The sequence below is a fragment of the Paenibacillus silagei genome (genome assembly GCF_017874735.1).
In the GTDB taxonomy this organism is placed as follows: Bacteria; Bacillota; Bacilli; order Paenibacillales; family Paenibacillaceae; genus Paenibacillus_AQ; species Paenibacillus_AQ silagei.
Genome location: NZ_JAGGLV010000016.1, coordinates 1 through 115,343, shown reverse-complemented (window position 1 = coordinate 115,343; position 115,343 = coordinate 1). Strand labels below are relative to the sequence as shown.

General features: G+C 55.2%; 82 protein-coding genes and 1 other annotated feature (1 of these 83 running past the window's edge). Of the genes, 16 read left to right on the top strand and 66 right to left on the bottom strand.

Features of this window, described 5'->3' with window-relative positions; genetic code table 11:
- From J2Z70_RS21975 to bglB, 11 genes are all read right to left on the bottom strand, one after another.
- On the bottom strand, nucleotides 1–1,364 hold the 5' portion of the coding sequence (locus J2Z70_RS21975; protein WP_209876777.1) for a GH36-type glycosyl hydrolase domain-containing protein. It extends 1,165 nt beyond the left edge of the window; the window shows 1,364 of its 2,529 coding nt (coding positions 1–1,364); the start codon lies at nucleotides 1,362–1,364; the stop codon falls past the left edge of the window.
- Nucleotides 1,361–5,791 (bottom strand): glycoside hydrolase family 2 TIM barrel-domain containing protein, encoded by a 4,431-nt coding sequence (locus J2Z70_RS33390; protein WP_245368431.1) that lies wholly within the window; start codon nucleotides 5,789–5,791, stop codon nucleotides 1,361–1,363. The genes J2Z70_RS21975 and J2Z70_RS33390 overlap by 4 nt, the downstream gene beginning before the upstream one ends.
- 2 nt (nucleotides 5,792–5,793) lie before the next feature.
- The gene (locus tag J2Z70_RS21965) at nucleotides 5,794–6,459 is read right to left on the bottom strand and encodes a hypothetical protein (protein ID WP_245368430.1); all 666 of its coding nucleotides are present in this window, start codon (nucleotides 6,457–6,459) and stop codon (nucleotides 5,794–5,796) included.
- A 1,006-nt stretch (nucleotides 6,460–7,465) separates the two neighbouring features.
- Nucleotides 7,466–9,745 carry a helix-turn-helix domain-containing protein gene (locus J2Z70_RS21960; RefSeq protein ID WP_209876775.1) on the bottom strand — a complete coding sequence of 760 codons (2,280 nt, stop codon included), beginning with the start codon at nucleotides 9,743–9,745 and terminating at the stop codon, nucleotides 7,466–7,468.
- 82 nt (nucleotides 9,746–9,827) lie between these two features.
- Nucleotides 9,828–13,907 carry an Ig-like domain-containing protein gene (locus tag J2Z70_RS21955; protein ID WP_209876773.1) on the bottom strand — a complete coding sequence of 1,360 codons (4,080 nt, stop codon included), beginning with the start codon at nucleotides 13,905–13,907 and terminating at the stop codon, nucleotides 9,828–9,830.
- A 412-nt stretch (nucleotides 13,908–14,319) separates the two neighbouring features.
- The gene (locus tag J2Z70_RS21950; protein WP_209876772.1) at nucleotides 14,320–16,095 is read right to left on the bottom strand and encodes a hypothetical protein; all 1,776 of its coding nucleotides are present in this window, start codon (nucleotides 16,093–16,095) and stop codon (nucleotides 14,320–14,322) included.
- Between the two features lie 32 nt (nucleotides 16,096–16,127).
- The gene (locus tag J2Z70_RS21945) at nucleotides 16,128–17,792 is read right to left on the bottom strand and encodes an extracellular solute-binding protein (RefSeq protein WP_209876770.1); all 1,665 of its coding nucleotides are present in this window, start codon (nucleotides 17,790–17,792) and stop codon (nucleotides 16,128–16,130) included.
- A 56-nt stretch (nucleotides 17,793–17,848) separates the two neighbouring features.
- Nucleotides 17,849–18,724, bottom strand: a complete 876-nt coding sequence (locus J2Z70_RS21940) for a carbohydrate ABC transporter permease (protein WP_209876768.1) — start codon at nucleotides 18,722–18,724, stop codon at nucleotides 17,849–17,851.
- Between the two features lie 16 nt (nucleotides 18,725–18,740).
- Entirely contained in the window at nucleotides 18,741–19,724 is a 984-nt protein-coding gene (locus J2Z70_RS21935) for an ABC transporter permease (protein ID WP_209876766.1), read from the bottom strand.
- Nucleotides 19,725–19,878: 154 nt separating this feature from the next.
- A complete protein-coding gene (locus J2Z70_RS21930; RefSeq protein WP_209876764.1) occupies nucleotides 19,879–20,931 on the bottom strand; it encodes an SGNH/GDSL hydrolase family protein in 1,053 nt (350 codons plus the stop codon).
- The gene (gene bglB, locus J2Z70_RS21925; protein WP_209876762.1) at nucleotides 20,924–21,988 is read right to left on the bottom strand and encodes a beta-galactosidase BglB; all 1,065 of its coding nucleotides are present in this window, start codon (nucleotides 21,986–21,988) and stop codon (nucleotides 20,924–20,926) included. Before bglB ends, J2Z70_RS21930 begins: the two co-directional genes overlap by 8 nt.
- Nucleotides 21,989–22,296: 308 nt before the next feature.
- On the opposite strand from bglB, the gene J2Z70_RS21920 reads away from it, so the two are divergent.
- Complete coding sequence (locus tag J2Z70_RS21920; RefSeq protein ID WP_209876760.1) at nucleotides 22,297–23,097, top strand: polysaccharide deacetylase family protein; 801 nt, start codon at nucleotides 22,297–22,299, stop codon at nucleotides 23,095–23,097.
- A 731-nt stretch (nucleotides 23,098–23,828) separates the two neighbouring features.
- Here J2Z70_RS21920 and J2Z70_RS21915 read toward each other — a convergent pair.
- The 8 genes from J2Z70_RS21915 to J2Z70_RS21880 form a co-directional block, all read right to left on the bottom strand.
- Nucleotides 23,829–24,893 carry a hypothetical protein gene (locus J2Z70_RS21915; RefSeq protein WP_209876758.1) on the bottom strand — a complete coding sequence of 355 codons (1,065 nt, stop codon included), beginning with the start codon at nucleotides 24,891–24,893 and terminating at the stop codon, nucleotides 23,829–23,831.
- An 880-nt stretch (nucleotides 24,894–25,773) separates the two neighbouring features.
- The gene (locus J2Z70_RS21910) at nucleotides 25,774–27,069 is read right to left on the bottom strand and encodes a homocysteine synthase (protein WP_209876756.1); all 1,296 of its coding nucleotides are present in this window, start codon (nucleotides 27,067–27,069) and stop codon (nucleotides 25,774–25,776) included.
- 145 nt (nucleotides 27,070–27,214) lie between these two features.
- On the bottom strand, nucleotides 27,215–28,189 hold the full coding sequence (locus tag J2Z70_RS21905) for an alpha/beta hydrolase (protein ID WP_245368429.1): 975 nt from the start codon (nucleotides 28,187–28,189) through the stop codon (nucleotides 27,215–27,217).
- Nucleotides 28,190–28,491: 302 nt separating this feature from the next.
- Nucleotides 28,492–29,238, bottom strand: a complete 747-nt coding sequence (locus tag J2Z70_RS21900) for a GntR family transcriptional regulator (protein WP_209876752.1) — start codon at nucleotides 29,236–29,238, stop codon at nucleotides 28,492–28,494.
- Complete coding sequence (locus J2Z70_RS21895; RefSeq protein ID WP_209876750.1) at nucleotides 29,225–30,238, bottom strand: sugar kinase; 1,014 nt, start codon at nucleotides 30,236–30,238, stop codon at nucleotides 29,225–29,227. Before J2Z70_RS21895 ends, J2Z70_RS21900 begins: the two co-directional genes overlap by 14 nt.
- On the bottom strand, nucleotides 30,231–30,986 hold the full coding sequence (gene dagF / locus J2Z70_RS21890) for a 2-dehydro-3-deoxy-phosphogluconate aldolase (RefSeq protein WP_209876748.1): 756 nt from the start codon (nucleotides 30,984–30,986) through the stop codon (nucleotides 30,231–30,233). The genes J2Z70_RS21895 and dagF overlap by 8 nt, the downstream gene beginning before the upstream one ends.
- Nucleotides 30,986–32,092, bottom strand: coding sequence for a DgaE family pyridoxal phosphate-dependent ammonia lyase (locus tag J2Z70_RS21885; protein ID WP_209876746.1), 1,107 nt, complete (start codon nucleotides 32,090–32,092; stop codon nucleotides 30,986–30,988). Before J2Z70_RS21885 ends, dagF begins: the two co-directional genes overlap by 1 nt.
- On the bottom strand, nucleotides 32,070–33,179 hold the full coding sequence (locus tag J2Z70_RS21880; RefSeq protein ID WP_209876744.1) for an amidohydrolase/deacetylase family metallohydrolase: 1,110 nt from the start codon (nucleotides 33,177–33,179) through the stop codon (nucleotides 32,070–32,072). Before J2Z70_RS21880 ends, J2Z70_RS21885 begins: the two co-directional genes overlap by 23 nt.
- A gap of 262 nt (nucleotides 33,180–33,441) precedes the next feature.
- Here J2Z70_RS21880 and J2Z70_RS21875 point away from each other — a divergent pair, with 262 nt between their 5' ends.
- Nucleotides 33,442–35,778, top strand: coding sequence for a helix-turn-helix domain-containing protein (locus tag J2Z70_RS21875; RefSeq protein WP_209876742.1), 2,337 nt, complete (start codon nucleotides 33,442–33,444; stop codon nucleotides 35,776–35,778).
- Nucleotides 35,779–36,208: 430 nt separating this feature from the next.
- Here J2Z70_RS21875 and J2Z70_RS21870 read toward each other — a convergent pair whose 3' ends face one another.
- The 6 genes from J2Z70_RS21870 to J2Z70_RS21845 form a co-directional block, all read right to left on the bottom strand.
- Complete coding sequence (locus J2Z70_RS21870; RefSeq protein WP_209876740.1) at nucleotides 36,209–37,225, bottom strand: glycoside hydrolase family 130 protein; 1,017 nt, start codon at nucleotides 37,223–37,225, stop codon at nucleotides 36,209–36,211.
- A 271-nt stretch (nucleotides 37,226–37,496) separates the two neighbouring features.
- The gene (locus J2Z70_RS21865) at nucleotides 37,497–40,694 is read right to left on the bottom strand and encodes an alpha-mannosidase (protein ID WP_209876738.1); all 3,198 of its coding nucleotides are present in this window, start codon (nucleotides 40,692–40,694) and stop codon (nucleotides 37,497–37,499) included.
- Nucleotides 40,695–40,697: 3 nt separating this feature from the next.
- Entirely contained in the window at nucleotides 40,698–43,001 is a 2,304-nt protein-coding gene (locus tag J2Z70_RS21860) for a glycoside hydrolase family 3 N-terminal domain-containing protein (RefSeq protein ID WP_209876736.1), read from the bottom strand.
- A gap of 29 nt (nucleotides 43,002–43,030) precedes the next feature.
- Complete coding sequence (locus J2Z70_RS21855) at nucleotides 43,031–44,647, bottom strand: extracellular solute-binding protein (protein WP_036730406.1); 1,617 nt, start codon at nucleotides 44,645–44,647, stop codon at nucleotides 43,031–43,033.
- A 37-nt stretch (nucleotides 44,648–44,684) separates the two neighbouring features.
- On the bottom strand, nucleotides 44,685–45,596 hold the full coding sequence (locus J2Z70_RS21850; protein WP_036694906.1) for a carbohydrate ABC transporter permease: 912 nt from the start codon (nucleotides 45,594–45,596) through the stop codon (nucleotides 44,685–44,687).
- A gap of 16 nt (nucleotides 45,597–45,612) precedes the next feature.
- Complete coding sequence (locus J2Z70_RS21845; protein ID WP_235192024.1) at nucleotides 45,613–46,527, bottom strand: ABC transporter permease; 915 nt, start codon at nucleotides 46,525–46,527, stop codon at nucleotides 45,613–45,615.
- A gap of 357 nt (nucleotides 46,528–46,884) precedes the next feature.
- Between J2Z70_RS21845 and J2Z70_RS21840 the strand changes: the two genes are divergently transcribed.
- Entirely contained in the window at nucleotides 46,885–49,641 is a 2,757-nt protein-coding gene (locus J2Z70_RS21840; RefSeq protein ID WP_209876734.1) for an alpha-mannosidase, read from the top strand.
- Between the two features lie 27 nt (nucleotides 49,642–49,668).
- Nucleotides 49,669–50,949, top strand: a complete 1,281-nt coding sequence (locus tag J2Z70_RS21835; RefSeq protein ID WP_051478414.1) for a glycoside hydrolase family 125 protein — start codon at nucleotides 49,669–49,671, stop codon at nucleotides 50,947–50,949.
- A gap of 594 nt (nucleotides 50,950–51,543) precedes the next feature.
- On the opposite strand, the gene deoC is transcribed toward J2Z70_RS21835, so the two are convergent.
- The 15 genes from deoC to J2Z70_RS21760 all read right to left on the bottom strand — a co-directional run bounded on the left by deoC (nucleotide 51,544) and on the right by J2Z70_RS21760 (nucleotide 69,152).
- Nucleotides 51,544–52,221 carry a deoxyribose-phosphate aldolase gene (gene deoC, locus J2Z70_RS21830; RefSeq protein ID WP_209876732.1) on the bottom strand — a complete coding sequence of 226 codons (678 nt, stop codon included), beginning with the start codon at nucleotides 52,219–52,221 and terminating at the stop codon, nucleotides 51,544–51,546.
- 149 nt (nucleotides 52,222–52,370) lie between these two features.
- Nucleotides 52,371–54,080, bottom strand: coding sequence for a methyl-accepting chemotaxis protein (locus J2Z70_RS21825; RefSeq protein ID WP_245368428.1), 1,710 nt, complete (start codon nucleotides 54,078–54,080; stop codon nucleotides 52,371–52,373).
- Nucleotides 54,081–54,361: 281 nt separating this feature from the next.
- The gene (locus J2Z70_RS21820; protein WP_281068252.1) at nucleotides 54,362–55,816 is read right to left on the bottom strand and encodes a SulP family inorganic anion transporter; all 1,455 of its coding nucleotides are present in this window, start codon (nucleotides 55,814–55,816) and stop codon (nucleotides 54,362–54,364) included.
- Nucleotides 55,817–55,857: 41 nt separating this feature from the next.
- Nucleotides 55,858–56,934, bottom strand: coding sequence for a bifunctional 3-deoxy-7-phosphoheptulonate synthase/chorismate mutase (locus J2Z70_RS21815; protein ID WP_036730419.1), 1,077 nt, complete (start codon nucleotides 56,932–56,934; stop codon nucleotides 55,858–55,860).
- 487 nt (nucleotides 56,935–57,421) lie between these two features.
- The gene (locus J2Z70_RS21810) at nucleotides 57,422–59,698 is read right to left on the bottom strand and encodes a PAS domain-containing sensor histidine kinase (RefSeq protein WP_245368442.1); all 2,277 of its coding nucleotides are present in this window, start codon (nucleotides 59,696–59,698) and stop codon (nucleotides 57,422–57,424) included.
- A 211-nt stretch (nucleotides 59,699–59,909) separates the two neighbouring features.
- Complete coding sequence (locus tag J2Z70_RS21805; RefSeq protein WP_076084640.1) at nucleotides 59,910–60,311, bottom strand: response regulator; 402 nt, start codon at nucleotides 60,309–60,311, stop codon at nucleotides 59,910–59,912.
- Nucleotides 60,312–60,461: 150 nt separating this feature from the next.
- Nucleotides 60,462–61,136: a Na-translocating system protein MpsC family protein gene (locus J2Z70_RS21800; protein WP_036730423.1), complete on the bottom strand. Its 675-nt coding sequence runs from the start codon at nucleotides 61,134–61,136 to the stop codon at nucleotides 60,462–60,464.
- Nucleotides 61,137–61,446: 310 nt separating this feature from the next.
- Complete coding sequence (locus tag J2Z70_RS21795) at nucleotides 61,447–61,809, bottom strand: 4Fe-4S dicluster domain-containing protein (protein ID WP_209876726.1); 363 nt, start codon at nucleotides 61,807–61,809, stop codon at nucleotides 61,447–61,449.
- Complete coding sequence (locus J2Z70_RS21790) at nucleotides 61,806–63,413, bottom strand: FAD-binding protein (protein ID WP_209876724.1); 1,608 nt, start codon at nucleotides 63,411–63,413, stop codon at nucleotides 61,806–61,808. Before J2Z70_RS21790 ends, J2Z70_RS21795 begins: the two co-directional genes overlap by 4 nt.
- A 31-nt stretch (nucleotides 63,414–63,444) precedes the next feature.
- The gene (locus tag J2Z70_RS21785) at nucleotides 63,445–64,509 is read right to left on the bottom strand and encodes an ABC transporter substrate-binding protein (RefSeq protein ID WP_209876722.1); all 1,065 of its coding nucleotides are present in this window, start codon (nucleotides 64,507–64,509) and stop codon (nucleotides 63,445–63,447) included.
- Between the two features lie 53 nt (nucleotides 64,510–64,562).
- Complete coding sequence (locus J2Z70_RS21780) at nucleotides 64,563–64,895, bottom strand: 4Fe-4S dicluster domain-containing protein (protein ID WP_209876720.1); 333 nt, start codon at nucleotides 64,893–64,895, stop codon at nucleotides 64,563–64,565.
- The gene (locus tag J2Z70_RS21775) at nucleotides 64,892–66,499 is read right to left on the bottom strand and encodes an FAD-dependent oxidoreductase (RefSeq protein ID WP_209876718.1); all 1,608 of its coding nucleotides are present in this window, start codon (nucleotides 66,497–66,499) and stop codon (nucleotides 64,892–64,894) included. The genes J2Z70_RS21780 and J2Z70_RS21775 overlap by 4 nt, the downstream gene beginning before the upstream one ends.
- A 49-nt stretch (nucleotides 66,500–66,548) precedes the next feature.
- Nucleotides 66,549–67,436: an ABC transporter permease gene (locus tag J2Z70_RS21770; protein WP_209876716.1), complete on the bottom strand. Its 888-nt coding sequence runs from the start codon at nucleotides 67,434–67,436 to the stop codon at nucleotides 66,549–66,551.
- Nucleotides 67,437–67,451: 15 nt separating this feature from the next.
- Entirely contained in the window at nucleotides 67,452–68,273 is an 822-nt protein-coding gene (locus J2Z70_RS21765; protein ID WP_209876714.1) for an ABC transporter permease, read from the bottom strand.
- Nucleotides 68,274–68,375: 102 nt separating this feature from the next.
- Nucleotides 68,376–69,152 carry an ABC transporter ATP-binding protein gene (locus tag J2Z70_RS21760; protein WP_209876712.1) on the bottom strand — a complete coding sequence of 259 codons (777 nt, stop codon included), beginning with the start codon at nucleotides 69,150–69,152 and terminating at the stop codon, nucleotides 68,376–68,378.
- A gap of 393 nt (nucleotides 69,153–69,545) precedes the next feature.
- Between J2Z70_RS21760 and J2Z70_RS21755 the strand changes: the two genes are divergently transcribed.
- Nucleotides 69,546–70,694: an LLM class flavin-dependent oxidoreductase gene (locus J2Z70_RS21755; RefSeq protein WP_209876710.1), complete on the top strand. Its 1,149-nt coding sequence runs from the start codon at nucleotides 69,546–69,548 to the stop codon at nucleotides 70,692–70,694.
- 852 nt (nucleotides 70,695–71,546) lie between these two features.
- Here J2Z70_RS21755 and J2Z70_RS21750 read toward each other — a convergent pair.
- Both J2Z70_RS21750 and J2Z70_RS21745 read right to left on the bottom strand, forming a co-directional pair.
- The gene (locus J2Z70_RS21750; protein ID WP_036730425.1) at nucleotides 71,547–71,774 is read right to left on the bottom strand and encodes a hypothetical protein; all 228 of its coding nucleotides are present in this window, start codon (nucleotides 71,772–71,774) and stop codon (nucleotides 71,547–71,549) included.
- 4 nt (nucleotides 71,775–71,778) lie between these two features.
- Entirely contained in the window at nucleotides 71,779–72,780 is a 1,002-nt protein-coding gene (locus J2Z70_RS21745) for a TIR domain-containing protein (protein WP_342593043.1), read from the bottom strand.
- Nucleotides 72,781–73,019: 239 nt separating this feature from the next.
- Here J2Z70_RS21745 and J2Z70_RS21740 point away from each other — a divergent pair, with 239 nt between their 5' ends.
- Complete coding sequence (locus J2Z70_RS21740; protein ID WP_209876708.1) at nucleotides 73,020–74,207, top strand: N-acetylmuramoyl-L-alanine amidase family protein; 1,188 nt, start codon at nucleotides 73,020–73,022, stop codon at nucleotides 74,205–74,207.
- 7 nt (nucleotides 74,208–74,214) lie between these two features.
- Here the strand turns inward: J2Z70_RS21740 and J2Z70_RS21735 are convergent, their stop codons facing one another.
- The 3 genes from J2Z70_RS21735 to J2Z70_RS21725 all read right to left on the bottom strand — a co-directional run bounded on the left by J2Z70_RS21735 (nucleotide 74,215) and on the right by J2Z70_RS21725 (nucleotide 78,783).
- On the bottom strand, nucleotides 74,215–75,219 hold the full coding sequence (locus tag J2Z70_RS21735) for an HD-GYP domain-containing protein (RefSeq protein ID WP_036730433.1): 1,005 nt from the start codon (nucleotides 75,217–75,219) through the stop codon (nucleotides 74,215–74,217).
- A gap of 107 nt (nucleotides 75,220–75,326) precedes the next feature.
- Nucleotides 75,327–76,907 carry a response regulator gene (locus J2Z70_RS21730; RefSeq protein WP_209876706.1) on the bottom strand — a complete coding sequence of 527 codons (1,581 nt, stop codon included), beginning with the start codon at nucleotides 76,905–76,907 and terminating at the stop codon, nucleotides 75,327–75,329.
- A gap of 49 nt (nucleotides 76,908–76,956) precedes the next feature.
- Nucleotides 76,957–78,783 carry a sensor histidine kinase gene (locus tag J2Z70_RS21725; protein ID WP_209876704.1) on the bottom strand — a complete coding sequence of 609 codons (1,827 nt, stop codon included), beginning with the start codon at nucleotides 78,781–78,783 and terminating at the stop codon, nucleotides 76,957–76,959.
- 145 nt (nucleotides 78,784–78,928) lie between these two features.
- Here J2Z70_RS21725 and J2Z70_RS21720 point away from each other — a divergent pair, with 145 nt between their 5' ends.
- The 6 genes from J2Z70_RS21720 to J2Z70_RS21695 all read left to right on the top strand — a co-directional run bounded on the left by J2Z70_RS21720 (nucleotide 78,929) and on the right by J2Z70_RS21695 (nucleotide 85,012).
- Entirely contained in the window at nucleotides 78,929–79,819 is an 891-nt protein-coding gene (locus J2Z70_RS21720; protein ID WP_209876702.1) for a carbohydrate ABC transporter permease, read from the top strand.
- Nucleotides 79,819–80,655, top strand: a complete 837-nt coding sequence (locus J2Z70_RS21715) for a carbohydrate ABC transporter permease (protein ID WP_036730441.1) — start codon at nucleotides 79,819–79,821, stop codon at nucleotides 80,653–80,655. The genes J2Z70_RS21720 and J2Z70_RS21715 overlap by 1 nt, the downstream gene beginning before the upstream one ends.
- Nucleotides 80,656–80,779: 124 nt before the next feature.
- Nucleotides 80,780–82,096, top strand: a complete 1,317-nt coding sequence (locus J2Z70_RS21710) for an ABC transporter substrate-binding protein (RefSeq protein ID WP_209876700.1) — start codon at nucleotides 80,780–80,782, stop codon at nucleotides 82,094–82,096.
- A gap of 198 nt (nucleotides 82,097–82,294) precedes the next feature.
- Nucleotides 82,295–82,831, top strand: a complete 537-nt coding sequence (locus tag J2Z70_RS21705; protein ID WP_245368440.1) for a sigma-70 family RNA polymerase sigma factor — start codon at nucleotides 82,295–82,297, stop codon at nucleotides 82,829–82,831.
- On the top strand, nucleotides 82,818–84,029 hold the full coding sequence (locus J2Z70_RS21700) for a DUF4179 domain-containing protein (RefSeq protein WP_209876696.1): 1,212 nt from the start codon (nucleotides 82,818–82,820) through the stop codon (nucleotides 84,027–84,029). The genes J2Z70_RS21705 and J2Z70_RS21700 overlap by 14 nt, the downstream gene beginning before the upstream one ends.
- Before the next feature lie 26 nt (nucleotides 84,030–84,055).
- Nucleotides 84,056–85,012, top strand: a complete 957-nt coding sequence (locus J2Z70_RS21695; RefSeq protein WP_209876694.1) for a DUF5643 domain-containing protein — start codon at nucleotides 84,056–84,058, stop codon at nucleotides 85,010–85,012.
- 120 nt (nucleotides 85,013–85,132) lie between these two features.
- Here J2Z70_RS21695 and J2Z70_RS21690 read toward each other — a convergent pair whose 3' ends face one another.
- From J2Z70_RS21690 to J2Z70_RS21675, 4 genes are all read right to left on the bottom strand, one after another.
- Nucleotides 85,133–86,428, bottom strand: a complete 1,296-nt coding sequence (locus tag J2Z70_RS21690; protein WP_245368439.1) for an Nramp family divalent metal transporter — start codon at nucleotides 86,426–86,428, stop codon at nucleotides 85,133–85,135.
- Between the two features lie 717 nt (nucleotides 86,429–87,145).
- A complete protein-coding gene (locus J2Z70_RS21685) occupies nucleotides 87,146–87,499 on the bottom strand; it encodes a hypothetical protein (protein WP_209876690.1) in 354 nt (117 codons plus the stop codon).
- A gap of 161 nt (nucleotides 87,500–87,660) precedes the next feature.
- Nucleotides 87,661–89,352, bottom strand: a complete 1,692-nt coding sequence (locus J2Z70_RS21680; RefSeq protein WP_209876688.1) for a glutamine--tRNA ligase/YqeY domain fusion protein — start codon at nucleotides 89,350–89,352, stop codon at nucleotides 87,661–87,663.
- Between the two features lie 81 nt (nucleotides 89,353–89,433).
- Nucleotides 89,434–89,697, bottom strand: a binding site (T-box leader).
- Nucleotides 89,698–89,768: 71 nt separating this feature from the next.
- Nucleotides 89,769–91,337 carry a tetratricopeptide repeat protein gene (locus J2Z70_RS21675; RefSeq protein ID WP_209876686.1) on the bottom strand — a complete coding sequence of 523 codons (1,569 nt, stop codon included), beginning with the start codon at nucleotides 91,335–91,337 and terminating at the stop codon, nucleotides 89,769–89,771.
- A gap of 116 nt (nucleotides 91,338–91,453) precedes the next feature.
- Between J2Z70_RS21675 and J2Z70_RS21670 the strand changes: the two genes are divergently transcribed.
- A complete protein-coding gene (locus J2Z70_RS21670) occupies nucleotides 91,454–92,662 on the top strand; it encodes an oxalate decarboxylase family bicupin (RefSeq protein ID WP_209876684.1) in 1,209 nt (402 codons plus the stop codon).
- 110 nt (nucleotides 92,663–92,772) lie between these two features.
- Here the strand turns inward: J2Z70_RS21670 and J2Z70_RS21665 are convergent, their stop codons facing one another.
- The gene (locus J2Z70_RS21665) at nucleotides 92,773–94,062 is read right to left on the bottom strand and encodes an arsenic transporter (RefSeq protein WP_209876682.1); all 1,290 of its coding nucleotides are present in this window, start codon (nucleotides 94,060–94,062) and stop codon (nucleotides 92,773–92,775) included.
- 649 nt (nucleotides 94,063–94,711) lie between these two features.
- Here J2Z70_RS21665 and J2Z70_RS21660 point away from each other — a divergent pair.
- A complete protein-coding gene (locus J2Z70_RS21660; RefSeq protein WP_245368426.1) occupies nucleotides 94,712–95,788 on the top strand; it encodes an LLM class flavin-dependent oxidoreductase in 1,077 nt (358 codons plus the stop codon).
- Nucleotides 95,789–96,167: 379 nt separating this feature from the next.
- On the opposite strand, the gene J2Z70_RS21655 is transcribed toward J2Z70_RS21660, so the two are convergent.
- From J2Z70_RS21655 to J2Z70_RS21635, 5 genes are all read right to left on the bottom strand, one after another.
- Nucleotides 96,168–96,656 (bottom strand): cysteine hydrolase family protein, encoded by a 489-nt coding sequence (locus J2Z70_RS21655; protein WP_209876680.1) that lies wholly within the window; start codon nucleotides 96,654–96,656, stop codon nucleotides 96,168–96,170.
- A gap of 149 nt (nucleotides 96,657–96,805) precedes the next feature.
- The gene (locus J2Z70_RS21650; protein WP_036730471.1) at nucleotides 96,806–97,660 is read right to left on the bottom strand and encodes a carbohydrate ABC transporter permease; all 855 of its coding nucleotides are present in this window, start codon (nucleotides 97,658–97,660) and stop codon (nucleotides 96,806–96,808) included.
- A 3-nt stretch (nucleotides 97,661–97,663) separates the two neighbouring features.
- Nucleotides 97,664–98,635 carry a carbohydrate ABC transporter permease gene (locus tag J2Z70_RS21645; protein WP_036730473.1) on the bottom strand — a complete coding sequence of 324 codons (972 nt, stop codon included), beginning with the start codon at nucleotides 98,633–98,635 and terminating at the stop codon, nucleotides 97,664–97,666.
- Nucleotides 98,636–98,697: 62 nt separating this feature from the next.
- Nucleotides 98,698–100,113, bottom strand: coding sequence for an ABC transporter substrate-binding protein (locus J2Z70_RS21640; RefSeq protein ID WP_209876678.1), 1,416 nt, complete (start codon nucleotides 100,111–100,113; stop codon nucleotides 98,698–98,700).
- 187 nt (nucleotides 100,114–100,300) lie between these two features.
- On the bottom strand, nucleotides 100,301–100,780 hold the full coding sequence (locus tag J2Z70_RS21635) for a site-2 protease family protein (RefSeq protein WP_209876676.1): 480 nt from the start codon (nucleotides 100,778–100,780) through the stop codon (nucleotides 100,301–100,303).
- A 265-nt stretch (nucleotides 100,781–101,045) separates the two neighbouring features.
- On the opposite strand from J2Z70_RS21635, the gene J2Z70_RS21630 reads away from it, so the two are divergent.
- Nucleotides 101,046–103,700, top strand: coding sequence for a cation-translocating P-type ATPase (locus J2Z70_RS21630; RefSeq protein ID WP_209876834.1), 2,655 nt, complete (start codon nucleotides 101,046–101,048; stop codon nucleotides 103,698–103,700).
- A gap of 78 nt (nucleotides 103,701–103,778) precedes the next feature.
- Here the strand turns inward: J2Z70_RS21630 and J2Z70_RS21625 are convergent, their stop codons facing one another.
- From J2Z70_RS21625 to J2Z70_RS21615, 3 genes are all read right to left on the bottom strand, one after another.
- Nucleotides 103,779–105,605 carry an APC family permease gene (locus J2Z70_RS21625; protein ID WP_036730481.1) on the bottom strand — a complete coding sequence of 609 codons (1,827 nt, stop codon included), beginning with the start codon at nucleotides 105,603–105,605 and terminating at the stop codon, nucleotides 103,779–103,781.
- A 290-nt stretch (nucleotides 105,606–105,895) separates the two neighbouring features.
- Nucleotides 105,896–106,831 (bottom strand): metal-dependent hydrolase, encoded by a 936-nt coding sequence (locus J2Z70_RS21620; RefSeq protein WP_342593044.1) that lies wholly within the window; start codon nucleotides 106,829–106,831, stop codon nucleotides 105,896–105,898.
- 145 nt (nucleotides 106,832–106,976) lie between these two features.
- On the bottom strand, nucleotides 106,977–107,624 hold the full coding sequence (locus tag J2Z70_RS21615; protein ID WP_281068253.1) for a VOC family protein: 648 nt from the start codon (nucleotides 107,622–107,624) through the stop codon (nucleotides 106,977–106,979).
- A 199-nt stretch (nucleotides 107,625–107,823) separates the two neighbouring features.
- Between J2Z70_RS21615 and J2Z70_RS21610 the strand changes: the two genes are divergently transcribed.
- Nucleotides 107,824–109,209, top strand: coding sequence for a WD40 repeat domain-containing protein (locus J2Z70_RS21610; RefSeq protein WP_209876670.1), 1,386 nt, complete (start codon nucleotides 107,824–107,826; stop codon nucleotides 109,207–109,209).
- On the opposite strand, the gene J2Z70_RS21605 is transcribed toward J2Z70_RS21610, so the two are convergent.
- The 8 genes from J2Z70_RS21605 to J2Z70_RS21570 form a co-directional block, all read right to left on the bottom strand.
- On the bottom strand, nucleotides 109,210–109,965 hold the full coding sequence (locus tag J2Z70_RS21605) for a class I SAM-dependent methyltransferase (protein ID WP_209876668.1): 756 nt from the start codon (nucleotides 109,963–109,965) through the stop codon (nucleotides 109,210–109,212).
- A gap of 14 nt (nucleotides 109,966–109,979) precedes the next feature.
- Nucleotides 109,980–110,228 (bottom strand): hypothetical protein, encoded by a 249-nt coding sequence (locus J2Z70_RS21600; protein ID WP_209876666.1) that lies wholly within the window; start codon nucleotides 110,226–110,228, stop codon nucleotides 109,980–109,982.
- A 37-nt stretch (nucleotides 110,229–110,265) separates the two neighbouring features.
- Nucleotides 110,266–111,375 (bottom strand): WG repeat-containing protein, encoded by a 1,110-nt coding sequence (locus J2Z70_RS21595; RefSeq protein ID WP_209876664.1) that lies wholly within the window; start codon nucleotides 111,373–111,375, stop codon nucleotides 110,266–110,268.
- 166 nt (nucleotides 111,376–111,541) lie between these two features.
- Complete coding sequence (locus J2Z70_RS21590) at nucleotides 111,542–111,871, bottom strand: hypothetical protein (RefSeq protein ID WP_209876662.1); 330 nt, start codon at nucleotides 111,869–111,871, stop codon at nucleotides 111,542–111,544.
- 16 nt (nucleotides 111,872–111,887) lie between these two features.
- Nucleotides 111,888–112,790, bottom strand: a complete 903-nt coding sequence (locus tag J2Z70_RS21585; RefSeq protein WP_209876660.1) for a stalk domain-containing protein — start codon at nucleotides 112,788–112,790, stop codon at nucleotides 111,888–111,890.
- A 144-nt stretch (nucleotides 112,791–112,934) separates the two neighbouring features.
- Entirely contained in the window at nucleotides 112,935–113,303 is a 369-nt protein-coding gene (locus J2Z70_RS21580; protein ID WP_209876658.1) for a VOC family protein, read from the bottom strand.
- A gap of 75 nt (nucleotides 113,304–113,378) precedes the next feature.
- A complete protein-coding gene (locus tag J2Z70_RS21575; RefSeq protein ID WP_209876657.1) occupies nucleotides 113,379–114,122 on the bottom strand; it encodes a MerR family transcriptional regulator in 744 nt (247 codons plus the stop codon).
- Nucleotides 114,097–115,023 (bottom strand): DUF2268 domain-containing putative Zn-dependent protease, encoded by a 927-nt coding sequence (locus J2Z70_RS21570; protein WP_209876655.1) that lies wholly within the window; start codon nucleotides 115,021–115,023, stop codon nucleotides 114,097–114,099. Before J2Z70_RS21570 ends, J2Z70_RS21575 begins: the two co-directional genes overlap by 26 nt.
- Nucleotides 115,024–115,343: the final 320 nt, after the last annotated feature.

The window sequence follows — 115,343 nt, the reverse complement described above, 5'->3', positions numbered from 1 at the left end:
TCCCAGCCCTCATTCGGGAAAAAATAATGATTCACATGCCCGTCCCGATACTGCTGCCCCAGGAGCAGGCGGACTTTATCCTTAGCCGCCTCCGGATCGTACGGTACGACCGCCAGAATATCCTGTGCCGTATCCCGGTAGCCTACGCCCCGGAAGGTACCGGTGGCATAGTACGAAATATTGCGCGAAAAAAGGAAGTTCCGCTGCGACTGGTACGGATTCCAGGTGTTGAGCATACGCTGCGCATCCTGATCCGGCAGCTCACAATTCCAGGCCCTGAGGTAACGCGCCCAGTTCTCCTGAAGCGCCGCGTAGGAACGGGTGACGAAATCCGCCTCCCGCGAATGGCTGATGGCCCGTTCAATCTCGGTCTCGTTCATCGCTGTTCCAAGGAAAAAGTTCACGGTGCGGGTCTCGCCAGGCGCAAGCTTTACCCGGACCTGGAGTGCACCGCAGGGGTCGCCTCCCAGAATGGCCGAGCCGGTGCAGCCCCCCTGCTCAATAGCAGCCGGATTGGATTCGCTGCGGTAGCTGCCGATGAATTCTTCACGGTCGCCGTCATACCCGGCGAGCGGCGCATCGGACATCATATAGACCAGCGGGGTTTCGTCCGGCTTGGGCTGATTTTCCACCCCATATTTGTAGATCAGCGCTTTCTTCTCATGGTACTGCACCGAGACCTGATGCTTGTTATAACATTGCCATTGCAGCTCACGCATGAACTCCATCATCCCAAACTCGGCGTAAGCATACACGTTCAGCTCCTTGACCTTGCTGCTATTGTTCGTCAGCGTCAGATTCCAGATCAGGGAATTCTCATAGGGTCCGACAAAATAAACCGTCTTCGCCGCCAGCTCATCCGCCTGCGCTTCAAACCGGGTATAGCCCATGCCATGGCTGCTCCGCCACTCCTGCGGCTTCCGGAAGGCCGGCTCATACGTGGGACACCAGTAGCTGCCTGTTCCGGCATCCTGCAAGTAAATATACGGGCCGGAGCGGTCGGTGGGCAGATGGAAGAAACGGTAGCGGGTAATCCGCCAGATCTGCGGAGACTTATAGAAGGCCAATCCCCCGCCCGCATGGGACAGCATGGTATGGAAGGTTCCGTTGGATAAATAGTTCAGCCAGGGGGTCGGCATATCATGCCGCTTGAACTCTACCTCCCTCGCGTCATCATTGAAGGCGAAATACTGGTCCAGCTCAGCAGTACGGGCAAGCAAATCGTTCTCATAAGGCGGTTCTACAGCCTTGTTCTGTGCGTCGACAGATGGGCCTGCGGGTGGTACAGGTGGTGCGGTTGATGCAGGTGGTATCGGTTCATTGGCGTTCATATCGGTCTGCTCCTCTCCATTGCTGTTGCTCACTTGGGCTCCACCTCATCCATCGTCAGGCGGAACTCCAGATCATTCATATACGTGCCGTCTGTATTCAGGAACACCATGCCGAAGGCGATATCCTCCTGTGCTCCCCGAACGATGGCGATCAGGCGGTTGATCCCGCTGGCCAGCGTAATCTCCTGTTCAGGATCTGCCACCAGCCTGCCATTCATATAGATCTCAAAAGCACAGGCCGAGTTCACCCGGAGTCTGCCGGTTCTCGTTCCACCCGGCTTCCCGCTTCCTGCGGCTGCTTCGGTTGCATCCCCCGTCTCCGGCAGGTGCACGAAGCAGCTCAGGAACAGGGGCCGGCCCTCCGGTGCGGGGATGAGGAAGGTTCCGTCCGGGCGCCGTTCTTTTTTCTTCATCCAGCCGTATAGGCCTTCCCCCAAATTGTTCAGGGAGAATTCGGGGTCTGTATAGTAGTCCTTCATCGCCTCGTAGCCGGTATGCGGCGGACAGAACAGTGTCATTGCGGCCTCCACCGCCCACTGCGCATCTCCCTTGTCATGAAGCAGCAGCTCATCGGCGAAAGCGGCTCCGAGATTTCCGAGCAGGCGCGTGTAGAGCCTGAGACTCTTGTCGCTATCCGGGTCGGCGAGCAGCTGCGAGCAGACGATCTCTCCTGCTCCGGCCGCCTGCCGGATCACAAAAGCTCCCGGAGCAGCCGCCTTCCTGCGGTTCAGCTCGACCAGCGCCAGCCTGCTGTATTCCGCCGTATGCTGCCCGGCGAAATAGTCCTTCCAGGCTGTGCCTTCGACGCTGGTGCACAGCACCTCGGCGTCCGGCACCTCCAGCCTGTACCCGGCCAGCTCCCGGTTGACGACATCCCGGGGCGAGAGATGCACCTTGTCGAAGCCGAACAGGTCGACGGGGCTGATGCCCTGCATGGCGGCGTGCGCATAGTCCGCCGCCAGATGATACGTCCCGTGCGGCGCAATACGCACGGGAGCGTCCAGCAGGCGGGCGAGTGCCTCCTGCCCGCCGGGCTCTGCCGGCAGCACCAGCACGATGCCGCCGGCCAGGGCTGCCTGGCGCACGGCTTCCGCCGCGCCCGGTGCGCCCAGCAGTGCGGCCTCCACGACGAGGAGGCCGGGGGTCAGGCCGGACAAGCCTGCGGCGCTGTCCAGCCTTTGGCCCTTGAGGCGGAGCTTGCCGAGCAAGGCTGCCGCCGGACTGTCGCTGCGGACCCAGACCGCAGCGGATTGTGCCGCGGCTGGATCGGCTGCTGCGGGCTGCACCGCAGCCGGGGCTGGAGCAGTTACGGCTGCGGTAAGATCGGTGCATGATGGAACGGTAGCGCATTGCTCCTCTACGACGGACCTGGCGGCGGTGGCAAGATCGGCTGCTGCGGTCTCCGGCGCGGCGGACCGCAGCGCAACAGCCGCCGGACCAGCGGCCGCGTGGACTGCGCGGCCCGCATACTGCAGCAGGCTGCGCAGCAGTAGCTGCGCCTGGGGAACCCGCTGGAGATGGTCCATAATCTCCAGCTGATTCGCCAGGAACATGCCTGATCCGCTGCGGTATTCCAGCAGCGGCGACCACAAATCGCCGCCGTCTCCGAAGTCCCCTGCGCTGCATTCCAGCAGCAGGGTGAAGTCGCCGATTACCGGCTTCTCGAACGCCGCATGGATGATCGGCAGCGGCCCGTCCTCGCGCAGCTCCTCATGCCAGTACATCAGATCTTCCGGGCCTAATCCCCGGAGAACCGGATGCCCGTAATCCCCGGCATGTGCGCGGATGAATTCCCGGCGGGTGAGCGGCAGTCTGCCGCAAGAGAGATGAAGCTGCTCCAGCAGCAGCAGCCGGCCGCCCCGCTGCACGAATCCTCTCAGCCTCCGGTCAAGCGACCCATCCTTATCCTCCATTTTGCTGCCGACAATCAGCAGGCTTCCAGCCGCAAGCTTATCTACCGCTTCCGGCTCTGCCCGGACCAGAGCGGGCACCAGCGCGTGAATCGCCTGGAAGTCCCGGTCAGAGCCGATGTATGCTGCGGACAGGGCAATCTCTACCGGCTCGGTCCGGCAGCTCCCGGACAGCAGGCGGTAGCTTACCTCAAGCTCATGCATCAGCTCGCTGCCATGGAACAGCCGGGCAGACAGAGTGGCTTCTCCTTCACCTACCGGTGCGCCTACTGGTGCTCCTACTCCGGCCCCCTCTCCTCCTTTTGCCCCTTTTCCTACTCCTGCCCCATCTTGTACTGATGTCCCATCTCCTGCTGCTACCCTATCTCCTACTGCTACCCCAGCTCCTTCGCCATGGACTGCCTCCGGCATCCACTCCAGCCGGATGCTCCGGCGCTGAGCAGGCTCATGACGGAAGCGGAAGGTCTCGCTGTGTACGCTGCGCCCGCCCTGCATGACTTCACATTCCACCGTTACTTCCTGCGTGGACAGTGTATCGTTATAGACATCGAAGCTGCGGGAGACCGGCGCATCATCGAAGAAGCAGCGGTTGTATTCGGCGGCAATCAGCGTTACCGGCTTGAAGGCCGCAGCCATAATAGCAAAAGCCGGATTAGGCCTGTAGACCGGATATTCCTCCGGCAGCAGCCCGTTGTTCAGCGAAAGCGAGTAGGCCGGAATCACGGCAGGCTTGGAACCGGGTGTGGTCAGATCAGCCTGCGGCAGCTTCAGCTCCTGCTCCGGCATCGCCCGCATGAAGTAATGGACAAAGTTAAAGGTAGAGATGCCTGAAACTCCCTGCCGCCTTGCATATTCCACGAACAGCCGCTCCTTGCGGGCCAGCCCGGCAGCACTTGCGTCCGAATCCTTATATACATCCATTCCCGAGTACATGCTGCTGTTCTGCGGACAGATGTACCACCAGCCGCCATGCTCACCGAAGGTGAGCGGAACCTGCCGGTCCCACTGCGCGATGGTGCCGTCAATATTGTAATGGCGGCTCTCCACCTCGGTCTGCTGCCTGGAGACCAGGCGGTTATCCCCTTCCACCATGACCGGGCGGGTATCATCCAGCGCCTTCATCAGCTCAATCAGGCCGGGGATATGCTGCTTGTATTCATCGCGTCCATCCACCCAACGCATCTCGTTCTGCACACTCCACAGGATGACCGAGGGGTGATTCTTGTCCCGCTGCACCAGCCGCTGCACATGCGCACGGCAATTGTCTATGAAATCTGGATGGGCGGCATCCATGCTTTTGCTGGAGCCGTAGATAGCCGTCTCATCGACAATCAGCATCCCCTCCTCATCGGCAATCCGCAGATAATCTGACGGATACGGCTGCGCATGGAGCCGGATGCTGTTAATGCCCGCCTGCCGGCACATCCGGTACCAGTTACGGATATAGTCCTCTGTCTGCTGGGCCGCCCCCTGAAAATGCCAAGAGTCCCCCCGCAGATTAACGGGAATCCCGTTCAGCATAAACTGCGGCCCTTCGCACCAGAACTCCCGGAAGCCGAAGGTCTCGCTCCGGCGGTCCAGAACGACATCGCCCGATTGAAGCACTAGCTCCAGCTCATACAGGACAGGGGAATCCGGACTCCACAGCATGGCCTCCTGCCAGGGCAGGCTGAATGCCGCTCCTCCCCACTCCCGGCTGCCGGTATTTCTGCATAACTGCCGTCCGGCCGCAGCCTCCGCAGGGCGAAGCGCTACTGCGGCTTCCGCTTCAAGTACGGGCAGCGGACGGGCGGCCGCCAGCTTCTGCGACAGATGGGGCGGCTCTGTCCGTGCGGCCGGAACGCCGGACGTTCGCTCCCTGACCTGCAAAAGCACCCGCAGTCCTTCGGACAAGGGACCGTCTTCTGTGCCGCTTATCAGGGCATCCACTTCCAGCCTTCCCTGCCGGAAAGAGGTGCGGATCATAAGATCCTCCAGCGATACCGGCGGATAGGTCTCCAGGAAGACATCCTGCCAGATGCCCCGGGCGATTCTGCCGAACCAGGAGCCGGAGAGTCCGGTGATTTTGGTCTCCCCGGAGGGAAGCACGGCCGTGTCGAAGCTGCCGCAGACCACGTGCAGCTGCTGCTCCCGGCCGGGCTTCACCAGCCCGGTGATATCCAGCCGCAAGGGCAGGAAGCCGTCCTCCCAGAGCGCAATCCGCTCGCGGTCCAGATAGATTGCCGCTTTTTGCATAATGCCATCGAACCGAAGTACGACCCGCTGCTCCAGCATTGTCTCCGGCACCTGAAAGCTGCGGTGAAGCACCCCGGCTTCGGCTGCATTCCATTCCTCCGGGTAGCTGTAAACATCGAAGGGCTGAAAATTATGGTCGGCGACTTCGCCGAATTTGCTGCCCGAAGGCGCAGTATAGCTGTAGCGCCAGCTCGATGGAACCTGTATTTTACGGGCCTCGTATTGCAATTTCTCCGGAAGGGCGCGAGTGCGCGGCTGGTCATAGAGCGGCATGAAATCCCACTCACCATTGAGACATATCGATGTACGTAGCATAATCATTCTCCTTTTTCCGCATAGGGGCGGGGGATGGTTAGGACGAGCGTAAGCTTTTTCCAAATGGCCTGATCCGGCGGCATCTCACTCCATTTCCTGAAATGCGGGTCCATCACCTCACCCCAGTTGTCCGGCCGGAGATTCGTGGCAAGCTTCCCGGCGTACGGGGCAGGCTCCACCGTTGCAGGCAGCTCGGAATAAAAAAACAGCAGGTTCTCATGCAGCCCGATAATCCCATATTTGTCGCCGTCCCCCGGATGCTCCTCCTGATACTGGTAATGGTGATACACATAGCTTGCGACCTGCTCCGGCTTCAGCGCCGCCACTCTTCCGTAGGGGGTTCCCGCCGCATGACTGCGCTTCCAATGCTCTGCGGAGACTGGCTGCTGATAATGGAAAATATCCATCATAGGCACCCACAACCGGGGCTGCTCCCCTCCCGGCCATTCCTTGAGAATCTCTGCAGTCCCCTGAAACAGCTGCTCCGGCTCCACCTCCCGGCGGGTGCACTCATAGTACAGAAACAGCTCCTTGCCATCCTGAAAAATACTAAGCCGTCCCAGGCCCAGCCTGTCCATGCGTTCATTCAGCAGCCCGGTCTGTGCCTCCCAGAACGCTGATGGATTAGTAGCCTCCCTGCACTCGGCTCTATATAAACAACGCTGCATCGTGTCCCTCCAGCCTTATGTCATCTACCCTTCTAGAGTAACGTATCCGGCGGGCCGATTCCTTGACGATCATGCCCTTCTTTAGCATAATAACGACATGCAAAAATGCAGCTATACGTGCACATAATGCGGCAACCGAATCCGGGCTTACTGTCAGCGCTGTGCAGAACACCCGCCGATGTTTCAGGCATAAAGGAGAGGCTTGTTCCGGGAGAAAATAAGATGCTGATCGAGGCCTGCCAACGCCGGCACTGGGGGGGACATATACACTTGACTCGTGCGCCAACAGTGCTATTCCAGTAAATACGGTGTATTTATCCCTTCATCCGTGCGCCGACGGTAGATTTACGTAAATGCAGTGTATTTATACCCTTCATCATTGGGCTCGCACGCAGACACGTGAACCAATGTATGCGGAAAACAGCATACATTCAGCTCGCACGCAGGCACATGGACCAAATGTAGCGGAAAACAGCATACATTCTGCTCGCACGCAGGCACATGGACCAAATGTATGCGGAAAACAGCATACATTCAGCTCGCACGCAGACACGTGAACCAATGTATGCGGAAAACAGCATACATTCAGCTCGCACGCAGGCACATGGACCAAATGTATACGGAAAACAGCATACATTCTGCTCGCACGCAGACACGTGAACCAATGTATGCGGAAAACAGCATACATTCAGCTCGCACGCAGGCACATGGACCAAATGTATGCGGAAAACAGCATACATTCAGCTCGCACGCAGGCACTGGACCCAATGTATGCGGAAAACAGCATACATGCGCCAACGGTGAATTTGCGAAAATGTGGTGTGTTTATGCACTTCATTCGTGCGCCGATGTTATTTTCCAGAATGGCAGCGACTCAGCAGCAAGCAGACGAACAAGACGGCCCGAAACCCCGGCCGTCTTGTTTCACACCTATACCCCCGTAGCTTCGCCAACTATAACCGGCTAATCGCTGTGCGCCCCGCTCACATCACATGGCCACATGAGCCTAACTCTCCCCATCACCCTCACTATCACCACCATGCAGGGGAATACCCTGGGCTTTGCGGTATTCGCCGGGTGTGATGCCTTCGAGCTTCTTGAAGACGCGGATGAAGGACATGGGGTACAGATACCCCACACGCTCGGCGATGCTCTGCACTGGTTCGGAGGTTCCGGTCAGCAGGCGCTTAGCCTCCTCCATACGCAGGCGGGCCAGATAATCGACGAAGTTCTCGCCGATCTCCTCCTTGAAGATCCGGCTTACCGTCTTGGTGTTCATGGCGAAGCTGTCGGCAACATGGGTCAGGGAGAAGTCGGGGTCCGCGTAATTGCAGCCAATGTATTCGCGCACCTTATTGGCGAGTGTGTACTGCTCCCGGTTCATCCGCAGGCTGCTCAGCGCCTCCTCCATCTCCTCCAGCGAAGAGACCAGTTCCCCGTGCAGCTCCTCAATCCATTCAAAAGACTCCGGTGAATGCGGAATACCCCGCAGCCGTCCGTTATTCCAGATCCCCTTCATCTCCGGCGGCAGCTCCTGCATCTCCCGGGACAGCCCGGTCTCCAGCAGCCTCAGCAGCCGGACGATATCCTCTTTGGAGTAGTTGCCGCCTGCCAGCAGCTCAAAAATCCGCTCGATCAGCGGCTTCCACTCTGTGTTCCCCAGCCGGTACAGCTGGGGAACGGCACCGATGGCCTGGACCAGCACATCCATTCCTTCAGCCGGAGGCAGCGGGCCGGCAGGCGCCGCATAGACGCGGCCTGGGCCAACGGTTATTTTGCGGTCCAACGCCCCCAGGGCCTGGCGGTACGCACCCGATAAGCCGCTGAGACCCGCGGCAGGTCCGCTGATGCCGAAGGTAGCCGTGAACTTGAGATGCTGCTTCACCCAGGACCGGGCAGATTCAGCAATGATCAGCGTCTTCTCTGTGATGTCCGCTGCATCCTCATCCGCAGAGCGGCGGAACAGCAGTCCCAGACGGACCGGTCCGATCCACTCAGTCCACAGGGACACTCCTTCCTTCTCGGAGATCTCCTGAATCACACTGCGCAGGGTGAATTTGAACAATGCCTGATCCCGTGCCGAGTAACCTGAGGCAAAAGCCTCATAGAAATCAATCTCGGCAATGCCCACCACCGCACCTGCGAATTCTCCGTCCATCCCGATCCGTTCCGCTTCCCTGCTCCAGTTATCCGCCGACATCTGGCCGCTGTTCTCCAGCAGCTCCTTGAATAACTGATTCCGCCTGTGCAGAATCCCCTCGGCCTGCTGCTTCTCATAGCTGTTGGTCTGCTCGATCAGGCTCTCCAGCGCATGGCCGATGAAGGCAAATTCGTCGCCTTCCTTGCTCTGCGGCTTCCAGCCGAAGGCACGGTCCTCTCCGAACCTGTAGATCCGGCTCATGACCTGCTCAATCGGACGGTAATTCCGGTGGCTGACATAGGTCATGGCCGCAATCCCGCCAACGACAGCCGCAAAGCCCAGAATGGCCCAGATATTGGAGAAGGCCGACAGCAGCGAGAAGGCCTCCGCCCGCGCCATTCCAACCTTGATCGTCCAGCCGGTATAGGGGGACATCCGGCTAACCGCCCGATCCTGAACCTGCGGGTCAGAACAGGTATCCGCACCTGCAAAAGCAATCCCTCCGGCATCCTTCAGACAGATCTCCGTATTCGCCATGTTCATATCCTGAATCAGCGTCTGCAGAGATTCCTTGCGCACATTAATGACAATCAGTCCCTGCTCACCGGAGAAGTAAGGCACCTGCTCCACAAGTGAAATGACCGACTTCGGCTGGTCCTCCCCGGAGAAAAGCTGCAAGTCACGGATTCCGCTCCAGGTATAGCTCGGGGCATTCCCCATCGCAGTCTTAATAAAGCTGCGGTCCCCGAAGTCCGGCAGGCGGGAGGCGAAATGCTGCATCAGCACCTTGCCGTCGGCTGCGCGGTATAGATAGACCGAATCAATCATCGGCAGCGGCGACATGAAATCCAGCAGCACCTCCGCGACCCCGTAATCCTGATAAGGGTCAAGCTTCCCCGGCCGTTCGAAATAACTGCCAACCTTCTCATCCAGCAGCAGGCTTTTGATCGTGGTGGTCTCCAGGTTGCGCAGGGTGGTGTCCACAATCTGCAGCACATTTTCCGCGTACACGCCGTTTGCCTGAGCCGTCTGTCTCTCCATCGCTTCATTTAAGGTCAGGAAGAATAGAATAATGAGGCAAAATACTACGGCAAACAGAATCGGCAGGTAGGAAAGAATCAGTCGGTACAGCCATTTCTTATGCATCGGTGTCATCCCCTGTAAGTCCAGATGTTGGCTATCTCATTAATGATATGGGCTGCGCACCCGGATTCATAAGCTTATGCTGTCAATCTCCCAGCTCCGTGCTCGCATTGCGGGAGACCAGCCCGAAGTACCCCGCTTCACCAATCGCCCCTGCGGCGGTATCCAGATAATTAAAGATCTGCACCCCGTCCACCTTCAGGATCAGACGCACACCCCCGGACTCTTGAAAAGCGCCCAGCTGAACGCGGCTCTGCACCCCGAAGGTAATGGCTGTATTCGGAATCGCCGGCCCGCCGAGGCTGGTCAGGCCGTCAATCTTGCCGTAGATCACAGTTCGTACCCCCTCGTTGAAGCGGTGCAGCTCGATGCCCGATGTCCCTATGACCACCAGATACATGCTGCCGGTGCTATAGCTCAGCTCCTTGCTCTGGTTATTGAGCATCAGGGCGTACCAGTTGGTAGAGGCTGCGCTGTCATTGATCTTCATCTTGAAATCCAGCAGCTCATTCTGGTACTTGCGGTTCTGGTAGATGATATGCCCTCCGGGGGCCCTCAGCGTAAGACTGTCTTGCCCGGTCTCCTTCAGCCCGTTCGCCGTTGCCGATACATACCAGCCATCAGGGTCTTGCAGTTCCGCCGTCAGGGGATGTTCGTATTGGCTGGCCTCATTCCACACCTTAACTTCATATTGCCCCTGGGTCATGGTGCCCAGATATTCGGCCGATAACGTGAGGGTAGCCGAGCCGGTCTGATGCCCCGTCAACAGGCCGGTGCCGCTTACGCTGACGACGGAAGGATTGCTGCTGGTATAGGTGACTTCCTCCAGCTCCTCGCGGTTGCCGAACAGCGTCTCGCCGTAAGGCTGCAATTGCAGGTCGGTGCCTTCACGGATATACGCCACATTGCCGTCATGCCCCTCCATGCGGACCGTGGCTAAGGTATCGCCCACAAATACATCCGTTGTGATTGTCCGCAGAATGGAGCCGTTAATGATGTTCACGATAAGCTTCGTCTGTCCCTGGGTCAGTCCGGTGACCACGCCCGCGCTACTAACCGAGGCTACGGCCGGATCGAGAATGCTGTAATGGAAGCTGCTGGTTTCCTTGCCCAGCGGCTGGTCTTTGCCGTTCATGGCATGGACGGAGACCTGTCCGCTGCCGCCTGCGGTCAGCTTGAGCGGATCAAGCTTCCAGCGGCTGACCTGCCCTTCTGCTGCAGAGGCATATTCCGGCTCCAGACCGGCCTGATCAATGATCGAGCGTGCCTCCTGAGGCCACTCTGCATCCGGCCGGACCGTATTGTTCTCAAATAGAACATTGCGCCCGTTGTTGGTATAGCCGTCTGTAGTTGTATAGTTGTTCACGAAATCCACATCATGGATGGTCGGCACATACGCCATCGCCCAACGGAGCGATGAATGCCATAGCGGAGCATCCTTCAGGTCGATCACATTATGCTCAAATTTCCAGTAGGCGGAGCCTTCATCCGTGTAAAGGGCGGAATTGCCGTCCATCTGGTTGCGGATGTAGTTGCCGCTGACCAGATTTTTGTCCTCTGCGGTGGCTCCGGTTGGTCCAAGACTGTAGATAGCGCCTCCGTCACGCAAGCCCATTCCCATAAGGTCATAGATCAGGTTATCCTGAATCTTCACGTTCCGGGTAGCTGCGTCGAACAGCTTATCCCAGCCATAACCGACATGAGTTCCGCTGTAAGGCAGATTGTACATTTCATTATGACTGATATCCATGTCCACCGGATACCCGGCGGATACAGCGGAAGCCGATTTGTAGTCAATACCGATGTCGTGGATCACATTGTTCAGCACATCATTATTCTTCATCAGCAGCCTGTGGTCTGCAGGATGGTAGATATTCCGGTCGGAGGAATTCGGCTGCCCCACATTCAACGCACTGCCAGAAATATCATAGAAGCGGTTGCCCTCAACCTGGCTGTTCTGAACCCCGTTCTGCATCCGCACCGCCGTAATGCCGAGCTTGGTGAACTCATTGTTGCGGAAATTCACCGTGTTGGCCAGCTCCAGCATTACCGCCGCATCGGTCAGCTCATCGGGGATGGACGGATAACGCAGATGGTTATTCTGTGAATCGGAATGTCCCGCCGCCGTACTCGGGCGGTTCCAGGTGGTGTACATAAATTTCAGGCCTTCAAAATTCAGATTGCGCACCGGTTCGTCAGCAGATACACCATACACTGTGGCGAGCTGCTCCAGTACCGGAACCACAACCCCGGCCGTGGACAGATCCTCCCAGGCACGCGGTTTGTAATACAGCATACCTTCATTCCGGTTATAGTACCATTCCCCGGACTCATCCAGCAGCTCCATAGCATTCTCGTAATAGACGGGCACAGTCGCCGAGGTTAATCCCCGGTTAAAGACCGCGCTCCGGCCCGGCTCCTGCAGGACTATCTGTGCTTTGCCGCCTGAAGCGGTTACCGACTCTACCTTAATCCGGGAATTCGTCCACAGCTCATTGAATACCAGCTCCATATCGGACGTATTGCTCCACCCGGCCAGCTCCGTATTATCCGAGGTATAGCCGGTTGCCGTCTTCAGCGGATTCACGAGTCCCGCTATGCTCCGGGCCCGGACTGCCCGGATACCATCCACGAACAGCTGCCTTGTCTGAAGGGCAGTTCCGACATTCGCCCGGTAGATGCCCTTGGCGCTGTCGAACACCGTCCAGCCTGTGACGGACCGCCCGCCGCTGATGGCCGCCTGCTCCCCGGGATAGCTGCGGTGGGTGACAAAATATCCGTTCGTCCCGGAATCCTCCGGTGTGAATCCCAGCGGTTCAGTCAGCGTGTAGGTCCCTTCCCGCAGATTGACGATGATGTCAGCGTCCATATCCTCATTCAGCTGCCGGACCTCGGCCTGCGCCCGGGCAATCGTCCGGAAGGGCGAGGCTTCCGTGCCGTCATTGTTGTTGTCGTCCCCGCCCGGAGCGACATACAGCTCCTGTCCGGTAGTCCGTCCGGTCACAGTAACCGCTGCTTCGGCGCGGACAGTTCCGGTCTCATCCGTGACGAACACGGTAGTTGTTCCGGCGCTTACCCCCGTCAGCTCCCCGTAGCGGTCAATCACGGCGATGCTCTCATCCTCCGTTCCCCACAGGATGCCTGTATCCGTATTGTCTTCCGGTGTTACTGTTGCCTGTAACAGCACACGGGAGCCTGCGGGAACCGCCCGCTGAAGCGGAGCCAATACAATATCCGTGATCGGATCTTCGTAGACGGCTACCGTAGCGGTTACCGCCGGAAGCGCTTCGTTCGGCTCGGCCGTAACGGTCGTCACCCCCTCACGGATGCCGGTAACCAGACCGTTGGCGTCCACAGTTGCCACCTCCTCGCTGCCGGTGGACCAGGCTGCAGTCTGATCCGTTGCATCTGCAGGTGTGAACTGGAGCGGCAAGGACAGCTTCTCCCCTCTTCGCAGCCCGTAAGACTGCTGGGAGAAGGCTGCACTTACCGCCTGCTTGTATCCGCTTACAATAAAATCGTCAAAACCTATCTTGCCGATGCTGTCCTTATAAAAACCCATGTAGAATAAGGCTAACGCTCCTCCCTCGGCCATTGGCTCCTTCGTCAGCAGACGCTTGCCGTCAATGGACAGATCAAAGGTATGGCTGCCGCTGTCGAGGGCCACCCGTACGTCATACCACCCCCCTGCCGATATTGGCAGTACGGAGGTCCATGATCCGGCACCTTTTTTCATATAACTGAACGCACCATTATTAATGGCAAATTTCACCAGCGTCACAGAACCGCTCTGCGGGGTGGGCAGGTAGATCACCGCTCCGGTCTGCTCCGCTCTGAACGAATAGCTTAACAGGCTTCTGTACGTAACATCCGTAACGGATCTGCTTATAATGTAGCTGCCCGCTGTTTTGGCTGCCTGCTGAATCTCCAGCAGCTTGCCGGCGTAGCCTTCCCAGGTCTGTACAGCAACGCTCACCCCCTGCGGCGGCGTCTTGATGGTCCAGCCGGCCGGCTTCGCACCGGGACTATAAGATTCAAAGGTCTCCTCCAGCTTATAATTACTATCCGCCCGGGCCACAGAACCAAGGTCTGCCGGGAGCAGACCCATCAGCAGAACCAAAATGATAGCGTATACAAAATACGGTTTCCGACTTGATTTTCTCATAATAGCCACCTTTCCGTAGGGAAGCAAGTATAGTGTTCCGGTAGAGCATCCGAAGTTAAGCAGTGAATTCATTCCATAGATGCAGCCCATAGATACGGAAATAATTAAATGCGGCCTCTATGGAGTTGCGTTCGACGCGAACATTCAGCGATAGTTGTACTTTGTACATTTAAAAACGGTGAACAGGCAGGATTTCGTCTTCTAACTGCAGTCTGTACAACTAAATTCACCCAAATGGGTGAGAAGCGGGGTATAGGGGGATTTTAGTTGTACGAAATACAGCTAAACGTATATTCGGCGGTACATTGGGCGATTTACTTGTACAAAGTGCAATTAAGTATGGTGCTCCCGCCCCCGTTTCCGCTTGCATCTCAATCGGGGCACGGCAAACCTTGCCGCTTGAACCGCGTGGTTAAGGGGCGTATGGATCAACGGTGAGCTGAACCGGGGGCTGGTCGCCCGCAGTCAGCACAATGCTGCGTATAGAGGCCCACGGCTCGCGCGGCACCTCCCGGTCATCCCTCACCGTATCCTCAATCGTCACCGTATCGAGCAACCTCTGGATATCCGCTGACTCCGCTGCTTCGTCCAGACATACCACCGCCCAGCCCGCTTCCAGGCGGGGCAGTGCCAGCATCGTGCTGCTGCCGGAGTAGAGAATCTGGCGGAGCCTGATCCGTCCTTCCTCCCGCACCACCGTAACAGGCAGTACGGCGTGAGCTTCCGCCTTGGAGTCCAGGCCGCTGAGCGCCGTGACCGCTACCGCGCAGCCCGGGTAACGCATCACCAGCCATTCCCTGTCCCCGGCAGTATTCACTACAGCTTCCACCTCGCCGTCATAGCGGTGGATCAGCCATTCATCGGCAATCTCCGCTGCCCGGTTATGCACCCGGGTCATCGAGCGGACCACCACCAGCGCATTCCCCTGCTGGGCGGAGCGCGTCTCCACCTCCGGGTACAGCGGCTCGGCGAACAATGCGGGCATCAGATAGGCGCTGCGGTACTCCTCCGCCGGATGCGTCCGCACGGCTGTGGAATCATCCACATACCAGCGCAGATAGGACACCTGCTGATCCCGCACGCTGAAGCTGACCGGGAAGCTCTGCCAGCCCAGCCCCCAGGACGGATGCTGGTAGCTGCCCGGCATCACCGGGAAACGGTTGATGCTGCCCAGCCGGGTATGCTGCCCGATCCAGGTATAGGAACGCGAGGCATCGAAGATCCGCTCCTCACGAATCCGCGGGACCGGCAGCGCAGCCGGGGCGTTCTCCCGGGGCTGCAAATCTGCCGCAAACAGCAGGAACCCCGCCATATCGTTAAGGGAAAAGGTCTGCTCCGCCAGAGCGCTGACCCCGGTCACACCGGCAATCGTCCACAGCAGGCTCTGCCGCCAAGTCTCTCCCCGGAAGTTATAGCTGCGGATCGAGGGAACGAATTCCTCTCCGTCATGGAAGAGGAGCAGCCCTTTCAGAGCATCCATCTGCACAGACAGCCGCCCGGCCAGCTCACGGTCATGCTCCCGCAGCACAGAACCGGCAATGCTCAGCGCGTTCATCATCACCCCTTGATAGACAAGGCTGATATTCTCTCCCCAGCCCCAGCCCCGGCGGACCGTATATTCCTCCCACCGCTTGAAATAGGCAGTTGCCGTCTGGAGATACTCAGGTTCTCCGAGGAAGTGGGCCACCGCCAGTAGCATCGCCCCGTCGCTCATCGTCTTGTTCGGGTAGAACAGCTCCGGTGTCCGGCATTCTCTGGAGAACCAGGCTGCCGCATGACGGAACATCCGCTGCATCACCTCCAGATGACTGGCCGGGAATACATCCGGCTTGCAGAGGCGTACTGCCACAAGCGGCATAAGGATAAAGAATGCCGCATTCGAATCCTGAATGACGCCCTCCTCCCGGTACCAGAGGAACCCTCCGTAATCCGGGTGCTCCGGGTCAGTGAATTGCAGCGCGGCAATCGCTTCGAGCATCTCCAGCCCTGCCGCTTCATCCAGCTCTCCCAGCAAGGTGCCGTAAGCATAAAATCCGGCCGAGAACCGGGCCTCATGGCAATACGGCAGCTGAGCGACCTGCCGGGTATGCCCGGGCCGGTCATAGCGGACCAGCCCGGCTTCGATTACACTATCCGCCGAGGCGGCGGCATAGCTTTTTTCGAGAATCTGTCTAACCTCATGCTTCAACGCTGCCCGCCCCCTGTGCTTGAATTCATCTGTTACTCTACCGTGCTCAATTGCTTGCCCATTTCATAAATATCCTTCAGCATAATGGCATCCGCTTTATGCTCCTGATACCAGGAGGCATAGAATTCATCGACCTTGGTTCCGCCTGCCTTCTCCCAGATGCCCTTGGCTTCTTCAATGAACTGGTCCACCGAAGCCGGATCGGAATTCACGATGGCCTGCATGGCCCGGTCGAGAATCGTTTTATTCGCATTGGTGTTGATCTGGGTCAACTCCTGAGGCAGCAGCGGCAGGAAGGCCTTCTGCGTAATGCCGACAATCGGACGGTCAGGGTTCAAATACAGCTTCTCGGCCATTTCATAGATTGCGATAAAATCCTGCTCCGCCGGTGTAGGGTTCACCTTGTTCTTCAGCCCGTAATTCTTGCCAATAAGCGGGGTGAGCATCCCCATATCGCGGTTATACTCCAGCTCCTTCTTGTTCTTCTCCGGGTCGATCACCTCGGCACGGCCATCGGCGGTTTTCTTGTAATGGACCCCTTCGATCCCGTTCTGGATCGTGGTGGTATAGGTCTCTGTCACCATGAAATCAATCATTTTCATGACGGACTCAGGGTCCTTGGCCGCTGCATTCACCATACCGGTCATCTGGATCGGTGAGGTCAGCGTCGGGCTGAACTGGCCGAATTCCGTCGTTGGCAGGGCAATCGGAATCACCTCGGCCTCCGGGGAGTTCTTCTTAAGTGTCTCATAGGTGCTGACATCGGCCCCGTTACCGCCGTAAATGCCCAGCTTGCCGGAGATCCAGTCCTGCTTCTGCTTCTCGCCGTTCTTATCGGTCACGAAGTCCTTATCCACCACCCCGGCCGCATACAGCGCCTTCTGGAAAGAAACTGCTGCCTTAATTCGATCCCAGTCATGCACCACCTGGTCATTCTCCAGTACCCATGGGTACTGGTCTTCGCCGAACAGCGTGAACCCGGTGCCGAACATGTTGTTCAGAATAATGCCGGCCACGAAGCTGAGCCCGGTCCCGTACGTATCCGCCTTGCCGTTGCCGTCGGGGTCCTGCTCGGTGAACGCTTTGGCCACATTCAGCAGTTCCTCCGGCGTAGTGGGCACCTGCAAATTCAGCTTCTTCAGCCAGTCATTGCGGATAAACAGATAATGCTGCGGACCGAACTGGACCGGGCGGCCCACCGTGTACAGCTTGCCGTCCGCCATCGTGCCTGCCTTGCGGAGCGCCGGATACTTCTCCAGCATTGCCTTATATTCCGTACTGCTGCCTGCGATCAGATCATCCAGCGGAAGGAGCTGCTTCTGGTTGTAGAGCTGTCCCTGGTAAGCGGTATCAAATTCAAAGATCAGGTCGGGGGCCGACTTCGACGCGAACAGCACATTGAACTTCTGCAGGGATTCAAAACGCGGAACCGTAATGTATTTGACATTCACCGGCCCGTTCTCATTGACCCACTTCGTCCAGCGGTTGTCGTTCATCGTTCCCTCTTCTGCAGGCACCGTGCCCCGGTCATATAATGAGACGGTGATGGACCCGCGTTTCCCGGAGGTGCCTTCCTTGCCCCCGTCTGCGCCCTGCGTGGCGGCATTATTGCCGCCGCAGCCTGTGACAGCGATTGCGAGCATCAGTGTAGCTGTACCGGCAGCGCTTTTTTTGCTAAGCCAAAGTGGTTTGGACATATGAATGACCCTCCTATTGTGGTGTTCTTGTACATGCGGACATGAAGAGTGATGGCTCAGCCCTTGATCGCACCGATCGTTACGCCTTTGACAAAATACCGCTGCAGCAGCGGATACACGATCAGCATCGGAATGACCATCACCATAATCCCGGCAGCCTTGATGCCCTCCGGTGTAATATTGACCACCTCCTGCGAGTTCATGGTATTCAGCTCCTGCAGGACGGACTGGCTCTTCACCATCTGCTGGATAAGAACGGTCAGATTGATTTTCTCCGGGCTGTTCATGTAGATCATGACATTGAAGAAGGAGTTCCAGTAATACACGCCGTAAAAGAGTCCGATCGTCGCCAGTACCGGCAGGGACAGCGGCAGAATAATCCCCGCCAGCAGCCGCCATTCACCGGAGCCGTCGATTCTGGCCGCCTCGATCAGCTCCTCCGGAATGTTCTCGAAAAAAGACCGCATGATCATCATATTATAGGTACTGACCAGAGCCGGGAGCCATAGGGCTGCGTAGGAATCCACCAGACCGAGACTGCTGACCACGAGATAGGTCGGAATCAGTCCGCCGGTGAACAGCATCGTGAACACAATCGCCAGCGTCAGCGTGCGTCTTCCGTAGAAATCACGGCGGGACAAGGGATACGCGGCGAAAATGGTGAACAGCATACTGGCCGCCACACCGACCAGGGTAATCAGCAGGCTGTTGCCGAAGGCGCGCACTACCGGCGTTCCTTCAAAGAGCATCGTGTATGAGCTCAGCGTGAAATCCACCGGCCACAGGGTGACAAAACCGGAGAGCACCGCGTCCTTGCCGCTGAGGGACAGGGAGGCCAGATGGAGCAGCGGCAGCAGACAGAGAATGCCTGCGAGCGTCAGCAGCAGATAGTTGAAGCCGTAGAATATTTTTTCACCGTTTGTACTTTGCATAGATAGTGTCCTCCTGTTACCACAAGCCTTTGTTAAAGCGCCGGGCAATGGCGTTGGATATCAGCACCAGGGTCAGTGCCACGAGAGAATCGAACATCCCCAGGGCAGCCGTCAGGCTGAACTGCCCGCCCTGCAGTCCAATCGCATAAATATACGTACTTATAACCTCGGAGATCCCCGATACAATCGAGTTCTGCAGCACGTACACATGGTCGAAGCCGACCTCCATCACCCGTCCCATAGCCAGAATCAGCATAATGACAATAGTCGGGCTGATCCCGGGGAGCGTAATGTTGCGGATCTGCTTCCATTTGCCTGCCCCGTCCATACTCGCCGCTTCATAGAGGCTGGGATCAATGGAAGTCAGTGCCGCCAGATAGATGATTGCGTTGAAGCCCGCATCCTTCCAGATGCCCGAGCCGAGAAAGATGGATACCCAGGACCACTCCTTGAAAAGGAACGGAAACGGCTTGCCGAGCAGCTTCTCGACCAGCACATTGGCTACCCCGGTCTGGGCGAAGATCGTCACCACCAGCCCGCCGACAATGACCCAGGAGAAGAAGTAAGGGAGGTAGACGAGGGTCTGGACTGATTTTTTGAACCACTTGTTCCTGACTTCATTCAGCATAATCGCCAGGGCAATCGGGAACGGAAAGCTGACCAGCACGGATAATATACTGAGCACAAGCGTATTTCGGATAATCTGCACCGACTGCGCCTGGGTGAACAGATTGGTGAAATTGTCCATGCCGACCCATTGGCTGCCCCATACTCCCTCATAGAAGGTATAATTCTTGAAGGCAATGACCAGTCCCAGCATGGGCGTGTATTTGAAAATCATATAGAATGCGATCACCGGAACGAACATGACCCACAGAGGAACATTGTTCTTGAATCGGCGGGTCTGCCAAAAGCGCCTGCGGCTGCTTCCGCTCTGCCGTGAGCTCTGCCGCGAAGTGTCCAGCCGCAGCACCGCTTCACTTCTTGTATTCGCTTTCATCTCGGTGCCTCCTTTCGCTTGCGTGTTGTGCGTGATTGGGTCTTGCGATGGAGCTGAAATGGCCGATTTCATGTCCTCACCATAGCCGCTTCAGCGGGTTAGGGCAATATTCAGTTTTTCTGTTAATCGGCGCGAACCCTTATACCGCCTGGGGTTACAGAATTCCGGCCAGCTCCCGGGCCAGATTCTCACCCATCCGTATATGTCCCTCATCCCCCGGGTGAATCAGGTCGCAGGACAGCCCGGCCAGATCATCCAGCACCCGGCTTCCTTCGATCAGGCTCAGCTTGGGGCGGGACAGACGCTGCACATGACTTCGCAGAATGTCGTTGAACTGAAGATCCTTCTCTGCGATTCCGCTGCCGGGGAACACCGCAAAGTTGGGATACATCGTGATCACCGCTACCGGCTTCCCGGGATGTCTGCTCACCAGCTGGTCAAGCAGGTAGCCGCTCCGCTCACGGAATTCATCCGGCGACAGGTGGTCACGCATATTCACGCCCAGCTCCAGCGTCATGAAAGACCAGTCCTCCTGTGCCGCAAGATAGTTGCTCATCTCCCGTTCACAATGGCAGGAGCCGCTCATGCCGAGATTGAGTACATCGGCAGCCAGCCTTCTTGCCGCGTGGGCAATATACGGCAGGCTGCTATTCTCTCCATACGTGATGGATGAGCCGTAAGCAATCCAGCGTGTGCGGGGAATCTCCCCTTCCACCGGCGGGCGGAGCGGATGGCCGAAGGTCTCGATGCCACAGACCACACAGGCATAGCGTCCGAAGCAGATCCGCCATACCTCCGGCGCGAAGCCCGCTTCCATCAGCAGCTCACGCTCCGCCATCGCCAGACGCGGCGGTTCGCTTAGCTGGAGGGTGCGTATGCTCCCGGCCTGAAGCTCATGCCTGGAGTGGAACAGCCCGCCCTTGTATACCGTTACGCTGCCACCCGTCTCCGGCAAGGTCAGCGTGACACGGATATTCGGAGCCGGTGTGACGAACCTGAGCTCGCAGCCCCCCGCTTCCCCGGCGATGAACCGGCCCCGCTCGTTCAGATGCTCCCTGACGCTGCGGGGAATGCGGCGGAGGTGCACGCCGTAGCCCGCTGCCGGCTCCAGCTCGGCAACATTATGGAAGGCGATCCGGTCCAGCCCCGGCAGCCCCTTGGTGGCGGAATTGATGCTGGCAGAATGGGTGCTGGCGGGATTATACATGCTTCATCGCCTCCACCAGCAGCAGCAGGGCCATGGATTGCCCGTAGGGCATCGGGCAGACCGGAATCTCCCGGTAGTCGTCAAGCGTAGCGCCCATCCCCGTGCCGTAGGAGACGCCCTGCACCACCCCTTCTTCATCGATCTGGCCCAGCACATAATGCAGTGCCGCCATTGCAGGCTTGCGGCAATCCTCAGGCAGCAGTCCTTGCCGCACCGCCTTCAGCATCCCGTAAGTAAAAGCGGCGGTGGCCGAGGTCTCCAGATACGAGCTGCTGTCGTCCAGCAAGGTATGCCATGCGCCTTCCGGGGCTTGCAGCTCTGTCAGCTTGCGTACCTGCCGCGCAAGGGAGGACAACAGGAAGCTGCTCACCCCTGACGGCAGCTCCACCATCTCCAGATAATCCACGAGCCCGGCGGTATACCAGGAATTGCCGCGTGCCCACAGGGCCCGGGCAAAGTGATGGCCGCCCTCGAAGGTCCAGCCGTGGAAGAACAAGCCGGTCACGGGATCGGTCAGATACTTCAGGTGGACGAGAAACTGGCGGATGCTCTCCTGTATACACGCCTCCTCCTTCAGCACGATCCCCATCCGGGCCACAAACAACACCGTCATATACAGCGTGTCGTCCCAGAGCTGCCCGGTATTCGGACTGCCGGTCACTTCATGCTGAAGACCGCCTTCCTCCGTGCGCGGCATATCATGCAGCGCATACTCCAGCCATTCCCGGCACAGCTGCATATAATCCGCGCGCCCGGTCTCCTCTGCCAGATAGCTAAGGGTAAGCATCGGACACATCGTATTAACATTTTTCGCCGGTATGCCTCCGTCAAGCTTGCTGTCGAACCAGCCCGTCAGGTAGTGTAGAATCTCCTGCTCCCCGGTTTCCCGGTAATATCTGTATAAGGCAAATAATCCAACCCCCTGGGGCCACTCCCAATTGTCCATAGAGATGATGCCGATGGGTGCGGTTTCATGAATGGAGCCTCTCATATCCTTCATCCGCTCAATGACGCGGGCGATATGGCCTTCGAGTACTGTCCGTGATACTGCTTCCATAATGCTCCTCCTTCTGCAATGTCCTGTTCTGAACCGGAAACCTGTAGCCTGAAACCTCAAACCTGGAACCTGTAGCCTGAAACCTCAAACCTCAAACCTGTAGCCTGTTCCCGGCTGTTTAGCTGTTCGCAACCCCAGTGTAGTCAAGCGCCGCATTGCCGTCCATTAACAAGAATCTTGCTAATCGCTTTCACTTCTGGCATTGTTCATAATAGAGCTGTATTCCTCAGTTGGAGGAGTACATGAGTAGAAGGAGTACATGCTCACGTTCTAATTCTGTATAAAGAAATCTGGGAGGGTAACAGGAAATGAGAATCAAGTTTGATCTTTTCCCCGGCGGTGTCACTAAAGCGCTCACATTAAGCTGGGATGATGGAAGAATCCACGACAGACGTCTTGTGGAGATCCTTAACCGGCATGGGCTGAAGGGATCCTTCCATTTGAATTCGGGGTTGTTCGGCAAGGAGGGCTACATCTCACAGGACGAGGTGGCCGCGCTCTATGACGGGCATGAGATTTCCGCGCATACCAGCACACATCCTTTCCTCACCATGACCCCGCGCGAGGGGATCGCGGATGAGATTCTGACCGACCGCAAGGCGCTGGAAGCGCTGGCCGGTTATCCGGTAAGGGGCATGTCCTATCCGTTCGGCAATTACGATGATCAGGTGATCGCCTTGCTTCCGGCTCTGGGTATTGAATATTCCCGCACGGTGAATTCCCACCGCAGCTTCAGCCTGCCGGACAACCTGCTGGCCTGGCATCCTACCTGCCATCACAAGGAGATGCTGGCCCTGGGCAAAAAGTTCCTGGAGGAGAAGCCCCGCTTCTCGCATATGCAGCTTCTCTATGTCTGGGGACACAGCTATGAGTTCAATGACGATGACAACTGGCAGGAGCTGGAGCAGTTCGCCGCTGTGATGGGCGGCCACGAGGACATCTGGTATGCCACCAATATCGAGATCGTGGACTACCTGTCCGCGCTGCAGGGACTGCGCTTCTCGGCTTCGCAGGAGATCGTCCATAACCCTTCGGCAACGGAGGTATGGGTCTCTGTGGGGGATGAAGCCCGCCACATCCCGGGCGGGGTGACGGTGAAGCTGGGGTAGGATTGGAGTGAGACTCGGGAGCTGAATGAGGGCTAGAGAGCTGAATAGAGAGAAAATTCGGGGGAGACTGTGGCTAAACTTGGACGGTGGCTAGGCTGAGATTGGGGCTGGGCTGAGACTTGGGGCTGTCGTTGAAACTGAGATTATAGATGTAACTGGGGCTGTGACAATGCAGTCAACTAGTTCCAATCCCGATCAGCCCCCACCGAGCCGCCACAAGAGTCCTCCCTTCACCCTCAGCACAGCCACAGCTATAACTCTAACCGTGCCGTGCCTGAGTAACGTGTATGCGGCATACTTAATTGCACTCTGTACATCTAAATCGTCTGTTGTACCGCCGAATGATCGCTGCGAATGAAAACTTGGAGCTCCAAGCATAGCCGCATTACGCCGCAAAATGGAGTGAGCTTCCCTAATCATATGAATTTAAAACACATTACTTAAAACACATGAGATAAATCATACGACATAAAACACACCTATAAGTTAGTTTAAAAACCCGATTCCGCGCAGCCCCAGGGCTTGGCGAAATCGGGTTGTTGTTGGTTGTTGAGGTTTGTTGTGGGTTTTCGAGTGTTTTGCGGGTATTTCGTTGGCATACGTTTGTGCAGATGGTGGAGAATAGAGCGCTGTATCAGTCGTTGCCTGGCCGATCCCGCTACTCGCGGCAGACCAGACAGTGTAGGCAGGCCAGGCCGCCGCTACTGCCAGCTACCACCAGATACTTCCACCTACTGCCAACCTCCGGCGGCAGCATCAGGATGCTCCTGCCTCGCTATCCAGGTGAGGCAGGCCGCCCGCAGCAGCGCGTCGGTCCGCTGGGCCGCGCCGCAGAAGACCCCGCTCAGGCCGATCTCATACAGATCGGCCAGCGCGTACGCCGCCGGTGCCCCCGCGGCGAGCACTGCCGCCGCCGGCCGCACCCGGCGCACGGCGGCCAGCACCCCAGCCGCCGCCTGCGCGAAGCCCTCGGCGGCGTTCTCCCCGGGCGCGGCCTCCTCCGCCGCGCCGTCCAGCACCAGGAAATCGGCGATACGCGCGATTTCCCCTGCGGCAGCCGGCCCCACATCGGGCGCGAGCAGCGCCCCGATGCGGCAGGCTGCCGCATAAGCGTGGCCGAGAGTCTGCTCGGCCACGCCCTCAATGAATTCGCGCTGCGCCGCGAATTCCTCCAGGCTGGCGGGGTACGGCGCCAGCAGGTCAATGCGGCTGTCGCCGCCCAGCCGCTGGCTGTGCAGGGCGGCGGCGAACAGCGCGCCAAGCTGCGCATCCTGCAGCGTGGCCAGCCGGTCCGGGCGGGCGGCGAGCTCCGCCGTGTAAGGCAGAGTGACTGCGGCCCATACGCCGTCCGCCGACTCCAGGAGGTCGGCAGCAGCAGCCCGCAGCCGGTGATAGATCCGCTGCAGGATACGCTCAGCCTGCACCGGCTCCTCATCCCCGCACGACATCCAGCGCGAGTAGAGCGCCGACAGTTCCGGCTCGTGCAGCCATTCCTCGCCCCGGATCAGGCAGGGCCCCGCAGGGTAGACGCCGGGCGGCTCACGGCGGACAGTTCCGTCCCCCCTGCCCTCGCGCAGCACCAGGAAGGCCTGGCGCTCCCCGGGACGGCGGATATACGTGCGGCTCGTACTCACGTTACTCTTGCGCCGGTCCCCCTCAGCAAGAAATTCCGCTGCGGCGGAGGCTACAGATGCGGACTGGCTCATCTCTGCACCAGCCGCCCGGCCACCGGGGTCAGACTGGAACGGATGCTCCTCATACTTTGGACCCTCATTCTGCTGGCGTTCAACCTTCATCCTCGCACCCACCTTTTCTCACTAGGATTACTGCCGTGCTGTTCCTCTCAGGACTGCTGTCAACACCTCACATGCTTCATTCTATAGTTACGGGCAATGATGCTGAAATATGCAAACGGTATCAAATGAATGCGGCTGCGGCACCTTATCCGAATGGGTAGTGGACACGGTGGGGCGGCGAGTTGAGGGAAGTACGCGAGTTGGAGTAGGCGGGCGAGTTGAAGTCGGTGAGTAAGCTGGAGTAAGTCGGGCGAGCTGGAGTGGGTGAGTAAGCTGAAGTAAATCGGGCGAGCTGAAGTGAGTGAGTAAACTGAAGTAAGTGGAGCGAGCTCAAGTGGGTAGGAAATAACTTTCACATATTTTGTTGTCAGTCTCTAATGGCTTTGAACTGGGGTTCGGGTTCGGGTTCGGGTTCGGGTTCGGGTTCGGGTTCGGGTTCGGGTTCGGGTTCGGGTTCGAGCTAGGCTTCGAGTTCTGCTTTTGCTTGGCACACAGTGATCTAATGTATTTACTACAGCAGATCTTCTCTTTAGCGGTTGTAAAAAGCGATCTGTTGCAGTTTGTACAGCAGATTTTTGCGGGAGAGGTGTTTTGGGGCCGTATGCCGGAAATCTGTTGTATGGAATACATTAGAACGGATTTTAACGCCGAAAATGGCCTAATCCATTGCAGAAAGTACAATTGCCGTGCAACTTCAGCGCGAACACATACCTCACCAACCGTTTTACTCACAAACGATTCCCCCGCTGACACTCCTCTCTCTTCCCATTACTCCCAAACCCACCTCCTGCTAAAAAAACAAGACCACTGCCTAATGCAGCAATACGCTGCATCAAACAGTGGTCTGTAATTCCTCTTCCTATGCTGCAAGGAACAGCGCCTAAGCCTGCTGGCTGGCAGAAATCGCCTGCTCCAGATCATAGAGGATATCATCGATGGATTCAGTACCTATGGACAAGCGCAGCAGCTCCGGTGTAACACCGGCGGTAATTTGTTCTTCGTCCGACAGCTGCTGGTGAGTGGTGCTGGCCGGGTGGATGATCAGCGACTTGGAATCGCCGACATTGGCCAGATGGGAGAACAGCTTCACGTTCTCGATCAGCTTCACCCCTGCGGCCGCCCCGCCCTTAATTCCGAAGGTCAGAATCGCGCCCTGGCCCTTAGGCAGATATTTCTGTGCCAGCTCATACGAAGGGTGACTCTGTAGTCCAGCGTAGCTGACCCACTCTACCGAATCATGCGCCTCCAGATACTGGGCAACCTTGAGTGCATTCTGGCTGTGGCGCTCCAGACGCAGGTGCAGCGTTTCGAGACCCTGCAAGAGCATCCACGAGTTAAACGGTGAAATGGCCGCGCCCAGGTCACGAAGCAGTTGAACCCGCGCCTTGATGATATAAGCAATCGGACCGACCGCTTCAGTGTAGACTACCCCGTGGTAGCTCGGGTCCGGCTCGGTCAGGCCCGGGAACTTGCCGCTGGCCTTCCAGTCGAACTTGCCGCCGTCCACGATGACTCCGCCGATAGAGGTACCGTGGCCGCCGATGAATTTGGTCGCCGAGTGTACGACGATATCCGCCCCGAATTCAATCGGACGCAGCAGATACGGACTTGGGAAGGTGTTGTCTACAATCAGCGGAATCCCGTGCTCGTGGGCGATGGCTGCAACCTTTTCGATATCCAGAACGTTCCCTCGCGGATTACCAATCGTCTCAGCGTAGAGCGCCTTGGTCTTGTCCGTAATCGCTGCCCGGAAGTTCTCCGGGTTATCGGAATCCACAAAATTCACCTTAATGCCCAGCTTGGGCAGCGTCGTGGAGAACAAATTATAAGTTCCGCCGTACAGGCTTGCGGAGGAGACAATCTCATCCCCTGCCCCGGCAATATTCAGAATAGAGAAGGAAATCGCTGCTGCTCCGGAAGCGGTCGCCAGTGCCCCTGCCCCGCCCTCCAGCGCGGCAAGACGCTGCTCAAACACATCGGTGGTCGGATTCATCAGCCGGGTATAGATGTTGCCGAACTCCTTGAGCGCGAACAGATTAGCAGCATGCTCCGCATCCCGGAAACCGTAGGATGTAGTCTGATACAGCGGCACGGCACGGGCTAAAGTAGTGGGATCAATCTCCTGGCCTGCGTGGATGGCGAGGGTTTCAAAGGACAGCTTGCGCTCTTCTGACATGGGTATTTCCTCCTCTAAAATAGGTAATGTCAAATGTTAACTCTATAAGATTGTACCTATTCTCTCACAAACCATGTCATTTGAAAAGATAAAATTCTTATTAATTCACTGTGTTTTATTAAGTTTAGTAAGCCCCGGCATAGCCTCATGGCTGCTGCGCTATCCCCTTCATGAAGCTCATGAATTTCTCCGCAATTTCTTTGGGATGGGAACGGTACAAATAATGATTGGCATCCAGCAGCTCCATTTCTGCATGTACGGAATTCTTAATCAGCTTCTCATGCTCAGGAATCCATTGATCGGTTGCCGGATGCTCTGCTTGAACAAAAAGAAGGACAGGAAGATTAGGAGGGAACGTTACCCCTCGCTGTTCAGCCCCTTTAAAGCTGGAGTACATGTTTTCTGCCTCATTTAACAGAGTGGTGTTATACATATTTCTCTGTATCAGCAGTTTCAATTGTTCTTTGGTATGTTCATCATACGGCAGTCCCTCATAAGGGTCAGCACTCAGCTTCAATTGCAGCCGGGCGAAGCCCAGATTGCGGAACCATTTAACCATGCTTGTCTCTGAAGACTCTATTTTCTTCTCGCTCAGCGAGGGTACACTGCTATCCAGTCCGACAAATGTACTTACTTCATCTGAGTATTTATTCACATAATCCAGACTATAAATTCCTGAAATAGAATGGCCCATAAGGATATAACGGTCAATATCGAGCTGCTGCAGCGCTTCATGGATTTCATTTACGATATTCTCTGAGGTTCGTTCTTTCTTCGTTGCGTCGCTTAGGCCGTAGCCGAAAGGCTCAACCACTACAACCTTGTAATGCGGAGACAGCTCATCGATGAGCAGCTTGAAATCAAGCGCCGGTGAAGCTGTTCCGAAGCCGGGAAGCAGCACGACCGTGTCCGGGCCATCTCCTTGAATGAACACATTCATATTCTTGCCGTCTACGGATACATGCTGGCCGTAAGGCTCAATCCTTTTGGCCTCCGCATTGCTGCTGATTACATTCGTGATATACACAATCCCCACAAAAATCACAATAGCGAGCAGGATGGCTCCCAATATTTTAAGCAGAATCTTGCGCAGTTTCTTGAACCCCGTTTGATTTCCCATTATGTTATTCGCCGATGGTCTCATGTTCATCTTCCCCTATCTTAACTGGTAGTAAGCTTGCTTCATTGCCGTTAATGCAAGCTTACCGAACGAAGATGTACTCTTTATGACGACAATATGAACAGAATATGAACCGAATATGTACTATCAGGCGGACGCTATCGCTCCTACAGTTCCAAAATCCCCCTCCGCCACCTTCCCTTTCCGTATATTTTCAAGTTCAATCTATATAAGCAAAAATGCTACAGTTACCTACAAGCGAGCTTGTGTGCAACCGTAGCATAGAATGAGAGTGACGAGCCTCAGGTGTCGTAGCTGACCAGATAATGATGGAGCTCCGTATTATAGCTGCCGATGCTGTGTTCGATCAGCCTGCCTTCCCCGTCATAGGAGTTGCGCAGGCGCTTCAGCACAGGCGTCCCCGGCGGAAGCTTCAGCAGCAGGCATACCTCGGGTGGTGCTGACTCGACAAAAAACCGGTCCCTGAAGTTCTCCAGCACGATGTCGTTCTCCTCCAGCGAGTCGTACAGGGACTGGATGTCCTCCCCCAGCTCTGCCGACCCTCCGCCGGGCAGTGCTGCTGCTGTCAAGAAGTGCACCAGATGGATATAAGGCTGTCCATCCAGAATATACAGACGTTCAATCCGCTGGCAATACGGCCCGTAGCGGCTGTATTCCTCTGTCCCAGTCTCATTGGTGACCAGACTTGTGCTCAGCAGCTTCTTTTCCAGCTTATGACCTGCTTCAACCAGCAGCTCTGTGAACCGTTTGCCCTTAGAGAGCTTCTGATAGGCGGTATTGCGCATGACAATGGTTCCGACACCGCTTTTCTTCTGCACATAGCCTTCCTGGGCCAGCTCCTGGACCGCGCCGCGGACCGTCATTTTGCTGACACCGAACTCTTTCTCCAACTGCGGCTCGGAAGGGATAATGCTGCCGAGCGGGTATACCCCGTGCAGAATCCGGTCCTTGAGGATCTTCTGGATCTGCTGGTATAAGGGGCCTTGCTTGCGTTTCAGAGACACCTTACGTTCACTACCTTTCAACATCTGAGGTATGGCCATCCAGCGCGCGGAGCACCTCGCTCTCGGTGAACAACGCTGTATCGCCCGGGATGGTATGGGCCAGCATCGCTGCGGCCGCTGCCATATCCACCGTCTGCTGCTGCGGATAATCCTGCAATTCACCATGAATAATGGCACTGGCAAAAGCATCCCCGGCACCGATCCGGTCATACACAGGGAAGGTGAGCTTACGGGAGAACGCGAACGTACCTTGACGGTACAGATATCCTGTGAGGGAATGCGTATTGTCTGCGTTAATCTCACGGTGGGTGCCCGCTGCCGCTGCAATTCCGAAGCGCTCCGCCACAGCGGGAACCGCTTGCTTCAACTGTGTTATTCTATCATAATCTGCCGCTGCGGTGCCAAGAATGTACAGCGCATCCTTCTCGTTCATCAGCACCAGATCGGCAAGCGTAAGCAGCTCTTCGTAATGCGGGCGGGCCTTGGCATACCCCTCCTCGCCCCATAATGCCGGACGGTAGTTACAGTCGAATACCACCCTGCCCCCCGCACGCTTCACCTCCGCCGCAAGCTGCTTCATCTGCCCGCGCACCCTGTCATTCATAGCCAGCGTAATGCCGCATAGATGAAGCACATCCACCCGGGAAGCCAGCGCCGCCATATCATACTGACCGGCCTCAGCGGTATTGAAGCTGCTGCCCAGCCGGTCGGTATACGTGACTCTTCCGGGGCGGGCACCGAACCCGTTCTCCAGGAAGTACATCCCGAGGTGCTTGCCGCCCCGGCGGATCAGTGACGTATCTACCCCAAGCTTGCGCAGATAAGCGATTGCGGCTTCCCCTACCGGAGTCTCCGGCAAGGTCGTGATTAATGCTCCGTTATGGCCATATCTGGCCAGCGCTGCCGTTACATTTACCCCGCTGCCCGAAAAAGAGTACTCCAGCCTGCTGCTCTGGGCCAGTGTCTCCACCCCCGGAACCTGCAGCCGCATCATCACTTCGCCAAATGCAGCGATTCTAGGCATACCGGTCCACCAGTGATTTCATCGCGCTGAGCAGCGTGCGGACATCCTGGATGTTCGTATTCCCGGACTGCGGATCGATGATCGAGGAATAGACATGCGGGATCACCTGCGGTACACCCGCCTGAAGCGCAATCTCCAGAATGGGCGCGAAGTTGTCCAGATCGATGCCGCCCGTAGGCTCAAGGGCAAATCCCTCTTCTCCGCAGGCCTTGGCTACCGCACGATACTCTTCTTCCAGCTCCAGCCCCTTCATCGGATAATATTTGAGCGCATTGCCGCCCATGTCCCGGACCAGGGCGATGGAGGCGTGCACCGGAACGATGGCCTGCGAAGCATTCCCCGCGCTGACCGGGCCGGTGGATATATTGACATAGCCCGGCTGTCCGCAGGGAGAGACCAGGCTGTTAATCCAGCTGTCCTTGGCTCCCAGATTGGCCCGGGTCGCGCCTACAGCCGGAAACACCTGATTGATATGGCTGCCCGCATAGCTTGAAGCAATCTCTGCGACTACCGCCGCCTGGCGGTTGTCTCCGGCTCCAAGCCCGATGGATACGGCGTCCTGAATCACCTGTCCATATTCCGTCATAGCGGCGGATGCTTCCCTGGCGTTGGCGTAATTTTTGGAGAGTACGCCTACCAGAACATGCCCTTCGGCAGCCTCGTATATATCCTTGGCATTCCCGATACTGCCGGCTAGTACATTCAGTGCCGCTCTGTTCTTATAGAATCGCTCCTGAATCTTGCTCATTATGATCTGCCCCCTATAATCTCATGAATTCTGCTGACAATGACCTGCAGATCATCGCCCTGCAGCGGCCTTGGATCGATATCGAAATACCCTTGCTTCACTCCATAGTCCCGGGTGTACACTGCAATCTCGCCTTCCCGCAGGCGGTCATTGACCTCCCTTGCATCCACGCCCGCAGCAGCGGCATCAATCTGGATGCGTCCCCGGTAAATCGCCCGGCCTGCTTCATCCTGCACGGTGCGGACCGACACTCCAGGAAGATCAGAGAGAGGCTGAAGTGCTTCCAGCGCCTGCTTCTCCTGCATGCTGTTGTCAGCCTTGTCCTGGTATTCGTCCAAAGCCTGGAGCAATCCGAAGGTCGTCTCTTTGCCGACCTTCATGCTGCGGCCGATCCCGTGCAGCTGCACCTTCAGCCAGCCGATGTATTTCTTCCCGCCCGCTACAATGCCTGAAGTAGGACCTTCCACCGCCTTCGAGCCGCTGTAGATGGCCAGATCGGAATACTGGACATACTTGCGCAGATCCTCCTCCGCAGCCGCATCGACAATCATCGGTACTCCCCTGCGCTGTGCCACCTCCCAGGCTTCCTCCACCGAGATCATATTCTTCTGGACCGCGTGGTGGGATTTCACATAGAGGATCGCTGCAGTACGTTCACCGATGGCCTGTTCAATATGCTCTGCACGGCCTTCGTTGGCATATCCCGCTTCAACCACCCGGCCGCCGCCGAGGAAAACCATCGTCTCCACCGGCGCTCCATACTGCACATTATGGCCCTTCAGCATAATGATCTCATTCTTCAGCACCGGCTCCTGGTGCAGGCGCAGACTGAGGCGGGGATCTCCGGCGGTCACAATGGCTGCCACCGACAGCGCAATGCCGCTGGAGGCCGAATTCACGACAACAGCCCCTTCCGAGCCGAGCAGACGGGCGATGTACGCTCCCGATTTGTCCACCAGATCCGCAATCTCCACGTACTGCTGCCCGCCCTGCTTCATTGCCTCCATCACCGAATCTGTTGGGGCAGATACACCAAGGATGCTCATTCTTCCACTGGCATTAATCACACGCTTCAATCCATATTTAGCTTGTAATGAGTGATCCATTGATAAAGACTCCTTTTGCTTCAATATAGTGATTCGCGGTCCGGACATCGCCCTCCGAGTCCATAAGCTGCTTCTCTCCGGCTTCCAGAGCGAACAAAGTCAGGTTGGCCTGCCCGCCTACCCGGATCTGCCCAAGCTCCGGCTTGCCGAGCCACGCTGCGGCGCTGCTTGTGACTGCACGGATCACCTCTTCCAGGCTGTAGCCGAGATAGAGGAATTTGGTCAGTACATCCGCCATACTGTACACTGGACCATTCAGCCGGTTGCCCCGGTAGATGTCTGTGCTGATCGTATTCAGGGCAATCCCGGCCCGCTTGGCCTGCTCCGCCACTTGGAAGGAGAAGCTTGCCGTGCCGTGTCCTACATCCAGCAGGACGCCCCGGGCCACAGCGTCCAGCAGCTCGGGCTGCGGTGTGCCGTCCGCCCGGAACAGATTATTAGCTTTGCCGTTCAGGTAATGAGTGATTACATCGCCCGCCCGCAGCAGCTCCAGTACCTCGGAGATAGCAGGCGGAGCGGAGCCGATATGCACCATGAGCGGGAGCTTCATTTCATCCGATAAGGTACGCGCCAGCTTAAGCGGCTCAATGCCGCTGTCCTTGACGACACTTTGGCTGATGCGGGCTTTCAGGCCGACGATGAATTCAGGATAAGCCTCTACTGCTGCAAGTGCGCAGTTTCGGTCAATCCAGTCCAGCTTGGAGAGCTCATCGGTCCGCGTAAGGCCGATTCTTGAGATATTGAGCAGCGCGAATACCCGTGTATCCGCCAGAAGACTGGCACTATAAAAAGCCCCGATCCGGTCTGCCCCGCAGCTTCCGGCATCCACCACTGTCGTCACTCCCTGCTTCACCCCGATCTCGTCGATCACATCGCCGTAGGGGTCAAGCTCCGGCACAGCATGTACATGCAGATCAATCCATCCGCTGGAGCCGTATAACCCGGAGCAGTCCAGCAGGGTCCTGCCTTCTGCCTGGCCTGGCGGGGTAATCGCGGTGATGATCCCATCCTGAATGGAGATATCCACCGTCCGGCCGTCCACCAGCCGCAAATTGCGCAGCACGTTCTCTGTGCCCACTTGTCCCATCTCCTTTTTTCCAAATACAGATTTACAGGGGAATTACAAAAAATGATTAATGACATGAACTCCATACATCCTTATATTTAACAAGTAGTAACGGACATGCCGTCCTCTTAGAAAAATATAAAGCTGCTTCACTCCAAAGATTATAATGTTATAATGTTTATAGTAGCACAAGTGTAATCCAGAAGAGAACTGCAATTTCTAAGTCAAGAGGTTCCATCCTAGATTTCTAGTCCGAATATCTTAACACTGGAGGTACTGCTGTATGGCTAATTCCGCACCCAAGCCATCCTTGCTGAACCGGTTCCGGCTGACCTGGAATCATTTCAAGTCAAGGCTGCTGCTGAAATACGCTTTTTCCTATATCCTCATGTTCCTGATCCCGCTCACAGGTGTTACCATCTTCGTCTATGAAAACGCCGTCAAGGGCCTGCGGGTCGAAATTGAACAGTCCAATGTCAATCAGCTCAATCAGGTGAAAAGCACCATCGACGGCCGGATGAACGAGCTTCAGGAGATCGCCGGAAGAATCGCCTATGACAAGCATCTGACTCCTTATATGGTCCGGCATCCCTATTACAGTCTGGAGGCGATTCAGGCACTGGCGAATTACAAGGCCAGCAGCAGCATCGCGGAGGATCTGTTCCTCTACTTCCACGGTGATTCGAATATCTATTCTTACCGCGGGCTGGCTGATCTTCATGTCACCTTCGATACCCTCTATCAGTTCGAGCGCTGGACCCCGGAGGAGCTGCGGCGCGACTTGAACGAGACCCGTCAGCCGCTCGTCCGTCCTGCCGAGAATGTGACCGTCAATTCCCGGATGGAGCCGATGCTCGCCATGCTTGTCCCGGTGAAGCCGAATGACCCTTTCCCTTACGGGACGGTCGTCTATCTGATGAAGGAATCCAATCTTACCGGCGTCATGGATTCGGTTCTGAGCGATTTCTCAGGCAGCAGCTATATCTTCGGCCCCTCCGGCGAGGTGCTGACCGCGAACAGCCATGGCGTCAGCTTTCCCCAGAACGAGCTTCAGACCCTATCCGCCCTTGAGCCGGGGATACACAATCTGGAGCTGGACGGGGAACAGTACTCCGTCGTGTCCGTGCAGTCGGAGGAGAATGGCTGGACCTACGTCACCACGATGCCCAGCTTCCAGTTCTTCAGCCGGGTTGCCCATGTCCAGACACTGATTCTGATTGTCTTCTGTATTACAGTCGTTACCGGCATAGCGGCCGCGCTGCTGCTGGCCAAGCGGCAGTATCACCCGATCCGCGATCTGATGGAGTTCGCCAAGCCGAGAGGCAACGGCAATGAGGCTCCGAAGCTGCGCGATGAATGGGAGTCCATCCGGCAGACGCTTCATGACTACAGTGCCCGGATTGATCTCCAGGAGCCTTTTGTCCGCAACCAGTGCATGCTGCTGCTGCTCAAGCACGGCCAGCCGGATGATCCCGAGATTGAACAGATGATCCTGAGCGCAGGCTTCCGGCATCCGCAGGGACAGGGCCTCTACTTCTCGGCCATCCTGTCCTGGGATGATACCGCTCCGGGCGGCAAGTCCTGGCAGGAACGCCATCTGCTGCAGGAGATGCTGAGCAATATCTGCCTGCCGGGCCCGGATGCGCAGATCTTCGGAATTGAATTCTCGGTCAAGGACCAGTTCGCCCTGATCATCTCCCTTCCAGGGGAGGGAGAACTGCCCGTTCAGAGCCGGATGGAGCAGGTGATTGAAGCGATTCAGGATGTGATCCGTGAACACTCGCAGCTTGCGCTGAGTATCGGTGTCGGTATGGCCTACCGTGATCTCGCCCGGCTGAACCAGTCTTTCATTGAAGCCGCCGCCGCGCTGGAGCACCGGATGATCCGGCGCAGCGGCCAGGTCACCTACTTCGAGCAGCTTGCGGAGCTGAACCCTGCCGCTGCCGAGAGCTTCTGGATTCCGCGTAAAACCATGCTGAAGCTGGAGCAGAGCCTGAAGCAGGGCAACGAGTCGGTGGCGGCCCAGATGATTGCCGACACCATCGACACGATCAAGGACGAGCCGCTGCAGGTTCATCTGCTGCGGTGTATCTGCTTCGATCTGCTGAATGCTTTTCTGCGTACCGCCTCGGAGCTTGGCATGGATGAGGTGTTCACCAATATGCCGGAGCTGACCTCCTTCGAGACGCTGGAGGAGCTGGAGAGCCGGCTGCTCTCGCTGGCTTCCGCCATTTGCGCCCAGGTGGAGCGGAACACCGAGACCAGCGAGTCTTCCCTGATGGATGACATTCTCGCGTATGTGGACCAGCAGTTCGCCGACTACACCCTGAGCCTGGAGCATGTAGCGCTGAAGTTCGCCATCTCAACCTCTTATCTAAGCCGCAGCTTCAAGGAGAAGACCGGCAGCAATTTCTCGCAATATATCTGGCAGCGGCGTGTGGACGAGGTGATCCGGCTGCTGGAGAACACCAGCGCTCCGCTCAAGGAGATCATCGAGCAGGTCGGTTACCTGGATGCGCCCAACTTCATCCGCAAGTTCAAAAAAGAAACCGGCCTGACGCCGGGGCAATACCGCAAGGAACATGCCTTGAAGGGGGCCGCTGCGAAAAGACCGGTTTGATTGTGCGGAGCCTCCGCCCTGTGGCTAGGCTGAACCATGGATAGGCTGAACCTGAAATTGCGATGTCCAAGCAATTATTTATCCTGTGAATAGTTAATAGCCTGAACCCCTGAAATCTGGTGAGCACCCCTATAATCCTGCAACAAATGCAACATTTCCCGTATCGGTTTGGCCCGAATCCGCGATTGTTGCACAAAAGGCAGGATTTCACCTTTTTCAGGCCGCTTAGCAGGCAGATTGTTGAATTCTATGCAACAATCTGCCTGTACACCTGGCTACCTACGAACCGAAGCTGCAAAAAGTGCAACATTTATGTCCTCAATGCCTTATAAAGGAGTTCCCTGGCAGTTGGGAGTAAACCCCTCGCCCGCAGGGGAACTGGGACTGGTTGCTCCACTTCATTGCCTACTCCGATTTCTGAAGCTGCCGGCTACTCCGCTTCCTGCAGAATATGCTCCACCAGTTCATCCAGCGGCACCGTGGCGAGCGCGATCGCTGTGTCCGTTACGCCGTAGTAAATATAGAGCAGACCGTCCTTGACCACATTGCCGGTCGGGAAGATGACATTGGGAATCTGGAAGCCGAATTTCTCGTAATACGTCTCCGGCTCCATAATGAAGTTATGGGTCCGGGCAATGATCTTCTCCGGCTGCTCCAGATCCAGCAGCATCGCCCCCACGCGGTAGACGATATCCTCATCTACGCCGTGATAGAGCACCAGCCAGCCCTTGTCTGTACGGATTGGAGGCGTAGAGCCGCCGATCTTCCGCGATTCCCAGGACAGGTTCCCGGCGGTGGCGAGCAGCTTGGGCTCTTCCCAATGCACGAGATCCTCGGAATAGGTAATCCACATGGCGGCTTTCTCCGTTCCGTAAGCCTCGCCCACATATTCTTCGGGGCGGCGGAGCAGCACGAATTTGCCGTTTATTTTCTCAGGAAACAGGATGTTGTCCCGGTCGTTAATGTCCAGCGGCGTGGTGTCCGCGACGAACTCCCAGTCCAGCAGATTGGTTGACTTCAGAATCGAGGAGCGGGTCAGCCAGTGGCCCTCCTCTTCCCCCCAACCGTCCGGGTAGGCCGGAATGGAGCGCTCAGGGACGCCGCGCCCGGTAGGATAATAGCTCATGGCGCAAGGGCGCAGGGCGTAGTTCAGGTAGAACGTTCCGTCGATCTTCACAATGCGCGGGTCCTGCACGCTACCGTACGGAAAGCCCAGCATATCAGGTGTTACAATCGGCTCATCCTTCACATGGGTGAAGTTCACGCCATCCTCGCTCTCCAGCAGCCCCAGAAAGTTCTTGCATGGGGTCAGGGAACCGGCGGTGCGCTCGATCATATAGAATTTGCCGTTATCGATGATAACCGCCGGGTTGAACACGGTCACCTTGCGCCACTCATAGCCGCCCGGGACGACAATCGGATTATTGGGATGTCTTGTAATTTGCATGTCTATTCCTCCTGCGAATGATGTTCGTGGTATATAGGAAGCACTGTGGTATACAAGAAACACTTAGGATTTGAACTTGAAGCTTGATCGTCACTGCGGTGAACATTTGGACTTTCGGCCGCTGTTGTGTTTGAATTTCCTGATTATAACCGCTCCTCGCGGTAGAAATCCGGTGACAGCTTATGCTTCCGATGCTAGCTTTCCTACGGAAAGCTTTCAGGCGGACGCTACCGCTCCTGCAGTTCCAAATTTCCCCTCCGCTTCTTTGCTTTCAGTTAATTTCATTCGTGCTTCTTTGCTTCCTGTCGTGCTTCTTATATAGCTTAAGCGTCTGGACCTCATAAGGCCGGAAGGACAGCGGGATCACACCGCCGGATGTCTCCACAGAGCCGGTCTTGCTCTCCAGCAGGTTGACCCGGCAGGCGCGGACGTCCTCGTCCTGCCAGTCCAGCGTGGCTGTCTCTCTGCTGCCTGCCGCCTCATACAGCCGGACAATCGTGCCACTGCCGTCCTCGGCAGGCTTGATCGTGTCCAGCATGACGTGCTGGCTCTGGAAGGCAAGCCAGGCATGGGTGCTTGGATAGCGGCCGGAATGTGCAGCTTCGCTAATGGCCAGCAACGGCTCATTCAGCTCCGCCGCTTCCCGTACCACATCGGCCTGCCGCCATTCTCCGCTGTGCGGATAGAGCGAATACGTGAATTCATGCTCCCCCTGGTCGGCATTACGGTCCGGCCAGCGCGGGGAACGCAGCAGCGAGAGGCGCAGCACTCCGTCATGGATGTCATAGCCGTATTTGCAGTCGTTCAGCAGGCTGACGCCGTAACCGCCCTCGGACAGATCGGCCCAGCGGTGCCCGCAGACCTCGAATTGCGCCTGCTCCCAGCTGGTGTTTCGGTGGGTCGGGCGCTCCAGCGCGCCGAACGGAATCTCATAGGTAGCCTTCGCAGCCACAATATCGACCGGAAAAGCAACCTTCAGCAGCTTATGCTGCTCCCTCCAGCTTACGCTGGTGCGGAAATCCACTCTGCGGCTGTTCCGGGGCAGTACGATCTCCTGCTCAATCTGTGATTCACCGAGCTGCCAACGGAACTTCAGCACGGTCTGCACAGGTCCGCTGCTGACTACCTCGCGGTCCAGCAGCTTCGCCTTGCCCGCAGGCTGCTGTTCATAGCGCGGGTCTATATCCCAGGCATCCCATAGCGGCGGGGTGTCATGATAGAACTGCAGCTGGTTGCCGGTCTGGCCGGGCTGGAGCAGCTCGCGGCCCGCGCTTGTGTCATACCAGCGGCTAATCTCGCCGTCTTCATTGAACTTCAGGATATAATGGTCCGTCTCCCATTGCTCCGGGAAGCCGTCTCCCGCAGCTGAATCAACCTGCCGCTCAAGCCTTACTCCGGCTGGCTCTGCAGCCTCCCGCAGCCAGATCGTCCGGCAGCCGAAGGCCGGTACCTTGCGGACCTCCACAGCCAGCGTGTAGCTGTCCCCGCCAGCCTCGGTGTTCCAGCATTCGCTCGCAAGCGGCCCATCTTCATCGAAGGCCTGCATAGCAGCCAGCTCAGGACCACCCTCCAGCCGGATGACCTCCGTCCGCTCCCAGCCCAGGCTGTTGAAGACCACATAAGGGCGGCCTTCGCCCGATGTATTCACCTCAGCCGCTAGAGCGTGCAGGGAGCGGTCCAGCACCTGCACGCCCAGACGGAATATCTCAGCGTATTCCTCACGCGAGGTTGTATACACCTCCGGGATGGAAGTCCCCGGAATGATGTCATGGAACTGGTTGAGCAGCAGCAGCTTCCAGCCCTCGGCCAGCTCCCCGGCGGGCAGCAGACGCTGCACATCCGCCTGATTCTGCTGCTCCAGCTTCAGAGCACCGTCCTTTTGCGCGAATACACTCCAGATCTCCGCCTGCCGGTATAAGACCTCCGCCTTGCGGTTGCTGCGCTTATTGAAGGCATGGGTCGTGAAGGTGCCCCGGTGCAGCTCCAGATAGAGATCGCCGTGCCACGCCGGAAGCTCCGGCTGACGCGCACCGATCTCCGAGAAGAACGCTTCGGCCGTAGAGAATCCGCTGACCGGCTGGCCCGGCGCGAGATCAGTACGGGTCACATATTCAAGCATCTCATGAGTGACTCCGCCGCCTCCGTCTCCGTGGCCATAGAGCAGCATAAGCTCATCATGTTCTTCCTTCTGGGCGTAGGCCTCCCAGTGCTCCTGCACATCCTTCGGATGGGTATGCTCGTTCACCCCGTGGTTCTGATAGGCCACGATCTTCGTCCCGTCAATACCAACCCAGTGGAACAGTGTATGCGGGAAGGGATTGGTATCATTCCAGCCCAGCTTGGTGGTCATGAAATAATCGATGCCCGCCTGCTTCAGCAGCTGCGGCAGGGAGGCGCAATAGCCGAAGGTATCCGGCAGCCATTCAATCGTAGAATGCTTGCCAAATTCCTTCATATAAAAGCCCTGGCCGTACAGCATCTGCCGGACCAGCGACTCCCCGCCGGGAATGTTTAGATCCGGCTCTACCCACATGCCTCCGACCAGCTCCCACCGGCCTTCAGCGATCCGCTCCTTGATCCGCCCGTACAACTCGGGATAATGCTCCTTGGCGAAGGCATAGAGCTGGGGCTGGCTCTGCGAGTACCGGAAGTCCGGGTACTTGTCCATCAGGGTGCAGACGGTGGAGAAGGTCCGGCTGACCTTGCGCACCGTCTCCCGGACCGGCCACAGCCAGGCCACATCAATATGCGACTGGCCGACCATATGCATCGTCCCGGGGTTCAGCCCTGCGGACCGTTCCGCCGCCGCAGCCGACCGTAGCTGCTGTTCCGCCGCAATCACGGCCTCAGAGTCCAGCAGCAGCTCCTCCTTCATATAGAGCGCGTCCATCACCCGCTCCAGCGCCTTAAGGCTGCGGATGCGGCGCATGTCGCCCTCCGGCAGCAGGAGGGCTGCTTCGTGTACGATTCGCACCGTATACAGCAGGCTGTATACCAGACGATTGACGCGCACAAGCTTCATTTCAATGCCTGTCAGCGGCGGCTTAATCACCGCCTGCCGGTTCAGCGGGTCCTCCGGCTCAGGCACCGGATCATATAGCTCGATGTCCAGCTTGAGGCATTCACCCGGAGCATAAGAGGGCAGCGGAATGAACCAGTGATTGCTGTCCAAGCCATGATACGGTGCTCCGCCCAGCTTCAGGAGGCCTTCCCCGCGTCCCAGATAGAGCAGCGCTGCTTCTTCCGGTCCCCAATCCCCCGGAACCGTAATCTCCCGCTGAAGGAAATACGTAGTACCATACCCGCCATCCAGCCGGGAAATGTTGTACTCCTGATGCAGCTCCTCCTCATGCTCATAGCAGCCCGGAGTGAGGTAACGGGATTTGCGCATCGTCCATTCCGCAAGCTCTATTTTCTCAGCCCACTGCCGCTTGGCCAGCCATCCGGTGAACCGCTCCATTCGCTTCATGACTTAGCCCTCCTCTCTGACCTGGAGCGGCGCGCTCAGATACTCTGCGGAGTGAGGGCCTGCCATCACCGCGAATTCTCCCGGCTCGACGATCCGCGTCAGATCCGCTGATACATATTCCAGCTCCTCCCGGCCTACACGGAACGTTACCGTCTGCGTGTCTCCCGGCTGAAGGCTGATTTTGCGGAAGCCCTTCAGCTGCTTCTCGGGCCGGGTAATGGAGGAGACCAAGTCGGAGATATAGAGCTGTACCACCTCACTGCCCGCCCGGTCACCCCTATTAGTCACATCCACGGAGACAAGCGCTTCTTCATCCGCAGAGATTACAGGAGGTTCCACCTTCAGGTTGCTGTACCCGAATTCAGTGAAGCTAAGACCATAGCCGAAGGGATATTCGGCGTGGAAGTCTGTCTCCAGATACCGTTTGCCTCTCGTCCGCCGCTTATAGTAATACACAGGAAGCTGGCCGACATGCTTCGGAACGCTGATCGTCAGCCGCCCCGAAGGATTCACCTCGCCGAACAGGATATCGGCAATTGCATGTCCGCCCTCCTGGCCCGGATACCACGCCTCCAGAATGGCGTCGGCGTGCTCTACAATCCAAGGCTCGGCAATCGGACGGCCGTTGATATAGACCACAATCAGCGGCTTACCCAGCTTGTGAAGCTCCTGCACCAGCTCAAGCTGCACACCCATCAGATTCAATGTGGCCCGGTCGATGCCCTCCCCGCTTTCCATGTCGCTCCAGGAATGTTCCGTCACGACAGAAGCGCCGGTGAGCAGATCAATCGTCCCCTCACCGAAGTCTCTAGCGCTGGAGCCGCCAATGGCCAGCACCACCGCATCGGCTTCAGCCGCACAGGCCAGCGCAGGGGCAAAGCCTTCGCGGGAATCGCCCTTGATCCGGCAGCCGGGTGCGTACAGGACCTTGTCCGCTTCGCCGCCCAGCGCCTGCCGGATGCCGTCCAGCACGGTAACAATCGCGCCTGCGGGCTGTGGCGAGGTGTAGTCGCCAAGCTGGTTGTACGGCGCATCCGCATTGGGTCCGATTACGGCAAGCTTGCGAATCTCCTTACTTAGCGGCAGCGCTGCGTTCTCATTCTTCAGCATGATGATGCTCTCACCGGCGATCCGCCTGGCTAGCTCCCGGTGCTCCGGCTTGCCGATGATTCTCTTAGCCTGCTCAGGATCGGCATAGGGACGGTCGAACAGCCCGAGCTTGAACTTCAGCTCCAGAATCCGTGCCGCTGCGCGGTCCAGATCAGATTCCTGCAGACGTCCGTGCTCGATCGCGGACGCGATATGCTGCTCGAACATCTCGCCCGACATCTCCATATCGATGCCGGCCAGCAGTGCCTGGGCTACAGCCGTTTCTCCGCTATCTGCGGTGTTATGACCATTCGTCAGCATGCCCAGCGCTCCGCAGTCCGTGATCACGAACCCGTCAAAGCCCCATTGCTCCCGAAGCACATCCTGCAAAAGATAACGGTTCGTCGTACAAGGTACGCCGTCAATCTCGTTGTACGCTGTCATAATGGACAGCGCCCCGGCCTCTACCGCCTTACGGAACGGCAGCAGATCGACCTCATGCAGCTCGCGCAGTCCCATATGCACAGGCGCGGAGTTCCGCCCGCCTTCCGAGCTGCCGTAGGCGGCGAAGTGCTTCAAGGTGGCCAGCACGGAATCCTCCGCGTCCAGCCGCTCCCCTTGCAAGCCCTTCACGGCCTCCACACCCATCGCCGCAATCAGGAACGGGTCTTCGCCGAAGGTCTCCTCCGTCCGGCCCCAGCGCGGATCACGCACCACATCAAGCACCGGCGAGTAGGTCGCCGCCCCGCCCTGGCTGCGGGTCTCCAGCGCCACCACCCGGCACATCTCCCGGTACAGCTCCGGGTTCCACATACTGCCCAGAGCCAGCGGAACCGGAAATACGGTTGCGCCGATTGCCATATGCCCGTGGGAGCATTCTTCGCCGAACAGAATCGGAATCCCGAGCCGGCTCTCCTGCATGGCGTAAGCCTGAATTGCATTAACAGCCTCCGCCCCCTCCTTCGGGGACAGGCCGGTCTCCAGCGTGACCCCGGTCCACGGGTCCGCACGCAGCGTCCCATACAGGGAGCCGACACCTCCGGCGGAAACCTGACGCTTGAAGGCTTCCGTCATGCCTGTTGTTCCGTCCTCGTGCTTCTCATAGCACTGCCAGCCGAAAGGCTGGACTAATTGTCCAGCCTTCTCTCCAAGCGTCATGCGCTGCAGCAGGTCCTGTACCCGATCCGCCACAGATTGTGTTTTATCCTTATAGATCATTTTTACAGCACCTTTCTGCCGGGCCTGATTTAGTTGGTTTTCCAGCGGTCATAGGCAGCCTGGTTAATCTCGGCTACACGTTCTCCGCCCATCTTCTTGACAGTGGCCACATAGTTATCCCAGCCGGTCAGCGGCTCGGCTCCGGTAATGAACTTCGCTTCCATCTGCTTCACATAGGTGCTCAGGTCCGAATTCAGACTGCTGATTTCCGTCTGCTCTTCCACAGTGAGGAACAGGGCCGGGAACGGAATGCGTGCGCCTTTATCCAGCAGCTTCTGCTTCGTCTCCTGCTCTACCCAGAGGTCAAAGTCCGTCTTCAGCCCCTTGTTAATGTCATCCATGGACAGGGTTGGGGCAGGAATACCGTAGTTCGGCGTCAAGGTGGCCCGGAAATCTTCCATTTCCTTGCCGTCCGGTACAGGCAGGTATTGCTTCACACGGTTGTCTTTGTCGGTGTACTCCCAGAGTGTACCCTCCGGCCCTTTGTTGAAGAACAAAGCTCCTTCATAGGAATAGAGGTAATCCACCCAGCGGAGCGAGGCTTCCGGTGCAGGATTGCTGTTCGTAATGGCGAATGCGCCTGTCGTAATTCCTCTGTTCTTGGCAATCGCCGGAGCGGACACCGATTCACTGCGCACAGGGGCGAACATCGGATCTGACGTGGACGGCTCTCCACCCTTCGTCATATAAGCGTGCCAGTCGGAAAAGAGCGCCACGCGGTTATTCTGCGCCTTGGCCTTCTTCTGCTCCGCCGTCTGCGAGAAGCTCTCATGATCCAGCAGCTCCTCGGACCATAGACGGTTCATATACGTCAGATACTCCTTATAGCCTTCTTCGAGCGGTGTATAGTGGACCTTATCCGCATCGTCTACATAGATTTCTTCTTCATAGATGCCAAAAGCGCCCAGCAGCCAGGTGCGGATATCGCGGAGGTTCGCGGCCGTTGTCGTCACTGAAGAGATCGGAATTTCATCGGCGGTTCCGTTGCCGTTCGGATCTTCCTCCTTCACGCGCTTCAGGTAGGTGTACAGCTCCTCGGTCGTTTCCGGCAGCTTATCGATGTTCAGCGCCTTCAGGAAGTCGCCGTTATACCACATCGGGTTGCGGTACCAGTGCTGGCTCATTTCCACCACCGGCAGGGAGTAGATATGACCGTCCGGGGCGGTAATCGATTTGCGCACATCCGGGTTCTGCTCCAACAGCGCCTTGAAGTTCGGGGCATACTCTTCGATCAGGTCCTCCAGCGGGATCAGAATCCCCTGTTCGCCGTAATTCATCTGCTCGGCAGTCGTCAGACCGGCCGCGTAGAAGATATCAGGGTAATCGCCGCTGGCGAACACCAGATTTTTTTTGGTATCGAAGCTGTCCTTCGGCGCATTTTTATATTCCATCGTAATCCCGGTCTTCTCCTTCATCTGCTGGAGCACCGGCATGTTCTCCCAGTTCTGGATGCCCACATCCGGGGCCATCATGGACAGAGTGATCGGCTCACTCACAATCGGGAAGCCTTCTTTGTTCACTGTAGCCTCTCCGGTACCCTTGTCCGTTTTACCTTCATTTGCCCCCGAGCTTCCGCAGCCTGCCAGCAGTCCAACAATCACAGCCGATGACAGCAGAATCTTCCATGGTTTACGTGTGATCTGCATTAATAATTCCTCCCTTAGGTTCATTACATTTTAACCTTTAGCCTTTCACAGAGCCAATCATGACCCCTTGCACAAAATAACGCTGCAGGAACGGGTAGACCGCTACAATCGGCAGTGTCGACACAACGATGACGCCATATTTGACCAGCGATGCTGTCTCTGCCTTATTATTCATGGCCATAGCTACCTCGCCGTTGATCGCAGCGCCTGTAGTTTCGGCCGACATTTCCTGCAGGACCAGAATCTGGCGCAGCACCATCTGCAGCGGATATTTGGCTTCATCATTCAAATAGATCAGGGACGGGAAGTAACTGTTCCAGTGTCCAACCCCGTAGAACAAGGCCATCACGGCGACAATCGGCGCGGACAGCGGCAGGATGATGCGGATGAACAGCTTCAGATTCGTACAGCCGTCGATGTGGGCCGCTTCCTGTAATTCTTTTGGAATGGTGGACTGGAAAAAGGTGCGGGCGACCACGATGTTCCACACCGATGCGGCCACCGGCAGGATCAACGCCCCCATGCTGTTAATGAGGCCAAGGTTCTTGACGAGCAGATACGTCGGCACCAGCCCGCCGCTGAAGAACATCGTGAACAGAATGAGGCCCATGAACAGCTGGCGTCCGACAAAATCAGACCGGCTGAGCGCATACGCAGCAGGCAGTGTAACCGCCAGATTAAGCAACGTGCCCACCGCTGTGTAGATGATGGTATTGAGATATCCGTTCCAGATCTTCGGGTTCTCGAACACCAGCTTGTAGCCGTCCAGCGTCACATTCTTCGGGAACAGCCACATCGCGCCCGAATTGACATCCTGCGGCGAACTGATGGACGCACTCAGGATGTAGATCAGCGGATAGAGGACCACTACCAGCGCAAGGCACAGATAGATGTAGGTGCTTATCAGAAACAGCTTATCTCCCCTGGATTCTTTCATCGCAGTAACCATAGACTTCAACTCCTTTCTACCAGAGGCTGTTCTCACTGGTGCGTTTGGCAATCCGGTTCACGGTAACGAGCAGTATTACATTGACTACCGAGTTGAACAATCCGACAGCCGTCGAGAAGCTGTACTGGGCGTTCACCAGGCCGGCGCGGTAGACATAGGTGGATATGACATCGGAGGCTTCCATGTTGAGCGAATTCTGCAGCAGCAGGATTTTCTCGAAGCCCAGGCCCAGAATGTTACCCATGTTCAGAATCAGCATGATCGTAATCGTGGGTATAATCGTCGGCAGATTGATATGCAGCACCCGCTTGATCCGGCTGGCTCCATCCACGATGGCCGCTTCATGCAGCTGTGGATCTACGCCGGACAGCGCTGCGAGATAGATAATCGTCCCCCACCCGGTGCTCTGCCAGACGCCTGAGAAGACGTATACCGTCTTGAACCAGGCCGGGTCGGTCAGGAACTGTGCGGGCTGGAAGCCCAGGAATTCAATCGCCCGGACAATCATTCCGCTGGAGGGCGACAGGAAGGTAATAATCATCCCCGCCATGACGACCACTGAAATGAAATGCGGCGCATAGGTAACCGTCTGGACCGACTTCTTGAACGGGCCGTTGCGGACCTCATTGAAGGCCAGGGCCAGAATGATCGGCAGCGGGAACCCGATGGCAAGCTCATAGAAGCTGATGCTGAACGTGTTCCACAGCAGATCCCAGAAGAAATAAGAATTGAAGAACCGTTCGAAATGGTCGAAGCCTACCCAGTCGCTGCCCGTAATTCCTTTAGAAGGTACGAAGTTTTTGAAGGCAATCTGAATGCCGTACATCGGACCATAATGAAAGATGAAGAAATACAGTAACGCGGGAAGCATGAACAGATAGAGCTCCCAATTCTGCCAGATTCGTTTGCCAAGGGACTTGTTCCCCTTCATTCTCCCACTCCTCTCTATGTTAGTTTTCATTACACATAAATCTGTATCCGCTTCGCATTCTTGCAATGGCCTTGCCTGCTAACGCTTACATCCCAAATTGTAGTGAAACTAAGCTGACACCGTAAATATGTAGGTTGTGCATTGTCATGTTAACGGACTGTAAAACCGCGCTGTTACGGGGCTTACGGGCTTAATAGCTTGTATGCGTTACCACTGGCTGACTGCGGTAAATGTGTGAATTATGAACCCTCCTCCCCCCTGCAAAAGTTACATATTGTGATCCCCGGGCAGGTATGCAAACATTTGCTACGAATGCCAACGCAACAACACCCGACTGACATATAGGAGGTTTCTGTCATGACCCGTACAACTGCCCACCTGATCTCACACACCCACTGGGACCGGGAATGGTATATGCCTTATGAGCGTCACCATGTGCTGCTGGCGAAGCTGATGAACGAGCTGCTGGAGACGCTGGAGCAGGACGAGCGCTACCGGTATTTCCACCTGGACGGACAGACCATTATTATTGAAGATTATTTGCAGGTGCATCCTGAGAAAAGAGGGCAATTGGAGCGGTTCATCCGCGAAGGCCGGATTGTCATCGGTCCCTGGTATGTGCTCCAGGATGAATTCCTGACCAGCTCCGAGGCCAATGTGCGCAATCTGCTGATCGGCCATCAGGACGCCGCGAAATATGGCGTGATCTCGAAGCTCGGGTACTTCCCCGATTCCTTCGGCAATATGGGCCAAGCCCCGCAGCTGCTCAAGCAGGCTGACATCGAGACTGCGGTGTTCGGCCGCGGCGTGAAGCCGACAGGCTTCGATAACATGGTCGGCGAGCTGAACAGCACCAGCTATGAGTCGCCATACTCGGAGATGTACTGGGAATCCCCGGATGGCTCAGCCCTGCTTGGACTGCTGTTTGCGAACTGGTACAGCAACGGGAACGAGGTGCCTGTAGATGCCGAGGACGCCAAGGCCTTCTGGGACAAAAAACTCGCGGATGCCGGCAAATATGCCTCCACCCCGGAGCTGCTGTTCATGAACGGCTGTGATCATCAGCCGGTGCAGCGTGATCTCGCGGATGCGCTGGAGACGGCCCGGAAGCTCTACCCGGACACGGACTTCGTCCATTCCAGCTTCGAGCAATACCTGAAGGCGCTGGCCCCTTCGCTGCCCGAGGATCTGGTTACCGTGCACGGCGAGCTGCGCAGCCAGCATACGGACGGCTGGGGGACGCTGGTGAATACCGCTTCCGCCCGCGTCTATCTGAAGCAGCTTAACCAGCAGGGCCAGACGCTGCTGGAGAAGGGCGCAGAGCCGCTGGCGGCACTGGCTTATCTGGTCAGCGGACAGGTCTACCCCCACGCGCTTCTGACCTACGCCTGGAAGACCCTGATGCAGAACCACCCGCATGACAGCATCTGCGGCTGCAGTGTGGATGAGGTTCACCGCGAGATGATCAGCCGCTTCGAGAAGAGCCGCCATGTTGGCGAAGCTATTATTGAAGAGAGTCTGAAGGCGGTATCCGCACAGATTGGAACCCGGAATGTTGCGGCCTGGGGCGAATCGGCCCGGCCAGTGACGGTGTTCAATACTACCGGCTGGGAGCGCAGCGGAACAGTTAGCGTGGAGGTGATCTTCGCCAAACGTTATTTCAAGGAAGGGCCGAATCCGGCGGCGATTGCCGAAGCGTTGGATCAGCTTCCGCTTGAGCTTTCGCGCGGGCGGCTAGTGGACGCTGAAGGGCAGACCGTGGCTTGCCGTGCGGAGGATCTGGGTACCCGATTCGGCTATGAGCTGCCGGAGGACCAGTTCCGCAAGCCTTACATGGCCCGGATGGTCCGGCTGACCTTCGAGGCTGCACAGGTGCCGCCGCTAGGCTACAGCACCTACGCCTGGGTAGAGTCGGCGGATGAGTCCGCCGGGACTGCTGCTGAAGGTCCGCTTAAGCTGCTGGAACAGGGAATGGAGAATGACTTCCTGGCTGTCCGCATCCGTGAGGATGGCTCTTATGATGTGGCCGACAAGCGGACGGGCCGCAGCTTCACCGGACTCGGCGTCTATGAGAACTGCGGCGATATCGGGAATGAATACGTGTTCCGCCAGCCCGAGGGCGATGCTGCACTGACGACCAAGGGCCTTGCCGCCCGGATCTCGCTGGCTGAGCATGAGCCTTACCGCATCACGTATGAAATCGTGCATGAATGGGCGATTCCCGCTTCCGCCGATGCTTCGTTCGAAGATGAGAAGCGCAGAATGGTGCCGTTCCGGCAACGCAAGGCCGGACGCTCTGCGGAGCAGGTGCCACTGCGGATCGTGACCCGGATCAGCCTGGAGACCAGCGGGACCGGCGTTCAGATCTCTGCCACGTTCAATAATCAGGCTAAGGACCACCGGCTGCGTGTGCTTGTCCCTACCGGGCTGGCGGCTTCCACCCTGCGGGCCGATTCGATCTTCGAAGCTGCTGAGCGTGAGATTGAGCCGGCAGAGGACTGGATCAATCCGAGCAATGCCCAGCACCAGCAGGCTTATGTCAGCGTGTCAGACGGCAGCGCCGGACTGCTGGTGGCCAACCAAGGGCTGAACGAATACGAGGTGCTGCGGGACGGCAGCAATACGATTGCTGTCACCCTGCTGCGCAGCGTATCGGAGCTTGGTGACTGGGGCGTGTTCCCTACACCGGAAGCCCAGTGCCTTGGTGAGCAGACCGTAGAGTTCGCGGTCCGTCCCTTCGCCGGGGATGCGGACTGGACGGAGGCTTGTGCCTGGGCCTATCAGTACCAGGTGCCTTGGTTCGCGGTCCAGACCGGCTGGCAGGAGGGCTCCCTCCCTGCTGTCTATCAGCCGCTGGAGTGGCAGGGCCGCACCCTGGCGCTGTCGGCCTTCAAAATGTCCGCAGACCATGAGGACATTATTCTGCGCTGGTATAATCTGACGGGAGCAGAGCAGGAGCTCGCGCTTACGCCGCATTTTCCGGTGAAGGCTGTCTATGCCAGTGATATTCTGGAACGGCGCAAACAGCGGGAAGCCCTGGATGAAGGCACTCTCCGCCGCTCTGCCGGCCCGGCTCAAATCGTCACCTATGCCCTGCAAACCGTACAACCCTAAATTGACTATGCCAGGAGGAGTTACACCATGAATCTGCCAGCTTCCATTACCGCCTATCTGAATGAGGCCGATGAACGGCTAGCGCATCACCCGAAACTGCAGCAGTTGTTCCGCAACTGCTTCCCGAACACACTGGAGACCACGACCAAGCTGCTGGATGACGGCACGACCTTCGTGTTCACCGGCGATATTCCGGCCATGTGGCTGCGCGATTCGACGGAGCAGGTGCGGCACTATATTCCTTTTGCCAAAAACGACCCTGAATTGCAGCGGATTCTCCGCGGCCTGATTGCCCGCCAGATGTTCTATGTGAATATTGATCCGTACACCAATGCCTTCAACGAGACGGCAAGCGACAAGCATTACCGCGATACGGACGACTGTAATCTGAATCCGTGGATGTGGGAGCGCAAATATGAGCTGGACTCCCTCTGCTTCGTCGTTCAGCTGGCTTATATGTACTGGAAGGAAGCGGAGCAGACCGATATCTTCGATGCCGCCTGCTACCAGGCGCTGACCTCCATCGTGAACACGATCGAGACCGAGCAGCACCACGGGGAGAAATCCCCTTACCATTTCATCCGCCAGACGCTCCAGGATACGGAGACGCTGCACAATAACGGACGCGGGATGCCGGTCAACTACACAGGGATGAGCTGGTCGGGCTTCCGTCCGAGCGATGACAGCTGCGAATTCGGCTACAATATTCCCTCGAATATGTTCGCTGTGGTCATTCTGGGGTATATCGGCGAGATAGCGAGCGAGGTCTACCAGGATGAACGGCTGGCGGCGAGAGCGGCGAAGCTGCGCAAAGAGATCGACTTCGGCATCCGTACCTATGGCATCGTGACCCATCCGAAATACGGCAGAATCTACGCCTATGAGACGGACGGCTACGGCAATTACTCACTGATGGACGATGCCGGAACCCCAGGGCTGATCTCTATTCCTTACATTGGTTATGTGGGCGTGGAGGACGAAATCTATCAGAACACCCGCCGGTTCGCGCTCAGCTTCGACAACCCCTTCTATTTCGAAGGCAAGCATGCCAAGGGCATCGGCAGTCCGCATACACCGGGCGGATATGTCTGGCATATGGCGCTCTCCATGCAGGCGCTGACGGCGGATAACGATGAGGAGATCAAGGAGCTGATCGATATGCTGATCCGGACCGATGCCGATACCGGCTACATGCACGAGGGCTTCCACCCGGATAACCCGGCCGACTTCTCGCGCGAGTGGTTCGCCTGGTCCAACAGCCTGTTCGCTACGCTGATCGGTAAGGCGATGGATAAGGGGCTGGTTTAGGGGGCTGGTCAAGAGCACGGCAGCCTCGTCATCCGCGCGGACTCTAACTGTAGTTTGTACAACTAAAATGGCGCAGAATCCGGCTTGAATCGGTTTAGTTGCAGTTTGTACAGCTATAATTCCCTACTTTCCGCAAAAGACGGCTAACCGCTGTTTTTAATTGTACCGAATACAGTTAAACCACTAAATCGGGGGTTTCAGCACAGTTTAGGTGTATGGAATACAATTAAGCGTACGTTCCAAGGTAGCCGCCTGCTCGAATAAGTGGGTAAGATCGCCGGAGAACCCTGAGCGGATAGCTCATCCTGCAACAAGCAAGTGGAATAACGTATCTTAATTCGCCGATATGGATGGAGTTACCGGCAACAGGTGGACAAACAGCAACTAATATAATTAGTTTATGCTACTTTGGATAAATAGGGAGAATTTAAGTGTTGTTTATCCAATTGCTGGTTCGGCAACGCTCATTCACTCAACAGCAGGTGGAGGAAATCCACCTATCATACTTCCTCTAAACACAAAACGGCTGCGGCTCCCTTGAAGGTTAACATCAAGGAGGCCGCAGCCGTTTCTATGTGTTTAACTCACCTAAGCTTAGTAGCCGCTCTGGCTCTGCTCGCCCTTGGCAATCGCTACGCCGCCGCTGGTGCCGATCCGGCTGGCGCCTGCGCCGATCATCACGAGCGCGTCTTCCGCGCTGCGGACACCGCCGGAGGCCTTCACGCCGATCTCAGGGCCGACGGTCGCCCGCATCAGAGCGATATCTTCCTTCGTGGCTCCGCCGGTCGAGAAGCCGGTCGAAGTCTTTACGAAGTCTGCGCCCGCTTCTACAGCAAGCTTGCAGGCACGGACCTTCTCCTCTTCAGTCAGCAGGCAGGCCTCAATAATGACCTTGGTCAGCGCTTTGCCGCGCGCGGCTTCGACTACTGCAACCATATCGCGCTTCACCAGCTCGTCATTGCCGTCCTTCAGAGCGCCGATATTAATGACCATATCCACCTCACCGGCACCGTTCGCAATGGCATCCTTCGTCTCAAAAGCTTTCGTCTCAGGCGTCGATGCCCCCAGCGGGAAGCCGATTACTGTACATACCTTCACTTCCGGTGTATCCTTCAGCACGGCATGCGCCGTTGCCACCCAGGCCGGATTCACGCACACAGAGGCGAATTTGTAGGCTTTGGCCTCTTCGGCAAGCTTGATAATATCGTCTTTCCGGGCATCCGCCTTCAGCAGCGTATGATCAATAATCCCGGATATTGTAGTGTCACTCATGTTCAATTCCTCCATATAATCGGTAATAGATGTTCACATCCCTTGTATCATACCAATAGTCGGACGCTTTTGAAAGCTGGAGGGCATAACCGCTGCTAATCCTGTATCCGCTCCGGGCAGTATAGATCAAGCGCACCGAACCCTTAGCCCTATACATTCACCTGCCGGATGGCCTCCCGCAGATCGCCTGTACTCGCGCTGACGCTCAGCGAAGCCTCGTAGACTTCTTTGATTCGCGCCAATTGCAGATCAGTCAGCTCACGGATCTCCCGGGTCTGCTCCGAGACCTCTCCGGCAATATCGGCCATGCTGCCCACCGCTGCCGCAACCTCCTCCGAGCCGGCGGAGAGCTGCTCAGCGGTCGCCGACACATCAATGATCTGTCCGGCTACCTCACGGAAGGCAGTGGAAGCCTCCAGCAGAGCAGCCTCCGCTTCGGCTGACATCCGCACCCCTTCCTGCACTTCAGCGGACGCTTCCGTCATCTGAACCCCGATGCTTGCCGAAGCCTGGCTGATGTGCAGCAGCAGCTCGGTCACCCGCTCGGCCGAGGCTGCGGAGCCTTCCGCCAGCTTGCGTACTTCACCGGCTACGACAGTGAAGCCTCTGCCGTGCTCCCCCGCACGCGCCGCCTCAATGGAGGCATTCAACGCCAGCAGCTTCGTCTGATCCGCAGACTGCCTGATCGCAGCCAGCGCACCTTCAATCTCATCCGTGTACCCTTGCAGCCGCAGCACAATATCCAGCGTCTCCCCGGTGGATACAGAGATCGATTTCATCTGCTGATTGGTGTGGTTCATCGCCGTCTGTGACGCCTCTGCAATGTCCAGCGCCTTGACTGCGAATTCCGAGACCGCTGCCGAGGCCTCCGAGATGCGCGAGATGCCCAGCGCCATCTCATCCATGGCTACTGCGCTGCTCTGTGCGCCTTCCGTCTGTGAGTTAGCCCCGGCATGGATATTGCTGATTCTGCCGCTCACCGTCTCACTCATCTTCAGCACATCATCGGCATTCCTGGCGAAGGTCTCGGAGGAGCCGTAGAGACTGTCAGATGCGGTAGACACCCCGGATACCATCCCTTTCACTCTGGCATTCAGATCCCCTGACATCTGGAGCATCGCCTGATAAGCCCTGCCAATCTCATCCCGGGAGTTGACCGGACGGGCATGCAGGATACGGGCTGCCCCGGCGAGATCCCCTTCAGCCATCGTGCCCGCGCTCTCTGTAATCGTCACCAGCGGACGCAAGGACCGGGAGACGAACCAGGCCAGCACCGCGAGTGCGCCCAGAGACAGAGCTAGAATAATACTATAGAGCGGCAGGCTCTCCATCAGGACATCACGGGTCAGCGTACTCAGCACAGCAACATCGGTATCAATGCCCAGCGCCCCGACCAGCTTCCCGCCGCTGTCCTTCATAGGAACGAATGCTGAGATATAATCCCCGTATTCGGGATTGCTGATCAGCGGCGTGCTGGCATTCTCTCCGGCAAGCACAGCCGTAACTGCGGCCGCTGGCATATCAGTACTCTCATTAATCCCCGAAGCCAGCGGGTCTCCCTCCGGCCTGCCGTCAATCATCAGCTGCGGCTGGCGGGCATCATCAATCCGCACAAAATATACATAACGGGCACCAATCGACTTCCGGAACTGATCCAGTTCATTGCGGAGCGACCAATACAGGTCCGACTCCTGCGGATCTGCCAGGAATTCACTGTAGCGCCCGGCATCAATCTGCGTCACATAATGGCTGGCAATACTCATGTTGTAGCTGCTGATCGTCCCTTTGACCGCTGATCCGGTGTTCACCCACTGAATGGCGGCATTGCCTGCTGTAATGCAGAGAATCACTATGGTCATAACACAGAGAATACGGGCAATCAGTCTGGTTCGGATAAAAGAAAACATGGAGGCCTTCCCTTTCGCGCATCACAATTGCGTGGTTATAGTAGGGCCATCCGAAGAAGCAATGACAAATGTCCCTCTACCGGAAAATTTCGACAAACTTTTCAAAAACCCTTTTCCAAAGACGGCGTAGACGATTAAAATTTGTAGGATGAATCCTTTACATTATTAATTGTCAAAAAAAGACTGCTTCTGAAGCCTAATCGCTCCAAAAACAGCCTTCTGTCCTTGATCCGTCAATGGCCGCCCGAAGACGACAATCCAACCCGCTGCACCAGCCGGGCACTTTCTTCATTTAGACCCGTGAGAGTGACCTTAGTACCCAATGCCGCGTATTTGTCCATCGTCTTGGCAATGGCCCCCACCGCCGACTGATCCCACACATGGGAACGGCTGAAATCGATAATGACCTGCGCCGGATCACTGTCATACATGAATTCATTCACGAAATGGCTCGTGGTTCCAAAGAATAGCTGGCCCGATACCCGATAAGTCGTTACAGATGCCGTAGTATGAACATTCAGCTGAAGGGAAGCGATTTTCCAGGCAAAAGACAAAGCACTCAGCAGCACGCCGAACAGCACGCCGATCGACAGGTTATCGGTAGCTACTACTGTAACCACAGTGACCACCATAACCAGGGCATCGCTTAGCGGAACTCTCCGCAAGGAGGTCAGGGACTTCCATTCAAAGGTGCTGATGCAGACCATAATCATTACACCGACCAGTGCGCCCATAGGAATCTGCTTAACAACATCACCCAGCACAAGAATCAGGAACAATAGGAAGATCCCGGAGACAAAAGTGGACAAGCGTGTCCGTCCGCCCGATTTCATATTGACCATCGACTGGCCGATCATCGCGCAGCCAGCCATGCCTCCAAAGAAGCCGGTCACGATGTTGGCCAGCCCCTGCCCCTTCGCTTCCCGGTTCTTGTCGCTGCCGGTGCCCGTGATATCATCAATCAGCGTGGCTGTCATCAGCGATTCCAGTAATCCGACGACCGCGAGTGAGAGCGAATACGGCAGTATAATCAGCAGTGTATCCAGCGTCAAGGGAAGGCTCGGCAGATGGAATACCGGCAGCGCTGAAGTAATAGTCCCCATATCGCCCACGGTTCTTACATCCAGACCCAGCACAATGCTGAGGACCGAGACTACGACAATGGCGACCAGCGCCGATGGCACCGCCTTGGTGATCCGGGGAACCGTATAGATGATGACCAGCGTAAGAGCCACAAGTGCGTACATGATCCAGCCCTGTCCCTCAAAATGCACGAGCTGAGCCATAAAGATCAGAATCGCCAGCGCGTTGACAAAGCCGGTCATGACCGGCTGCGGCAGGAAGGTGATGAACCGGCCCAGCTTCAGCAGCCCCATCACAATCTGCAGGATGCCAGCCAGCACCGTAGCCGCGAACAGATACTCAATGCCGTGCGACAGCACCAGGCTGCCGACCAGCAGGGCCATCGCTCCTGTCGCCGCCGAGATCATCCCCGGCCGCCCGCCGGCGAAGGCTGTTACAATAGCGATACAGAAGGAGGCGTACAAACCAACCATAGGGCTTACGCCAGCAAGGATGGAGAAAGCAATCGCTTCAGGAATTAAGGCAATAGCCACGGTCATGCCCGATAAAATATCACTCCGTGTGTTGGAGAACCAACCGTTGTTGTATGAGACGATTTGCTTCAAAATTTCAGTTCCTCCTGTTACCTGAATTCACCCTGTTTCACTTAACGGTATAATCCGGAGGCCTTCACCTCATTGAAGAAGGTGTTGAACTCCTCAATATTAAGCTGCTGCGCCGCATCAGACAAGGCTGTAGCCGGATCAGGATGCACCTCCACCATAATACCGTCGGCTCCGGCAGCAAGCGCAGCCTTGGCACACGGGATCAGAATGTCCTTGCGTCCGGTGGAATGGGTGACATCGACCAGCACCGGCAGATGGCATTCCTGCTTAAGAATCGGCACCGCCGAGATATCCAGCGTATTGCGCGTCGACCGCTCATAGGTGCGGATACCGCGTTCAATCAGCATAATCTCCATATTGCCGCGGGACATAATATATTCTGCCGCATGGACGAATTCATCCAACGTGGCGGATAGTCCGCGCTTCAGCAGCACCGGCTTGTTCACTTCCCCTACCGCCTTAAGCAGCTCGAAGTTGTGCATGTTCCGCGCGCCGACCTGAATGACATCCACATAATCCAGCGCTTCTTCAATATGCCGGGGATCGACAATCTCACTGATCGTCAGCAGCCCGTATTCATTCGCCGCTTCACGCAGAATCCGCAGCCCATCCATGCCCAGTCCCTGGAAATCATAAGGGGAGGTCCGGGGCTTGAAGGCGCCGCCGCGCATAACCTTGACGCCTGCCTTCTGCAGGGCCGCAGCCACCGTACGGGTCTGCAGCTCGCTCTCCACCGAACACGGGCCAGCTACCATCAGGGAGGATAATCCGCCTACTGTAACGCCGCCCGGCAGCTCAATAACTGTATCCTCCGCATGGTCTTTACGCGCTACCAGCAGGGTTTTCTTATGCTCCGTACTTTGCAGATCAAGCGAAGCTGAGAAAATCTGCTTGAACAGCGTACGGATGGTTCCATTCGTGAACGGTCCTTTATTGCCTGCGACCATTTTCTCCAGCATCGCCTTCTCCCGTTCAGGATCGAACTTCGGCACGCCCTGCTTCTCTTTGAGCACCCCAATCTCCTGAACGATTCCGGCACGCTCCGAGATCAGCTCCAGCAGCTGACCGTTAATCTCATCCAATCTTGCTCTCAGATCATCCAATTCGACATTACTCATTCCAAGACACTCCTTTGTGATATTAATAGTTAAGGCTATGAACGAACGCAAAAAGACCCCCCGCCGCAAGGGACGAGGAGCCGTGGTACCACCCTTATTTAGAACTGAATCCTGCTGACGCATCAGCACATGACGGCATACCTGAAGGATACCGGCCAGTCGATTCATTCTGTCTTACATCCGTTAACGCAGGAAGCGGGCCACCCTACCCATAACTGCTGCAGCAGTGTACTTCAGGGACCGACTCGGAAGTGAACTTCGGCACTAAGCGTCTAATGGGGTGCTCTCAGTCTCCGGCACGCCTTCCCTGTTAAAATACGCTATGAAGTGCTTACTCTCTTCGTCATTGTCATTACAAGGTATATCGGTGCTGCTTATGCACCAGTTTCTGCTATCTTAATCAAAAAGACTTCCATATGCAAGACATCACAGCACTGCATTGCAGCTTTAACTCAGCATTGTGATTATTTTGTGAAGAGAGGTCTGCTTATTCCTGTTCCGCAAAAAATTTCCCGATTACTTGGGCAATGCTGTCGCTTCTCAGCGGCTTACTGATATACTCATCCATCCCTGCTTCAAGGCATAGCTCCCGGTCGCCCTTGAGCGCGTTGGCCGTCACTGCAACAATGACCGGCTGCTGGTCTGCCGGCTGCTCTGCCCTAATGGCAGCTGTGGCCTCCAGGCCGTTCATCCCGGGCATCTGCACATCCATGAAGATCAGATCATAGCCATGCCGGGCCGTCATATCGACCGCCTGCCGCCCATCCTCGGCCACATCGACGGCGAAGCCGCGCTTCTCCAGGATTTTGCGCAGGACGATCTGGTTGATCACATTGTCCTCGGCTACCAGAATATGCAGGGACCGGCCTTCTGATTGCAGCTCCGGCAGGTTCCCCTCCGGCCCGTCAGCCGGAAGCGACTGCGCTTCTGTCCGGAGGACCACGGTGAACACAAAGGTCGCCCCCTGCCCGGCTGCTGTATCCAGATAGATCTCTCCGCCCATCCGCTCGACCAATTGCTTGCTGATCGCCAGCCCCAGACCGGTGCCTTCACCCTGGCGGCCCCTGAAATGCTCCATCTGATAGAACGGCTCGAACAAGCGGCTGCGGGCCTCCTCGGGAATCCCGCTCCCCGTATCCGCCACGGTGAACTGGAGCGTTACGCCTGCCAGGCCATCGGCAATGCGTTTCACGCTTACCTTTACCCCGCCGGTACAGGTGAATTTCACGGCATTGCCGGCCAGATTGAGCAGCACCTGCTTCAGCCGCTCCCCGTCCCCGATCAGCCGCTGCGGCACATCCGGCTCCGTCTCCACGCTGAGGGTCAGCCCTTTGCGCTCCGCCTTGAGCTGAAGCAACTCCAGTGCGGAATCCATACAGTGCCGGAGGATGAACGGCTCGTCTTGGAGTGAGATTTTGCCTGCCTCAATCTTGGAGAGATCGAGAATGTCATTGATGATATTCAGCAGGGATTCACCGCTCTGGCGGATAATCTCCAGGAACTCCCGCTGCTGCGACCCCGGCTCACTGCTCTCCAGCAGCAGGTCGGTCATCCCGATCACCCCGTTCATCGGAGTACGGATTTCGTGGCTCATCATAGCCAGGAACTCACTTTTGGCGCGGTTCGTATTCTCTGCGGTCTCCTTGGCAATCAGCAGCTTCTTCTGCTCGGTAATATCCTTGACGATAATATAAAAGCCTACGGTAGACTGGTTGATAATAATCGGCGCAAGGGTAGTCAGGACCTCCACAGAATGCCCGTCCTTATGCCAGATCAGGTTGATATCCTGTCCCACGGAGCCGCTCCTCCTGCGGGGACCGAGTACATTCTGCAGCTGCCGCTCGCCGATGATCCGGCTGACACTCATGCCCACCATCTCAGGGATCGTATACCCCGTCAGCCTTACCGCCTGTTCATTCCCGTTAATAATATGGCCTTCCAGGTCCAGCGATATGATCGCGTCATGATTATATTTCTTCAGCGAGGTATAACGCTCGACCGATTCCTGAAGCTTCTGCTCCACAATCTTGCGCCGGGTCACATCGCGGCCGACAGCCAGCACCCCGCGCTCCCCGCCGTCTTCCACCGTTCTCAGAGAGAATTCAATCCAGATATATTGGCCGTTTGCATGTAATATCCGCAGCTGGACATCAGGCGAGTCAGCCATCTGCTGCGCACTGATTAAGGCCAGATCCTCAGAATGAACCAGTCTGCTGTTATCCCGGCCGATCAGCTCCTCGGGTCTATACCCGAGCACCTCTTCCACTGAAGGGGAGCAATAGCGGCAGACTGAACCCGGCGCAGCATAGTACACAATGTCCCTGATGTTGCCGGCAATCAGCTCGTACAGCCGCTCAGACGTCCCGGGACATGTCTCCACCGGTGCCGTAAACGGCCTTCCAGCCAAGTGAACGATATAATACAGCCCCTCTCCCGTCGAAGGCTCGCTCACCCTCGCCACATGCAGCAGCACCGGAACCGCAGAGCCATCCGCATGGCGCAGCTTAATTTCGGCTTCAAAAAAAGGGGCTGCTCCTGTCCTGAGGCTCCCCATCCTGTAACTATGTATGTGCAGGCTATCTTCATCCCAGAACGCTTGGAAGCTGCGTCCCAGCAACTGTTCTTCGGAATATCCGAGCAAGAGGGTTACCGCCGGATTCACTTTCATCCATTCTTCAGCCATGGAGAGAAAGGCTACTCCGGCAGTTCCTGTCTTAAATGCCTGTTCAAATGGAGAAGACGTCTCCGTATGCTGCCCTAGCATAAGATCCACCGCCCGTTTGTGAAGTATTAGATGCAATTGTTTTATATTAAATCTGCAATATAAATATCTTGCATAATCGGGCGAAAGTCAAATCATTATGTCGAATACAGACAATTCCTTATTCAGCGGATTACAGCAGCCCGTGAACCCGCCGCCAGACAGAGATCTCCCCAGTTCCCCACCTTAATGAATCCCCTGTTGCTATTTCAAGCTAAATCTTCTGCAGGTCTTCTCCGTAGAGCAGCCTCTTCACGGTTTCGGTGAACGCTTTAACCTGAAAGGGCTTGGTGATATATTCGGCAAAGCCCTTCTTCCGGGCCTTCTCAATATCCGAGCTTTGCGCAAACGCACTCGTCGCCAGCACCGGAATATGACAAGTTGCCTGATCCTGCTGCAGTATTTCCAGAGCTTCATACCCGTTAAGTCCGGGAAGCCCGATGTCCAGGATGATCAGATCCGGCAGAGCTTCCCGCGCTATTTGCAGTCCAAGCTCTGCCGTTTCAGCCTTCAGCAGCAATACGGAGGGCAGATTTCTTTTGAAGATATGGTGTACTAAGGCCATATTGAGCTGATTATCTTCTACATATAATACCGTCCACTTACACTCCTCCATCCAGCTTATCCTCCTAAAAAGTCTCAGCACCCCTAACGGCAGATGGGCAGAAAATAAAAAAACCGAAGAAAGGGACGATTCCCCCTTCTTCGGCTCATGTTCGGCTCATTTGCATGTCCGACTCATTTCCACCTCATATATGGTTAGACTTTAGTGAAAAGTATAGGCTATCACGCTGGTATCTTTGTCGAAATCCCAATCCACATAAATATCCGCCAGCTCTTTGCCGAGCATCGGGGCTATCGTGGTGGTATCCTCCAAATATCGTTTCTCCATCTTGCGCTTGGTGGTCTTCAGTGTATTCTCGTAGCCGAGGCCAATCAATTCCTTCTCCAAAGGAATCATGATGCCTTCGCGCTTGATAATCAGAATGCGGGGTCCCAGCCACCAGGAGTCTGTATGGACCGGTTCCTTTTGGACCTTCCTGGTCACCTCGTTAATCTGGGTATGGACTTCTTCACGCCCGGCATAGTCATCAATTGGTACGTCGTCATTCTTGATGAGTGCCACGATCATACCCGATGCATTATGAATGCCCCAATCATAAAAAAGCTCGCCGACCTCAATAGCCAGGCTCTCCTTCAGGTATGCTGCAAGCTCGGGAAGCAGGGACTTCATCAGAAGCTCCCGTGTATAACGAAACGCCTGTTCTTCTTCCTTATTCAATAAAAACCTCTCCACAGGTCCGATGAAATTACGGATATGCAGTGCTATACATTGCTCCCCGATAGAGGCATGTATCGATTCAGGTCCCTTCCCGAAGCGTTCCCGCAGTAGCCTTCCTGTGAAACTGGAAAGTTGGCTAGTAAGTTCTGTAGTGCTCATTCAATTTCCTCCAGCATAATATTCTAGTGTCTGTGTGTAGATTTGGGGAGACGCTCCGCCTGCTGAAGAAACGGTTCGTTCAACTTAGTATAATATCAACCGCCCAGTTAGTATATATTAAAATAATTTATATTTTTCTGCAGCAGCTTAGCCTGCTTCTATATGTATCGGCGTGCTCCTAGTATTGCCCAAATTATGTCATATTACTTAGACACGGCCGAAACGTACAAGAACATGCACCCGTCAGTCAGAAGCGATTATATACAAAAAGGTGTTCCGCTGCCGGCATGGCTGCGGAACACCTGTGAATTCACTTGCCTATCTCTTGCTGCTTGCCGCGGTAAGCTTCGGTGAAGACCTCGAAGAACGGTGTCGTGTCCCGCTCTGCCATCGTGTCCTCCGCCCCCGGATTCCAGCCGATCTCCTTCCGCCAGCTGCCCAGCCGGCCGGATTCAATCAGCTCCTGCTCATCCGGGTTCGCAGACTTATCTGCCTGCGGTGCCACATACAATGCATCGACAGGACAATAAGCTTCGCACATGAAGCAGGTCTGGCAATCCTCCTGGCGGGCAATGACGGCAAGCTTGCCCTCCATCGCGAAGACATTCGTCGGACAGACCTTCACGCACAGCCTGCAGCCGATGCAGCGGTCCTGGCTAACCAGCTCAATCATATGGCCCGCTCCTCTCCTGGAATCCGCAGCTCATGGGCATGAGGCACACTTTCCGTGCGGATACCGATCGTATTAACGCCGGAGAGAATCAGGCGGTGGGTCTGGTGCGGGTCCAGCGCCGGATACTCGGCCAGGCGCTGCAGGCCGCGGCTCTCCTTGCGGGCCAGCGCAGCGGTGTAGATCCAGCGGCCGACATTCAGCATAGCGGCCGCTTCACGTGACTGCACGATGCCCTGAACCGTGGCAGGCACCTGCCCGCCCAGCTCGGGCATCAGGCGGTTCAGGCGCTGCAGGGCGGCAGCGACTACGGGCTCGCTGCGGAAGTAATTGATCCGCAGCGGCAGGATCTCCTGCTGGACCGCCGCGATCAGCGGCTTCGCGTCCAGCGTCCTTGCCGTGCCGGCGCCAGCCGGCATGCCGTAGCGGCCCGCCGCGCGGAGCATCCGGCGCTCCGCCGGATGCGGCTGCTGCAGAGCGAGCCGCGCCGCGCTTCGTCCTGCCCAGCTGCCGCTGCAGATGGCCCAGGATGCATTGTAGGCGCCGCCGCCGGAGATGGCGCCGGTCACTTTCTCGCGGGAGGCGGCGTCGCCTGCCGCATACAGCCCCGGCACCGAGGTTTCACAACCGGGGCCGGTCAGGCGCAGGCCGCCCGTGCCGCGCATCGTGCCTTCATAGCGGAGCGTAAGCAGAAATTTATCCTTGAACGGATTAATCCCCGCCCGCTCCAGCGGCATGAAGAAGATCGGGTGGGCATTGCGGAGGAATTCCTGCTTCTCCTTCGTATCAGCCAAATCCAGAGAAGCATAGACCGGGCCCTTCAGCATCAGCTCGGGAATGCTGCCGAAGGTGCGGTCGCCCCGGTGCAGCGGCCTGCCCGCAGCATCATACAGCGTGGCCCAAGCCAGCATGCGCCCGCGGGTGACCGTTCCATCCGCGAAGCTCGGAGCATATTGCCGGGTGAATTCCATGCCCGACAGCTCGGCACCGGCTTCGGCTGACATCAGCAGCCCCTCACCGGTAAGCACATTACAGCCCAGCCCCTTGCTGAGGAAGGCGCAGCCGCCCGTAGCCATAATCACCGCATTTGCCTTCACTTCCCAGCTCTCTCCGGTCAGGCGGTTGATTCCGCGGGCGCCACCCACACCGTGCTGATCATGGAGCAGCTCCAGCGCCGGCGATTGATCCCAGATGCGCACTCCCGCCTTGCGCACCACTCTGCGCATAATCTTCATGTATTCGGGGCCATGCAGATGCGTCCGCAGCGGCCGGCCATCCTCATCCTTCGGGAAGGGATACCCCCATTCCTCTACCAGCTGCAGATTCTGCTCGACCTGATCCAGCACACGGTGTATCCAGGCATTCTCCGAGAGATAGCCGCCGGCCTTAAGTCTGTCCTGCACGGCCTGCTCCCGCAGCTCGGCTACCGGCGGAATCACCAGCAGCGTCGTTCCCCCCGGCGCGGTAGCCCCGCTGGTTCCGAGATATCCCTTATCGGCCAGAATCACCTTCGCTCCCTGAGAAGCTGCACTCCATGCCGCCCATGCTCCGGCCGGGCCTCCACCCAGCACTAGAACATCTGTTGTAGCCTGCTGTTGCTGCGGCATTCCGCTTCCTCCTCTTTCGGTCCTCTGAACATTACTTGAGCTGCCAATCGCTGATATTGAAATCCTTCTTGGCCAGCTTCTCATCGACGAGGAAGTTCTTGGTGCCCTCCAGCAGCTTAATGCCGTCATCTGTGAAGGCTGTATCCTTGATATCACTGATTGGATTAACCTGAATCGCGAGTTCCGGGGTGGTATCTCCGATCTCTGCCAGGAATGCATAATATTCATCTTCATGCTGCTTCAGGTCGGCCAGTGCCTTCTCCCGGGCCGCATTCCAGACCTTGGGGAAATCCGGGAATTTCGCAAGGTACTCCTCTGACACTACGGTAGCGCTGCTACCGAGCAGATCCGGATGCTGCGAGGCATCATCCAAATGGGTGTACCCCTGCTCAATCTGCTTAAGCGCCGCCACACCGTTATTGGTGGTCGCGTCTACATCGCCGCGGGCCAGTGCTGCGCTTGCATCGGGAATCAGCATGTGAACCAGCTTATAATCAGTTACGCCCTCCTGCTTCAGCAAGCCGACTACATAACGGTGCATAAACGAACCTTTTTGGATGGCAATCGTCTTGCCCTTCAGGTCCTGCACCGTCTTCGGCCCGTCCTTCTTGCCGATCAGATAACCGACTGTATGCGCTGAAGTCTGGGCGATCAGCCGGGTCTTGGCTCCTGAGGCGTAGGCGATAATCGCCGGGGTATCCCCGAGGCTGCCGAAATCAAGTCTTCCGCTGATTAAGGATTCCGTCTGATCCGGCCCGTTCGGGAAGCCTGTCAGCTTGATTTCGGTAATTCCGTATGGTTTCAGCTCTTCCTGAATAATGCCCTTGTAAAGGCCCCAGCCTTCCGCGCCTCCCGGCAGATTCAGCTTATTGGAGCCAATGAATCCGTAATTCAGCACGGCCGGAACATTACTTGAAGCCTTATCGCCAGCCGCTTCAGCGGTATTGGTACCTCCACTGCCTGCTGCTGAGCTACTGCTCCCCGTATTATTGCCGCAAGCCTGCAGTACCAGCATGATCATCACCACACCTGTAATCAGCGTGAGGCGTCCCCTTTTGCTCCATATACCTGTAATCTCTCTGTACAATCTGCTCATTGCTGTATTCTCCCCTCAGTCGTCTACTGGATGTTGTTATCGCATATCAGAAATCAGAATCCTGCCCGCGCCGCCAGCTTAACCATGAAGTCATGACTAGCCACCGGCTGTCTGCCCTTGCCCCAGCCTACCTTCTCGCGGTAGCCTCCAAGCAGGCCTTGCTCCTCCAGCTCTGCCTCTGTAATCCCGGTAATTCCCTCGGAATCCGGAGCAACATACAGTGCATCCACCGGACAATACAGCTCACACATGAAGCAGGTCTGGCAGTCGCTCTGCCGGGCGATAACAGGAATTCCATTATCTGCCCGGTCGAATACATTGGTCGGGCAGACGGATACGCATTGGTTGCATTCTATACACCGGTCAGCGCTGATGACTTCAATCACAACAACACACTCTCCTTCGCTACCTCTTCTGTCTTCACCCATACCTGATCAAGTCCGCCGCTGATTAAGCGGTGATGCTGGCTGTCATCACTTCCCTTGAAGTCCTCCCGTTTATGCATTCCCCGGGTCTCGGTGCGGGCCAGTGCGGAGCTGTACATCCAGCGTGCCGTCGCCGTCATCGCTTCGGCTTCACGCGCCTTTACACCTTCCGGCGTACGCTGGATTTCCCGGCTGCGCTGCTCTTTCCATAGTCCGTCCAGACGTTCCAGCGAAGACGCCAGCCCCTGCTCTGTTCGGAACAGATTAATATCGTACGGTTTGACTTCTGCCTGCACAGCCTCCACATACTCTGCGGTTCTGGCCGCTTCTCCCGCCTTCACTTCCTGGTGAACCAGCGGTGAAGAGGATAACCCGACGGGTGCGCGATGCTGCGAATGCCGGCCAAGTCCTGCGGCATAAGCCGCAGCCCCTTCTCCGGCGAAGGAGCCGGAGGACATAGCCCAGGCGGCATTGTGGCTGCCGCCTCCGGTGAACCCGCCGCAGATCAGCTCGCGGGTGGCGGCATCCCCCGCTGCGTACAGGCCGGGAACGCCTGTACCGCATTGCTCATCCGTTATTCTAATGCCGCCTGTCCCCCGGACGGTCCCCTCCAGCCGCAGAGTTACCGGGAAGAGGTCCTTGAAGGGATTGATCCCCCGCCGGTCAAACGGCAGGAAGAAGTTGGTCTGCGCCACCCGCAGCAGCGGCTGCAAAGCCTCGTCAGCTCCGTCAAGCTTCGCGAACACCTGGCGGCCCGCCAGCAGATTCCGGGCAATGACCGAGCGGCCCTTCTTGGAGCCCGCTCCTTCCACCACACTGCCGTCCTCATAATAGAAGCTGGCATAGCTGTAATACGCGGTCTTCGTCACAGAGGAGAAGGTCGGGCAGATCGCATAGGCGTTGGAGAACTCCATGCCGGACAGGCTCGCCCCTGCTTCCGCAGCGAATAAGTAACCATCACCCGTCAAGACGTTGCAGCCCAGCGCCTTGCTGAGGAAAGCGCAGCCCCCGGTAGCGATAACCACCGCCCCGGCATGCACACTCCAAGCTTCTCCGTTCTGGGTCTGCACGCCGGCCGCTCCGGCTACCCCGTGCTCATCGGCGAGCAGCTCCAGCACGGGACTGTGGTCCAGAATCTTCACACCTGCCTTCTTCACCAGCTTGCGCATCAGACGCATATATTCAGGTCCCTGCAGGCCCCGCCGGTATGGATTGCCTTCCTCATCCACCGGGAACGGATAGCCGCTGACGCCCAGTCTGTTCATATTCTCATAAGTACGGTCCAGTACCCGGTCCATCCAGCGGTGCTCTGCCAGCTTACCGCCCATAGCATAACGGCTGGCCTTCGCGGCCTCGCGCAGCTCCTCCTCCGGCTTCACGTACCATACTCCTGTGCCCGACGGGGCAGTCGCGCCGCTGGAGCCGCAGTATCCTTTATCGGCCAGAATCACCTTCACTCCCTTGGCTGCGGCTGTAAGTGCCGCCCATGTTCCTGCCGGACCTCCGCCGATTACCAGTACATCTGCCGTCAGTTTCAATGCTTCCTTCAGTGCCGGTTGGCTCATGTTGTTGCCCCCTTGGTTTCATTAGCGTTAGCGTTTCATTAGCCCGTCTTCAACCTTGATAGCTGTCACGCCAGTACAGGAATTTGCGTTCGATGACGCGGAATAGAGAATCGATTAGCTTGCCGACCACGGCGAAAATAAGTATTCCGACAAAAATCACTGCCGTATTGGAATTCTGCTTCGCTTCATTAATGAGAAATCCAACCCCGGACTGTGATCCGATCAGTTCAGCAACCACCAGACCGATCCAGGCCACAGCCATCGACAGGCGCAGTCCCAGGAGAATGCCGGGCAGCGCAGCCGGCAGGATCAGCCGCCGCACCTTCTGCAGTGGACTGAAGCCCAGTACCCGGGCCACTTCGAACAGCTTGTTATCCACTCCCCGGATGCCCATGAAGGTATTAACATAGAGCGGGAAGAAGGAGCCGCTCATGATAATCACCACCTTCGAGATCTCGCCGAAGCCAAACCACAGAATAATTAGCGGGGCAATCGCCAGATGCGGAACCAGCCGCAGAATCTGAACACTCGGGTCCAGCAGATAGGCTGCGCTGCGGAACAGGCCGGTCAATGTCCCCAGCAGCAAGCCGAGAATCCCTCCAATCAGGAACCCGATGCCCGCCCGTCCAATGCTGACACCCACATGATGGACGAGTTCTTCCTTAACGGTCAGATCCGCAAATGCAGAGAGGATCGTCAGCGGTGCCGGAAGAAACTCCGGCGAGATCCAGCCTGCGCTCCCGGCAAGCTGCCACACGGCCAGCACCGCTACGGGAATGGCTGCCCCGGCTCCCCAGTCATACAGAAGCTTTTTCCAGAATACTGAATCTGTCTTTCTCTTGTTGTTAGCCGTAGTAATTGAAGCAGTTCCGCTATAATCACGGGCTTCCCTTACCCCCTTGGCTGTCTTGATTATGGCTTCGATCCCTTCACTCATGCTGTTCTTCCCCTCCTATCCCTGATAACTGTCCCGCCACCGGAGCAGATGCTGTTCAATCAGGCGGACAATCGTGTCACTCAGCAGTCCGACAGCGGCAAATACAATAATTCCGACAAATACAACCGGCGTATCGGCAAACTGGCGGGCATCTGACATCATGTAGCCGATCCCCGAGGTAGAAGCAATAAGCTCCGCAACCACCAGTCCCAGCCAGGAGAGTCCCAGCGACAAGCGCACCCCGAGCATTACATTCGGCACCGCCGCAGGCAGCACCAGCCGCACAATCTGCTTCTCTCTGCTGAAGCCAAGCACTCTGGCTACCTCAAACAGCTTGTTATCCGTCCCGCGTATACCGATAAAGGTATTGATATAGACCGGAAAAAACGCCCCTTTGGCAATCAGCAGCACCTTGGATTCTTCGCCGATGCCGAACCAGAGAATGAACAGCGGCACTACGGCAAGGCTCGGAATCATCCGGATCATTTGCAGCGAGGGGTCCAGCAGCTTCTCCGACCGGCGGAATAATCCGACCAGGATGCCGAAGAACAGACCGAGCCCTCCGCCAAGCAGAAATCCTGACAATGCCCGCACGACACTAATTCTCAGGTTGCTCCATAAATCCCCGGTAGACGCCAGCGCTATGAACGACTGGGCAATCGTATAAGGTGTCGGGAACAGCATCTCCGAGATCACTCCGTAATAGCCCAGAATCTGCCACAGGATCAGCACCCCTACCGGAAGCAGCAGCCCCAGACCGGCAATGACCACTTTTCCAGGTCCATCAGGCTGTCCGGTTTTTCCGGCATTTCCTACAGCTACAGTCCGCTCTGCCATGGCTGTCCCTCCTTCTGAATTAATTAATATATTCGCATGGATTAAGTCGGATATTAATTAGCACTTACCCTCACTTTTCCACAATAAGCATCTGGATTCACTTTATATTCCAGCCCCGTCCTTCAGCTCAAGCTCATCCACCTTCTCGAAGTAATTCAATACCTTGAGCCGCAGCTCTTGAAAGGAGGTTGTTGTTTTGGTGCGCGGATACGGCAGGTCTATGGGAACGATCTTACGGATTCGGCCGGGACGAGACTCCAGAATCACCACCCGGTTCCCCAGGAACACGGCTTCATCAATATCATGTGTCACAAAAATCATCGTCGTCCGGTTCCGCCGCCAAATGTCGAGCAGCACCGCCTGCATATGCGCCCGGGTAAAAGCATCCAGCGCGCCAAAGGGCTCATCAAGCAGCAGAACCTTGGGACTGCGCAGCAGTGCCCGGGCAATCGCTACCCGCTGGGCCATCCCTCCCGACAGTTCACGGGGATAGGACTTCTCGAAGCCGCCGAGCTTCACCAGCTCAACCAGCTCATCTACCCGCTGCCGGATATCCGGCCTGCCCAGCGGCAGATCCGAGGCAATATTCTTCTCTACCGTAAGCCAGGGAAACAAGCGGTGCTCCTGAAAAATAAACCCCTTATCGATTCCCGGCCCGCTGATCGCTGCCCCCTCCAGGGTAACACTGCCGGTATAGCCGGTATCCAGACCGGCAATGATGCGCAGCAGGGTGCTTTTGCCGCAGCCGCTGGGTCCAATCACCGTGATGAACTCCCCCTCCTGAACCTCCAGCTCGACATCCTCCAGCGCCTGCACCTTGCCTCCAGCGGTATCAAAGTGCTTATTCAGTTCTGTGATAGACAACAAAGCCTCTCCCATCTCTACTCCTCCTTCTGGCTGAATTCCCTTAGCAACAAAAAACAGAGGGACCTCGCGCAACAATCACGCAGGCACCTCTGTATGAACAGTCGGTAAAATATAATCCAAAGTAAGTTGATTGGAATTTGTAAATTTAAAATATCATCCATCAGGTAATCTGTCAATAAAAATACACAATATCCGGGCGGATTAATTTGATTTACTGCTGACATTCTTCTGAAACTATGAAACAGTAACGATGAAACAGACAATGTTAATAGCTATTCGCAAACTTCCACTCATATACTTACAATTAGTAAGTAATTGTGATATACTGGGCTATATCCTTGCACTAACGGACAAGCTTAAAAGATAACTGCTGCTCACCATTCTGGATGATAAGGGGTCTGTACCATGAACAATCAAGGGAATACACAAGCTAATGCGCAAGCAAATACACAAGCGGATGCTCAAGAAAAAGAAGCAAGCCTGCCGGAGTTTGAATTCGGCATTTATACATTGGGCGATATTGTTACCGACTGCCATACAGGGCAGCGGATCAGCCCCGCCCAACGCCTGCAGGAAGTCATTGCAGCCGCGAAGCTGGCCGATGAAGCCGGACTGGATGTATTCGGCGTAGGCGAGCATCACCGGCTGGATTTCGTAATCTCATCGGTGCCCGTTGTCCTGGCAGCTATTGCCCAGGTTACACAGCGGATCAAGCTTACCAGCGCTACGACCGTACTAAGTACCATTGATCCGGTCCGTGTCTTCGAGGATTTCGCCACCCTGGACCTCTTGTCTGGCGGTCGGGCCGAGATCATTGCCGGACGCGGCGCTTTCCTGGAATCCTTCCCGCTGTTCGGCTACGAGCTGGAAGATTACAAGCAGCTGTTCAGCGAGAATCTCGACCTGCTGCTCACACTGAACCAGCATGAAGTCATGAACTGGAAGGGCAAATTCCGCTCCCCGCTGCATAACGCCGAGATCGCTCCACGTCCGCTGCAGCAGAGACTGCCGCTCTCGGTCGGCATCGGCGGTTCAGCCGAAAGTGCCGAGAAGGCCGGGGCCCTTGGCATAGGCATGGCTATCGCTATCCTGAGCGGCAGCCCGGAGCCCTTCCAGAATCTGGCCGGCACCTACCGCCGCGCCGGGGCAGCCGCCGGCCACCAGCCGGAGGACCTGAAGATCGCCATCACCAGCCATGGCTACATCGCCAAGACCTCTCAGCAGGCACTGGATGAGTATTACCCTTATTACTACAGCTACCGTAATGCGATCAGCCCGCGCCCCGGTCAGGAGTACCGGATCTCCCGCAGCGAGTTCGGCCGGTTCACCTCGCCGGACAACACCCTGGCCGTAGGCAGCCCGCAACAGATTATCGAGAAGATTCTCTATCAGCATGAGCTGTTCGGCCATAACCGCTTCATGACCCAGCTAGACATCGGCGGCCTGCCTTACGCCAAAGTAGCCGCCGCCATCGAGCTGCTCGCCACCGAGGTCGCCCCGGTGGTGCGCCGCGAGGTTGCGAAGAAGCAGCGCGGAATTTCCTCCGCGCAATAGGGGCCATTGCGCTGGATGGGGCGCCGCCTAACTGATTGGCTCATTTAGCTAACTTTTGCTCGATTCAGGGGCACTTGTGCTCCTCATTCGCTCATTTAACTAACTTTTGCTCGATTCAGGGGCACTTGTGCTCCTGATTTGCTCATTTAGCCAACTTTTGCTCGATTCAGGGGCACTTGTGCTCCTGATTTGTTCATTTAACTAACATCTGGTGGATTCAGGGGCACTTGTGCTCCTGATTTGCTCATTTAACTAACATCTGGTGGATTCAGGGGCACTTGTGCTCCTGATTTGCTCATTTAGCCAACTTTTGCTCGATTCAGGTGCACTTGTGCTCCTCATTTGTTCATTTAACTAACATCTGGTGGATTCAGGGGCACTTGTGCTCCTGAATTGTTCATTTAGCCAACTTCTGCTCCTCATCCAGCCCACTTTCAGCACCACTAATGGGATTTATCCCTTTAATCCCCCCGTCCAGCCCACTTTTCAGCGTCACCAATGGGATTTATCCCTCTAATTTCCTCGTCCGCCCCACTTTTCTGCGCCACCAATGGGATTTATCCCTTTAATCCCCCCCGTCCAGCCCACTTTCAGCACCACTAATGGGATTTATCCCTTTAATTCCCCCCATCCAGCCCGCTCCCAGCGGAGTCCACATATCACCCTAATTCCTTATATTAGTTTGAGTTCAAGACCCGGCTGACGGAGGATGCCACGGATGTGAGTGAGCAAGCCCATCAGGAGAGCGCATAACTTCGCATTCCCTAAGTCGTTGGCCGCCGTTCCTCAAACAGCAAAAAAAGCCCCCAGCGATTGCTGGGGACCTGTTCAATAGTATGATTTAGCCAATGTTCAGGCAAATGATGGCTTGTTATTATCCACTTTACCGCTGACCAGCTTCTTGTACTCGTCGTCTCCACCCTCCACGGATGGTGCCAAATACACGCTTGACGCTGAGGGCGTAAGCTTGGGGCCGGATTTGCGTCTGGAGCGGCCTTTGCCTCCCGCGCTGTTGCCGTCACCGCTTGCAGACCGGCGGACAGTACTGGATACACTAACGGCATTCTTCATATTCTTCATCCTGTTAGTCCCCTCCCACTAAATGATTGACGGTGCGGAACAAATCCCGGTTATAGGCCACGACTGCTGTAATATCCTCACCCGATAATCTCTGATTTCCCGAGAAGTGCACGGACAGCACATGGTTCTCCCCTAAAGGATAGCATAGGATATATACCTCCGCAACTTCCGTACGCTGTAAAAAAGTCCATTCTTTTGCCAGAAAAGCATCCAGCACCCCCGGCTTCACGCTTCCGTCCTCGAAGGCGGCGAACGGATACATCTGCCCGCGTCCCACATTGCCGCCGACCTGCTTCAGGCCCGCTTCCGCTTCGGCCCGCCACATGGCGGCTCCGATGACCCGGCAATCCTCCGGGGGCAGGAATGAATTGCGGACGGCTTCGCTCAGTGCCTGATATTTCTCGGCTGCCTGGGGCGGCGTTACATTATTATTATATTGCCAAAAGAAGTGAAGGATACTTTCTTTTCGCCTAAGCTCTGCCCGAAGCTGCAACAGCTCTACAGCCGGGTCGCGGTACATCCCCTGCGCCTGAATACTGTCGATGATCTTGCCACAGCTCACATCCACCGCTGCTGTAACATTCTCGTGCTGCCACTCATATTCCAGCGGGGTTAATCCCGACAGATCCGACAGCAGATGATACTCTTCCACATTCTCACCCGGAATCAGATCACTGCGCGCGGGTACCTGATCCGGCAGCAGGCAGAAGACCCGGCCGCGCCGCAGCCGCGCCCAGAACAGGCCCATTTCGAACTGGGTGTTGTCACGGGTCACATAATAATATTTACCCCTAATCCGGGCTACATCATCCGGCGAGAACACAAAGACGGCAAAATCGCTGATATCCAGATTCCGCTCCAGCGCTTCCATGGTGTATTCATTCGGCCGGAAAGCAGCGGCATACCACGGATGGACCTCAGCGGTCCGCTTCAGCTGTTCGTGGATAGCCCTGGCATAGCGGATAGATTCTCTGGAAGAACCAATGAATAATCTAGGTCTGATCACGGCGGCACTCCTTTGTCTGTTTCCCCAATATGTAATAATTATACAGACATTTCCTGCCAACGAATAGGGCTTCAGGCGATATTGGGCAGCCGCATAGGAAGATGAGAGTACTGTAATCATCATCGTTGTTAGCGGTATTCCGAATAGGTATTTATCTTCAATTTTAAATTTTCGGTATTCTCCTGCCGATGAAACGGGTAATAGATTGTTATCTCTCCGGGAAATGAGGATTTATTTGTATGCGACAAAAATTACATACTGCATTCCTGTCAGCCTGTCTGCTGACTTCATCCATACTGGCACCTGTCCTGCCGTCTTCTACCGTTTATGCTGCAACTGCTTACACGGCCAAAGTGTACGCTAGCTCACTGAATGTACGCAGTGAGCCTGCTGCAAACGCTGCCGTCACAGGCACTCTGGCTGCCGGAGCCACCGTTACCGTCACTGAAGAGCAGCATGGCTGGCTCAAGGTCCGGGCCGGCTCTGTCTCCGGCTGGGTAGCCGGTTATTATCTGAAGCGTACCAGCGGAAGCTCGTCCACCAGCACTTCTTCCGCCAGCACCTCTTCCAGCTCCACCGCCTCCAAGGCATCGGCCAAGACGGCGGTTAAGACCACCTCAGCCTCCAGCGGAACGGCTGTCGTGACCGCGTCTTCCCTGCGCATCCGCAGCGGGCCGGGAACCGGCTATGAGGTGGTCGGTTCCCTGCAATCCGGCAACAAGGTGACACTCATGCTCCGGCAGGGAGAATGGTCGCGGGTCCGCACCGCCGGAGGAACCGTCGGCTGGGTATCCTCCGGGTATCTGTCAGGCGGAACCGTCCGCAGCGCAAGCACTATCAGCTCAAATAGCCAGACTCCGAGTGTGGTACGGAAATCCGGCAGTATCCGGGGCAAGCTGATCATAGTGGACCCTGGCCACGGCGGCACCGATCCGGGCATGCTCGGGACAACCTATAACACGATGGAGAAGGATCTGACGCTCCAGACCTCCCTGTATCTGCGGGATTATCTGACCGCCAAGGGAGCCAGAGTGGAGATGACCCGGACCCGCGGGGACCAGAAGCCTGCGCTCTCCCAGCGGGTGCAGCTTGGGCGGCAGCTCGGTGCGGACGCTTTTGTAAGCATTCATTATAATTCATCGCCGAAGAATGTCTCCGGCACGCTGACCTTCTTCTATTCGCAGCAGAACGACCTGCGGCTGGCCCGGGCAGTGGAGACCCGGCTGGGTGAGGGCATCGGCCTGCGCAGCAACGGCCTCTCCTTTGGCGACTATCATATTCTGCGGGAGAACCCGCTGCCGGCCACCCTGGTAGAGCTGGGCTTCCTGTCGAACCCGTACGACGAATCGATTGTGCGAAAGGCGGCTTATCAGCGAAAGGCGGCTCAGGCGGTCGCTGAGGGAGTGGCCGATTATTTCAACAAGTAGCCAAGAATCAGAGGCTGATCTCCCGGATGTTAAGCTCCGTTCTTTTGCTGAGATCAATATATTCATCCCCGATGCGGATCAGCGGAGTCTCGATGTCATGCGGGTTCAAGTAGACAATCTCGCCGACCCGGCCATCGGTTAAGACCACTTCACGCCCAACAGACCGCTTCACGATATTTTCCAGAAAAACGGTTACAATATGCGGGTCCAGCGCGCCGAAGCTGCCTCTTCTCATCTGATCCACAATCATATGGAACGGCGTCGGTTCATGATACGGGCGCTTGCTGGACATCGCATGAAAAATATCCGCCACGGCCACAATTTTGCTGTACGGATCAATCTGTTCGTCCTTCAGCCCCAGCGGATACCCCTTCCCGTCATTTCGCTCATGATGCTGAAGCGCCACCAGGGCAATGCGTGAATTGGCTCCGGTGGTTTCTTTGAGGATCTCGTAGCCGTAGACCGTGTGCTTCTTCACCTGGGTGTATTCCTCGTCCGTCAGCTTGCCGGGCTTATTCAGCAGCTCTGAGGGAATCTTCAGCTTGCCGATGTCATGCAGGGTTGCAGCCATGGAGAGCACGGACAGCTCCGCTTCACTCATCTCCAGCCATCTGCCGATCAGGGTAGAGAGCACTGCAACGCCGATGTTATGCTCATATGTATAATCATCCTTGCCCTGCACCGAATGGAACAAGGCGAAGATATCCGGGTTGCGCGAGATCTCCTGGATGACCGGAAGCACCTCCTTGCGGATATCCGCCAGCGGAATTTTGCGGGAGATTCGGTAAGATTCGAATAATTCCTTGGACAGGTCCACTGTACTGTTGACCATCTTCTGATAGGGGGGCGCCTGATCAGCCTCATCTGCAAAAAGAATGTCGAACCTGTCGATTTTTTGTTTGCGGATAAGCTCCAGATGCTCGGCATTCAGTCTGCTTCCTGCCGGAATTACAGTCACTCCGTAGGCATTAATCAGGTCATTCTTAATCGTTCTTCCCAGATCATTGTCCATACTATCCAGCCCTCCCCAATAACCGCAGCTATGTATTTATTGCCCATATAGCTATTATCGGTTGCAGGCCGGGAAATGCTGACAGGCAGTCCATGAACCTTGCATACTCAGGCTTCTTCCTCCTGCTTGCGGTATTCTCTTGGCGTGATGCCGGCGTTTTTTTTGAAGACACGGCTGAAATACTTCTCATCCTCATAGCCCACCAGCTCCGCGATCTGCGACAGCCGCAGATTCGTATTCAAGAGCAGCGTCTTCGCCTTATCCACCCGGAGGCCGGTCAGATAATCCGACAGATTCTCCCCGGTGATCTGCTTGAACTTGCGAGATACATTCTCCCTGCTGATGAAAAAGCGTTCCGCAATATGCTGCAGCGTCATCTCCTGCGCATAGTTCCGGTCCAGGTATTCCCTGATCTCCTGGACGAGCCGGCTATCCGGCGTCTGCGGGCTGCCCTTGGACAAGTGGTGAAGCAGCGTTTTCAGCCGGCACTGCCAGTTCTCCACCGAGAACAGCCCTTCAGCGTCATAACAGCACTCCAGGCTAATCTCTGCCTCCGGCCGCCAGCGCTTCAGAACGTCCAGCATCTCCGTCTGCTGATGCAGCAGACTGCTCTCCGTGAGCAGCGGCAGCCCGGCCAGATGTCGGGCCCACTCCTCCGCCACCCGCTCCATCCGCTCCAGATCGCCGGACAAGACGGCGACTCTAAGCTTGTCCAGCCGTTCCTCCAGGCCGTAGTCGTTTACAGGTCTACTCCCTTCCCCACGCTTCCTGAAGAGATGAATACGCCCGTCCCGCTGCAATAGATTCCGCTCCGCAAGCGCCTGGCCTGCCTGTTCCAAAGCTGGCCGCAGCCCCTCCGGCAACGGGTTCAGCGGACTAAGCCCGATATCCAGCTGAACACCGAACGCCTGGCGGATGGCTTCATTCATGCGGGTAAGTATCTCCTCCGCCTGCGCTACAGCGCTCCACAGCAGCACTACAAGCTCGCCCCCGCCCTGCCAGTTGCGGAAGGCGTAGCCGCTCTGGCCCTCTGCCATCACTTCATTGCAGACATTGGCCAGCACGAAGGCCGTCAAGGCCACATCACCGCGAAATCTCTGGAGCAGATGGCAGTCCGCACCTTGCAGCGGGATGACGGCGATCCTGCACTCCTGCGCCCCAATCGGCATTCCCAGCTCTTCACAGAGGGCCAGCTTCAGCTCATGGAACGAGGCCTGTCCGCTCACCAGATCGGACAGCATCTTGTCCCAGTAGAGCGGACGCAGCGCGTTCAGCTGCATGTTCTGGCGCTGGCGCCGCTTCCGTTCCGCCTCCTCCTCCATCCACAGCTTGAAGGCATGCTCCGCAGAGGCAATCAGCTGCTTGCTGTTCAGCGGCTTCAGCAGATAATCCGTACCGCCGTATACGATAGCAGGCTTCACATAATTGAAATCCTGATACCCGCTGATGACAATCGTCTTCGTATGCGGATAATGACGGTGCAGCCATTCCAGCAGCTCCGCCCCGTCCATCAGCGGCATCCGCATATCCGTGAAGACGACAGCCGGCTGATGCTCCTGCATAATCCGTGTCGCCTCCTGCCCGTTGGTTGCCTCATAGATCCCAGAGATGTTATAGCTGTCCCACGGAACAAAATACCGGATGGCCTCCCGCACATGCTTCTCATCATCTACAATCAGCACCTTCATCTCAGCCGCTCCTTCAAGAAATAGTCTCTATTCGCAAAAGCCGCCGGAATTAACCGTCGATCTCCTCCAGCGGAATAATCAGCGTAACGGTAAGCCCCTGGCCGTCTTCATTATTCTTAAGCTGCATCTCCGCTGCGCTGCCGAACTGCAGCCGCAGGCGGGCCAGCACATTGTACAGGCCGATCTCCTCCTGGTCCGGCTGGCTGCTGCCTCTGAGGCAGGCCGTAATCTCCTCCAGCCGCTCCGGGCTCATGCCCCGGCCGTTATCCTTCACGGCAAGCACCAGCCTGGCCGCCCCGTCCAGCCTGCACTCTATCTGGATCAGCCCCCCGCTTATCCCGTCAGCGAAGGCATGCTTGAAGATATTCTCTACAATCGGCTGCAGGATCATCTTCGGCAGGATCAGCTCCAGAGTCTCCGGCCCCGCCTCGACCGCAAGCTGCAGATTCTCTTCGCCGAACCGCTCCGTCTGCAGAATCATATAGTTCTGCACATGCTCAATCTCATCCCGCAGCGGCACCTGGGTCCGCTCGGTATTCATCGAATAACGCATCATACTGCCCAGGGAATAGATGAGATCATACACCTTAGGCGCATTATAGCGCAAGGACAGGCTGGCGATGGATTGCAACGCATTGTAGAGAAAATGCGGGTTCACCTGGGCCTGGAGCGCCTTCAGCTGATTCGTCTTGTTCGCCAGCTCCAGCCGGTATTCCTTAACGATCAGCTCATTGATCGTGCGGGTCATGCCGGTGATCTTGCGGGTGAGGAGCCCGAACTCGTCCTCCCGCTCGGCATCCATATGCGCATCCAGCTGGCCGGTCTGCACCTTCTGCGTGAAGTGAATCAGCTTCTTGATCGGACGGGTGAAGCCGATCGAGATCAGCACGGCACTGATGCCTCCGATCAGCAGGAACAGCAATCCGATGCCCATATTGAACCGGGTAATCACCCTTGCGTCTGTGTAGAGATCCTCATAGGGCACCAGCTTGATAATGCTTCCGCTGAACAAAGGGGCCTTGATCTGCTTGTACATTACAATTCCCTGGAAGCCGTCCTTCTTCCAGGCGAAATGCCCGCTGTCCTGCTCTGCGGGGAGACGGCTCCAGCCCGCTGCGACCGGCTTCCCGATCCAGTCCGGATCGGAAGCGAACAGCGCCTCGCCTTGCTCATTCAGCACATACAGGCGCTCTGTGTCCGAATTGTACATCGACTCCACGATCCCCTCCAGCTCCCCCAGCGTATAATCGACCGACAAATCTGCCAGTACGCTGTCACTAGGAGTCCGGTAGATGGGAAAATGGGCCGTAAAGACCGGCACGCTCCCCGGCTTCAGATTGGGGAAGCCGGACTTCACTCCGTACTGATGATCCATATGCGTCACTTCGAGATACGGGCGGTAAGTCCCTCCGGCCTGCCCCTCCGCAGCATAGCTGGCATTATCCTCACGGCGGAAAAATCCCTTAAGCAGCAGATTGGACTGCCTGGCGGCCCTCACATACAGATGAATCTGATACGTATTGCGGTCGGAGAGAAACAGATTGTACAGCTGGGTGGAGATGATGGCCCGGGTATCCGGCAGAATCGTGCCGGGCGGGGCCTGGGCAGCGCTTTTGGCGGTAAGCAGGGTGGTATAGAAGGAGCTGGGAACATTGATTCCGCTGTAGAGCGACATCGCCTGCTGGTTCATGCCGCTGAAATAGCTCCGGAGATTCGCCTCCCCCAGCGTCAGCAGCTTCGTATTCTGCTTCACGGACTGGTCCGTAACCGACTGCCTCGTATAGAGATAAGAGAAGGTCACAGAGATGCCTGACGGGATCACTGACGCCAGCAGCACTAAGGCCATCAGCCGTGTCCGGATGCTGTTCTTGAACATGGGGGAACCTCCTACAAGTTGTGTGAGCCGTATGGCCTGCAATATAATCCACTTTTCCCGGCATGAAATGAAGTGTTAGCGGTGGCCCGGGCTTTCTATAATCAAGCTGTGAACCCGTAGTTATCTTACCCTAAGGAGAATCCATATGAGAAAAACTCTGCGTATGCAGCGCGGCTGGGGACAGCAAATTGTATTTCTCGGCCCCTGTCTGCTCTTTTTCCTGACCATTGTGGTCACCCCGTTCTTCCTCGGCTTCTACTACTCCTCCACGGACTGGAACGGGCTGGATCTGGACAAAGCAGTCTGGACCGGCGCGGCCAACTGGAAACGGATCTTCATGAATGATGATAAGTTCTGGGAGTCCCTGGTCTTCACCCTGCGCTTCACCGTGATCTCGGTTGTGGCTGCCAACGTGCTTGCACTGCTGCTGGCCTTCATTTTAATGACGACGCTGAAGACGAAGAAGCTGCTCCGTACCGTCTTTTTCATGCCCAATGTGATCGGCGGCATTCTGCTCGGTTACATCTGGCAATTCATCTTCACCAAGGGCTTCGCTACGATCGGCGAGCTGACCGGGATTTCGTTCTTCCAGCTGCCCTGGCTGGGCACGCCAAGCACCGGGTTCTGGGGGCTGGTCATTGTGTTCGTCTGGCAGACAGCCGGCTATATGATGGTCATCTATATTGCCGGACTGGCCGGGATTCCGAAGGATCTCATTGAAGCTGCCCGCATAGACGGTGCCCGTGCTCCGCAGCTGTTCAAGAGCGTCTACATCCCGCTGATTATGCCGGCGATCACCATCTGCCTGTTCCTGACGACCTCCAATGCCTTCAAAATGTTCGACCTCAACCTGTCGCTGACCAAAGGCGGACCGGGTACCTCGACCCAGTCGCTGGCCTATAACATTTATGCGGAGGCACTGATTAACAACCGGTATGGCCTGGGTACAGCCAAAGCGCTGCTCTTCTTCGCCGCTGTCTCTCTGATTACCGTCACCCAGGTCTGGCTTACCAAACGAAAAGAGGTGTCCGCCTAATGAACAGCAGCCGTTACCGCCCGGGCAACTTCATCCTCGAAATTGCCGCCATTCTGCTGGCTATTGTCTTCCTGTCGCCGTTCTATCTGGTCCTGAGCAACTCGGTTAAGGGGCTGAAGGACATCCTGATCGATGCCGCTTCCTGGCCGCAGGTGTTCCACTGGAGTAACTATTCCAAGGTATGGGATGCCATCAACTTCCCGCAGGCCTTCTTCAATTCTCTGACCATTACGATTCTAAGCGTAATCTTCATCGTCCTGTTCAGCTCGATGGCCGCTTACCAGATTGTGCGCAAGCCGACGCGCTTCAATTCCTTCGTGTTCCTGCTGCTGGTCTCGGCGATGATCATTCCGTTCCAGTCACTCATGCTGCAATTGGTCCGGGTGACCAGCCTGCTGGAGCTGCGCGGCGAGCTGTACGGCATTGTGGCCTGTTATCTCGGCTTCGGGATGCCGCTGTCGGTCTTCCTGTTCCACGGGTTCATCAAGACGGTGCCGCTGGAGCTGGAGGAAGCCGCGCGGGTGGACGGCTCGAATCCGTACGGCGTGTTCTTCCGGATCGTCTTCCCGCTGCTGCTGCCGATTATTGTAACTGTCATTATCCTGAATACACTGTGGATCTGGAATGACTATCTGCTGCCTGTCCTGGTGATCGGCGGGAATAAGGATCTGACGACCCTGCCCGTAGCTGTGACCAAGTTCTTCGGACAGTACACCAAGAAGTGGGATCTGGCCCTTGCGGGTCTCGTCATGGCGATCACGCCTATTCTCTTGTTCTTCCTGTCGCTACAGCGTTATATTGTGGAAGGCGTGACGGCAGGCTCCATTAAAGGATGATTATTCGGCCGGCTTTCCGTTGCAGCAATAATATCCACTTTTTCGAGCAACATATGAAGTGTAAGTCATCTATCATTTCCATTACGCTCTAGGAGCAGGAACCACAGACCAGGGAGGTTATTCTATGAAAAGAAAGTTCGCATTCATCATGGCAACCGTTTGCACCCTCATTATCGCAGGTTGCGGGAACAGCGGCAATACGAATTCCGCAGGCAATGGAAGCGCTACGAATGCTCCTAACGCGTCAACCGAATCCGCAGCACCGGAAGCCGGCAAAGCGCCTGCCAAGGATGTCACGATCAAGATGTTCCAGTTCAAGGTGGAGATTGCCGAGCAGCTGAATGCACTCGCTGAAGAATATGAGAAGGAGACGGGGGTGAAGGTGGAGGTCGAAACGCACGGCGGCGGTGAGGATTATGGCGCACTGCTGAAGGCGGAGATCGCTTCCGGCTCTGAGCCTGAGATTTTCAATAACGGCGGGTATACTGCTCTTGTTCCTTATATGGACCGTGCCACTGACCTGAGCAATGAGCCTTGGGCCGCCCAGTTGATTCCGACCGCCAAGACACCGGCAACCGTAGACGGCAAGCTCTATGGTATGCCTATGAATGTAGAAGGCTACGGGCTGATCTACAACAAGGATCTGTTCGCCAAAGCCGGCATAACGGAAGAGCCCAAGACACTCCCGCAGCTCAAGGATGCTGTAGCCAAGCTGAAGACCGCCGGCATCACGCCGTTTGAAGCCACCAATGAGTGGTGGTCGATGGGGATTCACCTCGTTAACGTGGGCATGGCGCACCAGCCTGATCCGAAGCAGTTCATTGACGATGTGAAGGCGGGCAAACAGACCATTAAGGGCAATGCCGTCTTCAAGCAGTGGCTGGATCTCGTAGATGTGATCTTCGATAATGCCCAAGACAACAAGATGACTACCGATTACGCGACCCAGGTGGCTGAATTCGCCTCCGGCAAGGCCGCCATGATGCTGCAGGGGAACTGGACGCAAGGCGATATCGACAAAATCGATCCGGCTCTGAACCTGGGCCTCCTCCCGCTCCCGATCAATAACGAAGAAGGCACCATCCTGGTAGGCGTGCCTAACAACTATATCGTGAACAGCAAATCCGCACATCCGGAGGAAGCCAAGGCCTTCCTGAACTGGATGGTCAGCTCGGAAACCGGCCAGAAGTATCTGACCAAGGAGTTCAAGTTCATCCCGGCGGAAGCAAATATCACCGCAGACGCTGCTGATATCGGCCAGGTTGCCGTTGCCGTGCAGGAGAAATCCGGGAACGCGCTGGGCTGGAACTGGGATATGTTCCCTGACGGCGTGACCCAGGGCTTCGGCGCTGCCATGCAGGAATACCTCGGCGGCCAGCTGAACCATGACCAGCTGCTAGAGAAGCTGGATAAAGCGGTGCAGGATATTGTGAAGCAATAGCTTATTATGAAGAATCAGCCCCTCTAACATTGCAGCTATAGAACATGAACTTGAGAATGAGAACTTCATTTTCAAGTTCATTCTTGTATAGCTGTTTTTTGTATTAATTTTTTTGCGTAGTGATATAACATTTAGCAGGGTTGGTCCATCTAATCTTACAGAGGGCCCTCAATAAAGGAGATGAAATTCGTGCAGAACATGGAACAGGAAGTCAATCTGGCGCGACAGGGAGATCGTGAAGCCTTTATCCGGCTGTTTCGCAAGCTTGAACCTGAACTATACAGCTTAGCCAGAACCATTGTCAGACGGGATGAAGATTGTGCAGACGCGCTTCAGGAGACGACGCTGAAGGTGTATCAATCGCTGCATACCCTTCGCAAGCCCCAATATTTCAAAACTTGGGTAATCCGCATTCTGATTAACGAATGCAATCAGCTGCTGCGCAACCGTTCCCGGACAGTTGCCATGCCGGATGTGCCGGAAAGAGGCACCGGAGACCGCTACTACGAGAACAGCAGCAAGCTGGACTTAATCGAGGCGGTGAACCAGTTGGATGAATCGCTGCGGATTGTTGTCCATTTATTTTATTTTCAAGATCTGTCGGTGAAGCAGATCGCAGACGTGCTGGATATCTCCGGAGGCTCGGTTCGGGCACGTCTGCACCGTGCGCGCGGGATACTGGCCGAAACAGTCAAATCGACAAGAGGGGGAAAGCTCGCTTATGACAACATTTAAATGGGAACAAGAGCTTAGACAAGAAGGACAAGCCCGGCTGCAGCCGGTGCCGGAGCTCATCCGGACACGCCAGGATGGCGTTTACGCTTCGCTGGCTGATTTGCCTGCACCCGGAACCGGTACAAGACGCAGACAGACCCGCAAGGCTATCGCCCGTACCGCCGGAGCTGCGGCTGCTGCTGCTATTATCGGCCTGATGGGCAGCGCCTATGTATCGCCGGTTATGGCGAAGTCGCTGAAAGCATGGCCGGTGGTCGGAAGCATTTTCGAAATGACCAGTGACCTGGGGCTGCAGACCGCCGATGTACGGGGCTTGGTTGCCGAGCCGGGGGTACAGGTTACGCAAGACGGGATTACGCTGAGCATTCCGCAGGTGATGTATGACGGAATACGGCTGACGCTGGCTGTCCAGCGGGAAGGACGGGAGCTGCCGGGCGGCTTGTCTGAATTTAAGCAGACCGGCGAAGGCGAAAACACCGAGCTGGTTTATCCGGTGGGCTCTATTAAAGATTTCGAGATGTTCATCAACGGCACTTCGCTGAAGGCAATGAAAGGCGAGCAAAGACCTTCCATGGTTGGAAAGTCCTCCTCCGATCCCAATTCGATGCTGTTTGAGCTGACCAGCTTCTCCAACCAGAACGCCGAGGCCTGGATGCCGGACCGGTTCAACCTCACGGCCAAGTTTACCATGGAGGGCGTAGCGGAGCCTTTCGTACTGGATCTGCCTGTAGAGAAGAATGCAGCCCGGCTGATTCTCCCAGCTACGGAGGAACGGACGGCTGACGGTGTAAAGCTCACGCTGGAGCAGCTTAAGTTCACACCGGTTTCCACCGCCGTCATGATGCGGATCGAAAAGACAGGCTCCTCCAGTTCGCTGAATCCCGCTAACTTCATACAGGAGCTGTGGGATGATCAAGGCCGTCCAATCCAGTTGGTGTCGGGACTGGGGCTGTTCGGGGATGATGGCAGCAATCCGACCGAGCTGATTTTTGACCGGCTGGAGGATGTGCCGAAGGAAATCACTCTGAAGACCTTTGTACCGGAGTTTCAGGATAAGGTTAAGGGGACAGGCTTGTTCGCATTGGACAGTCAAGGAAATGTAATCAAGCACGAGATAGAGGCGCTGCGGATTACCGTTCCGGTTGACTATGACGGACTGCAGAAGCTGTATGACGGGGACAGCCTAAAGACTCCTTAAACGAATATGTATTGGAGGAAGACAACTTGAAGAAATGGATCAAAATAACCGGGATTGCCGGACTAAGCCTATCATTACTGGGAGCGGGCTTTGCGGATGATAACCGTGCAGACGCTGCCCCGTCCATAGGAGCGGCTGTCCAGAAGACTTCTGCGGCAGGAAACACCGTTACGCAGGACGGTATTTCATTAAGTCTCGGCAAGTCTTTTTACGATGGGAATCTGATTGAAATCAACCTAAAGCGCAGCGGTAAAAACCTATCCGGAGGCCTGACGGACAGCCGGTGGGATAAGGCTTCAGAGCGTCTGGTACTGAAAAAGGGTGCGATTCAGAACTTTGAGGTGCTGCTGAACGGCAAATCCATCAACGCAAACAGCGGGTCGGCGTTGTCCAGTCAGCCTTCAGCGCTCTTAAGCCCCGGGGCAAGCAGCGATACGGCCGTTCTCCGCCTGTCGGACGCTTCCTGGCTGGGACCTAAGCTGGCGGCCCTGCCGGATACGGTCCGGGTAACCTTGAAGGTCAGCCTGGAAGGAATTCAGAAGCCTTATACGCTAGAGGCTTCGCTCCAGAAACAGCAGCCCAAAAACCAAACCATTCTAAAGCCTAACATCTCCAAACGTGACGGGGCGCTTACGGTCACTGCCGCCAAGGTGAACCGCACGGCCACCTCGGTCCGGCTGCAACTGATCATGAAGCAGGTCAAGCCGGAGTCCATGCCGATGTTCGAGGTGTATGATGATAAGGGTAATCCGGTGGAGACCCTGATGAGCCGGGGAACCGATGACAACAGCAAAAATGGAGACTACTATTACGATATCCACCTTAAACCGCTTGATCCCGGCGTCAAAAGCATAACGCTTAAGCCCTTCTATCCTGAGTTTGAGGAGCCTGGTGCAACCACAGGCGCGTTCAAACTGGATAAGAACGGCAATCTGGTTAAAAAAGCGGTCAAAGCGCTGGAGATGAACATCTCTGTGAAATAGCCGCACTCTTTCCGCACAGGAAGCCGTTTCAAAAGCCCCCTCCACCAAAAGTCAGCAAAAGCAGCCGGTTAAAGGAGTTATCCTTTGACCGGCCGCTTTGCGGTATTTATTGCTGACTTGTTACACAAACATCTCCACTACCAGGAACAGGTTCAGCGCGACCACCAGGGCGGAGATCATCCAGCCGAGGATGGTGGTGATGCGATGGTTCACGAGTCCCTTCATAAGCTGGCGGTCGCTGGTGAAGATCACCAGCGGAATCAGGGCAAAGGCAATCCCGAAGGACAGGACGACCTGGCTCATGACCAGTGCGCTGGTAGCATTAATGCCCATGGCGATGATAGCCAGCGGGGGGATGATTGTAATCGCCCGCCGGAGGTAGAGATTAATTTTTTTATTAATGAAGCCCTGCATGACCACATCACCGGCCATCGTGCCGACCGACGAGCTCGACAGACCTGCGATCAGAAGGCCCAGGCCGAAGGAGACTGCAGTCACGGGACCGGCCAGATTGCGGAACTGCTCGAAGGCGACATCCAGATCCTGCACCACCAGACCGTTCTTGAAGAACAGCGCAGCCGCCACAATGACCATCGCCATATTGACCGCACCGGCAATCAGCATCGCGATAAGGATATCGATGAATTCCAGCCGGAAGATCTGCTTCTTTTCCCGTTCATCAATCCCGACGATCCGGCTCTGGGTTAGCGAAGAATGCAGATAGATTGCATGGGGCATTACGGTAGCCCCCAGAATTCCCGCTGCCAGCAGGACGCTGTCCACGCCCTCGAACCTTGGAGTGAACATGCCGGCAACCACACTTCCCGCATCCGGCTTCGCCATAATGACCTGGAACGCAAAGGCCAGCACCACGATCATCACCATCCCGGCGATTCCGGCCTCCAGGGTACGGTACCCGCGCCGTTGTAATTCCAGAATCGCGAAGGAACCCACTGCGGTAATCAGGGCCGCCGGCAGCATCGGGATGCCGAACAGCAGATACAGTCCGAGCGCGGCCCCGATAAACTCGGCCAGATCGGTTGCGATAATGACCAATTCACTCTGTATCCACAGGAAGATGGATACGCCCTTCGGGAATTTCTCCCGTGCGACCTCCGGAAGATTCTTGCCGGTGGCAATGCCCAGCTTGGCGGATAAGGATTGTATCAGTACAGCCATCAGATTCGAGGCAAAGATGACCCATAATAACAGGTAACCGTATTTCGAGCCTGCCGTAATATTAGTGGCAAAATTGCCGGGGTCCAGATAAGCTACGGAAGCTATAAAAGCCGGGCCCAGAAAAGGAAGAAGTCTCTTCAGTCCTTTGACATCTCCATTAAGCACGGATTGTGCCGAATGTGTATTGATATGACCTTTTAGTATAGGGGATGATTCTACTGCGGTATTTTGCTCCATCATGTTCTGTCCTCCTCTTGCCCGGAAAAAGTTGTCTATACACACGAAAGTTTCCCTGGTGCAACATTTGATCTGGTTTTATTATAATCCTCAAGTTGAGAATTGTAAATGTATTTTCATTGGGTTTTCATGTAATGCCTCGACCCATATTATGTAAGGCCACTCTGTTAAGTGAGGCTCTTGCCTTATGTTATTACCCGCTCTTCTATAAAGGTTCACTGCTTAGGGCATAGTGCCCTTCATTCGATCGTGTGCTCCCCGTTCGGCGAGATCAGGGGCACTTTTGCCCTTCATTCGATCGTGTGCTCCCCGTTCGGCGAGATCAGGGGCACTTTTGCCCTTCATTCGATCGTGTGCTCCCCGTTTAGCGAGATCAGGGGCACTTTTGCCTCCCTCATTATTCTTCCAGCTACACTTGACAGCACCGGAGCCTACCTGGCGTCCGGCGTTTTCTGCCCTGCCGGGGCAGCCTGCACCATAAACGTAGAGCAGCGCTCCTCTAAATTACGGAAGGAGCGCTGCTCTATTGACTTTTATGCTCTTTAAAATGAATGGTGGCCTATTGTGCCGTGTCTCCTACGGATGTCATTTCACCATCAGTGTTTTGGCTGCTGTGCTAAGCTTCATCTGGGTATTGGCCCCGTTATCCGTAATCGTAAATTCAGCATCGGCCGAGATCGAGTAAGTACCGCACTTCTTGATCTTATAAGTATAGCTCTACGAAATACTTCTTTTACCGCTTAGAACTCGTGAGACTCCCAGATCTTCAACAGCATAAGAATTGATCTGCTTCCCGCTCTCATCCTTAATGACATACGTAAACAGCCGTGCTCTGCTCATCAGGTCCACATCAGATAGGCTGTCGTTGCTTAAGCTGGCCTTCATGGTCAATTCCTCATTGACCTTAGCTTGCAGCGGCAAAGTGAGCGCAACCGATAACGAATCAGTTTGGCTGTCGCCTGCCGGAGCCTCTGCTTGAGCACTCGATGCGGAAGGATGATCCAGGATGCCCAAGGGATAACCAAAATACATTATCAAAGCGAGAAAGACTAAGTAAAATTTGCTCCCCATGATATTCCACCCCCTCCGTCTCCCTTTAGACGGCACAGAAGCTTGTATGTTGCATTGAACATCAATTATTTTCCAAAAGCATAAGGGAGCGCTGCTCCCCGGCAGTCTGCCCCCTGCTTCGGAATTGGGACCAGACGAATATTGCATGTGTGCGTTGCAGTCTATTGTCCTGCGTTGCCCTTCCAGGTGTCCTTAAGTGGAACGATTCTGTTGAACACCAGCTTCTGAGCTGTGCTATGCTTGCTGTCGATGCAGAAATAGCCGTGACGCAGGAACTGGTAGGTGTCCCCGGGCTGAGGGTTGCCCGCAAGCGGCTCCAACAGGCAATCTGTAAGCAGGGTCACGGAACCCGGATTGATGTATTCCTCCCAGCTCTCTCCTTCCTCCTTCGGCCCGTTGTTATCCGTCAGCAGCTGCTCATACAGGTATACGTCACTCTTCAGCGCATGAGCAGCCGAGACCCATTGCACAGTCCCCTTCACCTTCCGGCCGCTTAGAGGGCCGCCGCTGCGGGTCTCCGGGTCGTAGGTACACCGCAGCTCCAGAACCTCCCCCGTCTGAGCGTCCTTAATCACCTCGCTGCAGCGGATAATATAACCGCCCTTAAGCCGCACCTCGCCGCCTGGAACCAGTCTGCGGAAGCCCTTCACAGGCACCTCCATGAAATCGACCCGCTCGATGTAGAGCGTGCCGGAGAACGGTACTTCTCTTGAACCCAGCCCGGCATTCTCAGGGTTGTTAGGGATCGGAAGCAGCTCAGAGGCCCCGGCGGCGTAATTGGTAAGCACGACCTTCAGCGGGTCCAGTACCGCCATGACCGCCGGCACCTTCGCCTTCAGGTCCTGTCTCAGGCAATGCTCCAGCAGCGAGAAATCCACCATCGCCGTATTGCGGACCATGCCGATCTCCCGCACGAAGGCCTCGATGCTCTCCGGCGTGAATCCCCGTCTGCGCAGCCCGCTGAGCGTAGGCAGGCGCGGATCATCCCAGCCGTCCACGAAGCCTCCGGCTACCAGTGCCCGGAGATGCCGCTTGCTTGTAACCACTCCGGTCAGGTTCACCCGGCCGAATTCCCTCTGTCTCGGCGGTTCCGGGGTGCCCAGCTCGTTCAGCACCCATTCGTACAGCGGCCGGTGATCCTTGAACTCGATCGAGCAGAGCGAATGCGTCACCCCTTCCAGCGCATCCTGAATCGGATGGGCGAAATCATACATCGGGTAGATGCACCAGGCAACGCCCGTGCGGTAATGCGCGGCATGAATAATCCGGTACAGCACCGGATCTCGCAAATTCATGTTCGGCGAGGCCATGTCAATCTTGGCCCGCAGCACTTTAGCGCCATTCGGATAGCTCCCCGCACGCATCTCCCGGAACAGCCGCAGGTTCTCCTCCGGCGTTCGGCTGCGGTAAGGACTGTCTGTTCCCGGCTCCGTTAATGTCCCCCGGTAAGCCGTCATCTCCTCCGGTGTCAGGTCACAGACATAGGCTTTCCCCTTCAGGATCAGCGTCTCTGCCCTGCGGTAGATCTCCTCCGAATAATCGGAGCCGTAGTAGATGTGTTCCCCGGGACTGCAGCCCAGCCATTCAAGGTCACGGATGATTGCCTCCACATATTCCTTATCCTCTTTGAGCGGGTTGGTATCATCGAAGCGCAGATGGAAGCGGCCGCCGTATTTACGGGCGATTTCCACATTCGTATGGATGGCAAAAGCACTCCCGATATGCAGATAGCCATTGGGCTCCGGCGGAAACCGGGTGCAGATCTCCCGGCTGAAGACTCCCGCCTCCACGTCTTCTCTAACCAGCTTATCCATATAATTCTCCGGCAGGGCCGGTCCATTATTGTCTGTCATTCCAATCTCCTCCTGTTCATGGGTGGTACGCCGCCTTATCTGGATACAACAAAAAAGAACCTCACCTCCAAGACCCTAAGTCTTGGGGACGAAATTCTCGCGGTACCACCCCAGGTTCATTAATATGTCACCATATTAATCTCATCAAGTACGGCGCTGCCGTCCGGCAGGGCTTATACTCTAGCTCTGTAACAGGAGCTCCTGTCGTACCATCCCCGGCTGCTGCCTGGTTCCGGTAAGCCGCTCAGAGGCTTGTTTCCATCCAGTCTTCCCTGCTCCTTCACACCAGCCGGAGCTCTCTGTGAGGGAAAAACCTGAATGTACTCTTCTCGTCATCGCGTTTGCGTTATTGGATACAGAATAACAAAACTCACAACGGGTGTAAAGGGCTGCACCGGACTGCCGGGAGCAGCAGCCTAAGCCTCTGCCGGGTCCTGGCTTAGCGCCGCGAGCAGCTCCAGCGCTTCCTCATGCTCCGGCTCAATCAGCAGCGATCTGCGCGTATAATCCAGCGCCGCCTCATCATCCTCCTGCTCGTAGCTGCAGATTGCCAGGCAGTACAGCACGGTAATTACCAGCTCCTCCTCACTGGACTGGAGCGAATGCTCCAGGAAGCGGCGGGATTCCCCGTACTGCTCCATCTCGAACAGCAGCAGGCCGCAGTCCAGCGCCAGATCATACTTCTGCGGCATCGGGTAGAAGCCCCGCCACATCCGGTCGATCCCCCGCTGAAGGTCCAGCAGCTCCTCGTCGCTGGCATCCGGCAGCAGCGCAGAGATCCGCTCGGCACTCTGAATGAACAGCTCCGCGTCATATCCACCCAGCCTCCAGAAGGCCAGGATCTGCTGCATGCCGATGGTGTCGTAATTCTTATCGATCCACACCTTCAGGCTGAAGAAATCATCCGGCCCGAACCGCTCGACAAACCGCCGGTAGGCCAGCCGGGTATGCGGATGCAGCATCGGCTCCTCCAGCATCAGGATGCAGCCCACATTCAGATTCTTATAATGATGCTGCGTGAACTGGGATTGTGCGCCCTTCCGCTCAAAATAATGCACCAGAGCATGATAATTCGCCGTAAGCGAGATGCTTCCGTGATGAATCAGCTTCGGCGGCTCGGCGAACTCCCAGTTCTCCAGCCGGTGGTCTCCCTTATCGGCAGTGAGCAGCAGGAAGCTTCCCCGGGAGAGTGCACCCAGACGCTCCATACAGGACAGGGCTGCCTCCGGGAACAGCACATGTGAATCCTCCAGCTTGTCCAGATAGAACGAGATCACTTCATGATAAGGATACGAGCTGTCCTCATAGCCCGCTGCACGCTTGTAATGGTATTCCGGCACCAGATCACGGAGCACCTCGGACGGCCCCATGGTAGCGGACTGCTCCGGATATTTCAGCGAGACCTCACATTCATAGATCTTGCCTTCATCCACATAGAGCAGCTCCTGCGGGATACTGTCGAAGAAGTAGTTGGCGATCACCATCAGTGGCTGCCCCAGCTCCCCAGGCTTAATCACCAATCCGCTCTGCGTTAAGCTCAGCTCCGTATCCCGGACCGCATCGAAGCGGGCAAAGTCCAGCATTCCCTGTTCTACAAAAGGCTTCAGCCCCTCATGCTGCTGCCAGCCCTCAATGTTCTTCCACGGCAAATCGCTCATCACGTAACGGAACGGCGGCAGCGGCACGCCCGCATACTGGATCAGCTCACACAGCTGCTGCAGTACATGGAACGCCAGACGCCCCACACCTGCACCCAGCTCCAGTACCACTACCGGCTCTGTAGTGAATCCCTTCTGCGCACGGTCCTGAAGAAAGCCGAAGATGATCTCCGCATACGCTGTTCCAATCATCGGATTGCTTGTAATATACTGCGGAACCTGGTCATTGGCCCAAGCCTGGAGACCCAGCTGTTCATAGTAGGTGCGCTGCAATTCCCATATAGGCGCTTCGCTGAAGCGGTAGCGTTCTTGTCCACTTAATGTCATTGGTTCTAACCCTGCTCTCTGATTATCGTACGGATCTTTGTCCGGTAGTCAAATATTATCACATTTGCGCATATATTTTCTTGAAATGCTGTGCGTTCCAGAAAGGAGCCTATGTGATGAATCCTGAGCATCCCCGTTCTCCAGGCCAGCCCGTCATCCCCCAGCCCATACGCAGTGACGGTGCAGGCAATATCGACCTGGGTCCACGTGACGTCATGCGTGACCGGGAGAATCCCGACATGTTCGTTCCTCCGGTCACGGACAACGGGCTGATCCCGAATCTGAAGTTCTCGTTCTCCGACGCCCACATGCAGCTGAATCATGGCGGCTGGTCCCGTGAGGTGACAGTCAGGGAGCTGCCGGTAGCCACTACGCTTGCGGGGGTGAATATGAGCCTGACGCCGGGCGGCGTACGTGAGCTGCACTGGCATCAGCAGGCAGAATGGTCCTACATGCTGCTGGGCAGCGCAAGGATTACAGCTGTGGACCAGAATGGCCGCAACTTCATCGCCGATGTCGGCCCCGGCGATCTGTGGTATTTCCCTCCAGGCATCCCGCATTCCATTCAGGGTCTGGCTGAGGGATGTGAATTCCTGCTTGTGTTCGACGACGGAGGCTTCTCGGATCTGAACACCCTGTCCATCTCCGACTGGTTCGCCCATACGCCGCGTGAAGTCCTGTCCGCGAACTTCGGCGTACCTGAATCCGCCTTCGCCTATCTTCCCAAGGAACAGGTGTACATCTATCAGGACCAGGTGCCAGGTCCAATTGCGAGCCAGCGGATCGAATCGCCTTACGGGGAGATTCCGCTGAGCTTCAAGCATCGGCTGATGGCCCAGCCGCCGCTCAAGACCCCGGGAGGCAGTGTGCGGATTGTCGACTCCAGCAATTTCCCCGTCTCACGGAATATCGCCGCAGCCCTGGTAGAGATTGAGCCTGGGGCGATGCGGGAGCTGCACTGGCATCCGAACAATGACGAGTGGCAGTATTACCTCAGCGGGCAAGGACGAATGACCGTCTTCGGAGGCAACGGAGATGCGCGCACTTTCAATGTAAGAGCCGGGGATGTCGGCTATGTGCCTTTTGCCCAGGGGCATTATGTTCAGAATACCGGCACAGAGACGCTCTGGTTCCTGGAAATGTTCAAGAGCGACCGGTTCGCCGACGTCTCCCTCAACCAGTGGATGGCGCTCACGCCCCATGAGCTGGTCAGCAGCAATCTGCATGCCGGGCCGGAGCTGATGAACGCCCTGCGCAAGGTGAAATGGCCTGTGGTGAAGTACCCGGAGCAGCAGGAGCAGGGACAGGGCAAGAAGAAGGAATGATCTGCCTTAGATGTCGAAAAAAGAGCGGTCAGACTAGGTCTGCACCGCTCCTTCTATATTATGAATTGTACACGGGATCGTGGCCCCCGGTTCGTTTACCAGGTCTCTGATTAGAGCCACTTCAGCTCCAAATATAGACCGAGCAACGTGATGAACAGTGTGGGAACCGTCAGGATAATCCCTATTTTGAAATAGGAGCCCCAGGAGATCTTCACACCCTTGCCGGACAGCACGTGCAGCCACAGCAGCGTGGCCAGTGAACCAATCGGTGTAATCTTCGGGCCCAGATCCGAACCGATAACATTGGCGTAGATCAGAGCCTCCTTCACCAGACCCGCGGCATGTGCGGTATCAATGGCCAGCGCCCCGATCAGCACGGTCGGCAGATTATTCATCACCGAGGAGAGCAGCGCGGCTAGGAAGCCCATCCCCATCGTGGCTGCGAACAGCCCGTGCTTAGCAATTCCGCTGATCATCTCTGCGAGCACATCCGTCAGTCCCGCATTACGCAGTCCATACACCACCACGTACATGCCAATGGAGAAGAAAACAATCGCCCAAGGCGCCCCCTTGACCACTTCCATCGTTTTCACGTAAGGACTTCGGCGGGCCATCAGCAGGAAACAGATTGCGATCACTCCCGCTACTACGGATACCGGAATGTCCAGGAATTCACTGACGAAATATCCGGCTACCAGAAGCGCAAGTACGAACCAGGATAGGCGGAACATCCGCTGGTCCTTGATAGCATCTCCCGGAAGCTTCATGCCAGCGGTATCATACTCCTTCGGGATGCTACGGCGGAAGTACAGATATAACACCAGAATGCTTGCTCCAAGCGAGAACAGGGTAGGCAGCCACATATGTCCTGCATACTGCATGAAGGTGATGCCGAAGAAATCGGCGGAGACAATATTAACCAGATTGCTGACGGTCAGCGGCAGCGAGGTGGTATCGGCAATGAAGCCGCTGGCAATAATAAAAGGAAAGACTTTGCGCTCGTCCAGATTCAGCGCCCGGACCATCGCCAGCACAATCGGCGTCAGAATCAGCGCTGCCCCGTCATTGGCGAACAGCATCGCCACGACTGCACCCAGTACAATCACATAGATGAACATCAGCGTGCCGTTGCCGCGTGCCGCCGCCGCCATATGCAGCGCCGCCCACTCGAAGAAGCCGACACGATCGAGAATTAAGGAAATTAGAATAATCGCTACAAAAGCAAGCGTTGCATTCCATACAATCAGCGTCACATCACGGACATCCCCGAAACTGACCACTCCTGCCGCAAGCGCGAGAATCGCCCCGCCGCAGGCGGACCAGCCAATTGATAAATTCCGCGGCTGCCAGATCACAAAAACCAAAGTCACAACAAAAATCAGGCAGGCTATCACAACCATAATTCAGCCCCCCATTTGATCTGCAGCATTCCCTGATGCACTCCTTACAGTAGATATAAATATAAGCCAATTTATATATACTAAAGCAGCCTCATCCGAAGTACAAGATAAAAATTACTGGAAGGTTCACCTGCGCTACGCAAGCCTGTTCAGAGACATTACCGCCCGACCGGCAGCCGTCTGCTGCAATAATATTTATATGCTTAAGTACTAAGTGTATGTATGAATACATAGGCTGGATTAAGGGGAACGAAGCAGCTTCTTGGAGAGGAGATGCAGGTCCGTAAAGAGCCATCCTTGTTACGGGATTGGAGGTTCGGACTACCATGAGTACAGACCAGCTCATCGCACTGCTCGTTCTTGTTATTATGATTGTACAGCTTGCCGTCAAGAAGGATAAATCCTGAATCCTGAAGACAGCAGGCCGCCGAAGAGGCCGGGGCAACCCGGTCTCTTTGGCGTGAGAACAAGTGTGGACCGCACCCTCGTACGTGCCCAATGTGTTTGGTTTTTCGCCTACATTGGCGCGTTCTGCTAATCACGGAGTCTTTCGTAGATAATAATAAAAAACAAAAATCGCTCATTTCACTTACTAAAGTTGAGAAACATTAAAAAGTATAGTAGAATGATGACATGAAGAAAGGGGCGGATGAACTTGGCCGATGAGAAGAAGATTATGGAAATAGGGATAAGCACGTTTTTGGAGACTACACCTGACCCGGTAACGGGGCAGACGATCAGCCATGCAGAACGGCTGCGGGAAGCTGTCGAGGAGATTGTGCTCGCTGACCAGGTAGGCTTGGACGTATATGGAATAGGCGAGCATCACCGTAAGGATTATGCAGGGAGTGCCCCGGCTGTAGTCCTCGCCGCAGCGGCAGCGACAACCAAGCGCATTAGACTGACCAGTGCGGTCAGCGTCTTGTCTTCGGATGACCCGGTGCGGGTCTACCAAGCTTTCGCTACGCTGGACGGCCTCTCGAACGGCCGGGCAGAGATTATGGCCGGACGCGGTTCATTCACTGAGTCCTTCCCGCTGTTCGGTTACAGTCTGGAGGATTACGATGAATTGTTCGAGGAGAATCTGGAGCTGCTGCTGGCGATTCGTGCCTCCGAGAAGGTCACCTGGCGCGGCGGGCACCGTCCGGCTATAAATAATCTGCCGGTCTATCCACGCGCTGTTCAGGACCCGCTTCCGGTCTGGATCGCCAGCGGCGGTAATCCTGAATCCGCTGTACGGGCTGGAACCCTTGGTCTGCCTATCGCCTTCGCGATTATCGGCGGAATGCCGGAGCGGTTCGCTCCGCTAGTGAACTTGTACAAGGAGGCCGCAGCACGCGCCGGACATAATCCGGACAAACTGCAGATCGCCACACACTCCCACGGCTTCGTAGGTGAAACTAACGACCAGGCTGCGGCCTTGTTCTACCCGTCCACCCAAGCACAGATGAATGTCATCGGCCGCGAACGGGGCTGGGGCGGAACCTACAACCGCGCAGCCTTCGACGATGCCCGCAGCTTACGCGGAGCACTTTATGTCGGTGACGCAGAGTATGTCGCCGAGAAGATCATTCTGCTGCGTAAGAATCTCGGCGTGACCCGGTTCTTCCTGCATGTGAATGTCGGATACATGCCGCACCGCGAGGTCCTGCGTGCCATCGAGCTGCTAGGCTCCAAGGTTGCCCCTATTGTGCATGCGGAGTTAGCCCGTACTGAGGGGAAATAAAGTCCGGCTTCACTCTAACCCGGAATATTTTACCCTTTCCGGAACAAAATCACCCTGCGGGTGAATGAGATTACCTGCGCGCCAGCAAATGTATGTTGTTTTTCGCATACATTCGGGCTACAAGCCTGCGCGCTAGCATATGTATGCTGTTTTTCGCATACATTCCGGCTACAAGCCCGCGCGCCAGCAAATGTATGCTGTTTTTCGCATACATTCGGGCTACAAGCCTGCGCGCCAGCAAATGTATGCTGTTTTTCGCATACATTCGGGCTACAAGCCTGCGCGCCACTTATCCACAACAGAAGAAAATCATAATTCCCTAAACAACAAGGAAGCCTCAAGCGCCAAACGGTGCTTGAGGCTTTCTTGTTGTTGAAAACTAAGACTCCACCAACGCTTGAATCACAGGATACGAAACCAGATTCCGGTCCCTGTACGCCGCCGTGATTACATCCTGATGAGAGCTTAGAATCCCATTTTGCAGCAGCACCGCCTTGATTCCCCTTTCGGCAGCCCCGTTATAGGTGAACAGAACGCAATGCTCGGCGGCATAGCCGGAGAGAATCAGCAGATCGATGCCTTGCTCCCGCACAAGCTTTTCCAGATCCGTCTTCCAAAAGGCATTCGAGTATTCCTTCTTCACGTTGAAATCCGTCTCCTGAATCTCAATTCCGGGGATGATCGCGAACTTCGCTTCCTCAGAGGGCTGCATCCCTTCAATGTCCTGAATATGAATCACGGCATGGCCCTTGGCCCGCAACAGCCCGGAGACATAATTGATATACTCGCAGGCACGGTCAATCTCCTTCTGCTCCACCCCGCTGACATGGACCTCTTGCAGATCAATAATTAACAATCCGATTTTCACTCCTGCTTCCCCCTATCCGCTGATCCTTCAACATTACCCGATGCCGGCTGTTCATTCAACCAACCGCATACAAAAAACTGCAGTAGAATGATCCACCGGAATGGACCTTCTCTGCAGTATGGTTTGTCTTCACAGCTATCCTGATCCGGTTATTCTTTGACTCCGCCCAGTGCTACACCTGCGATAATATAACGGGACAGCAGGAAGTAGACTACGAACAGCGGCAATGCGGTCAGCGCCAGCCCCATATAGATGGAGCCGAATTCCGTCTTGTAGATATCCCCGCGCAATAAGCTGACCATGATAGGCATCGTATATTTCTCCTTCTGAGTAAGGAGGATTAACGGCATGAACAAGTTGTTCCAGTTGGCTACAAAAGCAAAAATGGCTTGTGTCGCAATGGCCGGCATCATCAGTGGCATAATAATCCGGTTAAAGGTACGGAACTCGCCAGATCCGTCTACACGGGCTGCCTCTACGATCTCAATGGATAGTGTAGCAAGCAGGTATTGACGCATGAAGAACACCACTGCAGGCGCTGCAATGGCCGGCAAGATCAGCGGAAGGAAGTTGTTGGTCCAGTGCAGCTTATACATGAATTGATAGAAGCCGATCGCACTGGCTTGGGAAGGAATCATCATCACGCACATAATGAAGGTGAAGAATGCACCCCGCAGCTTCCAGCTGTAGGTTACCAGTCCGTAAGCAGCCAGTGAGGAGAAGTAGACCGTACAGAGTGTTGCACCGCTGGCAATAATGAAGGAGTTCATGAAGCCTTGCAGTGGATCAAAGCTCTTGTCGAGCAGCACCTTCAGATTGCCCATCATGTGGCTCGAAGGGAGCAAGGAAAGTCCGCTCTGAATCTCCGGTGTAGAGCGTGTAGCGTTCACGAACATAATCCAGAACGGCAAAATGCTGAGTACTGCCAAAGCGATGCAAACCACGTAGATAATCGTCTTGTTGACAGTTTGGGTGACTTTACTGCTTTCCCGATTCTTCTCCATGGATTACACCTCCCTAGCCGCTGCCTGGGCAGCATTTCTGTGTGTTTGTTTTTGGATCTTCTTCAACTTGGCTGCGTCCCGGTCACGCATCACGTAGAACAGGAGGCCGGACAGTACAGCAGAAATCAGGAACATGATCATACTCGCGGCTGCAGCACGGTTATACATGTAGCTGCCCTTGAACGCCTGCCCGTAGATGAACATGGACGTAGTAAGCGTAGAGTCATCCGGTCCGCCCGCCAGGAATAATTGCGGAATATCGAACATGGTCAGACCGCCGACCATCGAGGTAATCAGGGTGAACAGCAGGATGGTACGCAGACTCGGCAGGGTGATCCGGAAGAAGGTCTGGAACCCGTTCGCGCCGTCAATCGCCGCCGACTCGAACAGCGCCGGGTTAATCCCCATTACGCCTGCAATCAGGACGATCATCGTGTTCCCGTACCACATCCAGAACTGGATGAAGGCGATAATGCCGCGGGCTGTCGTCTTATCCTGCAGGAAGAAGATTGGAGAATCGCTCCAGCCCAGCATCTGAAACAGGCTGTTGACCGGACCCATAGGATATGCGAACAATGTACTGAACAGCACGGCAATCGTACTTGCAGTGATGATATTCGGCATATAGAGCAGAACCTTGAACAAGCCTTGTCCTTTGACGTTCAGACGCTTGTTCGTGAACCAGGCGGTCAGCAAAAGCGCAAGGGCCATCTGAGGAATAAAGTTGGTAATCCACAGGAGGAAGGTATTGATCAGGGACTTGCGGAATGAAACATTATCGAACAGGAGATCCTTGAAGTTCTGGAACGGGTTATCAAGGATATGTATAGGCTTCGGAATGAGCCCCTTCATATCCGTGAACCCGATGACTGCTGTATACAGAATCGGGTACAGCGAAAAAATCAGAAAGGCAAGTACAAATGGAAAAGTAAAGATATAGCCGAATTTCGCATAGCTGACATCCTTGCGGCGCATGCTCTCACCTCTTTAGTTGATTATAGGGGCGGGGATAATCCCCCGCCCCCTTCGAATTCCTCTTATTCGCTTTCAATACCCAATTGGTCTTTGACTTGCGACTTGAAGGTTTCGATTGCTTTTTCCTTGGTCTTATTGCCTGCAGTGTACTCACGTACCTGTTCGCGCCAGGCTTTGTTAATCGTTTCGTCGAATTGGGTCAGGTTCTTACCTGAAGCATTCGCGTTGGCCGGAACGAAGACGTCGAACATGTTCTGTCCGCCGAGCAATGGAACTTCACCATTGGACTTGGACATCACCACAGAGGAAGCTACGCTATCCTTCGTGCCTTGTTCGCCTGCTTTCATCGTACCGTTAGCCCAGTAATACTGGAGGCCCGTCTCAGAACTGTCGAGTGTAACCCATTTAACGAAGTCTGCAACGGCTTGCTTCTTCGCTTCATCCTTGGTTACTTCGGCATTGGCCAAGAGCCAAGTACCGCCCCAGAAGAAGCCTGTGGTTGGTTCAGTTACAGCCCAGTCGCCGTTGGTATCCTTCACCTGACCGTTCATCACGTAGTTGATGAGCCAAGCCGGACCGAAGAATCCGAAGATAGGTTGAGCGCCTGCACCGGACATATCGGCATACCATGCTTCTGTCCAGTCTGTTGTATCGTTATGATAGCCGTTGTCTTTCAGCTTCTTGGAGAGATCCATGAATTCTTCACGCTTCGGATCGATGTGCAGCTTGCCGTCCACGATCCAGCCCTTGTCCGAGCTATTCTCGATCGGGTGCCAGATATCACCGTCGCCGGATACGATACCATAGCCTTTAGCCTTCAGCTTCTTCGCTGCATCGAAGAATTTATCCCAGCCGGGCCCAACCTCTGTTTTGATCTTAGCCGGATCATCGGTTCCGAAGACATCCTTGGCAATGGAGCGGCGATAGATGAAGGCACCGCCTGTAGCCTGGTAACCGAGGCCTTTCAGATGACCGTCAAGGCTGCTGCCGATATCTACAGAATACTGGGCGATGCCAGCATCTTTTACCATTTGATCATCAAGTCCGAGGTCTGCATAATTCGCAGCATAGGTGGATGCATCGCCTTGCGTGTATTTAAGTACAAATGCGGATTCCGCTGCGTAAATATCCGGGGCATCCTTCCCGCCGCCTGCCAGTGCCTGGTCAAGTGCAGGCTGATAAGCACCGTCTGTAGTTGCAATTACCGTAGTTTTGAATTCCACATTCGCATCAGGATGCGCTTCCATATACTTCTTGGTCATGTTCGGAATTTCATCGGTGAAGCTCCACAGATTGATCGTTACCTTCTCACCGTTACCAGCTGGAGCTTTGGTTGCCTCTGCCGCATTCGATGCCGGAGCCGTTGTTGCAGCTGCGCCGGACGAACTGGAATTGGAGTTCCCGCCGCATCCCGCCAGAGCAGACGACATCACGAGTACTGTTGAGAGCCCCGTTAAAACACGCTTCATACTTTTCATACTTTGCCTCCCCTTTTATATTCATCCTCGGTTTTTTGTAACCGCCTTCATATTATAGTGCTTGTCTCTCCCCCGCATAAGGAACCCCTCATTGGGAAAAATACCACTATTTATGGATTTTGCTCTAAAAAGTTCAAAAAAGACGCCAGGGCTATATGCCGAAGCGCCTTAACACATAGGAGAAGAATCATTCGTGATGGATCTCTCTACTCTTCATAATTCTTGCCAGAAGCAGGCCGTCGCTAAAATAGTATGCCTCATTCCTGGCAATGATAGATGGGTATAGGTTGACTGCAATGGTCCAGCCGTTCAAAACGAGGAAAATCAGCGGAAGGAAATAGTTATCTTCATTGCCGATTCCCATTGTAATATAAGCCAAAGACATTGCAGCAAGCTGGAACAGTACCCCGCCAAGAGCAAATATGGAAGAACGCAGCCTGCTGACCTTGTCACTGCTCCCCATAAGCGTTAACCCGCCGAAGCCATAGCAGAAAATAAATAAAGTTCCGCCAAAAGAGACCTGCCAAAACGGCTTTCGTTCTCCAATGGTTACTAATGGTACAGGATAGCCCACGAGTTTCCCTGCCAAATAATGCCCAAGTTCATGAACGAACGTGATGAGATATTTTAACAATGTCACCATAACCGTAAGGAACACCGTATTCACCACTGACGGCTCCTTAATGGATAACAGGAGAATAAAGACGATAAACAGCATCACATATGCAAATGTCCGATTCAAGCAGAACCCTGCCTTTACGAAATATTTTTCACCATTAACGAATAATTATCTTCATTCATTCTATCTAACTATGGCCTATTGGGGTATAAGTAATTAGTCGCCCGAGCTGAGAATGCTGAAACTTGTCATCATTCCTAACGTAGATTTGAACCATACAGACAAAGAAACACGGGAGAGGAGCTTGTACCTGATGGAGTATTACCGCCGCAATAGTTCAGACACCCTGGAAGAAGTCCACAGTTCCGCAAGCGGGCTTACGTCTGCTGAAGTAGACAACCGGCTGGCCAAGGAAGGCTACAATGAGTTGAAGGGTAAAGCAAAGGACCCGCTTTGGAAGCTGTTTCTGGAGAATTTCAAAGATCCTATGGTCATTGTGCTGCTCATCGCGGCTACCGTTCAGATCGTAATGGGACATATTATGGAATCCGTTATCATCTTCGTGGTGCTGATTCTGAATGCTGTAATCAGTGTAGTTCAGACCCGGAAGGCGGAGAGCTCACTAGACGCCCTGCGCAAAATGTCCGCACCCGAAGCCAAGGTCATGCGGGACGGGGCCTTACTGTCGATTCCGGCAAGGGAACTGGTCCGGGGCGACATCGTCTTCCTGGAAGCTGGCGATTATGTGCCTGCGGATGGAAGGATTATTGAATCCGGGAGTCTGCGGATTGATGAGGGCATGCTGACCGGCGAATCCGAAGCCGTGGATAAGCATACCGACCCGATCCTGCAGGAGGCTCCGCTGGGCGACCGGCGCAACATGGCCTTCAGCGGCTCGCTAGTCGTCTATGGCCGGGGAACGCTGGTCATTACAGGAACGGCACTCGGCACCGAGCTCGGGAAGATTGCCGGGCTGATCGAGAGTGCCGAAGCCAAGCAGACGCCCTTGCAGCGCAAGCTGGAGAGCTTCGGCAAAAAGCTGGGGATCGCCGTCCTGTTGCTGTCGGTGCTAATCTTCGGCATTCAGGCCGCACGCGTCTGGCTCTCGAATGATACGGTGGATACCACCGAGGCTATTCTGAATGCCCTGATGTTCGCTGTAGCAGTAGCCGTTGCCGCTATTCCCGAGGCATTGTCTTCTATCGTAACCATTGTACTCTCCGTGGGCACGAATAAGATGGCCCGGCAGCATGCTATTATCCGTAAGCTGCCTGCTGTAGAGGCACTGGGATCAACGAGTGTCATCTGTACGGACAAGACCGGGACGCTGACCCAGAATAAAATGACGGTTGTGGATTATTTCCTCCCCGGAGGACCGGAGGAGCAGTTCAAGCTGAAGGCCGATGACTGGTCGGAGGAAGCCCGCAAGCTGCTGCATATTGCTGTGCTCTGTAACGATTCCAACATTAATGAGGAAGGCAAAGAGCTGGGCGACCCCACTGAGGTAGCGCTGATTGCCTTCAGCAACAGCAAGGACAGGGATTACCGCGAGATCCGCGATAACTTCCCGCGCGAGGCCGAGCTGCCGTTCGATTCGGAACGCAAGCTAATGACCACGCTGCATACGTTCGAAGGACAGAAGGCCCTGCTGACCAAAGGCGGCCCGGATGTCCTGTTCAGCAGATGTTCCCATGTCCTGCTCGAGGGTCAGGAGGTTCCGCTGACGGCAGAGGTCCTGGAAAACTTCAATGAAGCGAATGAACAGTTCTCCAGCAGAGCGCTGCGCGTGCTTGCTTATGCCTATAAGAACGTGCCGGACACCATGACAGAGGTGGGGCTTGACGATGAGCAGGATCTGGTGCTGGTCGGCCTGTCGGCGATGATTGACCCGCCGCGCGAGGCTGTATATGGCTCCATTGCCGAGTCCAACAAAGCCGGTATCCGCACAATTATGATTACCGGGGACCACAAGACTACGGCCCAGGCGATCGGCCGCGACATCGGACTGATGGCGGAGCATGAGATCGCCGTCACCGGCCAGGAGCTGGATGCCATGTCCGACGAAGAGCTGGACAGCAGACTGGAGCAGATCGGCGTGTATGCCCGGGTCTCCCCGGAAAACAAGATCCGGATCGTCAGGGCGTGGCAGCGTAAGGGCAAAATCACCGCCATGACCGGGGACGGCGTCAATGATGCCCCGGCCCTGAAGCAGGCCGATATTGGGGTTGCGATGGGCAGCGGAACCGATGTCGCCAAGGATTCGGCGGCTATGATCCTAACTGATGATAACTTCGTATCGATTGTCAATGCAGTGGCTGTTGGCCGGACAGTGTTCGATAACATTAAGAAGGCAATCGCCTATCTGTTCGCGGGCAATCTGGGTGCGATTATCGCCATCCTGTTCGCCCTGATCTTCGACTGGATCAATCCGTTCACGGCCATTCAGCTGTTATTCATTAACCTGGCGAACGACTCCCTCCCGGCGATTGCGCTGGGCATGGAAAAGGCCGAGCCGGATGTAATGAGCCGCAAGCCGCGGGACATCAGCGAGGGCATTTTTGCAGGCGGGATGATGCAGGCAGTGATCACCCGTGGTCTGCTGATCGGGATTGCCGTGATTATCTCCCAGTATATCGGGCTGCAGCATTCGGATGAAATGGGGATTGCAATGGCCTTCACCACGCTGATTCTGGCGCGCACCCTGCAGACCTTCGCTGCCCGCTCCAACAGCCAGACCTCTGTGGAGGCCGGCTTCTTCAGCAACAAATATGTAATCGGCGCGGTCTTGATCTGCTTTGCCTTCTACGGCATTGCGGTCCTGCCAGGTGTCAGAGAGATCTTCTCGATCCCTGCCACCTTCGGGATGAACCACTGGCTGACCGCCACCGGACTCGCCCTAGGCGCAGTCATTGTGATGGAGCTGGCGAAGCTGATCCGCCGTCTGCTGCCTGCGAAGCAGGCTGCTTAAGCTAGGCTAAGTTAACGAACTTAATAACAGCAATAAGCCTGCACTCCCGGCATGGGGGTGCAGGCTTTTTATACTCAATCACTTTTTCAAATGATAAGGCACTGTAGTGACAATCACATCGCTGCGGAACAGCAGACGGGCGCGTATCAGCAGACTCGATTGATTATGAAGGATATTATGCCAGCCTTTCTTTGGAATAAACTGTGGAATAATTACCGTTACCCTATGGTTCAACTCTGCGGCCTTCCAATTCACTTTATCAATAAACTTGGTCAACGGCTGTACAATGCTTCTATAAGGAGTATATAGGGTTACTAACCTTACGTCCGGCTGCCACTTTCTCCACTTCTCCTCGAACACCGCTTCATCTTCCCGCTCGAAGGGCACGTAGACGGCTATAATCTGCTGCGGAGACAGCGACTTGGCATATTCCAGGGAGTTCATCACGACATGAGTGATTCCGGCGACCGGCACGATAATCACATTGCCTTCAATCTTGATCGTTTCCTCACAGGTAGTAATTCTAAGCTGGTCCGCAATGGCCTCATAATGCTTATGAATCCGGTGGAACACCAGGAGCAGAATCGGCAGAAAGACAAATACCGGCCATACCTGAGTAAACTTGGTCATGAAGAACATCATCGTCACAACGAAGCTGATTAGAGCGCCAACGGTGTTGATGATGAACTTTTGCACCCAGCCTGCTGGCTTTTCCCGGAGCCATTTCACCATCATCCCGCTCTGCGACAACGTAAAGGGAATGAACACACCTACAGCATATAAAGGAATCAGCTGCTCCGTTTTCCCCTCAAAGACATAAATCAGAACCATGGACAGAACACCCAATATGATAATACCGTTGGAGTAACCCAGCCGGTCTCCCCGCATGGTGAACATTCGCGGAATGAATTTATCCTTGGCAAGGTTCACAGCCAGCAATGGAAAGGCGGAATAACCGGTATTGGCAGCCAGGATCAAGATTAATGCAGTCGTTCCCTGGATAAAATAGTACATCGCATTCCGGCCAAAGGTTTGCTCGGCAATTTGCGATACCACAGTGACGTCAGCACGGGGAGCAATCCCGTAATAATAGGCTAACACCACAATGCCTGAGAACATCACGGCCAGTAAAACTCCCATGGCAATTAAGGTTTTGGAGGCGTTGGACGCTTCCGGGCTTTTGAAATTCGGTATGGCATTGGAGATCGCTTCGACCCCCGTTAACGCAGAGCTCCCGGAAGAGAATGCGCGTAATAATAGAAATAGGCTGATCCCCGCTACCGGAGTACCCAGTGAGGTATGCAGTTCTGCCGGAACGTTACCTGACAAGATGTTGTACAGACCTGTACCAATCAGGATGAATAAGGCCAGGACGAATAAATAGACCGGATAAGCGAGGACGGAGGCAGATTCCGTGACCCCTCTTAAGTTCAAAATCGTGATCAGAAGCACAAAAGCAATGGCAATCACCACTTTATGCTCATGCAGGCTTGGAAACGCTGAGGTGATGGCATCCGTACCCGCCGAAATACTTACAGCCACCGTTAAAATATAGTCAACCAGCAGCGAACCGCCGGCTATTAACCCCGGATACTTGCCCAGGTTCTCTTTGGACACCACATAGGCGCCCCCGCCGTGGGAATAAGCAAAAATAATCTGCCGGTAGGACAGAATGAGCGCGGTCAGCAGGATCAACACACCCAGCGCAATCGGGATCGAATACCAGAAGGCGGCTGCCCCAATCGTAACCAGAACAATCAGAATCTGCTCCGGCCCATAGGCAACGGATGACAGCGCATCTGAAGACAGTATAGCCAGCGCTTTCTTTTTATTTAACTTTTGCTCTCCCAATTCACTGGACTTTAAGGGCCTGCCAATTAAAAATCGTTTTAAAAATGAAATCACTCGGTTTCACCACTCGCTTATTATTTGTAGGATCTTGTTTGTACCCCATCTGCTCCCATTCTCGGACACAACAAAAAGACCACAGAAGAATGTTCTGTGACCTTCAACATATCATGTCCGGCATTAATATAGCGTTAAGGATTACGCAAAGACATTAAGATTGCATTAAGATATTAGGGCTGGCTGATGGACCCATAGCCTCCGCTTGTTCGGCTTCAGGTGTTTCCCAGTCTAGCTTTTGAATAAATGCTTGAATGTCTTCCACGTGCTGCCCCCTACTTTGCAATTGTCTATTCCCTCTGTTCTTCCACCCAAGTTCCATCCTTATAGATGAAATAACGGGGATTCCCCTCCCGGTCCCGTGCAACAATCTCTCCGGCAGGCCCTTCCCCGCTCTCCTCCATCACTTCAAATGAAGCCTCATCCCCGGCAGGGAGCTTCCGGTATACTTGCTCCAGCCCGTCTTTTCCCGTCTTGCTGCGGACAACGTCACTCTTAACGGCAAAGATCATATTCAAGTCTAAACGGACCTCTCCGCCCAAGACAGGCAACACCCCAAGCACCCTTCGCTGGGAGTCGATGACGTCAAACCCCATTTTCCAAAAATCACTCAGCTTGTGAACCTGATAATCCCCGAGCGGATACACCTGAACGGCTGCCTGTGGAGTGAGTGTGAATTTACGCGGAAGCCCTTGTTCCAGTTGCATTAGCATGGCAAGCTTAAGACTGAGATACAGGACAAGAAACACAGCACAACCCGAACTAAGCACCCGTCTTCTGCCCAACGACACCGGAAGCACAAAACTCATAACCCCCACTAACATAGGCATCCAAACCGTAGGATCACCAAGATAGATCAAGGGCAGCGTATAAGCTTCGCTGGACAGCGGATAGACCAAATGGACCCCATGTCCCAAATAATCTACCAGAATATGCCCCAGCACACCCCCCGCTAGACACAGATATAACTGGGTATACGAATATTTTTTCAGCAGCAGCCTGAACAGGAACACAATCGGAACCATAACCAGCCCCATGACTATAATGGAATGCGACCAAGGAGATACATACCTGTTCCCCAACAGATCCGGCACAATTCCCAGGAACGAGGTCAGTCCGAGCAAAACCACTTTTTCCTTAAAAGAAATCGCCTTGCGCATAAGCACAATCGATACAATAAAACTGCCCGTAAGCAGATGTGTAGCAATATGCATTGCCAATATCATAGACACCTGTAATCCCCCCGCTTTGGTTGTTAAGCTTCACTACTCAGAGCCTGACAAGTTATAAACAAATGGAGCGGGGAAAAGGTTCATTTGCTTAGTTTATTCTTATATGTTTGTACCTTTATATTCATTCTGTTCGGTTAGCTTAACGAAGCCCCCGGACCTTCAACCCCTCTGAAGCATCCAGCGTCACTTCGCAGACATCTGTCCTGATCGTTAGCGGATGCGGATAGGCTTCCTCCTGATCAGACATGAACCAGACCCGGCCTTGCTTCACAGCAATAATGAGCCCATGCTCGTCACCGGCAGCAGCGAACTGGTTACTATAATCCTGCCAAGGAACGATCCCTACCCGGGATAGCTTGAGCAGCGCCTCCTCTGCATCGGGTACAGGCAGACCGATCTCACTTACACACAACAGACTGGCTGGAGAAAAGGCTTCATTGGCGGAATTGTTCAGATTGTGCCGGGCAATCAGCTCTACAATATTACCTGCCGGATCGTAGAAATAGATGGAATCGGCATTCCAAGACTCGAAGTGCACAACTTTCTGGCCCTCACTAGGAATGATAGATACCTTTGGAGTGATCCAGCGCAACGCTTCATTGATCTGGTTCTCAGGAATATTGAACGCAAAATGATATTTCGGCTGTCTGCTTGGGTTAGACTCATTGAAGGTTAGACTGGACTCGCCCGCTCGTACACTGAAGGATGCCCGATGTTCCTGGAATACCGCCAGCCCAAGAGTATTCTCATAAAAGTCTTTCATTTCCTTCAAGGAATGAGTCTGCATCTCTACTTCTCTTATCATCTAGGATCACCTCTGTTTGTGGCATAACAGCCAGATCTTTGCTTCCATGGTAGCCATCCAGAGAATGGAAGTCAAACCCGCATCTGCAACTTCTGTGCAACATCCGCGTCCATAACAATATGGAAAATCTATCTATTCTCTGAAAACAATAGGACAATCGAACATTACAGGAGGTTTCTATATGCGCTATATGGCAGCAATTGTGCTGGCGGCAGCTCTGCTCTCAGGGTGTCAGGGGGCAGACAAGGCCGGTGTGAACGGCTCTTCCCCGTCCCCATCCTCACCCGCAGAAGGGTCACCCACGGCTATGTCAGCCACACCTACCACTTCAGCACCTTCAAGCGAGGAGGAGCCGCTGCTCTATATTGAGCAATTGAAAGTGATCGGCGGCGGTGGACAACTGATACAAGTGAAGTCGAACAGCGATATCGATAAAAAATCATTGGAGCAAGCGATAAAGAATAGTCTGCAGACCAGTGATCCCGAGACTGAATTCCGTTACACGCTGGAATGGGAGTCCCCGCGGTTTGTGCAAATCCGCCTGCATCTCGATGAGGGCAGTGTCTGGTCCGGGACGTTCAATCTGGATGAAGCCGTCACCACAGACGGGCGCAAGTATGCCAGCACGGAGCAGCCGTACCGTAACACGGTAGTGATCAGAGCTGGAGACGGCGAGGGCAGTCTGTTGTTCCAAGGCGTCACCTCCGGTACCCGGCGCGTAGTACCTGCCTGGAACACGGGCTGGATCAAGTCCATTCAGACCCGGGAATCGGTTGCCCCTTCCTATCTGTTCTACGGACAGGAGAAGCATCATCTGGTGCACGCCCTGACAGGCGAGGCGCTGGAGATTCCGGTTTTTGCTCAGGAGAAGGGTGCCTACGGCAATGACTATGGTTACCATGAGATGTATTCTGACCGCTTCTATGGGGACTTCACTTATATGATCTCGGGCAATAAGACGCTGTATCGGGTAGACCTGAAGGGCTTCACCCGTACGAAGCTTCATGTATTCAGCAAGCCGGTCTACGGCATGTCCTCCTCGCCTGACGGCAAGCGCATAGCTGTATTAACTGCTCATGACGAATACATTGGACCTGGGGCGGACTTGACGGTGCTGGATCAGAAGGGGAAAATACTGCATTCGCAGCAGAACGCCGCCTTCATCTCCCATAGTGACGGCTTCCTGTTCGTCTATTCTCTGACTTGGGAGGACGATTCAAATCTGATCCTTCCCGCAGACAGAGGTGAGCATAACCCGCTTGGACAAGTCCGTTACAACACCGGAAGCAGAACGTCCACGGCGATGCAGGATCAGCGGATCACGGACCAGCTAAAGAAGGATCTCGCAGAGCATGAGCGGCAACCGCATAATGACCTGTTGCTATCCGGGCTGAATTGGTCACCCGACAACCGATTCGCAGCCTTCAAATCCGGCACAGGCGCCATTCAGGTCTACGACACACAGGAGCGGTCCTTCACGTTCGTGGCCGCAGGCACACTGCTGGGCTGGATGCCGGATGGAACGCTGGCCTGGGCGGATATTAAGGATCATGTGTATACCCTTTGACTATACTTCTCCCCAAAAAATCTCAGTCTCATATTCAAATGGAACCACACCGCCCTGATTATGCCTGTCAAATATATTCTGCAGCTCTGTCATCATCGGATTGTAATTCGGATGTCCGGGCACAGGGCTATAGGAGGAGGATAACAGCCGGCCGCTCAGACCCTCGAAATCGAACTCCTGAGTCATTTCAAACTGGCTTTTATGCATCGTATTCTCTTTAAAAAAAGAGACAAGCATCGCCTGAGAAATGTTTTTATGATTCACTTGTTCATAGTCGGTTCCGTAGGTGTGAAGCAGCTGATCGTACTCTTCACGAAATGAAGTACCGTTTGTAAGCCGGGAATTCCATATGAGTATGACTTTCCCGCCAGGCTGTAGTATTCTGCGGAACTCCGTTTGCGCGGCTTGCCGGTCAAACCAGTGAAATGCCTGCGCACAGACAATAAACTCAACCGACTGATCCGGTAACCCGGTAGCTTCCGCAGACCCTGATCTACTCTGGAAGCTCGGGTTGCTGTTGAGCCTTTGCTCTGCGGCTTCACGCATGGCCTGATTGGGCTCGACCGCGATGACCTCGCTGCCGCGTTCCAGAAGCAGCTTGGACAGGCTCCCTGTGCCTGAACCGATATCTGCTATTTTACTGTTCGGGCGCAGACCAATATTGTCGTACAAATAATCAATAGCCTCTTGTGGATAGCTTGGGCGGTACTTCAAATAGGAATCGACCCGGTTCGAAAACCTTTCACCACTGTTCATCGCTGTTCACTCTCCTATTTTGTTTTCTTCGGAAAACCGTATACGAATAGTATCACACCAATTAACGTAAGGATTGGCACAAAGAGATTATCGAAGAAGCCTGCGATATGAGTTTTAGGCTGGAAACTCAACAAGTTGGCTTCGTATAACGCAGAAAATTCATGACTGCGGGCGATCAATGTACCTACACATTCGATCGTGTAGATTAATGCGGCCGTAATCAGAAAGGCTGCCCCTAGTTTTCTGTATAAGTCGTTGCCCATGGAATATTATTGCCTCCTCTACCCTTGATTGATTTAGTTACGGTTTCACCACTCCGCCCGGAAGCTCGGAAGCCGGCGGCCAGACGATGGTTCCGCTGCGGTTCATGTAACCTCTGATTTCCTCGCGGGTATCTGGAACCAGCAGGGTGATTTCTGCCAGTTCGCCTTTAAAATCAGCGGCCCAATAGAGTTGCGGCTTAACCACGAAGCGTCCGGAGGTATTAATATAGCCGTACCTCTGCCCCGGGCTTGCCGGTGCCAGACCACCCTTGAACAAACCTCCAGCCATGAATCCCTGAATGACCTTGGCGCCCTTCTTATTAATATAGAAGGTGGCTCCATTGCGCTCGACGAACGCCAGACCTTCCGAGAACGGCTGGGCCATGCTGAACTGCGGCTTAATCAGGTAATTGCCTGTTTTGTCGATGTATCCGTATTTGCCGTTCACATACACAACTGCCGCCCCGCCGGAGAACGGTGTGGCGTAATCATACCTTGGGGTGATGAGAAGCTTGCCGGTGGTGTCGATATAGCCGTATTTGCCGCCAACGGCAAGTGTAACGGCCGCCATGCCTTCCGAGAAATCAGAAGTAAAGCTATATCTGTAAGGAACGATAAGCTTGCCCTTCGTGTTAATGTAACCCGAGGCTTTACCCATATTGACCCGGGCCAGACCTTCGGAGAAATTAAATGCCCGGACATAGATTGGCTGTATGGCCACCTTGCCTTGGCTATCGATATACCCGTACCGGGTCGCCGTGGCCCCGCCGGCGAGTTGAACCTTCGCTGTATACAGCGCGCGGTCATTATACAGAATACCGGCATCTCTCAGCTTATATTCGAACAGCTTCGTACCGGCCGAACTGAAATAATATTGCTTTTTGGCTGCATGGTCCTCGACATACACCGTCCCTCCGGGCTCCCCTGAATACCCGTTTCCGTCGTACACCGCTTCGATAACCACCTTGCCTTTGCCGTTGATGAAGCCGTATTTCCCGTTCACTTCAATTGGATATAATTGCTCGGCCGTCTTGGCCTGTACTGCGCCCGCACCGGCGGCCTGGGCCTTGTCCTGCGATGGACCCGCTACGCCTGCACTGAACACCATCGTCGTCATAAGTAGGGTTAAAGCCAGTTTCTTTAACACTTGCGGTTCACACTCCTTTGAGACTATTTTCCATTCTTTATGTATAGACGGCGATTGTAGCGGTTTTGTTGTGCATGATTTGGAAGATTGATAAAGATCGCTTTCCAAAAAAAAAGCTGCCCCTTGCGGATGGGGCGTAGCTCCTTCAGGTCGAACTCCTCGCAGTCTACATAGATGAAGCCAATGAAATGACAGCTATGAATTGAACCAATAAGATCAGGAAAACAACGTTCCAAATGCTCGGAATAGATGCAATCGCGAAATAGAAGGAATAGGGTGCCAGCCAGATCAAAGAAATGGCCATAAGTATGCGAAGACCACGCCAGATTGAAATGGCCATGACGGCTGAAGGTACAATGAGCATGAGGACCACAATCACTTGGGTGCTGTTGGATACCGCCTGCTCACTGTAAGGGTTATCAAACAGAAACAGAAAACTTAGTCCAATACCCAGTAGGGATAAGAAAAAGCCCAACCACTTCACCCCAGATCTCAAATTCCCCACCTCCTGTTCACTGTGGATGATAATCAGAGAATCCCGAAATCAGAACTCTAGACCCCTTGGTGACGCTATCCACCTTCCAAGTTCCGTTCGCGAATATTAGCGAGACTGTCCGATCTTCTGCATATTGATCTTCACCTGTAAGACCATTCGCTACTATTACAGATTGTGAGAATATGGCGGAATTCTTACTAGTGTAAATAGGTGAAGTAACAGGCGTTTCATAAGTACCCGCTGTTTTCAATCCTTTGTTCTGAGTAATAGACTTAATTAATTTATCCGTGAAGTACGGTTTAAAGGTTGAATTCACATTTTTAATTGAAGATACATTTGAGGCTTGATTTAATTTATCTGATAGAAGTTTCAAACGTGCTTCAGAAATTTTATTCTTTTCCGGAATTTGAACAGATGGGGTCTCCATATTAACAACCAATCCTTTGTTGCCCACTGTTACTGTTGCTTGTTTAGACAGTTGGTTCCACATTACCGTTGCCCCTAACGACTGACTAACAAAACGAAGAGGAACATAAGTTGTTCCATTGATGACTTGTGTTGCAGTATCCAAATCGACATATTTCCGTGACGGTGTATCTGGAGTTTCACTCGATGGAGCAGATTCAATAATCACACGTTTGAAATTTGCCGCAAGCCAAATCGTCGAATTCCCGTTTTTGATTTTAACAACTTTATCTGTTTGAAACCATTCCAAACTTGCGCCAAGATTTTCGGAGACAGCACGTAGGGGGATTAATACTCGACCATTGTTTATTTGACCATTGTTAATCGTTGTAGATGTTTGTATCTCAGCCGCATAACTAGACCCAGTCGTTAAAGATAGCATAAGAAATGCTGATGAAAGCAATGCAATTGTCCATTTTTTTATAATAATATTTCCTCCTCTTAAATAATTCACCACAAATCACTCTCTCGCATCTGATTTCTCTAAGAAAATACAATTCAGTCCAACAAAAACTCCCCATTTAGCAACAGGATTTATTAGTTCACCTGTTTACCGTGTGGGGAGCAATTTACTTACAGTAATATGGTCTTAATGTAATCAGCCTTTACTGTGCAGAGTAATCAGGTAACCGTCCGGATCGGCGAAGGTAAAGGTACGTCCAAAGGGACCGTCGATGGGAGCGGATGTGATTTTCACGCCTGCTGCTGCGAGTTTATCGTGAATGGCTTGCGTATCCGGGGCATAGAGCCATAGCGCAACACCAAGTCCAGGCTGAGTCCCCGTACTGAGTTCGACACCCGGCAATAGGTCACGAAGTGCAAAGGCAATAGGCTTGGTGTCAAAAACCACCGCATGAGGCGGGCCCGCCTGTGAACGGACGAGTCCAAGATAGTGTTGATAAAATTCAGCAGAGCCTTCAAGATCGCTGACCTGAAGTGAGATGAAATCGGGTCCAATAGCTGACATAATATAGCCTCCTAATATTCACGTTTGTAGGTTAATATAGTCTTCATTATACCCACCCTTCCTGACAACGTTATGTCAGTAGCTGATGTTGTACATTATCGCACTATACAGAAAATCTGCCGTCCCCTCTTTGAATTGATTGAAATAGTTGTTGAACCGGGCATCGTATTTGTAATTATGGGCAATACAAGCTAGCAACTCCGCATCACACGGCATGAATTGAATTAGAATTATTTTCCACTCTTCAATCAATTGCTGGACTTCATCAGAGGAAGGTTCCTGACCGGAACAAGCCACAATTCGCTTGAATATTTCCTCAAAACCGGAGAAGTATCTCGCTTGATCCTCTGCCGACATCTTGGCCATCACTTCATCATAGGCTTGGTACGCCTCTGTCTCTCCATAAATAATCTCCGCCTCATTCGCATACTGTTCCTTCAAGGGCAGGATCGGGGAATGGTCGAAAATATGCAGAGTACTAACATCATTCCCTGAAACATATTCATCCAGAGCTGTCATGATATTTTCCAGTCTTTGTTTTTTTGCTAATAACGTTTGTCTGTGCTTCTTCAATACTTGCTTCTGTTCTTCCCGGGTCAGCTTTACAATGTCCGCAATTTCTTTCAGGGAAAAATCCATTTCCTTCAAGATCAGGATGGTTTGCAGTTTCTCCAGACTGCTGCGGTCATATAAGCGATATCCTTTTTCCGTTAGCTGTGCCGGTTTAAATAAACCAATTTTATCGTAGAAATGCAGAGACCGCGCCGTAATGCCTGTAATCTGAACGATCTCTTTAACCGCTAATAATGGTTTCTTCATCCCAATATCCCTTTACTTCTTCCAGTATTTGCGCAGCAGGCATTATGGTGGCCTCCCAAATTGTCTTGCCTGTTTTTCTCAAGTAATACTTGATTAGATGATACCCGCATGCGTAACCAGCACTGTAAGGCATATTGACCGGCTTAAAGTTCTGAAGCTCCGCAAGCTCGTCACCGTAAAGATACGGGGCAAAATGATGAAATCCGGTTAGTTGAAGCTGCTCGCGGAGCACGGGCTTAATACGCCTGTTAAGGGTTTCCGTATCAGTTCTAGTTACCCAAGGCCCCAGCAATTCTTCACCAAACAGGGAGGTGGCATAATTCTCCGCTAATCCTTCACTTACAATAAGCTCGCCCAGATCAACAGCATGGTCCCACTGAATGTATTGATAGCGGACATTATGGTTGCATTCATGCGCCAGCGCTGCTTTTATCCGGGAAAGGGTATGCTGATTGGGCAAGAGCGTAATCCAGATAAAACCAGGAATTCCTCCAAAGCCGCTATACCCTTCGTTTATAGTCAAGGCACGATTCTCTGGATCTCCCAGTTGAACAGTGAATAAATAGTCAGATACAGGAAGACTTATTCCATGTTCGATAAATTGACGGAGGCTCGTGGTTACGGCTTGCTCACACCCGGACCAGAACGAATTCACAGAGATCCACTCGACCTCAGGTAAAATATTCGGAGTCATCTGATCAGGTGCCCGGTTCATCATACTATTAAACGTAATCACGTCGAAACCATTTGCTTCTTCCGCTCTAAAAGGAATCTGTTGAATTTGCCATTGTTTCATAAAAGGAGCCAACATTTCGTTTCGGAACAACTCCAGCTTGTCCTCCGGCGGGGCCTCAATCACCTTTTGATAAATGTGGTCTGAACGCAGTGCTGTTATATTCATCTTAGTCACTTCCAGTCATCTATTCTTACAGTGAATTATGCACTATGACGCAACGTCATAGTCAAGCACATAGCAAAAACTCCCCATACCGTGAACAGGTTAACCTCTCACCTGCCTGCCATGTGGGGAGCATTCACTTATAGAAGCCTGTTGTTCATGCCGTTAATTAGACTCTTTTGCGCAATTTCTGAAATGCCGTGTATTCCTGATTGGACTTAATGTAGTGTGAACTACCATCCACCTAAGAGGTGGCGGCTTCTTGGTCAATGAAGCTACTGCTCCAAGTTTACCCAAGCTCAAAGGCTAGTCCCTAGCCCAAT

What these genes read in the sequence shown, in the direction of transcription:
- J2Z70_RS33390 (WP_245368431.1), bottom strand. Translation starts at nt 5,791, where the DNA reads ATGCTACGTACATCGATATGTCTCAATGGTGAGTGGGATTTCATGCCG.
- J2Z70_RS21965 (WP_245368430.1), bottom strand. Translation starts at nt 6,459, where the DNA reads ATGCAGCGTTGTTTATATAGAGCCGAGTGCAGGGAGGCTACTAATCCA.
- J2Z70_RS21960 (WP_209876775.1), bottom strand. Translation starts at nt 9,745, where the DNA reads ATGCATAAGAAATGGCTGTACCGACTGATTCTTTCCTACCTGCCGATT.
- J2Z70_RS21955 (WP_209876773.1), bottom strand. Translation starts at nt 13,907, where the DNA reads ATGAGAAAATCAAGTCGGAAACCGTATTTTGTATACGCTATCATTTTG.
- J2Z70_RS21945 (WP_209876770.1), bottom strand. Translation starts at nt 17,792, where the DNA reads ATGTCCAAACCACTTTGGCTTAGCAAAAAAAGCGCTGCCGGTACAGCT.
- J2Z70_RS21940 (WP_209876768.1), bottom strand. Translation starts at nt 18,724, where the DNA reads ATGCAAAGTACAAACGGTGAAAAAATATTCTACGGCTTCAACTATCTG.
- J2Z70_RS21935 (WP_209876766.1), bottom strand. Translation starts at nt 19,724, where the DNA reads ATGAAAGCGAATACAAGAAGTGAAGCGGTGCTGCGGCTGGACACTTCG.
- J2Z70_RS21930 (WP_209876764.1), bottom strand. Translation starts at nt 20,931, where the DNA reads ATGTATAATCCCGCCAGCACCCATTCTGCCAGCATCAATTCCGCCACC.
- bglB (WP_209876762.1), bottom strand. Translation starts at nt 21,988, where the DNA reads ATGGAAGCAGTATCACGGACAGTACTCGAAGGCCATATCGCCCGCGTC.
- J2Z70_RS21920 (WP_209876760.1), top strand. Translation starts at nt 22,297, where the DNA reads ATGAGAATCAAGTTTGATCTTTTCCCCGGCGGTGTCACTAAAGCGCTC.
- J2Z70_RS21915 (WP_209876758.1), bottom strand. Translation starts at nt 24,893, where the DNA reads ATGAAGGTTGAACGCCAGCAGAATGAGGGTCCAAAGTATGAGGAGCAT.
- J2Z70_RS21910 (WP_209876756.1), bottom strand. Translation starts at nt 27,069, where the DNA reads ATGTCAGAAGAGCGCAAGCTGTCCTTTGAAACCCTCGCCATCCACGCA.
- J2Z70_RS21905 (WP_245368429.1), bottom strand. Translation starts at nt 28,189, where the DNA reads ATGGGAAATCAAACGGGGTTCAAGAAACTGCGCAAGATTCTGCTTAAA.
- J2Z70_RS21900 (WP_209876752.1), bottom strand. Translation starts at nt 29,238, where the DNA reads ATGTTGAAAGGTAGTGAACGTAAGGTGTCTCTGAAACGCAAGCAAGGC.
- J2Z70_RS21895 (WP_209876750.1), bottom strand. Translation starts at nt 30,238, where the DNA reads ATGCCTAGAATCGCTGCATTTGGCGAAGTGATGATGCGGCTGCAGGTT.
- dagF (WP_209876748.1), bottom strand. Translation starts at nt 30,986, where the DNA reads ATGAGCAAGATTCAGGAGCGATTCTATAAGAACAGAGCGGCACTGAAT.
- J2Z70_RS21885 (WP_209876746.1), bottom strand. Translation starts at nt 32,092, where the DNA reads ATGGATCACTCATTACAAGCTAAATATGGATTGAAGCGTGTGATTAAT.
- J2Z70_RS21880 (WP_209876744.1), bottom strand. Translation starts at nt 33,179, where the DNA reads ATGGGACAAGTGGGCACAGAGAACGTGCTGCGCAATTTGCGGCTGGTG.
- J2Z70_RS21875 (WP_209876742.1), top strand. Translation starts at nt 33,442, where the DNA reads ATGGCTAATTCCGCACCCAAGCCATCCTTGCTGAACCGGTTCCGGCTG.
- J2Z70_RS21870 (WP_209876740.1), bottom strand. Translation starts at nt 37,225, where the DNA reads ATGCAAATTACAAGACATCCCAATAATCCGATTGTCGTCCCGGGCGGC.
- J2Z70_RS21865 (WP_209876738.1), bottom strand. Translation starts at nt 40,694, where the DNA reads ATGAAGCGAATGGAGCGGTTCACCGGATGGCTGGCCAAGCGGCAGTGG.
- J2Z70_RS21860 (WP_209876736.1), bottom strand. Translation starts at nt 43,001, where the DNA reads ATGATCTATAAGGATAAAACACAATCTGTGGCGGATCGGGTACAGGAC.
- J2Z70_RS21855 (WP_036730406.1), bottom strand. Translation starts at nt 44,647, where the DNA reads ATGCAGATCACACGTAAACCATGGAAGATTCTGCTGTCATCGGCTGTG.
- J2Z70_RS21850 (WP_036694906.1), bottom strand. Translation starts at nt 45,596, where the DNA reads ATGGTTACTGCGATGAAAGAATCCAGGGGAGATAAGCTGTTTCTGATA.
- J2Z70_RS21845 (WP_235192024.1), bottom strand. Translation starts at nt 46,527, where the DNA reads ATGAAGGGGAACAAGTCCCTTGGCAAACGAATCTGGCAGAATTGGGAG.
- J2Z70_RS21840 (WP_209876734.1), top strand. Translation starts at nt 46,885, where the DNA reads ATGACCCGTACAACTGCCCACCTGATCTCACACACCCACTGGGACCGG.
- J2Z70_RS21835 (WP_051478414.1), top strand. Translation starts at nt 49,669, where the DNA reads ATGAATCTGCCAGCTTCCATTACCGCCTATCTGAATGAGGCCGATGAA.
- deoC (WP_209876732.1), bottom strand. Translation starts at nt 52,221, where the DNA reads ATGAGTGACACTACAATATCCGGGATTATTGATCATACGCTGCTGAAG.
- J2Z70_RS21825 (WP_245368428.1), bottom strand. Translation starts at nt 54,080, where the DNA reads ATGACCATAGTGATTCTCTGCATTACAGCAGGCAATGCCGCCATTCAG.
- J2Z70_RS21815 (WP_036730419.1), bottom strand. Translation starts at nt 56,934, where the DNA reads ATGAGTAATGTCGAATTGGATGATCTGAGAGCAAGATTGGATGAGATT.
- J2Z70_RS21810 (WP_245368442.1), bottom strand. Translation starts at nt 59,698, where the DNA reads ATGCTAGGGCAGCATACGGAGACGTCTTCTCCATTTGAACAGGCATTT.
- J2Z70_RS21805 (WP_076084640.1), bottom strand. Translation starts at nt 60,311, where the DNA reads ATGGAGGAGTGTAAGTGGACGGTATTATATGTAGAAGATAATCAGCTC.
- J2Z70_RS21800 (WP_036730423.1), bottom strand. Translation starts at nt 61,136, where the DNA reads ATGAGCACTACAGAACTTACTAGCCAACTTTCCAGTTTCACAGGAAGG.
- J2Z70_RS21795 (WP_209876726.1), bottom strand. Translation starts at nt 61,809, where the DNA reads ATGATTGAGCTGGTTAGCCAGGACCGCTGCATCGGCTGCAGGCTGTGC.
- J2Z70_RS21790 (WP_209876724.1), bottom strand. Translation starts at nt 63,413, where the DNA reads ATGCCGCAGCAACAGCAGGCTACAACAGATGTTCTAGTGCTGGGTGGA.
- J2Z70_RS21785 (WP_209876722.1), bottom strand. Translation starts at nt 64,509, where the DNA reads ATGAGCAGATTGTACAGAGAGATTACAGGTATATGGAGCAAAAGGGGA.
- J2Z70_RS21775 (WP_209876718.1), bottom strand. Translation starts at nt 66,499, where the DNA reads ATGAGCCAACCGGCACTGAAGGAAGCATTGAAACTGACGGCAGATGTA.
- J2Z70_RS21770 (WP_209876716.1), bottom strand. Translation starts at nt 67,436, where the DNA reads ATGAGTGAAGGGATCGAAGCCATAATCAAGACAGCCAAGGGGGTAAGG.
- J2Z70_RS21765 (WP_209876714.1), bottom strand. Translation starts at nt 68,273, where the DNA reads ATGGCAGAGCGGACTGTAGCTGTAGGAAATGCCGGAAAAACCGGACAG.
- J2Z70_RS21760 (WP_209876712.1), bottom strand. Translation starts at nt 69,152, where the DNA reads ATGGGAGAGGCTTTGTTGTCTATCACAGAACTGAATAAGCACTTTGAT.
- J2Z70_RS21755 (WP_209876710.1), top strand. Translation starts at nt 69,546, where the DNA reads ATGAACAATCAAGGGAATACACAAGCTAATGCGCAAGCAAATACACAA.
- J2Z70_RS21750 (WP_036730425.1), bottom strand. Translation starts at nt 71,774, where the DNA reads ATGAAGAATATGAAGAATGCCGTTAGTGTATCCAGTACTGTCCGCCGG.
- J2Z70_RS21740 (WP_209876708.1), top strand. Translation starts at nt 73,020, where the DNA reads ATGCGACAAAAATTACATACTGCATTCCTGTCAGCCTGTCTGCTGACT.
- J2Z70_RS21735 (WP_036730433.1), bottom strand. Translation starts at nt 75,219, where the DNA reads ATGGACAATGATCTGGGAAGAACGATTAAGAATGACCTGATTAATGCC.
- J2Z70_RS21730 (WP_209876706.1), bottom strand. Translation starts at nt 76,907, where the DNA reads ATGAAGGTGCTGATTGTAGATGATGAGAAGCATGTGCGGGAGGCCATC.
- J2Z70_RS21725 (WP_209876704.1), bottom strand. Translation starts at nt 78,783, where the DNA reads ATGTTCAAGAACAGCATCCGGACACGGCTGATGGCCTTAGTGCTGCTG.
- J2Z70_RS21720 (WP_209876702.1), top strand. Translation starts at nt 78,929, where the DNA reads ATGAGAAAAACTCTGCGTATGCAGCGCGGCTGGGGACAGCAAATTGTA.
- J2Z70_RS21715 (WP_036730441.1), top strand. Translation starts at nt 79,819, where the DNA reads ATGAACAGCAGCCGTTACCGCCCGGGCAACTTCATCCTCGAAATTGCC.
- J2Z70_RS21710 (WP_209876700.1), top strand. Translation starts at nt 80,780, where the DNA reads ATGAAAAGAAAGTTCGCATTCATCATGGCAACCGTTTGCACCCTCATT.
- J2Z70_RS21705 (WP_245368440.1), top strand. Translation starts at nt 82,295, where the DNA reads ATGGAACAGGAAGTCAATCTGGCGCGACAGGGAGATCGTGAAGCCTTT.
- J2Z70_RS21700 (WP_209876696.1), top strand. Translation starts at nt 82,818, where the DNA reads ATGACAACATTTAAATGGGAACAAGAGCTTAGACAAGAAGGACAAGCC.
- J2Z70_RS21690 (WP_245368439.1), bottom strand. Translation starts at nt 86,428, where the DNA reads ATGGAGCAAAATACCGCAGTAGAATCATCCCCTATACTAAAAGGTCAT.
- J2Z70_RS21685 (WP_209876690.1), bottom strand. Translation starts at nt 87,499, where the DNA reads ATGGGGAGCAAATTTTACTTAGTCTTTCTCGCTTTGATAATGTATTTT.
- J2Z70_RS21680 (WP_209876688.1), bottom strand. Translation starts at nt 89,352, where the DNA reads ATGACAGACAATAATGGACCGGCCCTGCCGGAGAATTATATGGATAAG.
- J2Z70_RS21675 (WP_209876686.1), bottom strand. Translation starts at nt 91,337, where the DNA reads ATGACATTAAGTGGACAAGAACGCTACCGCTTCAGCGAAGCGCCTATA.
- J2Z70_RS21670 (WP_209876684.1), top strand. Translation starts at nt 91,454, where the DNA reads ATGAATCCTGAGCATCCCCGTTCTCCAGGCCAGCCCGTCATCCCCCAG.
- J2Z70_RS21665 (WP_209876682.1), bottom strand. Translation starts at nt 94,062, where the DNA reads ATGGTTGTGATAGCCTGCCTGATTTTTGTTGTGACTTTGGTTTTTGTG.
- J2Z70_RS21660 (WP_245368426.1), top strand. Translation starts at nt 94,712, where the DNA reads ATGAACTTGGCCGATGAGAAGAAGATTATGGAAATAGGGATAAGCACG.
- J2Z70_RS21650 (WP_036730471.1), bottom strand. Translation starts at nt 97,660, where the DNA reads ATGGAGAAGAATCGGGAAAGCAGTAAAGTCACCCAAACTGTCAACAAG.
- J2Z70_RS21645 (WP_036730473.1), bottom strand. Translation starts at nt 98,635, where the DNA reads ATGCGCCGCAAGGATGTCAGCTATGCGAAATTCGGCTATATCTTTACT.
- J2Z70_RS21640 (WP_209876678.1), bottom strand. Translation starts at nt 100,113, where the DNA reads ATGAAAAGTATGAAGCGTGTTTTAACGGGGCTCTCAACAGTACTCGTG.
- J2Z70_RS21630 (WP_209876834.1), top strand. Translation starts at nt 101,046, where the DNA reads ATGGAGTATTACCGCCGCAATAGTTCAGACACCCTGGAAGAAGTCCAC.
- J2Z70_RS21620 (WP_342593044.1), bottom strand. Translation starts at nt 106,831, where the DNA reads ATGATATTGGCAATGCATATTGCTACACATCTGCTTACGGGCAGTTTT.
- J2Z70_RS21615 (WP_281068253.1), bottom strand. Translation starts at nt 107,624, where the DNA reads ATGCAGACTCATTCCTTGAAGGAAATGAAAGACTTTTATGAGAATACT.
- J2Z70_RS21610 (WP_209876670.1), top strand. Translation starts at nt 107,824, where the DNA reads ATGCGCTATATGGCAGCAATTGTGCTGGCGGCAGCTCTGCTCTCAGGG.
- J2Z70_RS21605 (WP_209876668.1), bottom strand. Translation starts at nt 109,965, where the DNA reads ATGAACAGTGGTGAAAGGTTTTCGAACCGGGTCGATTCCTATTTGAAG.
- J2Z70_RS21600 (WP_209876666.1), bottom strand. Translation starts at nt 110,228, where the DNA reads ATGGGCAACGACTTATACAGAAAACTAGGGGCAGCCTTTCTGATTACG.
- J2Z70_RS21580 (WP_209876658.1), bottom strand. Translation starts at nt 113,303, where the DNA reads ATGTCAGCTATTGGACCCGATTTCATCTCACTTCAGGTCAGCGATCTT.
- J2Z70_RS21575 (WP_209876657.1), bottom strand. Translation starts at nt 114,122, where the DNA reads ATGAAGAAACCATTATTAGCGGTTAAAGAGATCGTTCAGATTACAGGC.
- J2Z70_RS21570 (WP_209876655.1), bottom strand. Translation starts at nt 115,023, where the DNA reads ATGAATATAACAGCACTGCGTTCAGACCACATTTATCAAAAGGTGATT.